This is a genomic window from Mycolicibacterium nivoides, from assembly GCF_003855255.1.
GTDB classification, from domain to species: Bacteria; Actinomycetota; Actinomycetes; order Mycobacteriales; family Mycobacteriaceae; genus Mycobacterium; species Mycobacterium nivoides.
On the sequence record NZ_CP034072.1, the window covers coordinates 5,575,975 to 5,691,317 of the forward strand.

Genomic DNA, 115,343 nt, shown 5'->3' on the forward strand with positions numbered 1-115,343 from the left:
CCAGCCGCGTCGGCCCTGCCGTGTTGATGAACTGCACGGCGTCGGCCGCCGGCAGGCGTCAACGGTTCGAGTACGGGCTGCTGCTCCGGGCGGCAAAAGTGCTCAACGGTATCCGCGGCCCCCTCACCCGGTCGGTGCTCAAGGCGTTCCTGGGACCGACGTCGATGCGCGGACGCCCAGAAGTCGTCGCGTTCGTCGACGACGCCGCACACCAGGTCGACATCGACTCGAGCGCATGGGCAGTGCGAAGCGTCGTGCCGCGACGCCCCGATCAGCGGAGCCTGCTCTCACAGGTACGAACCCCGGTGCTCGTGGTCGCCGGCGCCGAGGACGCGACCTTCCCGCTCACCGAGACCAAGGCCATGGCCGATTCCATCCCGGGCGCCGAGTTCGTGGTCCTCGACGGCGTCGCGCACCTGGCCGCCCTGGAGAATCCGGCCCTCACCAACACCCTGATCAGGGACTTCCTCGAGCGCGCGTAGCGTCTAAGCATGACTGAGCCGGTCACCCTGCCGCCACTTCACATGCGGCGCAATGCGTTCGACCCGACACCGGAACTCGCCGAGATCCGTGAAGCCGACGGGGTGCGCACCGTCATCAGTGCGCTCGGCAACCCGGTGCACCTCATCACCCGCCACGAGGACGTCAAGGCGGTGCTGAGTGACCACGAACGGTTCTCCAACAGCAGACCACCGGGTTTCACCCTGCCCGGGGCGCCCGAAATGTCCGAGGAGGAATTGGCCAGCGCACGGGCCGGGAACCTGCTGGGCCTCGACCCGCCCGAGCATCAACGGCTGCGCCGCATGCTGACCGCCGAGTTCACCATCCGGCGGATGAAGCGGCTCGAGCCCCGGATCGTCGAGATCGTCGACGCCCGCCTCGACGCGATGACCGCGGCCGGCCCGCCGTCAGATCTGGTGGCCGATTTCGCGCTCCCCATCCCGTCGCTGGTGATCTGCGAACTGCTCGGGGTGCCCTACGAGGACCGGGACGACTTCCAGCATCGCTCGACGCTCCAACTCGACCTGTCCCTGCCCATCGCGGAACGCCTTGCGCTGCAACGGCAGAGCCGTGAGTACATGCGCGGCCTCGTCGGACGGGCCCGCCGGGATCCGGGTGAGGACATCCTCGGCATGCTGGTCCGCGACCACGGCGCCGAATTGAGCGACGACGAACTCGTCGGCATCGCCGGGTTGCTACTCCTCGCCGGGCATGAGACCACGTCGAACATGCTCGGCCTGGGTGTCCTGGCGCTGCTGCGCCACCCCGAGCAGTTGACCGCGGTGCGCGACGACCCGGATGCCGTCGGTCCGGCCGTCGAGGAACTGCTGCGCTGGCTGTCCATCGTGCAGAACGCCATCCCCCGCTTCACCACCACCGATGTCGAGGTGGCCGGCGTGCGGATCTCCGCGGGCGAGTTGGTCTTCGCCTCGCTGCCCGCGGGCAACCGGGACCCCGAGTTCATCGACAGCCCTGACGTTCTCGACATCCGCCGCGGCGCACCCGGACATCTGGCCTTCGGCCACGGCGTGCACCATTGCCTCGGTGCTCCGCTGGCCCGCATGGAGATGCGGATCGCCATTCCCGCGCTGCTGCGCCGCTTCCCCACCCTGGCGCTCGCGGAACCCTTCGACGCAGTGCAGTACCGGTCTTTTCACTTCATCTACGGGCTCAAATCATTGGCGGTAACGTGGTGAATGCCATGAAAGTAGAAGCAGATCAGGACGCCTGCATCGCATCGGGCAACTGCGTGATGATCTCCGACGTCATCTTCGACCAGGACGACGACGGTGTGGTCGAAGTCCTCGTCGACGAGGTTCCCGACGATGAGATCGACCACGCGCGCCAGGCCGTCAAGCTGTGCCCCGCATCGGCATTGAAGCTCACCGGGGAGTGAAGTCGGGCCGCACCGTTCAGAACGGTGGGGGCGGTCCGTATTCTTCGGCGAGCCAGGCTTGGTATTGGCGTTCGACTTCGAGGTCGTTGTTGAGTTCGGCGCGTTGACGGCGTTCGGCGGTGATGCGGTCTTTGCGGTCCTGTTCGCGGGTTTGGCGGCGTCTCGGCATCATCGCGGCGCGGTCCGGGCTCGCTGCCGGTGGTTCGGGCAGGTTGAGTTCCCCGGTCGGCTGACCCAGCGCGGGAAACAGGCCGGCGCCGTGGGGTTCGGTGACGTAGGTGTGCCCGGTCGGTGCGGTGATTTCGACGGTGCCATCAGGTAATTGGCGATCCGACCATCCGGGGCAGAACGTTTTGACCAAGTGATGCGCACGGCAGTAGAGCTTGGTGTTGGACGGATGGGTCGGACCCAGTGGATAGGGCATCGTGTGGTCGATGTCGCAGCGTGCGACAGGGGCGTCACAGCCAGGGAACCGGCAGGTCAGGTCACGCCACCGGATGAACTCCGAGAGCGCCACCGAGGGCCGATAGCCCGGCTCAGACGCATCAGACGCCGTCGACGTATCAGCGGCCTCACTCGGTTCGCTCGGGTCGCTCGTGTCGGCGGCCTTACCGCGTTCCACTGCGCTGGGTTGGGGCGGTTCAGGTATGTCAGCCGGCGTGCCCGGTTCGCTGGGCACATGCAACGGCTTGAGCTTGGCCATAGCGGCCAGGTCTCGCACGCTCTGGGCGGGCAGGATCCCATAGCCGGGTAGATAGCCCGGATCATCGGTGGTGCCGTCCAAGGTGGCGTGGTCGGCCAACACGTGGATCACCGCGGCGTTGGCGGCGGCCCGTTTCTGCCCGGCGGGGCAGTCCGGTAGCCCGCACAGACAAGCCAACTGCGATTCCAACCGGGCCACCGGACCCACCGCGTCGGCGCGGCGCTGCTGCTGGGTACGCGGATCGTTCTCACACACCGTCGCCGCCACGGCATCAAGGCGTTGACTCAGCGCCGCCCCGTCGGCGGCATCGACGTTGCCCCACACCGAAGCCCTACCCGGGCTGTGCGGCTCGATCTGCACGAACCGCTCCTCGACCAGATTCGGCGGCACCCGCTCCCCGTTCGGATCGAGTTTGGCGATCCACTGATCCACCCGATCCCGCAGTTTGGGTTCCGACAGCCGCATCCACCGATGCGCCCGCGCCGCCAACTCCGCATCCAACACCGCCCACACCTCCGGATCGGCGATGCCGGTACGAGCGATGATCATGCACACCACCCGATAATCGATCTCCCCGGCCGCCAACCGTGCCGCCACCAACGGCAACTTGTCGCGCAACACCCGAGCACGATGAACCTGCGTGCCCGCCCGGCCCCGACTGATCCGCAACGCCGCCGACACCTCGGCCGCGACCTCCTCGAACGGATCGGTACGCCAGAAAATGGACTCGGCCAACTCGATTTCGCGCAAGGTGTCCAACGCCCCGATCGCGGCCAACCGGGCCGCGATCGCCACCGACTCCGCCCGCGCGGCGGCACTGATCCTGTCGATCAGTGCCACATCGGAATCGAACTCGAACATAAGTTCGATTATGCCACCACCCACCGACAACCGTGGGCGATCACCCCTGGGGCTGTGAGGGGTGCTGATGCTCGCCCGGCAGGTCGATCACCCCGGCCCGAACCAGGATCAACAGACTGACCGCGAACACCCAGAGCGGGAACGCCAGGACGATCCACATGCTTACATTGCCGGCGATCAGAAGTGCCACCGCGACAAGGTAAGTCGTGTACACCAGTGGGCGCGGCATCAGACCCGTCTTCAGCCAGATCGTCGCCAACGACATCATGAACACCGCTGCCATCCGGACGCCGTACGTCTTGCTCAACGCCATCAACACCATCTGCCCGAACGTGGCGACATGGCTGTAGGCGGTGGCGTCGGTGATTCCCGCCCGGCTGGCGATCAACCCGGCACCGACGGCCGATGAAACGAACATCATCGCCAAGAACAGGATTCCGCTGCCGAGGAAAACCGACGAGAAGAAGCGGTCCTCGTAGCGGCCGAAGCCGTCGCGCACCACACCGATGAACCACAGGAACGCGATACCGGCGAACGGCATCAACACCGACGCCACCCGCAGGCGAGTAGTCGCGCCGTCGACCCATTGCGAACCGGGCTCGGCTCCCTCGGGCAACGCGGTGCGGATCAACACGAGGGCCACCCCGAACAGCACAGCGAACAAAACCCCCGCCAACGCAGCCGCCCGCGGCGTGGACAAGCGGTGCAAGTGTTGTTGAACCACGGCGTCATAGTGACATTCGGCGCCGCAAAGTGCTGGCAGATCGTGATTCGGCGCGGAATCGAGTACGTGACGATCTACGGCAGGTTCGATCGCGAGCTGTGGTACCGCCGCTGATACCAGGTTTTGAGATTGAATATGCCGCCCCAGCGGCGACACCGTCTATGGCTGGCCGGGCAGCAATCTGATCATCAGACCGTGGGCCTCGGCAAGCAGGTTCTCGTCGGGATCACGCAGCTCGGCATTCACAAATGCCTTGCGTCCCTCGGCCTCACGAACCCAGCCGCGTGCGGTCAGCACCGTGTCGATGGGCGTCACCTTGCGGTAGTCCACATGCAGGAACGCCGTGCGACTGATCGGCCGGCCCGCGGCGTGGATCACCATGCCGAACACCGAGTCGAAGAGCAGTGGCAACACTCCGCCGTGCACCGCGTAGTTGCCGCCGACGTGGAACCGGCTGAACTGCACATGCAATTCGACGCCCTCGGGCTCGAATTTCGACATGGTCCACGGCGCCATCAGCAGGCTGCCCGCGCCCGGCAACGAGGGCACCCGGTTGGCCGGGCCCATGCCCTCGGCGGCCTCGTACGGGTCGAGGAGCTTGACGAGCTCTTCGACCCGATCAGCCGCGTCGTCCCAGGTATCGCTGTCCGGGTCCGCCGAGACAGCCAGATCCTGCACCCGGCGCATCGCGGTCAGGAAGCGCCCGAAACCCGGCCCCGGATCGGCCGGCTTGAATACCGGGAATCCGCCGTGCTGCTCGAAAACCGATGGCTCATCGCTCACTTGGCGGCCAAGATGTCACGTCGCACGATCGTCTGCTCACGGCCCGGACCGACACCGATGCACGAAACATGGGCGCCGGCAAGCTCTTCCAGCCGCAGCACGTAGTCCTGGGCCTTGGCGGGCAGATCGGAGAACTCACGCGCGGCGGAGATGTCCTCCCACCAACCGGGCAGCTCCTCGTAGATCGGCTCGGCGCGGTGAATCTCAGACTGCGTCATGGGCATCTCGTTGGTGCGCTTGCCGTCGACCTTGTAGCCGACGCACACCGGCACGGTCTCCAGGCTGGACAGCACGTCGAGCTTGGTCAGGAAGTAGTCGGTGATGCCGTTGACGCGGGTCGCGTACCGGGCGATGACCGCGTCGAACCAGCCGCAGCGCCGGGCCCGGCCGGTGGTCACGCCGACCTCGCCGCCGGTCTTGGCCAGGTAGGCGCCGTGCTCGTCGAACAACTCGGTCGGGAACGGACCGGACCCGACACGAGTGGTGTAGGCCTTGAGGATTCCGAGCACCGTGGTGATTCGCGTCGGACCGATCCCGGAACCGACCGCGGCGCCGCCGGCCGTCGGATTCGACGAGGTGACGAACGGGTAGGTGCCGTGGTCGACGTCGAGCAGGGTGCCCTGCGACCCCTCCAACAGCACGGTCTCGCCCTGTTCCAGAGCCTGGTTCAGCAGCAGCCGGGAGTCGGCGATGCGGTGCTTGAAGCCTTCGGCCTGGGCGAGCAGATTCTCCACCACCTCGGCAGGCTCGAGCGCCTTCCGGTTGTAGATCTTGACCAGCACCTGGTTCTTGAATTCCAGTGCGCCCTCGATCTTTTCGGCCAGCAACTGCTCGTCGAGCACATCGGCGACCCGGATCCCGATGCGGGCGATCTTGTCCTGATAGCAGGGACCGATGCCGCGACCGGTGGTGCCGATCTTCTTGCTGCCCGCGTATCGCTCCACGACCTTGTCGATGGCGACGTGATACGGCATCAGCAGATGCGCGTCGGCCGAGATCAGCAGGCCCGAGGTGTCGACGCCGCGATCTTCCAGCCCCTGGAGCTCGGCGAGCAGCACACCCGGATCGACCACCACACCGTTACCGATGACGTTGGTGACCCCTGGCGTCAGGATGCCCGAGGGGATCAGGTGCAGTGCGAAGTTCTCCCCCGTGGGCAGGACGACGGTATGCCCGGCGTTGTTGCCCCCCTGGTAGCGAACGACCCACTGCACGCGTCCACCGAGCAGATCGGTGGCTTTACCTTTGCCCTCGTCGCCCCACTGGGCGCCGATGAGGACGATTGCCGGCATGGCGTATTCTCCCGCCTAATCTTCCGCACTAATGTGATGCAGCCGGTAGGCCACCTTATCCCAGCTCACGCCAGGAACACATTTGTCTGACCGCAAGGAGCAGTTTTGACCACCTCAGACGGGGTCGCGGTGGTCGGCACAGAGCCTGTTCCGCGCCCGCTCCGCAACCTGCCGAGGGTAGATGTCGACGACCTCGGCGCACACCGCAGACTGGTCGTGACCGGCGGCGAAGCCGAGCTGGCCGCCGTGCTCACCGCGTTGCTGCGCGCCGATCGGCTCGGCGTCGAGGTCGCTGCCGCCGCCGGCAGCTGGTCAGCCCGGCGCGCACTGCGCGCCCCCGCCCGGCGTGTCCCGCTCATCCGCGACGAGACGGGAACAGTGCTGGTAGGCGCCGCGCAATGGCACGGGCCTGACGGTGCGTCGCTGGAGGGCGAGGCCGTCGTCGACGACGTCGTCCTGTTCGACGGCGAGGCGCCGGGCGTCCGCGTCGAGCCCACACTGAACATGCCGGGACTGCGCGCGAGCGTGCTGTCGGACCGGGGCCGGCCGGTCCGCTGGGTCGCCGGACGTGCCGCGCAGCTCGGAACCCCGGGTGCGCAGGTGATCCGCGACGGGGTGCCCGCGCAGCGGACCGTACGACGATCGACGTTCTACCGGCACACCGAAGGTTGGCTGCGCGTCGGCTGAGCCAGGCCGGATTGCCGGCCGAATTGACGTAGCGTCGAATCGTGAACATCCGCCCGCTGCATCAGTCGGTACGCCCGAGCCCGGTTTTCCTGGCCGTCGTCGCGCTCACCGTGGCCGGCGGAGTGCTGGCCTGGCTCGCCGCGGACAACGTGAAGCCACTGTCCTATGTGGGCGTGTTCATCCTGGTGATCGCGGGCTGGCTGGTGTCGCTGTGCCTGCATGAGTTCGGCCACGCCTTCACCGCTTGGCGGTTCGGCGACCACGACGTCGCAGTGCGGGGCTACCTGACCCTCAACCCGTTCAAGTACTCCCACCCCCTGCTGTCTCTGGGTTTGCCGGTGCTGATCATCGCGCTCGGCGGGATCGGGCTGCCCGGCGGCGCGGTCTACGTCCGCACGTCCTGGATGACGGCCCGACAGAAGACGCTGGTCAGCCTGGCCGGCCCGGCGGCCAACCTGGTGCTGGCAGTCCTGCTGCTCGCCGTCACCCGCCTCTTCTTCGACCCGGCTCACAGCGTGTTCTGGTCCGGGCTGGCCTTCCTCGGATTCCTGCAGGTCACCGCGGTAGTGCTGAACCTGCTGCCGGTTCCCGGGCTGGACGGCTACGGCGCACTGGAACCACATCTGAGCCCCGACACCCAGCGCGCACTGGAGCCCGCCAAGCAGTGGGGCCTGTTCATCCTGATCATCCTGCTGTTCACGCCGGTGCTGAACCGATGGTTCTTCGGGGTGGTGTTCTGGTTCGTCGACCTCTCCGGCGTGCCGAGCCAGCTGGTGTCGATCGGCAGCCAGCTGACCCGGTTCTGGTCCGCCTGGCTCTGATGCCCCGTCGCCGGCAACGGCCTCGACGCTTGCCACATATGCGTACTTCCGCATATATTTCGGGGCATGGGTGCCGGCCACGATCACAGCCACAGCAGCGATACCCGCGTCAGCAGGATGATCATCGCCGCGGCGATTCTGAGCGCGTTCTTCGTCCTTGAGCTGGTCACGGCGCTGCTGATCAACTCGATCGCCCTGCTCGCCGACGCCGGCCACATGCTCACCGACCTGGTCGCCATGTTCATGGGGCTGACCGCGGTCCTACTGGCGAAGCGCGGCAGCACGTCCCCGGCCCGCACCTACGGCTGGCACCGGGCAGAGGTGTTCACCGCCGTGGCCAACGCCGCCCTACTGCTGGGCGTGGCGGGCTTCATCCTCTACGAGGCGTTCGAACGCCTCGGCAATGCTCCCGACGTCCCCGGCGTGCCGATGATCGTCGTGGCGTTGGCCGGTCTGGCCGCCAATGCCGTCGTCGTGATGATGCTGCGGTCGCACTCCAAGGACAGCCTCGCGGTCAAAGGCGCCTACATGGAGGTCGTGGCCGACACCGTCGGAAGCATCGGCGTCCTGGTCGCCGGCATCGTCACCGTCACCACCGCCTGGCCCTACGCCGACGTGGTGGTCGCGGTCCTCGTCGCCCTGTGGGTGCTGCCGCGGGCCATCGCCCTGGCCCGGGCCGCGCTGCGGATTCTCAGCGAATCCTCCCCGCAGCACATCGACGTCAACGAACTCCGGGCCGCGCTCGAATCGGTGGACGGCGTGACCGAGGTGCACGATCTGCACGTGTGGACGCTCGTTCCCGGCAAGGACATGGTCACCGCACACCTGACCAGCAGCGCCGATACCGCCCAGGTGCTCGACGACGCACGCGCGGTGCTCAACGCCCGCGGCCTGGCTCACGCCACCGTGCAGGTGGAACCGCCCGCCTCAGCGGAAGACTGCTCCTGCGAGGCGAAGGACTGAGGTCAGGCCAGACCGAGCTCGGCGCGCGCAGCCGGATCGCAGTCATCGAGAAGATCCAGGCACCGCTGGAACTCGTCGGTCTCGCCGATGTCATCGGCGGCCCGGGCCAACGAGGCCACGCACCGCAGGAATCCCTGGTTCGGCTCATGGGCGAACGGCACCGGGCCGAAACCCTTCCAGCCGTTGCGGCGCAGCTGATCCAGCCCGCGGTGATAACCGGTGCGGGCGTACGCATATGCGGTGACAGCCTTGTCGTCGGCCAGGGCGTTCTCGGCCAGCACCGCCCACGCGATCGACGCCGACGGGTGGGCGGCGGCCACCACGGCCGCCTTCTCACCCGCAGCCAATTCGTCCTCGGCCTCAGGGTCCCCGGGAAGGAAAACCGGTTCCGGTCCCAACAAATCACCCATCCGTGTCATGGGCCTATTGTGCACCGACCGATAAGCTCCACCGGTACCGACGTACGGGAGGACCGCAGCAGGGATGTCGAACCCAACGGGACCTGACGAGGGCCGCGCCGACCACAGCGACACACCGACCGAGAAGGTCGAGTTGCCGAACATGTCCGAGGTGACCGAGCCGGCCACCGAGATCTTCGGCTCGGCCGACGAAGTCACCGGGGAAGTCCACCTCAACGACGAACGACGCTTCACCGCGCCGTCCGGGTTCGACTCGTCGACGCAGAAGATCGACACGCCTCCCGACCCCGAGACCGAGGTGTTCGCTCCGCCCGGCGAGGGCGACACCGTCGCGGCCGAGGTGCCGAAAGGCGCTGCACCACAAGTCATCCCGCCGCGCGAGGAGCAGGAACAGAAGCCGCAGCCCGCAGCCCGCCGGAGCTGGGGGTGGGTGGTCGCGGTCGTGTTGGTGATCGCGGCGCTGGTGGCGATCGCGGTGCTCGGCACCGTCCTGCTGACCCGGAAGTCGTCGGCGGCCGCGTCCCAGGAGGACGACGTCCGCGCGACGATCCAGAACTTCGACTCGGCCATCCAGCGCGGCGACCTGGCCGCACTGCGCTCGATCACCTGCGGCACCACCCGCGACAACTACGTCAACTACGACCAGAGGGCCTGGGACGAAACTCACGCCCGGGTGGAGGCCGCCAAGCAATACCCCGTGGTGGCCAGCATCGACCAGGTGGTCGTCAACGGCGACCACGCCGAGGCCAACGTCACGAGCTTCATGGCCTTTGCCCCGCAAACCCGGTCCACCCGCAGCTTCGACCTTCAGTTCCGCGACAATCAGTGGAAGATCTGCCAGGCACCCACCGGCTAACCTGGTCCGGTGACCTTGCGCGGACCCAAGCTCTGGTTGGCACTGTGCACCCTCAGCGTGGTCATCGTCGTCGGCGTGGCCGCGCTGCTGGTCCGGCATCCGGGCTCGGCATTCGACGTCCTGCCCGGCAAACCCGTGGCCTTTCCCCAGCTCGACCGTGCCGCACTCGATCCGGCCCAGGCCCGCGTCATCGATGTGCTGCAGGCGCAGTACGACGCGCAGCCCGGCGGCAGCCATTTCTCCGAGGGAATCGAGGAGCCGTGGTGCGCCGACTTCGTCAGCTGGGTGCTCAACGAGGCGGGCCGGCCGCTGTCCAACCCGAACTCGGGCAACTGGCGGATCCCGGGCGTGTACACGCTGCAGGGGTACTACCAGGCCGCCGGCCGGTTCGCCGCCCCGGACTCCTACCGGCCGCGCCCCGGTGACGTGGTGATGTACGCCGACGGCAGCCCACTCGGGTTGCACACGAATTTCGTTGTGGTCGCGAATGACAACGCGATCACCACGGTTGGCGGCAATGAGGAGGGCGGTATCCGCGTGCACACCCTCGACGACGCCGAGATCGCGGGCATCCTCGGGTACGGCCGGCTGGCCGCCTAAGCGCCGGTGACGCTGCGCCCGGCGCTGTGCAGGTCGTTGCAGGCCTCGATGACACGCTCGGACATGGACGCCTCAGCCTTCTTCAGGTAGCTGCGCGGGTCGTACACCTTCTTGTTTCCGACCTCGCCGTCGATCTTGAGCACACCGTCGTAGTTGGTGAACATGTGCGCGGCGAGCGGACGGGTGAAGGCGTACTGGGTGTCGGTGTCGACGTTCATCTTCACCACGCCGTACTTGAGGGAATCTTCGATCTCGGACTTCAGCGAGCCGGATCCGCCGTGGAAGACGAAGTCGAAAGGCTTTGCATCACCGGGTAACCCGAGCTTGGCCGCGGCCACCCGCTGCCCCTCGGCCAGTACCTCGGGCTTGAGGACCACGTTGCCGGGCTTGTACACGCCGTGCACGTTGCCGAAGGTCGCGGCCAGCAGGTACGCCCCCTGCTCACCGGCGCCCAGCGCGTCGATGGTCTTCTCGAAGTCCTCCGAGGACGTGTAGAGCTTCTCGTTGATCTCGGCCTCGACGCCGTCCTCTTCACCGCCGACCACACCGATCTCGACCTCGAGGACGATCTTGGCCGCCGCCGCGAGCTTCAGCAGTTCCTGGGCGATGGTCAGGTTCTCGTCGATCGGGACAGCCGAGCCGTCCCACATATGCGACTGGAACAGCGGGTTACGGCCCGCGCCGACGCGCTCGGCGGAGATGGCCAGCAGCGGCCGCACATAGGTATCCAGCTTGTCCTTCGGACAGTGGTCGGTGTGCAGGGCCACCGTGATCGGGTACCTGTCGGCGATCACGTGGGCGAACTCGGCCAGCGCGACGGCGCCGGTCACCATGTCCTTGACCCCCAACCCGGAGGCGAATTCGGCCCCACCGGTCGAGAACTGGATGATGCCGTCGCTGCCCGCGTCGGCAAAGCCCTTGATGGCGGCGTTGATCGTCTCCGACGATGTGCAGTTGATGGCCGGAAACGCGAAGGAATGCTCCTTGGCCCGGCCCAGCATCTCGGCATAGACCTCAGGCGTGGCGATCGGCATGGCTTGTCCTTCCATCTGGACGCGGGTTATCGCAGGTGAAGACCGGTGGTGGGGCCCAGGTACCCTAGGGAGTCGTGATCGACATCGCCCTCCCTGAGGCTACGACCAATCTGGCGCTCATGCCGGATTTCATGGATCCACTGCACCTCATCGGGTCCTTCGGCACCTGGGCCCTGGTGGGCATCCTGGTCGTCGTCTTCGTGGAGTCCGGGGTGCTGTTCCCGGTCCTGCCGGGTGACTCGTTGTTGTTCGTCGCGGGCATGCTCGCCGCGGGCACCGCCGCCCAGGGAACGGCTGTGGACGCCAACTTCGAACTCTGGCAACTGCTGGTGTTCATCCCGGTGGCGGCGATCCTCGGCGGCCAGGTCGGCTACCTCATCGGCCGGTTCATCGGTGTCGAGATGTTCAAGCCCGACAACCGCGTGCTGAAGCAGAAGTACCTCGACGAGGCCCACGCGTTCTTCGAGCAGCGCGGCCCGTTCGCGATCGTCATCGCCCGCTTCGTGCCGATCGTGCGTACTCTGGCGCCGATCGTCGCCGGTGCCGCCAAGATGCGCTACTCGGTTTTCACGACGTTCAACGTGCTCGGCGCAGTCGTGTGGGGCGTCGGCCTCGTACTGCTCGGCTACTGGCTGGGCCAGTTCGAGATCATCCAGAAACTGCTCGAGCCCATCTTCATCCTGATCGTGGTGGCCTCGGTGGCCCCGATGTTCTTCGAGTGGCTCAAACGCCGCCGCGCCGCCAAGAAGGCCGCCGCCGAGCAGGCCTAACCGCCGCCGAGCACGTCGAACAGCTCACGCAGGCCGGCCAGCGTGTGCGCCGGCAGGAAGTGATCGCACAGCGGCAACGCGGCGGCCATCGATCCGGCCAGGGGCACATAACCCGGCGCCGCCGCGCGAGGGTTGAGCCACACCACCAGATGCGCCCGGCGGCGCAACCGGACCATCTCGCGCCGCAGTAATTCGGGTGGGTCCGAATCCCATCCGTCGGAGGCGATCACGACCACCGCACCGCGCAACGCATGACCGTGCGGACCGCTCAGTAGCGCACCGATCGACCGGGCCAGGCGGGTGCCTCCGTAGCGATCGGCCACCTTCTCGTTGGCTCGGGCCAATGACACCTCGGCAGACCGGTGCGACAGCACGGCGGTGAGCCGGGTGAGCGTGGTCGCGAACGCGAACACCTCGGGTCGGGTCCGCCGGTGCACCGCGGCCGCGCGCATCAGATGCAGATACACCGCGGCGTACGGCTGCATCGATCCGCTGACGTCGCACACCAGCACCACCCGACGGGGACGGAGGCGGGCCAGGGTTCTGGCCACCCGCAACGGCTCCCAGCCGGTGGTCCGCGAGGCCCTGATGGTTTCCCTGAGGTCGACGCGCCGGCCGGCCGGGTGACGGCGCCGACGCAGCGTGCGGCGGCGCGGCCAGCGGGCTTCCGCGCTTTCCAGCCAGGCGCCGATCCGCCTCAACTCGTCGCTGTCGAACTGATCGAACGGCTCGTCGGCGCGCGCGGCCAGCCAGCTGGGCATCAGGTCGGGCAGCGCCCTGCCGTCGGGCGAGCCCGTCGCCGCGGCGAGGGACGCCGGCCTGGTCGTCCACGGCAGGTCGTCACCGTTCTCATCCGGGTACCTGTCGTTGGAGGTCAGGTTCCGAGCGGGCGCGGTCGGCGACAATGCCGACCGCTTGAGGCCGGGCGGATCCAGGCCGAGCACGGCGTCGGCGAAAACCGCATCGAACACCGCGTCAAAGGCAGGCAGATCCTCGACACGGGTGACGAGCGAGAGCCGCGCCGCCCAGTACAGCCGAGACCGCGCGGCGGGCACCAGCTCGTGCATCGCCTGGACCAGGGTCGAGGGCCCGACCGCCGACACCGTCACCCCGCCCGCGCGAAGCCGGTCGACCAGCGCGACGGCGAACGCCGCCAGGTCGGCCCCACGCAGCAGGGAAGACGTCACCGGCGAGCGTGCCTGGCCATCCGAAGCCGCCCGATCGTGAACACCAGGGCCGCAAGCAGAAAGGCACCGGCGACTCGGGGGCCATATCGCTTGAGTGCGCTGCCGCCGGCCAGATCCAGCAGGTCGATCGGCTCGGGGCCGGGAACCGGCGCGGCTACGGGCTTTTCGGTGGGCCCCACCGGAGCTCTCTGGGTAGCGAGCTTGGCTTCCAGCGACTCGACGAACTGGCCCAGCAGTTTCTCCGACACGTCCTGCAGCATGCCGCTGCCGAACTGGGCGAGCTTGCCCACGACCTTGAGGTCGGTCTCGACCGTGACCCGGGTCGCCTGCCCGGCATCGTGCAACCGGGCGGTCACCGTCGCGGCGGCATTGCCGGTGCCTCGGGCTTCCTTGCCCAACGCATCGATGACGGCCCGGTGCTCGTCGCGGTTCTGCTCGACGAAGTGGACCTTGCCGTTGAACTCACTGGTGACCGGGCCGACCTTGATCTTCACCCTGCCCAAGGTGTCCTCACCCTCCTGACCGGTCAGCTGTGCGCCCGGCATCAGCGGGACCACCTGCTCGAGGTCGGTGAGCAGGTCCCATGCCTCGTCGACCGGCACGCTGACGGTGAACTCGTTGGCAATCTTCATAGGGCGCTTCCTCTCAGTTCCAGCAGTGCGTCACGGAGTTGTCCCGTGTCGTCGGGGGTCTTGGCCAGTGCCCCGAGTGTCTCCAGCGCGGCGGGGTCCACCAGGTCACCGACGCCCAACGTGACCAGGGCGGCAACCCAGTCGATGATCTCGGCGATACCTGGTGGCTTGTCGAGGTCGAGATCGCGTGCGGCACCCACGAATTGGGCAGCCCGCTCGATGAGCGGGTCGGTGGCCCCTGGCACCGTGCGTCGGACGATCGCCACGGCGTGGGCACGCTGCGGGTATTCGATCCAGTGATAGAGGCAGCGACGGCGCAACGCGTCGTGCAGGTCACGACTGCGGTTCGATGTCAGCACCACGACGGGCGGCCGGTCGGCGACGAATGTGCCGAGCTCGGGAACAGTGACCGCAGCCTCGCCGAGGAACTCCAGCAGCAGCGCCTCGAATTCGTCGTCGGCGCGGTCGATCTCGTCGACCAGGAGCACCGGTGGCCGCGGTCCGCGGTGCCGCACGCACTGCAGGATCGGCCGGTCGATGAGGTAGGCCTCGGTATAGAGGTGTGCCTCGTCGAGCTGTTCGCCGCCGCGAGCCTCGGCCAGCCGGATGGAAAGAAGCTGGCGCTGGTAGTTCCAGTCGTAAAGGGCCTCGCTCGCGGTCAGCCCCTCATAACACTGCAGCCTGACCAGTGGGGTATCCAGAACGGCCGCCAGTGTTTTGGCCGCGGTGGTCTTGCCGACGCCCGGCTCGCCCTCCAACAGCAGCGGGCGTCCCATCGTGACCGCGAGATAGATGGCTGTAGCGGTGCCCTCGCCGAGCAGGTAATCGCTGGCATCGAACCGCCGCACCACATCCTCGACACCACTGAAGACCGGGTCAGTGCTCATGCGCCGCGGAGCCCTCCGACCCTGATGCCTTCGATGACCTCGGCGACGATCGAAACCGCGATCTCGGCAGGGGTTTTCGCGCCGATCGCCAGGCCGACCGGGGTATGGACCCTGGCACGTTCGGCTTCCGTCAATCCCAGGCCGTCCAAGATGGACGCCCCGCGCACCCGGCTGGCGACCAGCCCGATGTAGCCGACCCCGGCGTCCAGCGCAGCCCGGATCATCTCGCCTTCGGGTCCACCGAGACTGGCGATCACCACGGCAGTGGCATCCCCGGGGTCGGAGCCGGGATCGTCGAGCCGCCGCACGTCGTAGCCGAGAATCCCGCATAGCTCGACCATGGCGTCGGCGATCGGTGTGCCACCGAAGATCTGTACCAGCGGCGCGGGCACCTCGGGTGCCAGGAAGATCTCCAACGCGCCGCCGGACAGACAGGGGTTGACCACCACGCAGGCACCCGGGGCCTCGGGGAAATGCACATCGCCGTCGGGCAAGACTCGCAACAGCACACTTTCACCCACCTGGAGTGCCCCCAGCGCCGCCTTGCGCACCGAGTTCTGAGCGCAATGTCCTCCGACGAACCCCTCGATTGTGCCGTCGGCCAACAGGATCGCCTCATCCCCGGGATGCGCCGAGGTGGGCTGCTGCGCACGCACCACCGTCGCGTGCACGAATGGCGTTCGTGCCCGGCGAAGTTGTGCGACGCGCTCACTCAGAGTCATCTGTGCCCCTTCTAGATAGGCGGCCTGGCCCGCCCCTGCATGGCTTCCCACACCCGCGACGGGGTCAACGGCATATCGGCGTGCCGAACCCCGAACGGCGCCAACGCATCCACCACGGCGTTCACCACGGCGGGCGGTGAGCCCACCGTCGCGGACTCCCCGATGCCCTTGGCTCCGATCGGGTGGTGCGGCGACGGAGTGACGGTGTGCCCGGTCTCGAAGTGCGGCACCTCCATCGCGGTGGGAATGAGGTAGTCCATCAACGAGCCGCCCAGGCAGTTGCCGTCCTCGTCGAACGCGATCATCTCCATCAAGGCCATGCCGATACCGTCGACCAGGCCGCCGTGCACCTGCCCCTCGATGATCATCGGGTTGATCCGGGTGCCGCAGTCGTCGACCGCGAGGAACCGGCGCACCTTTACCACGGCGGTACCCGGGTCGACGTCGACGACGCAGAAGTACGCACCGTACGGGTAGGTGAGATTCTCCGGGTTGTAACAGATCTGGGCGTCCAGACCGCCCTCGATCCCCTCCGGAAGATCACCCGCGCCGTGCGCGCGCATCGCGATGTCGGCGATGGTGACCGAAGCCGTCGGATCACCCCTGACGTGGAAGCTGCCCTTGTCCCATTCCAGGTCGGCGACCGAGGCCTCCAGCATCCCGGACGCGATGATCCTGGCCTTGTCGCGGACCTTGCGCGCGACAAGCGCGGCCGCCGCGCCCGACACCGGTGTGGACCGGCTACCGTAGGTGCCCAGGCCGAACGGGGTCTGGTCGGTGTCGCCGTGCACCACATCGATATCCTCGGGCGGGATCCCGAGTTCCTCGGCCACGATCTGGGCGAAGGTCGTCTCGTGGCCCTGCCCCTGGGTCTGAACACTCAAGCGCACCACAGCTTTTCCGGTCGGGTGCACCCGCAGTTCACAGCCGTCGGCCATGCCGAGACCGAGGATGTCCATGTCCTTGCGCGGGCCGGCGCCCACAGCCTCGGTGAAGAACGACATGCCGATGCCCATGAGTTCGCCGCGCTCGCGCTTCTCCCGCTGCTCGGCGCGCAGGCCCTCGTAACCGATCATCTCCATCGCGAGCCGCATCGTCTTCTCATAGTCGCCGGAGTCGTACACCCAGCCGGTCTTGGATTTGTACGGGAACTGCTCGGGTTTCAACAGATTTCGCAGCCGCAGCTCAGCAGGATCCATCTTGAGTTCATAGGCCAGGCAGTCCACCAGACGCTCGACGAAGTACACCGCCTCGGTGATGCGGAACGAGCAGGCGTAGGCCACCCCGCCGGGTGCCTTGTTGGTGTACACCGCGGTCATGTGGCAGTACGCCGCCTCGATGTCATAGCTGCCGGTGAACACGCCGAAGAATCCCGCGGGGTATTTCACCGGGGCCGCGGTGCCGTTGAAGGCACCATGGTCGGCCAGCACGTTGGACCGGATCGCCAGGATCTTGCCGTCGGAGGTCGCCGCGATCTCACCGACCATGATGTAGTCCCGCGCGAACCCTGTGCTGGTGAGGTTTTCGCTGCGGTCCTCCATCCACTTGACCGGCTTGCCCAGCAGCAGAGACCCGACGATCGCACAGACATAGCCGGGATAGATCGGCACCTTGTTGCCGAACCCGCCGCCGATGTCCGGCGAGATCACCCGGATCTTGTGCTCGGGCAGGCCGGCGACCAGTGCGTACAACGTGCGGTGCGCGTGTGGGGCCTGCGAGGTGCTCCACAGGGTGAGCTTGCCGGTCACCGGATCCAGATCGGCGACCGCGCCGCAGGTTTCCATCGGTGCGGGATGCACGCGCGGGTAGACGATTTCCTGTTTGACCACGAGATCGGCTTTCGCGAAGGCCGCCTCGGTGGCCGCGGCATCCCCGGTCTGCCAGTCGAAGCAGTGATTGTCCGTCTTGCCCTCGAGGTCGGTGCGGATCACCGGGGCGTCCGCGTCCAGTGCGTGACGGGCGTCGATCACCGGGTCCAACGGGTCGTAGTCGACGTCGATGAGTTCCAGGGCGTCGCGGGCCGAGTACCGGTCCTCGGCCACCACGAAGGCCACCTCCTGCCCCTGGAAACGGACCTTGTCGGTGGCCAACACGGCCTGCACGTCGTTGGACAGCGTCGGCATCCAGGCCAGGCCCTTCTCTGCCAGGTCGGCACCGGTGACCACGGCCTTGACCTTCGGATGTGCCTGCGCCGCAGTCACATCGATGCCGGCGATCCTGGCGTGCGCGTACGGCGAGCGCAGGATCGCCAGGTGCAGCATGCCCGGCAGCGTGACGTCGTCGACGTAGGTGCCGCGGCCCCGGATGAATCGCGGGTCCTCCTTGCGCAGCATCCGGCCGTGACCGCAGGGTTTCGCGTCGTTGGTCGCGGTGTCCTCGGGTCGGCTGACCGGGTTCTCCAGCGTCGTCATGCGTTCGCCTCCTCATGAGCCCGTCGTGCCGCCCACTGGACCGATCGCACGATCGTGGTGTAGCCGGTACAGCGGCAGATCTGACCCGAGATGGCCTCGCGAATCTCCTCTTCGGTCGGGTCCGGGTTACGGTCGAGCAGCGCGCGGGCGGTGATCATCATGCCCGGGGTGCAGAACCCGCACTGCAGACCGTGGCACTGCACGAACCCTTCCTGCACCGGGTCCAGATGGCCGTCGACCTCCATGCCCTCGATCGTGCGGATCGTATGCCCGGAGGCCATCGCGGCCAGCATGGTGCAGGATTTCACCGGTTCGCCGTCGACGTCGACGACACACGTGCCGCAGTTGGAGGTGTCGCAGCCCCAATGGGTCCCGGTCAGCCCCAATTGATCGCGCAGGAAATGCACCAGCAGCATTCGGGGTTCGATCTCGGCACTGACCGCTTCGCCGTTGACCGTCATGTTGACCTGCATGGCACATCCTCTCTGTCGCCCTCCAGGACTATGGGGCGCTGCGTACCCGCTCCACGGACGCGCGCAGCGTGCGGATGGTCAGTTCAGATGCCAGGTGACGTTTGTAGTCGGCACTGCCGCGCATGTCGCTGACCGGATCGCAGGCCTGCGCGGCGGCCGCACCCGCGTCGGCGAAGGTCTCCTCGACGGCGGGCCTGCCCACCAACGAATCCGACAATGCACGCAGAGCGTCCCAGTCGGCGTTCACCGCGGTCAGACCGACGCGTGCCGCCGCGATCGAACCGTTGTCCAGCGTGACCTGGGCTCCTGCGGCGGTGACTGCCCAGTCCCCCACGCGGCGTTCCACTTTCGCGTACGCGCTGGAGGTGCGGTGGCGTACCGGTATCCGCACCTCGATCAGCATCTCGTTGTGCGCCAGCGCGGTCTCGTAGGAACCCACGAGGAAATCGTCGATGGGTATCTCCCGATCGCCGGCCGGCCCATGGACCAGGCATGCCGCCGACAGGACCCTGCATACGGTGGTCAGGTCTTCGGCCGGGTCCGCCTGGCAGAGCGAGCCCCCCAGCGTTCCCCGATTGCGCACGACAGGGTCGGCGATCACCCGTTCGGCGTCACGGAAGATCGGGCACACCGCCGCCAGCCGATCCGACTCGAGCACCTGCCGGTGCCGGACCATCGCCCCGATGCGGACCAGGAGCGGGGAGCTGACATCCAGAACAGAGATGTAGCCGAGCTCGGCGGCGAGGTCATTGATGTCGACGAGGTACTCGGGGTTGGCGATGCGCAGCTTCATCATCGGCAGCAGGCTGTGCCCGCCGGCGACGATCCTGGCGTCCTCGCCCAACCGGTCCAGCAAGCCGACCGCGTGGTCGACGCTGGTGGCGCGTTCGTACTCAAAGGGGCCGGGAACTTGCATGTGAGCCAGCTCACACCCGACTTACCTCGGCGTCAACAGCCAGTTAAGCGATTACTTAACTGGCCGGCAGCGCGCTACGTTCGCCCTGCTCATGGTGGATACGACCGTCGGTCTGGGCCAGCGGCCGCCCGCCGCCTCCCCAACGCTGGGCGATGATCTCGGCCGCGATGGACACCGCCGTCTCCTCGGGAGTCCGGCCGCCGAGGTCCAGCCCGATCGGGCTGGACAACCTGGCCAGCTCGGCCTCCGTAATCCCGGCATCACGCAGGCGGGCCACGCGGTCCTCGTGGGTCCGCCGCGACCCCATCGCACCGATGTAGGCGACTTCGGGCAGTCGCAGCGCCACCTCCAGCAATGGCACGTCGAACTTGGGGTCGTGAGTCAGCACGCAGATCACCGTGCGGGCATCGATCGCCCCCGCCTCGGCCTCGGCAGCCAGGTACCGGTGCGGCCAGTCCACCACCACCTCGTCGGCGGTCGGGAACCGCGCGGAGGTGGCGAACACCGGCCGGGCGTCGCACACGGTGACGCGGTAGCCGAGAAACACGCCCTGCTGGGCGACGGCTGCCGCGAAGTCGATCGCGCCGAACACCAGCATCCGGGGCCGCGGCGCGTGGCTCGCGACGAAGACCTCCATGCCCTCACCGCGACGCTGACCGTCGGGACCGTAGGTCAGTACCTCACTGCGACCCGCCGCCAGCAGTCCGCGGGCGTCGTCGGTGACCGCGGCATCGGCGCGCAGGGACCCCAACGAGCCCTCGACCGCGTCGCGATGCACCACCAGCCTCTTGCCGACCCACGACCCGTCGGGATGGGCGATGACCGTGGCCACCGCGACCGGACGATGGGCCTCGATGTCCTCGGCGATGGCGCTCAACTGATGAAATGTGTTCTGGGACACCGGTTCTACGAAGATATCGAGGATGCCGCCGCAGGTGAGGCCGACCTCGAACGCGTCGTCGTCGCTGACGCCGTAGCGCTGGAGCACCGGGGTGCCGCTCGCCATCACCTCGGTCGCCAGTTCGTACACCGCGCCCTCGACACAGCCGCCCGACACCGACCCGGCGACAGTTCCGTCGGGGGCGACCACCATCGCCGCACCCGCGGGGCGCGGTGCGGACCGAAATGTGCGCACCACAGTCCCGACACCTGCGGTACCACCCGCACGCCACACCGCTAACAAGGTGCTCAGCACATCTCTCACGGTTTCAATCTAGAACGTGTCGAGTGCCGCGGCCAGCGCCTGGGTGTCGGGAAGGATCCGCTCCTCGACGACCTTGCCCCATACGACACGGCCGATGTTGACACCGCGATAGACGATTTGGCCATGCCGGGTCGCGGCGTAACTGGTGGCGATACGAGTCGACCAGGGGCCGCCTTCGATGACCATCGCCTCCACTTCGAACTGTATGTCGGGAAAGCTCCGAAAGAACCTGTCGCGCAACCATGCCCGTTCCGCCTCAGCACCATGAAGATCCACCGCCAGTGCGTGGTCCCCCAGATACTGGAAATGCACGTCGTCGGCCAGCGGTATCTCATCGATGCGCTGATCCGAGAGCTTCGCCCAGAGTGCGATCGCCTGCTTCCGCACCAACCACCGATAGAACATTGTCCGAGCGTAGAACTCAGGAGGCGTTCTAGGCTTCAATCGTGACACCCGCGCAATTGCGTGCGTTTTCGGCGGTCGTGAGGCTGGGCTCGGTGCGGGCCGCGGCCGAGGAACTGGGTATGTCCGACGCCGGGATCTCGATGCACGTCGCCCAGCTGCGCAAGGAACTCGACGATCCGCTGTTCACCAGGTCCGCGGCCGGCCTGGCCTTCACCCCGGGTGGTCTGCGCCTGGCCAGTCGCGCCGTCGAGATCCTCGGCCTGCAGCAGCAGACCGCCATCGAGGTGACCGAGGCCGCGCACGGCCGGCGGCTGTTGCGCATCGCGGCATCCAGCGCGTTCGCCGAACATGCGGCGCCGGGACTCATCGAGCTGTTCTCCTCACGCGCCGACGACCTTTCGGTCGAGCTCAGTGTCCACCCGGCCGCCCGCTTCGCCGACCTGATCGCCACCCGTGCGATCGACATCGCGCTGGGCCCGCCGCCGGAGCGCGATGATCCGACGCTCGCGGTGCGCGCGTTCCTGAAGTACCAGATCGTCACGGTGACCACTAGGGACAGCCCATTGGCCGGACGGTCCCCGAGTCCGGTTCAGTTGCGGGAGCAGCCGTGGACGCTCGGGCCCTCCGGCGGCAGTGTCGACGGTGAGATCGCAACCATGTTGCGACACCTCGCGATTCCCGAGGCCCGGCAGCGAATCTTCCAGAGTGATGCGGCCGCTCTGGAGGAGGTGCACCGCGTCGGCGGGGTGATGCCGACGATCGGGTTCGCCGTGGCGGCCGACCTGACCAGCGGCAGGCTCGTGCAGCTCAAGGGGCCGGGCCTGCAGATCGCCGGCGAATGGTTCGCGTCGACCCTGCCCGCGGCGGCCCGCCAGCCGGCCGTGTCCGAACTGGTGCGGTTCATCACGACCCCGCGTTGCACCCAGGCCATGATCCGAGGAACCGGGGTGGGCGTCACCAGATTCCGGCCCAAGGTGCACGTGACCCTGTGGAGCTGACGGACTAATTCAGTCCGAGTGCGCCGGCCAGTTCACGAAGTGCCGGGCGCGGGTCCGCCATCGGGTTGTCACCGAGCACCTGCAGCACGACATGGTCGGCGCCGGCTTCCAGATGCGCCGTCACCGCCTTGGCCGCGCTGTCGACCGACCCCATCCCCACCACACCGCGGGCCAGCCGGTCGGATCCACCGCGCACCAGATCGGACTCGTCAAACCCCTGACGCAGCCACGAATTCCGGTAGTTCGGCAGACCGCTGTAGACATCCAGGTGAGCGTGCGCTCGGCGGAGCTGATCGTCATCGGTCGATCCGATCGCAACCGCCTGTTCGGAGACGATCCACTTCTCCGGACCGAGGATGTCGCGGGTGACCCGGGTCTGCTCGGGGGTCACCAGGTACGGATGTGCGCCATCGGCGTGGGTGCCGGACAACTCGATCATCTTCGGACCCAGTGCGGCCAACAGGCGGGGCGGGCGCCCGACGCCCGGTTCGATCTGCTCGGGGACAGCGGCCATCCGGTCCAGGTATTCGCGCATGGTGGCCAGCGGTTTCTGGTAGACGCCACCCAGACCGCGTTCGACCAACGGCCCATGACTGACACCGAGACCGAGCACGAACCGGCCCGGATACAACGCCGTGAGGGTGCGCGCACCCGTCTCGGCCGCACTCGGCACCCGGACGTGGATGTTGGCGATGCCGGTGCCAACCACCAGACGCTGAGTCGCGGCCAGGAAGGCCGCCGACTGCGTCAGGCATTCCTTACCGGTGACCTCGGGCAGGAACAACGAGCCGAAGCCGAGTGCCTCGATCTCCCGGGCCACCTCCTGCGCATCCGGCATCGACCAGGTTTCGCTGGCCCACCACACCCCGATCCGGGACGGAAAATCGATCCTGGCTCGCTGCGCCTGGGTCAAGTCCTACTCCTCATCGCCTGCGGCCAGCGTGTGCGCGGCCTCCATCAACATCCAACCCGACACCTGAACCGACAGGTCGCGTTCGGGGATCGCCGAGGCGTTGACCGCGCCGTCCACGAACTGCGCCTGCTGGCCCTCAGCCCCTGGCACCTCGGCGGTCTGGTCCCAGAACGCACCGAACAGCGGCAGCCCATCGACGGTCTGCCGGTTGTCCCAAGCCGCCTGTGCGGATTTGAGAACGATCGACCGCGCCGTCTCCCGCGCGGCTTGATCGTCGGCCGTATCTCCCGGCAGGGTATTGGCCACCAGCGCCAGGTACCGCGCAGTGACGCCGTTGAACAGCCCGCCGTCACCACCACCGGCGCCCTTGATGACACCGTCGGTGGCCATCTCCTTGTCCACCGCGGCCACCAAGCGGCGTACCCGCTCGGCGTGCCGGGTGTCCTCGGTGCGCACCGCGAGTTCGACCTCCAGCCCGAGCACCACGCCCTGGCAGTAGGTGTACTGCGCACGCACCATCGACCCGGCTTTGATGCCGTCGAACACCAGGTGGGTCTCCGGGTCGATCAGAGTGTCGTCGATCCAGTCGGCCATCTGCTGGGCCCGACGCAACCGGTCGTCATACCGGGCCAGGAAGATCCCGGCCGGACCGTTGGCCGGGGCGTTGAAGAACTGATCCTGTTTGCGCCACGGGATACCGCCGCCGTCCTCGGGCACCCAGGCATCGACGAACTGGGCGCACAACTTCTTGAGTGCGTGGGATTTCTCGACGCCGACCAGCCGCCCGGCCCGCTCGAGGGCCAACGCCAGCCAGGCCATGTCGTCGTAGTAGTTGTTGGTCCACGACAGGTTGTTGCGGATGTGGTGCGCTCGGATCTGCCGTTGAATGCGGGTGATCCGCTCGGGCTGCGGATCACGCACCTGGGCGTCGACCAGCGTGTCCAGGAGATGCGCCTGCCACCAGTAGTGCCAGGTTCCGAACTTGCGGTACTTCTTGGTCGCCGGCCAGGCCACGACACCGAGTTGGGTGCCCGGCAGACCCCAGAGTTTCGTCAGGTGCCGTTGGGTGATCGCAGCTTCGGCGCTGGCCGCACGGTTAGCCCATAGCTGATCCATGCTGTCGATCCTGCCTTACCCGGCCGCCGAATTGTCGGCATGTCGAGCAGTTTTCTATGTCTGCATCGACCTACCAGGCGCGTGAGAAATCCGCGTGGCGAGTGATCCACGCGTGCATGACGATTCCGGCAGCGACACCGGCGTTCATGCTGCGGGTCGACCCGAACTGCGCGATGGACACCGTCACGGCCGCGCCGGCCTGCGCCTCCGGGGTGATGCCCGGGCCTTCCTGACCGAAGATCAGCAGGCAGTCGCGAGGTAGTTCGGTCTGTTCCAGACGCACGGCGCCGGGCACGTTGTCCACCGCGACGACGGTCAGCCCGGCGTCGGCGGCGAAGGACAGCAATTCGGCGGTGGTGTCATGGTGGCAGAGCCGCTGATAACGGTCGGTGACCATAGCGCCCCGCCGGTTCCAGCGTCGCCGCCCGACGATGTGCACGGTGTCGACGGCGAAGGCGTTGGCGGTGCGCACCACGGCGCCGATGTTGGCGTCGTTGCCGAAATTCTCGATCGCGATGTGCAGCGGGTGCCGACGCCGGTCGATGTCGGCGATGATCGCCTCCCGGGTCCAATACCGGTAAGCATCAACGACATTACGGGTATCTCCGTCGCGCAGAAGCGCGGCGTCATAGCGCGCAGCGTCATCCCCGGAGGGTAACGGCCCCTCCCAGGGCCCCACTCCTGGGGATTCTCCCCACTCGGTGGGGCCGACGGCCTCAGCCACCAGTGGTCCACAGGGCGGCGTGCGTACCGATCACCGAAACCGAGGCGTACAGCAACGCCGCGTTCATCTCTCCCTGCGTACACAGCGAGGCGCGCACGTTGACGGCCTCACGGGAGGCCTCCGGCAGGATCAGCACCGAAGAGCCGTACACCGTACAGGCATGGCTGAGTCCCGGCGGCGGTAGCGACGGGCCGGCCACCACCATGAGCGGACCGCCACGCGCCGCCGCATCGTCCGCGTAACGTTCTGCCGCACCATCGATTTCGAGACCGATGAGCATGTAACCCTTGCCGTTGAAGGCGCTGGGGTCGCCCAGTGCGGCCGGTGCCAGTTGCCCGCCGTCGGCGCTGAACGCGTCCACGCTGGTGGACTTGAGGGTGACGCCGGCGTCGTTCACGCTGGTGGGCAGTACCCCGACCGGGAACGCGGCGGGGTAGGCGATGGTGGTGCCTGCGATGCGCTCACGCGGCGAGTACACATACACGCCGCGTACCTGGCTCTGGTCCCGTTGCGGCCCCAAGCAGACTGTGCCGCTGAGCTTGTCGGGCGCCGTCGCGGACAACGGCCTGATTCCCAGGCTGGTGATGTCGTCGCAGCCGTGCAGTGCGTCGGCCTCGATCGGATGTGCCAGGGCACCGTACAGACCGAACCGGATGTCCTCGGGTTTGGCGTGGGCATCCCCCGAAGCGGAGCCCTCGACGTCGACCAGTACGTGTTCGGTGTCGAACCGCAGGTCCGACACCTTCAGGTGCCAGCCGAGGATGTCCAACGATTCCCCGAGCTCGGCGGTCGACGCTTCATACGTGCGTCCCGGTTCATCGGATGCGCAGCCCGCGGTGACAACGAGAAGTATCGCCATCACCGCCGCGATCAGCGCCCGCACTGCCACGTTAGTTCTGCTCTAAGTTCTCCCACGACCTTTTCCCACTGCTTTTGTCATGGCGCGCACCAGGTTTCGCGGAGCCATCCGGCCCCCGGTGGTGAGCACCTTGTACTGCAGGCCCGGCACGATGACCACTTTGCCTGCGGCCACGTCGGCCAGGCAGTCACGCACCACGTCCTCGACCTGCAGCCACAGGAACGACGGTGTGCCCGCCATGTCGATGCCCGCGCGGGCATGAAACTCGGTGTGGACGAAACCCGGGCACAGCGCATGCACGCCGACCCCGGTACCGCCCAGCCCATTGGCCAGCCCCTCGCTGAACGAGACGACCCAGGCCTTGGAAGCCGAATATGTCGATCCGCGACCGGGAACCAGCCCGGCGACACTGGCCACGTTGATGACGGTGCCGCCACCCGCCTCGATCATCGACGGCAGCGCGGCGTGCGTCAGCTCCATCACGGCGGTGACGTTGACGTCCAGTTGGGCCTGCAGCTGGGCGAGATCGGCGGTCCAGAACTCACCCGACGTGCCGAAGCCGGCGTTGTTCACCAACACCTGCACCCCGGCTCGCAGCCGGTCGGCGACCTTGGCCCGGTCGGGGGCGCATGCCAGGTCCGCGGGAAGCACCTCGACTGCCGCGCCGGCCTCGTCGTGCAGTTCGGCGGCGAGTTGTTCCAGCCGTACGGCGTCCCGCGCCACGAGGACGAGGTCGTAGCCGTCCCGCGCGTACCGGCGGGCGAAGCCGGCGCCGAGCCCTGAGGTCGGTCCAGTGATCAGCGCGACGGGGCGAGGCATGCCGACAGATTACTGAACTGTTCTGATGCGCAGGCTAGCGCTGGTAGTGCGGTGCGTGACGGCCGTTGCGTGCCGGCGGCGGGGTCCGACGGACCACATCGGGACGGCCGGGCTCCTGGCGCGGCTGGGTGTAGCGACTGACGTCTCCACGCCCGGGTGCCGCGTCGGCCCGGCCCGGAGGCAGCTCCCGGCGCCCGGCGGGCGTCGGCGCCAACGGGCGGCTGGGCGATCCGGCGCGACGCGCCAGCGCAGCTTGGCTGCCCTGACCCGACTGGGGTGCCACACCGTTCTGCGGAACCGGCGGTAGTACCCGCAGCAGGTCGTTGAACTGACGCACAGTGCGCAGTCCCTCGTCCCATTGGGCGCGGGTACTCGTGACCGGCATGCTGACGAGCGTCCAGTTCTGCTCGTTCCACATGATCTCGGCGCAATCGGGAGCGGTGTGGGCGAACGTGACCATCCGGCGGTCGCAGGCGCGACGAGCGGCGTCGAGGTTGGTGGAGTACACCATCCGCGGACCGATCGCGCCGAGCAGCCAGATGTCGCTCTCCCGGGGCTCCTTGATGCCCTTGAGTCGCAGATCGACGACGACGTTCGTGCCGACCTTGCGGTGCAGCGCGATCACCGTTGCCACTTCTTCGATGTCAAAGATGAACACCGCCTCGCCACGGATCTGGCCGAGCACGACGTTCTTGGCCGTGACGTCACCGACGGTCGACATCACCCCGCGCTTCCAGCGCTTGAGGATCTCGTGCGACTCGTGCTCGTAATCGAAGCCATGCGACTTCGCCCACGACTTACGGCGCCGTCCCAACCCACGTCGACGGTCGATGTCGACGTACAGCAATACGGCCGCACCCACGAAACAGAGTGCGGACAGCGTGAACCAGAGCGGGACCATCGGGCATAGCCTACTTGTTGACGGGCGGAATGCCCCCACCTTGTGAGGTCACAACCCGGTTACTGGTGATCAGAGGGCCGTAATCGGGACTCCTCGAGATACGTGACGATGGCGTTGGTGAGTCCCCGCCGGGCCACGTCGAGGTCGATGAAGCTGCCGAGTTGACGCTCGGAGGTGATGCCCCGCATGGCGCCGGGGATGAACGCGGCGACCTCCCGCACCCGCTCGGGATCGACGCCAAGGCCGGCGAAGGCCTGCTGACAGGTTTGCAGCCAGCCCTGACCCCAGGACGATAGCTCGGCGGCGGTCTTCGGGTAGAGCCGTTCGAGTTCGGCGGGGTCTCGCGGCAGTGCCGCGCGCAGATTCTCGATCGCCCGCGAATCGCCGGCAGTCAGCCCGTCATAGAGCAGGTCGATGATGGCGGCGACGCGCTGACGCAACGAAGCAGTGCTGTCGTGGTGGCTGAACATCCCGGCGCGGCGTTCCGCGGTGCGCTGCAGGACGGCGGCCCAGAACCCGTCGATGTCGCCGAACTGGTACTTCACCGCACCCCAGGTGGCACCGATGTCTTTGGCGATCCGGTTGGCCGAGACCGCTCCCGGGTCTCCGGTGGCCAGGGCCTTGCGCGCGGCCTCCAGCATGCTCTCCCGGGTGGCCTCGCCGCGCCGGTTGGTGCGGCGCGCGCTCACCTCGGTCATCTCAGGAGATTACCCCAATTTCACAGAACCCTCTTCCAAAGTTTCACAGAACCTCCTACGATTCGCGTCATGGCCAAACCACCGTTGTCGATGAAGCCGACAGGATGGTTCCAAGTCGCCTGGTCAGACCAGGTCGGCGTCGGGGCTGTACATGCCATGAAGTACTTCGGCGAGGAGATGGTCGCCTGGCGCTCGGAATCCGGGCAGGTGACCGTGATGAACGCCTTCTGCGAGCACCTGGGCGCCCACCTGGGGTTCGGCGGCCAGGTGGTCGGCGAGGTCATCCAGTGCCCGTTCCACGGCTGGCAGTGGAATGCCGAGGGCCGCAACGTCTGTATCCCGTACCAGGACCGGCCCAACCGCGGCCGCCGGATGCGCACCTACCCCGTCGCCGAGCTCAACGAGGTCATCTATATCTGGCACGACATCGAGGGGCGAGAGCCGTTCTTCGAGGCGCCGGATGTGTTCGCGTCGTTCGCCGACGGCAGCAGCGCCGCCGACTATTACCCCCAGCAGAGGTTGTTCCGCGAAGGACTCGAGCTGCATCCGCAGTACGTACTGGAGAACGGCGTCGACTTCGCGCACTTCAAGTTCGTGCACCAGACCCCGATCGTGCCGGTGTTCACCCGCCACGACTTCGCCGCACCGATCTCCTACGTCGACTTCACCATCACGTTCGAGGGCGACGATCAACAGTCGATCGACGACGTGCGCAGCGGTGTCGAGGCGATCAACGGCGGTCTGGGCATCGCGGTGACCAAGAGCTGGGGAATGATCGACAACCGCACCATCTCGGCGGTCACCCCGGTCGACGAATCGACCTCCGACGTGCGGTTCATGGTCTATATCGGCCGGACCCCCGGCAAAACAGACGCGGCCACACTGGAAAAGTCCAGAAAAAGGGCCACCGAGTTCGGCGACGAGGTGATCCGTCAGTTCACCCAGGACATCCACATCTGGTCGCACCAGCGCTACTCCGATCCTCCGGCGCTGGCCACCGCCGAGTACGAGGGCTTCACCGCAATCCGCAAGTGGGCCATGCAGTTCTATCCAGACGGTCTGGGCGGTAGCGCCGCAGATCTGGCTTCCGGTGGCGGAGCCGCCAATCCAACATCACGGCGAAAGGCCGATCTCATATGACCGAGAAGATCCGCGTATTCCAGGTGGCGACCGGCAACGTCGGCACCGAGATGATCAAACGCATCGGCAAGCGGCCCGACCTCGAACTCATCGGATTGCACTGCTACACACCGGAAAAGGTCGGCCGAGACGCAGGCGAGATCGCCGGCATCGATCCGATCGGGGTGACGGCGACGGGTTCGATCGAGGAGATCATCGCGGCCAAGCCTGACGTACTGACGTTCCACGGTGTCTTTCCGGATGAGGACCTCTACGTGAATGTCCTTGAGGCCGGCATCAACATCGTCACCACCGCGGACTGGATCACCGGCTGGCACCGCGACACCAACCACCCGCATCCGTCCGGCAAGCCGGTGTCCCGGTTGCTGGCCGAGGCGTGCGCGAAGGGCTCCTCGACGTTCTACGGCACCGGCATGAACCCCGGCGTGAACCAGATCCTTGGCGTGGTGTGCTCGGCCGACGTCGCCGAGATCGAGAACGTCACCACCATCGAATCCGTCGACGTGTCATGCCATCACAGCAAGGACACCTGGATCGAGGTCGGCTACGGCCTGCCCGTCGACGATCCGTCGATCCCGGCCAAGTTGGAGAAGTACACCCGGGTCTTCGCCGACAGCGTGCTGATGATGGCCGACTGCTTCGGGCTGGAACTCGACGAGGTCAAGTTCACCTACGAACTCGGCGCCTGCACCAAGGATGTCGACCTGGGCTGGTACACCCTGCCGAAGGGATCGCTGGGCGGCAACTACATCAAGTACCAGGGCATCGTCGACGGAGTGCCGCGCGTCGAGACCCACCTGGAATGGCAGATGACCCCGCACACCGATCCAAGCTGGGACATCAAGGGCTGCTACATCACCCAGATCAAAGGCGACCCGTGCGTCTACAACAAGCACATGATCTTCCCGAAACCCGGTGTGGACCTGTCCGATCCGGACTCGTTCGCCTCGATCGGCATGACGGTGACCGGGCTGCCCGCACTCAACGCCATCGCCTCGGTGGTCAAGGCACCGCCGGGGCTGCTGACGAGCGCCGACGTGCCGCTGCGCGGATTCGCCGGCCGGTTCAACATCTGACGGCCGGAAACATCGCGGCCGCAAGATTCAGAATCTCCGGGCGGTCTGCGGGGAGAAGGAACCCGGCCTCGATTGTCTGGTCGAGTGCGTCGGTGAACTGGTCGAGGTACGCCTCGATGCCCTCGGGGTAGAGCTCGCACAGCCTCGCGGTGTCGAAGAGCTCGCCGGACCCGAACAGGAAGGACATGGGGCTCTCGTCCTTCGCGAGTCCCGACGTCCACGCGATCGGGACATCGACCCATGGCGTGCGGACTCCGCCCTCTGCGATCCCATTCGCGTCCAGGGCGATTCCGGGCGGATTGCCGCCGGTCAAGGCGATCGGCGGTGCGCTCGGAGCGGGAGTGCCGGCGCGCACCCAGGCGTTGAGCGCGGTGATCGCGGCCTGAAGCACATAGTGATGCTGGGGAGCGAAGTTGAGGTAGTACGACAATCGCGTCCCCATCCGCTCATCCGTGGGTGCATACGCCGCGACGATATCGTCCAACGGTGTGGACCCGTCGTCGATGAAACCGACGCGGACGGTGTAGTTGTCGGCGTGCGCCGTGCCCGGCACTTCCCAGGCCCGCAGAAATTCGTTGTCCTCCTGTCGCGCGGCGTGATAGCCCACGCGGAAGCCGCCGACGACATCCGTTTCGGTGAGCACGGTGAGCACGGGAACCCGCAGATCCGCGCGGAACGGCACCGCCGCGATCGCCCCGGCGTCACCGAAGACGTTCGTGTCATCGAGCGGTGCTGCGTTGCCGAATCGAGAATGCACCAGAAAGCCGTCATACGTGGCGGCGCTCGAGTCCACCGCGTTGACGTACGTCGTCAGGAACGCCGCCGATTGCGACTCACCCACCGCCAGAACGGTATCCGGACGCAGACCGTCGACCGCACCCTCGCGGATCAGACGTCCGATCTGGGTGAAGATGTCGTAGGCGAAGGGGTCCCCCGGATGGTGTAGCTCGCGATAGCGCTGTGGGTCTTGCGCTTTCAATGACATCTCGGCGCCGACAAGGCTCGTCCCGCCCTCGACACCCACCTGCTGGACCGAGACCGCCACGTAGGTGAAGCCCGCACGGGCGATCTCGCGGTGCGCCATGAACCAGACGGCGGGCGCGTCGATGCCGCCGCTGACATTCAGCCATTCGACGATGACGGTGCCGTTGGACTTCGCCGCATCCTTGGGCGAGATGACGACGATGCGGGTGGTGTAGTCCGCCTCGGACGCCACGGTCTCCGAATAGGACCTGGCCGTGCCGCGCGAGCAGACGCAAAAGTGCCCAATTCCGATGGGAATTGGGCACTTTTGCGTCTTTTCGTCAGGCTGGATCAGCCCAGAACGAGGCCGTCGCCATCCGCGCTGACATTGACCGGCACCACGTCACCGTCGTGCACCTCGCCTGCCAGCAGCATCTTGGCCAACTGGTCGCCGATGGCCTGCTGCACCAGTCGCCGCAGCGGACGGGCACCGTAGAGCGGGTCGAAACCACGCTCGGCCAGCCAAGTCTTGGCGGGCAGCGACACCTCGAGGGTGAGCCGGCGCTGCGCGAGCCGCTTCTGCAGCTGTTGCAGCTGGATGTCGACGATCGACACCAGCTCCTCGGGGTTGAGCGCGTCGAACATGATCACGTCGTCGAGCCGGTTGATGAACTCCGGCTTGAACGCCGCCCGCACCGCGGCCATCACCTGTTCCTCGGTGCCACCGGCACCCAGGTTGGAGGTCAGGATCAGGATCGTGTTGCGGAAGTCGACCGTGCGGCCTTGGCCGTCGGTCAACCGGCCCTCGTCGAGCACCTGCAGCAGCACGTCGAACACGTCCGGGTGCGCCTTCTCGATCTCGTCGAACAGGACCACCGTGTACGGACGCCGGCGCACGGCCTCGGTCAGCTGACCACCCTGGTCGTAGCCGATGTACCCCGGAGGCGCACCGACCAGACGGGCCACCGAGTGCTTCTCGCCGTACTCGCTCATGTCGATGCGGACCATCGCGCGCTCGTCGTCGAACAGGAACTCCGCCAACGCTTTCGCGAGCTCGGTCTTACCGACACCGGTCGGGCCCAGGAACATGAACGAACCCGTCGGCCGGTTGGGGTCGGCCACCCCGGCGCGGCTGCGGCGCACCGCATCCGACACCGCGGTCACCGCCGCCTTCTGGCCGATGACGCGCTTGCCCAGCTCCTCCTCCATGCGCAGCAGCTTGGCGGTCTCGCCTTCGAGCATCCGGCCGGCGGGAATGCCGGTCCACGCCTCGACCACGTCGGCGATGTCGTCGGGGCCGACCTCCTCCTTGAGCATCACGTTCTCGCGGGCCTCGGCCACGGGCAGCGCGGCGTCGAGCTTCTTCTCGACCTCGGGGATACGCCCGTAGCGCAGCTCCGCGGCCTTGGCCAGGTCGCCGTCGCGCTCGGCCCGGTCGGCCTCACCGCGCAAGGTGTCCAGTTGCTCCTTGTATTCGCGGACGATGTCGATGGCGCCCTTCTCGTTCTGCCAACGAGTGGTGAGCTCCGCGAGCTTCTCCTTGTAGTCGGCCAGCTCGCCGCGCAGCTTCTCCAGCCGGTCCTTGGACGCGTCGTCCTCTTCCTTGGACAGCGCCATCTCCTCGATCTCGAGGCGACGGACCAACCGCTCGACCTCGTCGATCTCGACAGGCCGGGAGTCGATCTCCATGCGCAGGCGAGACGCGGCCTCGTCGACCAGGTCGATGGCCTTGTCCGGCAGGAACCGGCTGGTGATGTAGCGGTCACTCAACGTGGCCGCCGCGACCAGCGCGGAGTCGGTGATGCGAACGCCGTGATGCACCTCGTAGCGGTCCTTGAGGCCGCGCAGGATGCCGACGGTGTCCTCGACAGACGGCTCGCCGACGAGCACCTGCTGGAAGCGGCGCTCCAGGGCGGCGTCCTTCTCGATGTACTTCCGGTACTCCTCGAGGGTCGTCGCGCCGACCAGACGCAGCTCACCGCGGGCCAGCATGGGCTTGATCATGTTGCCCGCGTCCATCGCGGACTCGCCGGTGGCACCGGCGCCCACGATGGTGTGCAGCTCGTCGATGAACGTGATGACCTGGCCGGCCGAGTTCTTGATGTCGTCGAGGACAGCCTTGAGGCGTTCCTCGAACTCACCGCGGTACTTGGCGCCGGCCACCATGGACCCGAGGTCCAGGCTGATGACGGTCTTGTCCCGCAGGCTTTCCGGCACATCACCCGCGACGATGCGTTGGGCCAGGCCCTCGACGATCGCGGTCTTGCCGACGCCGGGCTCGCCGATGAGCACCGGGTTGTTCTTGGTGCGGCGGCTCAGTACCTGTACGACACGACGGATCTCGGTGTCGCGGCCGATGACCGGATCGAGCTTGCCCTCACGCGCGGCGGCGGTCAGGTCGGTGGAGTACTTCTCCAGCGCCTGGTAGCTGCCCTCGGGGTCCGCGCTGGTCACCCGGGCACTGCCGCGCACCTTCACGAATGCCTCACGCAGCGCCTGCGGCGAAGCACCGTGATTGGTCAGAAGCTTGGCGACCTCGGAGCTCCCGGTGGCCAGGCCGACCATCAGGTGCTCGGTGGACACATACTCGTCGTCCATCTCGGTTGCCAGGTGCTGCGCCGTGGTGATCGCGGTGATCGACTCGGGCGACAGCTGCGGTTGCGAACTCGAACCACTCGCGCTCGGCAGGCGGCCGATGATGCGCTCGGCTTCCGCACGGATCGTCGCGGGCTCGACTCCGACCGCCTCCAGCAGTGGTGCGGCGATACCGTCGTTCTGCGTCAGCAACGCCATCAACAAATGGGCGGGGGTGATCTGTGGATTGCCTGCGGCGGTGGCCGCCTGCAACGCCGAGGTCAGCGCCGCCTGGGTCTTCGTGGTCGGGTTGAACGAGTCCACGACACCTCCCCTTCTATGTCTGTCCACGGCCAAATGGGCTACGTGGAAAATGCTTGTCGCGATGTACAACGTAGTCAAGGTTGAGTCTGTTCCGCTCAACTTTAAAAATTTTTCCCGGGCACACTCGACGGGGTGCCCTTCCCCTCCCACATCGCCGTCGTCGCCGCGTCCGCACCCAGCCACATGTACCCCCATCTGGCGGTGATTCACGAGCTGGTACGCCGCGGCCATCGGGTGAGTTACCTGGTCGGAGGCCATCTGGCCGGTTTGGTCGCGCCCACCGGGGCCGACGTCATCGCCTGCACCTCGGTGCTGCCGGGGGCGCCCGGCGCGCCGGAATCCTTCGCCGAAGCCGACCCGGTGGCCGGCATGCGGATGTTCCTCGACGAGGCGGTGCATGTCCTGCCGCAGGTCCACGCCGCCCTCGACGCCGACCGGCCAGACCTGGTGCTCTACGACATCGGCGGCATGGCGGGCCCCGTGGCCGCCGACCACTGGGGCGTCCCCGCGGCGCAGTTGTCGCCCAGCGAGGTGGCCTGGGACGGCTACCACGACGACATGGCCGAGGTCCTCGGTCCGATCCTCGGCAGTCCCGGCGGCCTGGCCTACCGCCGGGCGTTCGACGACTGGCTGACCGATTCCCGCTCGCGATTGACGTTCGACGACGTGACCGGCGCGCCTCGGCGATGCCTGGTGTTGATCCCGCGGGTGATGCAACGCAACTCCGACCGGGTCGGCGATCGCTACCGGTTCGTCGGACCGTGCATCGACCCGCGACGCGCGAATCCGGGCGATTGGAGCCCGCCGGCCGGAGACGGTCCGCTGGCCCTGCTGGCCTTCGGCACCGCCTACACCGAACGAGCCGACGTGTACCGCAACGTGATCGAGGCACTCGACGGGCACGGTTGGCGGCTGGTGCTGGCCACCGGCCATGCCGAGGCCGACGATCTGGGTCCGGTACCTGACTGGGTTCAGCTGCGCGAGTCCGTTCCCCAACCGGCTGTGCTGCGATCGGCCGACTGTTTCATCACTCACGCCGGCATGGGTTCGTGCACCGAGGGATTGTGGTTCGGTGTGCCGATGGTCGCGATTCCGCAGGCCGTCGATCAGCCGGCCAACGCCACCCGCCTGGAGACCATCGGGGTCGGCCGTCACCTGCCGGACCATCTGCCCGGCGTGGGCGCGATCCGCGACGCCGTCCTCGGTGTCGTGGCCGATCAGCAGGTCCGGTTGAATCTCGACACCATCCGCGCGGAGATCCACGCCCACGGCGGGCCGGGACATGCGGCCGACGCAGTTGAGGACATCGCGGCCGGACGTTGGTGAGCGTTGCTAGGTTTTGCTCATGACGGAAAGCTGGGGCTCGGTTTTCGCCGAACTCATCCCGCTGGCATTGGTGGTGGCGCTGTCACCGCTGTCGATCATTCCGGCGGTCCTGGTGCTACACAGCCCGCGCCCCCGGCCGGCGGGCCTGTCCTTTCTCGCCGGATGGTTTCTCGGCCTGGCCGCGCTGACGGCGATCTTCGTCGGCGTCTCCGGCCTGTTCGGCCGGCTCGACGAGCCACCGACGTGGGCGTCGTGGTTGCGCATCGTTGTGGGCGTCGCGCTGATCGTCTTCGGTGTGTACCGCTTTCTCACCCGGGCACAGTCAGAGCACAGCCCCAAGTGGATGGCCAGCCTGAGCAAGCTCACGCCGGCCCGGGCGGGTGCCGCCGGCCTGGCGCTCACCGTGGTGAACCCCAAGGTGCTGTTCATCTGCGTGGCAGCAGGTTTGGCGATCGGCAGCGCCGGCCTCGGTCAGCCGGGCGTCTGGGCGGCAGGGCTGTACTTCGTGGCGTTCGCGGGGTCGACGGTGGCCCTGCCGATCCTCGCGTACGCGGTGTCCGGCGAGCGACTGGACCCCGCACTGGCCCGGCTGAAGGAATGGATGGAACGCAACCACGCAGTCTTGGTTGCGGCGATTCTGGTGGTGATCGGCCTGCTCGTGCTCTACAAGGGAATTCACGCTCTATAGGCGACGTATTCAGTCCGGATCAGGCTACGGTGTGCGCATGTCCGAATCCGGTTTCGGTGATTTCGAATTCGAGCGGAAGTTCTTTGTCCGCGAATTGCCCGCGGCGGCGGCATCCGATCCCACACCTGCGCTGATCGTGCAGGCGTATCTGTTCGCATCCGACGGATACGCGGTGCGTGTCCGGGTGCAGGGGCCGGCTCCCGCTGAATTGGATGCCACCCCGGCCGAACTCGTGGTGACATTGGGCGAGGAATCGCTGGGGACCATGACGGCCAAAGGCCCTGCCGTCGGCGGTACCCGCTACGAGGCCGAACGCGAACTCGATCCATTGGTGGCGGCGCAGATCGTCGGCCGATCCGAACACGTCATCGCGAAAGTCCGTTATTCGATGTGGCTCGGCGAGGACGGCTGGATCATCGATCAGTTCCTCGGCAGAAACGCACCACTATTGCTGTCGGAGGTCGAGCGAGGTAGTCCCGTGGTCGATCTGGCAATTCCGGCGTTCTGCGTTTCCGAGGTGTCCGAAGACGACCGGTTCCGTAATGAATACCTGGCGCACCGGCCATTCGGCACCTGGGCCGGCGAATATCTGGCTGAGCTCGAACACCGCGGCCCCACCTTCGTCGATACCCTGGGCCGGAATCAGTTCGAAGGCAGTTGAGCAAGACAGCCGTCCGCCGCAAGGGAATGACACATGACGCCTCACGGTCCCGACGATTGGGACGATGCCGACGACGGCAACGGCCTCGACGCACTCGATTTCGACACCCCGGTGCTCGATGACGATGCGTCCGGTCTCGATGCCCTGCCGGACTACGCGCCCGACGATGTCGAGGAGGACGAGGACGACGACTTCGACACCTTCGACGCCGAACCCAATGCCGAAGACGAAGAGCAGATCCCGGTGGTCCAGGCCGTCAACCCGCCGGGCACCGTCGCCGTCACAGCCTATCTCAACGGCTCCGTCGCCCAGGTGGACCTGGACCCGAGGGTGACCACCCTGACCGAGGCTCAGCTGGCCGACGAGATCCGGGTCGTGGCCGGCGTCGCCGCCGCGAAGGCGACGGCGGTGGTGCACGTCGGCGTGGTGAACATGCTCCTCGAGCAGGGCATGGAGTTGCGTGAGGCCCGCGACTTCGTGGAGACCAACATGCCGTTCGCCACCCCCGAACAGGCCGGTGAGGCCGAACTCGCGCTCATCGCGCGGCACTCCGACCAGGCGCACTGACCACCTACAGGTCAGGCAGCCCCAGCTCGGCCGCATCGGCGGTGAGGTAGCGGGTCACCGTCGGTGCGAGCAGTCTCACGACGTCTTCACCGTCGAGCGTCGCCATCGGCGGCACTGCCATCACATACCGCAGCATCGCGGTACCCACCAGGCTCGATGCGGCGAGCATGGCCCGCAACCGGGCCTGCTCGCCACCGCCGAGCACGCCTGACACCGCCGCGAGCACGTAGTCCTGCATGAACGTTCGAAATGCCACGTGCGCATCGGAATTCGACGTTGCCGACTGCAGCATGACCCGCATGCTGGCTGCGGTGTCCGGCGATTCCCACATCTTCAGGTAGACGCGCACCATGCGCTCGCCGATCTTGTCGGCCGGCCCTTCCAGGGCAGCCACCAGTACGTCGGGGTCCAGGATCAGCCGCAGCGATTCCCGGAAGAGGTCGGCCTTCGACCCGAACAGATAGAGCACCATCGATGCGTCGACGTGCGCGTCCGAGGCAATCGCCCGCAGTGTCGTCTTCTCGTATCCCTCGGCCGCGAAGCGCTGCTTGGCCGCCGCCAGCACAGCGTCGCGGGAGACCGGGTCGCCCTGGCGGCGCCCGCGCCGCGTAGCAGTTTTCCCAGGTGAAGCCATACATCGACACTATCATTTCAATGACTGTTGAAAACTGGACCCATGGCGCCTACCCTCATCTCAACCGATTAATTCAACGTCGGATGAAAAGAGGGAACATGCTCTCGACACAGACCGCCGCGCCCGCCCACCACGCAGCACCCGAACACGAACCGCCCGCCGCACTGCGCGCCGCGGGCATCGTCGCCGTGTTGACCATCGCGATCGCCATCGTGGCCATCGCGTTCGCCCTACCGGCGTCGCGTTCCAAGCCGCACGACCTCCCGATCGGCGCCGCCGGGCCCCAGGCCGCCACCAGCCAGATCGCCGAGCGCCTCCAACAGCAGGCCCCGGGCGCATTCTCGGTGACCTACTACCCCGGCGAGGACGCCTTACGTGAGGCGATCCTCAACCGAAACGTCTATGGCGGCATAGCCTTCGGCCCGCAGGGGCCGACCCTGCTGACGGCCACCGGAGGCAGCCCCGCCGTCGCGCAGTTGCTCACCCAGATCGGCAACGGCATCGCCGCGAATTCCGGCGTGACCCTGCACACCGAGGACCTGGCCCCGCCCACCCACCAGGACCCGCGCGGAACCGGACTGGCCGCCTCTGCCCTGCCGATCACCCTGGCCGGGATGCTGCCTGCCATCGCGCTGGTGCTGGTGTTGAAGCGTGAGGTGTGGACCCGCCTGATCGCGACAATCGTGTTCTCCGCGTTCGCAGGCACCACGGTCGCGGCGCTGCTCCAGTACGTGTTCGGCTCGATCGACTCCAACTTCTGGGGCGTGGCCGCAGGGCTGACCCTCGGGATAGCCGCAGCCGGCCTGTTCGTCCTCGGCCTGGGGTCTCTGTTCGGCAAGGTCGGCCTGGCGGTAGGTGCTGCGCTGGCCCTGCTGTTGGGCAACCCGCTGTCCGGGTTGACGGCCGCACCGGAGATGCTGCCCGCCGGATGGGGTCAGCTCGGCCAGCTGTTGCCGCAGGGCGCCACTGCCACGCTGTTGCGATCGACCGCGTACTTCGGCGGGGCGGGCGCGGACCTGGCGATCGTCGTGCTCAGTTGCTGGGTGCTCGCCGGACTGACATTGGTGATCATCGCCGCATTGCGGCGGCCCGGGCGCACCGCGCCTAGACTGCGACTCCGTGGGACTCGATGACCGTCAAGCACTGGAGACACTCCAGAACGCTGTCGACCCCGACCAGGGCTCCGCGACGCTGATCCGCGATTTCTACACCCAGTGGTTCGCCACCGACCTCTCGGCCCGCGATCTGTTCCCTCCCGACATGGACAGCCAGCGCGATGTCTTTGCCCGCGCACTGACCTGGCTGTTCGGGGAGCTGATCGCCCAGCGCGCCGAGGAGCCGGTGGCATTCCTGGCTCAGCTCGGCAGAGACCACCGCAAATACGGTGTGACGCAGAGTCATTACGACTCCATGCAGGAGGCGCTCTACAACGCGCTGCGCCGCCACCTCGAGTCCGATTGGGACGACCGGCTGGCCGAGGCCACCCGCGACGCCGTGGCCCTGATCATCGGGGTGATGCGCGGGGCGGCCGACGCCGAGGACTCCCCCGCGTACTGCGACGGCACCGTCATCGAGCACCACCGGGTCACCCGGGACGTCTCGGTGATCCGGCTCCAACTCGACCAGGCGCTGTTCTACCACCCCGGCCAGTACGTCACCGTGCAGGTGCCTCAGTGGCCGCGCCGGTGGCGCTACCTGAGTCCGGCCGTCCCCTCCGACCGCTCCGGGGGCATCGAGTTCCACATCCGGTCGGTCCCCGGCGGCATGGTGAGCACCGCCATCGTCGCCGAGACCAAGATCGGGGACCGCTGGCGCATGTCCAGCCCGCACGGCGGGCTGCACGTCGACCGGGACGGCGAAGATGTGCTGATGGTGGCCGGCAGCACCGGGCTGGCCCCGCTGCGCAACATCATCATGGACATGACGCTGCACGGCGAGAATCCCCGCGTGCACCTGTTCTTCGGCGGCCGCTATCCGTGCGACCTCTACGACCTGAAGACGCTGTGGCACATCGCCTCGACAAACCCGTGGCTGTCGGTGACCCCGGTGTCCGAGTACAGCACCGATCCCCCGTGGGCCGGCCAGTACCCGAACGTCCAGCCGCCGCGCGGTCTGCATGTGCGCCAAACCGGCACCCTGGCCGAAGTGGTGACCAGGTACGGCAATTGGGGCGATCGGCAGATCCTCATCTGCGGTGGACCGGACATGGTCACCGCCACCAAGGCAGCCCTGGTCGAGCGGGGCGCTCCGGCCGAGCGGATCCAGCACGACCCGCTGACGCGCTGAGGATGCCAGACTGGCGCCATGACCGCGGTTCGAACAGTCACCCTGCATGACCCGTCGTCATCACTGACGGCCACGTATGTTCCGGCCGCGGGGATGATCTGCACCTCGCTGGCCGACGGTGCAGTCGAGTACCTGGGCCAGCGGCGCGGGTTGCAGGCCTACCTCACCGACGGCAAGACGATGGGCATCCCGATCCTCTACCCGTGGGCAAACCGCTTGAGCGCCAACGAGTACCGCGTCGACGACACCACCGTCCGCTTGACGCCCGGGGTCGACGGTGTGCGCGCCGACGCGCACGGGGCGCCGATGCACGGTGTGCTCGCCGCCAATCCGGACTGGCGGGTGACCGAGGATTCCGAGAACGTGTTGAGAGCGGACCTGGATTGGGGTACCCACCCGAAGCTGCTGGCGACGTTCCCGTTCCCGCACCGTCTGACCATGGCGGTGACGCTGGCCGATCGGACCCTCACCGTGTCCACCACGGTGGCCGCGACGTCCGAGCAGTCGGTGCCGCTGTGTTACGGCTACCACCCGTACGTGACGATTCCCGGTGTGCCCCGCGAGGATTGGCAGTTGCATACCCCCGCCATGCGGCACCTGCTCGTCGATGACCGGGGCCTGCCCACCGGCGAATCCCCGGACTGGCCGGGCGGGACGAGACGGCTGGGCACCACCGAACTCGACGACGGATTCGATGCCGTCGAGGCGGGTGCGGTGTTCTGGCTGTCCGGCGGAAGTCACCGGGTCGAGGTCAGGTTCGACGCGGGTTATTCGGCTGCGCAACTGTTCGCGCCGCTGAGCGACGACGTGGTGGGCATCGAGCCGATGAGCGCACCCACCGATGCGTTGCGCCGCGGCAAATACAGAATGGCCGCCCCCGGAACTCCGGAGACGGCCATCTTTTCGATCAAAATCGGCTAGCGCGCGCCTCGACGTGGCTGCCACAGCACGACCGCTTTGGACGCCACAGAAACGTCGCGTCGCTGATCGCTGAGTTGTTCGACCTGCTGGGTCAACTCGGAAACCCGCGTGCGCAACGCATCAACCTGATTGGTCAGTTCGATGATGCGCTTGATCCCAGCCAGGTTGACGCCCTCGTCCTGTGACAACCGCTGCACCTCACGGAGCAGGTCGACGTCACGCTCGGAGTAGCGGCGCCCGCCGCCGGAACTGCGCTGCGGGCTGACCAGGCCGAGCCGGTCGTATGTGCGCAGGGTCTGCGCGTGCATACCGGCCAGCTCGGCGGCCACCGAGATCAAAAACGTGCGGGCTTCGTCTTTGCGCTGGCTCATATGTTGCCTGCCCATCCGGCCCGCGGATCGAATCCGCTGGCCCGTTCGGCTTTCGCATATGCCTCCAGCGCCTCTGCCGCTTCACCTTCCAGGTTCGGCGGCACCGCGACCTTCACCGTGACCAGCAGGTCACCGTGGCCGCCGGAGCGTTTCGGTACCCCGCGTCCGCGCACCCGCAGGATCCGGCCGTCGGAGGTGCCCTTGGGCACGCGCACACCGACCTTGCCGTCCAGGGTGGGAACGGAAAGCGTTGTCCCGAGCGCCAACTCGTGGAAGCTGACCGGAACGCTGACGGTCAGGTCGTCGCCGTCACGCCCGAACACCTTGTCCGGACGCACGTGCACGGTGACGTAGAGGTCGCCCGACGGCGCACCTCGTAGCCCGGCTTCGCCCTGGCCGGCCAGCCGAATACGCTGACCGTCCTCGACACCCGGTGGGATCCGCACGTTGATGGTGCGGGTCCGGGTGGTGACGCCGGTGCCCTGACATTCGCCGCAGGGGTGTTCGATGATCGAGCCGCTGCCCCGGCACTCGGTGCAGGGCTCGGAGAATCCGAACGCTCCCTGGTTGCGGTTGACCACACCGGAGCCGTTGCAGTTCGGGCACACCTTCGGGCTGGTGCCCGGCCGCGCACCGCTGCCATGGCAGTTGGTGCAGGGGGCCGGGCTGGTCAGCCGCAGCGGCATGGCCACGCCCTTGGTGGCCTCCAAGAAGGACAGCTCGGTTTCGGTTTCCAGGTCGTTACCCCGGCGAGGCCGGCTCGGCCGCGGTTGCGCACCGCGCCCGAACAGCCCGCCGAAAAGGTCACCGATGTTGGCGCCGCCGCTCTGGCCGGCTGCGTCGAACAGGTCTCCCAGGTTGAATTCGGCTCCGTCGGAACCGAATCCGCCACTGAAGTTCCCGCCCGGGTTGAACCGACGCCCGCCCCCGGCGAACAGCCGACGGGTCTCGTCGTACTCCTTGCGCTTCGCGGGGTCCGACAGAACACTGTTCGCCTCAGAAACCGTCTTGAACCGCTCCGCCGCTCCCGCATCGGGATTGCGGTCGGGATGCAGCTCGGAGGCCAGTTTCCGGTAGGCCTTCTTGATCTCGTCGGCGCTGGCGTCAGAGGAGACGCCGAGTTCCTTGTAGAAGTCCTTCTCGACCCACTCGCGTTGGGCCATGCTGCGCCACCTCCTTACCTCTTCTCTCTATTGGATGGACTATTTGTCTGATTCTGCGGCCTGATCGCCGGCGGCGTCAGCGTTATCCGCTGTCCCCGACGGGGAATCAGCCCCGGCTTCGGCCTCGGGAACGGTGTCGACCACGCCGACGAGGGCGTGCCTGACCACCTGGTCACCGATCCGGTAGCCCCGGCGCATGACGGTCCCGACCACGGGATGGGTGCCCTCGCCCTCGTGCTGCACGGCCTCGTGCAGCGACGGGTCGAACTCGTCACCCTCCACGCCGAATCCGGAAAGGCCCTGTCCTTCAAGGGCACCGACGAGCTTGTCGGCGACCGACTTGAGCGGTCCGGATTCCAGGTCACCATGGCTGCGGGCCCGGTCCAGGTCGTCGAGCACACCCAGAAGCGGCGTGATGACGCCGGCCTTGGCCCGGTCCGCGGTCACCTGCTGATCGCGCAGCGCCCGCTTGCGGTAGTTGTCGTATTCGGCCTTCACGCGTTGCAGCGTGGCCTTGAGCTCGGCAACCTCGTCGCTATCGCTCGCCGACTCCCCAGCAGCGGAGGCGGCCGACGCCGGCCCACTGGGGGCCGGCGCCTGCTCACGAACCTCACCGGAGTCGGGATCGATGCGCCGTTTGTCGGTGATGGTCACCGGCTCGTGCGAATCGTTCTCGCTCACTTGGTCTCCTGGTCATCGTCGACAACTTCGGCGTCCACCACGTTGTCGTCCGCGTTGGCCGAATCGGCAGCTCCGCCCGATCCACCGGCGGCCTGCTCAGCCTGGGTGGCCTCGTAGATCGCCTGGCCCAGACCCTGGGACTCGACACCGAGCTTCTCCATGGCGTCCTTGATCGCGGAGATGTCGGAGCCTTCCAGCGCCGACTTCGCCTCGGCGATCGCGCCGTCGACCTTGGTCAAGGTGTCCTCGGGGACCTTCGAACCGCCTTCGGCCTCGCGCTGCTCCTTGACGAACTTCTCCGTCTGGTAGACCAGCGACTCGGCCTGGTTGCGGACGTCGGCCTCTTCGCGACGCTTGCGATCCTCATCGGCGTGCGCCTCGGCGTCCTTGATCATCCGGTCGATCTCTTCCTTGGACAGGCCGGAGCCTTCCTGGATCTTGATCGTGTTTTCCTTGCCGGTGCCCTTGTCCTTGGCGGTGACGTGCACGATGCCGTTGGCGTCGATGTCGAAGGTGACCTCGATCTGCGGCACGCCGCGGGGGGCCGGCGGGATGCCGGTCAGCTCGAAGGAGCCGAGCAGCTTGTTGTGCGCGGCGATTTCGCGCTCACCCTGGAAGACCTGGATCTGCACCGACGGCTGGTTGTCGTCAGCGGTGGTGAAGGTCTCCGACCGCTTGGTCGGGATGGTGGTGTTGCGCTCGATCAGCTTGGTCATCACGCCACCCTTGGTTTCGATACCGAGGGACAGCGGGGTGACGTCAAGCAGCAGAACGTCTTTCACCTCGCCCTTGAGCACGCCGGCCTGCAGCGCAGCGCCCACGGCGACAACCTCGTCGGGGTTGACGCCCTTGTTGGGCTCCTTGCCGCCGGTCATTTCCTTGACCAGGTCGGTCACGGCGGGCATGCGGGTCGAGCCACCCACCAGCACCACGTGGTCGATCTCGCCGACCGAGATGCCGGCGTCCTTGATCACCGACTGGAACGGCTGACGGGTGCGGTCCAGCAGATCCTGAGTGATCTTCTGGAACTCGGCGCGGGTCAGCTGCTCGTCGAGGAACAGCGGGTTCTTGTCGGCGTCGACGGTGATGTAGGGCAGGTTGATCGAGGTGCTCTGCGAGGAGCTGAGTTCGATCTTCGCCTTCTCGGCCGCTTCACGCAGCCGCTGCATGGCCATCTTGTCCTTGGTCAGGTCGATGCCACTGGTGGCCTTGAACTTGTCGACCAGCCATTCGACGATCCGGTCATCCCAGTCGTCGCCACCGAGGTGGTTGTCACCGGAGGTGGCACGCACCTCGACGACACCGTCGCCGATCTCCAGCAGCGAGACGTCGAACGTGCCGCCACCGAGGTCGAAGACCAGGATGGTCTGTTCCTTGCTGCCCTTGTCCAGTCCGTAGGCCAGGGCGGCCGCGGTGGGCTCGTTGACGATGCGCAGGACGTTGAGGCCGGCGATCTGGCCGGCTTCCTTGGTGGCCTGGCGTTGGGCGTCGTTGAAGTACGCGGGCACCGTGATGACGGCGTCGGTGATGTCCTCACCGAGGTACGCCTCGGCGTCGCGCTTCAGTTTCTGCAGCACACGGGCGCTGATCTCCTGCGCCGTGTAGTTCTTGCCGTCGATCTCGACGGTCCAATCGGTGCCCATGTGACGCTTGACCGAACGGATGGTCCGGTCGACGTTGGTCACCGCCTGGTTCTTGGCGGGCTGGCCGACCAGCACCTCGCCGTTGCGCGCGAACGCGACGACGGACGGAGTGGTCCGGGAGCCCTCGGAGTTCGCGACGACGACGGGGTCGCCGCCTTCCAGGACCGCGACGCATGAATTGGTGGTCCCGAGGTCGATACCGACCGCACGAGCCATGGTGTTGCCTCCTGTTAGAGATATGGGGTCTGAGCGGACTGCGCTCAAGCTTGCTCCGGATGAGCATAGGTTGTCAACCCAGACTTGAGTCACTCTCACTCAACTTGCTGTCGATGGGGTCAACGGGGGTTTCACAGGATTTGTTCCCGGAGCCGGCGATTTTTTCGGGGATGGTTGTGATAACGCCGGTCAGGTGCTTCTTGCCGGTCAGGTACGGCGCACTCGGCCCCGCACCGACCGGGTACCGTGCCCCATAATCAGATGCCGCCGGTCGGCTCGACCGCGGCTTGACATCTGGCTCACACCGTCGCCCCAGGGGCGCAACCAGCCACTCGAGGGGGATCGAACGGCGATGGCAGACGAGATCACGACGACCGAACCGAACGTGCCCGAGGACAAGCCCGCCAAGCACGGGTACCAGCGCCGGGCGTTCAGATGGGCCACTCCGGTCGGTGACATCGCGATCGCCATCCGCACCCCGCGCAATCCCCGCCCGCTCGTTCCGAAGCGCTACGACCCGTTCGGAATCGCCGATCGCGCGCTCGATGCCGCCAAGACCAGCATGAAACTGGCCGCCTGGGGCGAGGAACAGCTGGCCACCCTGGTGAAGAACCGGCTGGAGGCCATCGATTCGGCATCGACGCCCAGGCCCGCGACGATCGCCACGCCCGAGGAACCGACGGCCCGATCGCTCAACAACAAGATGGACCGGCTGCTGGACCGCGCCCTGGACCAGAGCACCACGGGCAGCCAGGTCGAGCTCTACCACCGCCTGCTCGACCAGCTGGTCGCCGACGAAGCACGGATCATCGGCGCTCTGTCGGAGGGTGCGGCTTCGCCACTGGTCAACGTCTACACCTGGACACGGGCCCGGACGCCGGGGCAGGCCGTGCTGGAGAACGCCTGCCTGATCGGTCGCACCGCCAATGTGGCGTTGCCCGCCATGGTCCCGCAGTACGTCGGCCATCTGCTGTCGCTGGGTCTGGTCGAGACCGGTCCAGAGGATCCGTCGCAGAAGTCCGAGTACGAGGTGCTCATGGCCGAGCCCATGGTGTTGCGGGCGATCAAGGGCGCATCGCGCGGGCCACTCACCGCGCGGGTGGACAAGCTGACCCTGACGCTGTCAGGCCTGGGTCGCGGCCTGTGGGAGGCCGCGGTCCAACGGGACGGTTCGTAACCGCATGAGCGGCAGCGAGACACTTCTCGCGATCCAGACCTGGCAGGAGATCAAGGCAGATTTCGGCGTCAATTGGCTGATCTATCTGTCCATGCCGTTCGTCGCCGCCTTCGTCGGGTGGAGCACCAAGATCGTCGCGCTGGAGATGCTGTACCGGCCGATGGAGTTCAAGGGCATCGGCCTGTTCGGTTGGCAGGGCATCGTGCCCCGCCGCGCGGGCAAGGTGGGATCCAAGACCATCGAGCTGCTCACCCAGAACCTTCTGAAACCCGAAGAGCTGCTGGAGAAGGTCGACGCCAGAGAAGCCGTCGACACGTTGCGCGAGCCACTGACCCAGGCGGTCGACGAGATCTCCCGCGACATCGCCGAGCAGATCCGGCCCGGACTGTGGGATTCACTGCCCGATGCGGCGCGCAAGGCGATCATGGCGCGCGTCCACGATCAGACGCCGAAGATCGTGGAGAAGATGCTCACCGAGATGCGGTCGGACCTCAACCGGTTCGTCGACATCCAGTACCTGGCGGTCACGACGCTGGTCCGGAACAAGGACAAGCTCAACAAACTGATGCGCGGGCTCGGCGACAACGCGATGGCCTTCGTCCGCCGCAGCGGGATCTACTTCGGGCTCGCGATCGGCCTGGTCCAGATGGTCGCGTGGGCGCTGTTCCAGAATCCGTGGATCATGCCGGCCTTCGGCTTCGGCGTCGGTCTCATCAGTGACTACATCGCGCTCAACATGTTGTTCCGGCCGGTGCGGCCGACGAAGTACCTCGGCTTCATCCCGTTCCAGGGATTGCTGCACGCCGAGCGCGACAAGATCACCGCGGACTATGCGCGGATCCTGGCCCAGGACCTGTTCTCACCCGAGATCCTGTTCGACGGCGTGCTGCGCGGACCGGGCTCCGACAAGCTGTTCGCGCTGGTGGGCAAGGAGGTCGAAGCAGCCATCGATGCTCAGACCGGCATCGCGACCCCGCTGGTCAAATTCGCCGTCGGCACGCAGCGGTACAACGCCTTCAAGGACAACATGGTGAAGATGGTGCTCGAACGGCTCCCCACCACACTGGTCGAGGCCCAGGACTACGCCATGAGCGCGCTGGACCTCGAAACGACCATCATCGACAAGATGGGCCAGCTCACCAACGAGGAGTACGAGTCGATTCTGCGGCCGGTGTTCAAGGACGACGAGCCCACGATGATCGCGGTCGGCGCCATCCTCGGTGGCGTCGTCGGCGAAATCCAGGTCCAGGTCATCGAGCACTTCGGCCACAGCCCCGAGGCCGTCGCCATGGCCCTGCTGCACCACTAGCCGGACCTATTTGCCGCCGGCCAGCAGGTCGCGAGACTGCAGGGCCAGCCAGAGCTGGGCGATGTCGGCGGTGTCGGACAGGCGGGCCCCGGTGAGCTCCTCCACCTTGTGGACGCGGTACAGCACGGTCTGCCGATGCACGTTCATCGCGGCCGCTGTGCGCTGCCAGGACCGCTGGTTGGCCAGGAACGCTTCCAGCGTCTCGACCAGGCCGGTCCGGTGCTGGGCGTCATGCTCGATCAGCGGACCGAGCCAGCGCTCCACCATGGCCCGGGCATCCTCGACACCGCCCATGCCCACCCACGACGTCGCGGTGCCGTAGCGCACCACGTGATCCCCGGTCCGCTGCGCGGCACCCAGTGCCCATGTCGCCTCGCGGGCGGACTCCGCCGAACGGGCCACGGTTTTGATCACCCGGCCGGCTCCGACCCTGGCGGTCGGGCCGAGTGCGGCGGCGATGGCCTCGACCGCCGCATCGGTTCCCGGCACCACCGCATGCGATACCCCCGAACGGAACGCCGACACGTGGGGAATCCGGCGGCGCCACAACGCGACGTGTAGATCCCGCAGTCGCCGTTCGTCATCACAGGTGGCCGAGACGAACATCGACGTCGCCGGATCCAGCCCGGCGGACACCAGCTGACGACGCCCCACCCGTTGATCCATCCGCCCGTCGATGAGCTGCGCGGTCAGCTCGGCACCCGTGCGCCGGGTGTGTTCGAGCGCCAGGTGAGTCTGGGACAACTCCAGCGCGACGACGGTCGCGGCGTGCTGTATCAAAACTCCGTCGAGTGCGGCGCCGCCTTCGCGGATGACCGCCAGCACCGCATCGTCGTGCGTCGGCACCTCCCCGACCAGCACCTCGACCCCGCCTGCGGTGAGGACCGATCGCGCCCCGGCCGCCAGCGTGCCGTGCGATGCCGTGCGCACCGTCTCCTTCACGTCGTCCGGCGGGTGCGGGCCGTCAGGGTGATACGCCTCCCCGGTGACCCGGTCGCACACGTACACCGCGCATTTCAGTTCCTTCGTCAGCGCATCGGCGATACGTGATCGTGCCGCATCCCCTGCCGTGGAGTGGCGCAACGCGTCATAGATGCGTGCCGTCCGCATCAGCCGCTGGGACTGTTCGAGCAGGGTGGCCTCGGCGACCGCGCGCGAGATCGCCACGAACGGCATCGGGTAACGGATCCACACCACCGGCAACTCGAGTCGCTCACTGGCGCGGGTGAACCGTTGGGTGAGGCGGGGGCAGAACATGTCCTCGCCGATCGCGAGCCCACTGGCACCCACGCGATGCAGCTCCTCGAGCAGGTTCTCCTGGTCGGCAGCGGCAGCCGGGAACGACATGCCGTTGGTCATCAACAGTTCCCCGGCACTGACCCACTGCCATGGTTCCGGCAGATCCGAGGTGTGCGTCCAGGTCACCTGTCGATCCAGCCCGGCCTTGCCGGAGTGCAGTCGCAGCTGCAGGTGCGGCATGTCCAACAACTCGCGCACCGTAATGCTCACATGCCAACCGTATCGAGTCGTCGCGATCACGCGACTGGAATCACTGTGCACTTTCGGCAGCGAGCGAAGGCTGCAGCTCTGTCACCTGGCGTACCCGCCACAGCTTGATCAGACCGAGGTAGATGAAGAACGTCGCAACAGTCCCCACGATCCACGCCGTATCGATGCCACCGATCTTGCCTGCGACCGCGCCCTGATAGAACGCCGTTGACATGAAAGGGATTTGGACGACGAAGCCGAGGAAGTAGCTGAGCACGGCCGGGACGTTGAACGCGCCGTAGCCACTCTTGGGATCGCTGAACGAGGCCGGGTCGTAATGCCCCTTCTTCACTACGTAGTAGTCGATCAGGTTGACGATGCTCCACGGAATCAGCAGGTAGATCAGGATGCTGATGAAGTTGGAGTACTGCACGAGGAAGTCGTCGGAGAATCCGACGGCGGCGACGAAGACCACTACCGCGATCGCTGTCGCCGTGGTGTTCCTGGCCGAGGACTTCGGCGACCATTTCAGCCTGAAGGCCTGGATACAGGTCAGGGTGCACAGCGATGACCCGTACATGTTGATCACGCCGGCGTCGATCGCGCCGAAGAAGAAGACCAGCATCACGAACACGAACAGCGGGCCGGGCATGATGCGCGACAGGCTGGCCAGCTGGGCATCGGCTCCCAGGCCCGCGACGAGGAGAGCACCGACGATCATCGCTCCGGCGGCACCGAGGAGAGTGCCGAAGTACGTGTACCAGAACGCGGAACGGGGCGTGGTGGAGGACGGCAGATAGCGTGAGTAGTCCGAGACGTACGGCGCGTACGAAAGCTGCCAGATCCCGGCAACCGACGCCATGCCCAGGAAGCCGGTCCAGTTGAAGGCGCCACCGCCGCCGCCGCCACCGATGCCGCCGTGCGCCGCGGCGACCGCGGTATAGCCGAGGGTCAACACCAGCGCGAGACCCGACAGCCAGACCATCACCCGGTTCAGCCGGAGGATGAGCTGGTAGCCGACCACCACGGTGACCAGGGTGAGGAAAGTACTGAGCGCAAGCGCCACACCGGTATTCAGCGATGGGAAGACCGCGACCAAGGTCTGCTGCGCCAATATCATCAGGGAGACGATCCAGCCGACGTACGCGAGAATGACGACGACGATCACCAGCAGCGACCCGTACATCCCGAATTGGGCGCGCGCCTGGATCATCTGCGGTACACCGAGGCCCGAACCCTGCACCGAGTGCAGGGCCATGAACACCGCGCCCACGACGCTGCCGAGAAGGATCGCGATGATCGTGGACGTCACGTCCAGCTTGAAGATCGTCGGTCCCAGAAGACCCGTTACCACGGCAAGCGGGATGATCTGGACCGTAAACCAGAACGAGAAAAGGTGCCGCACCTTTCCGGTGCGCTGCGATTCCGGTACTGGCTGGATCGTCAGATACTCGACCCTCGGGGCACTGTCATGCGGCATGAGACAAGTCCTTGTTCGGTGGGTATCGGGCGGATCAGCGGATCGTGAAGCCGCGGTCGACGACGTGCTCGAGCATGTCGACGTAGCTGTCCATGTCGTCGCGCGCCGGACGAGGTGCCGCGTCGTACGGCATGGCGGCCTTCACGACCGGGCTGAGGAAGTAGGCTCCCGCGGCCAGCACGGTCAGCGCCTCGAACTGCTCCGGCTGTTCGGCGGAGAGGCTGTCGAGTGCGGCTTCGGGTTCCTTGCCCGCGCTGGAGTCCAGTGCCGCGGTGAGCACGTCGAGGAGGTCGGGCCGGTAGCCGAGGACCTGGTCGATCAGAACTCCGGACACCTCCGCGGTGGTGGCCGACGGCATGTTGTCACCGGCCGGGATCAGGGTCTCGGCCAGGGTGGCGAACACTTGGCGCTGTTGGGAATTGAGCATGAGGATCCTCAGAATGCAGTCGGGATGCTGGAGCGGGTTTCGGCGAGATGCCGCATGGAGCGCAGCGCGACGGCCATGATCGTGGCGGTGGGATTCATCCCGGTCGAGGTGACCATGGTGCTGCCGTCCACGATGAACAGGTTCGGGATGTCATGCGTCCGGCACCATTCGTCGACGACGGAGGTGGCCGGGTCGGTCCCCATCTTGGTGGTGCCCAGCAGATGCCAGGCGCTGTGCCGGACCACCGGAATCGGGTGCACCTCAACGGCTCCGGCGGCCTCGTGGGCCTCGACGGCCCGCGCGACGTTGAAGTCGAGCATGCGCCGGCAGTTCTCGCCGACCTCGTAGTGGATCTTGGCCGCCGGGATCCCGTCGGAATCGGTGACGTCGGGATCCAGTGTCACGGTGTTGGATTCGTCGGGCAGATCCTCGGTGGTGATGCCCCACTCGGTGTAACGGCCGAACGTTCGTCGCAGCCGCGGATGGAAGTTGGCCCCGAAGCCGTCGCGCCAGTTGTCACCGGGCTCCCACAGGGTCTGGGCCAGCGGGCCGCCGGTCGGCATCAGGTTCCACTTGGCTCCACGCACGAATCCCCGGTCGGTGTCGGTCTCGTAGAACTGCAGGGACTGCAGCGCCTGACCGGCCGGACCGAGCCAGGTCTCCATGTCTTCGTCGTAGGCGCCGTACACCGAGGCATAAGGGTGGGTCATCAGCCGCTTGCCGACCAGGCCCGAAGAGTTCGCCAGGCCGTCAGGAGCCGAGTTCAGCAGGAGGCGGGGCGTCCCGATTCCGTTGGCCGCCAACACCGTTACCCGGGCCGCCTGGTGTTGCAGCGTGCCGTTGCGGTCGATGTACTCCGCACCGGTCACCAGGCCGCGGTCGTTCATCGTGAGCCGGCTGACCCGGGCGCCGGTGACCAGCTGCACACCGAGCTTGATGGCGTCACGCCAGTGCGTGATGTCCGTGCTGGCCTTGGCGCCCACAGGGCAACCGGATTCGCAGGCGCCGTAACGCTGGCAGGCTTCCTGGTTCTTGTACTTCCGCGAAGCGATAGCGTTGGGCGCGGGCCACCAGTGCCAGCCGAGCTTGTCCATTCCCTTGGCGGCCACCAGTCCGTACTTGCCGATCGGCAGCGGCGGCAGCGGAAAGGTATGCGGGTCCGGGTAGGCCGGATCCCCCTCCAGACCGGACGCCCCGATGTGGTGGGTGACCTCGTCGTAGAACGGGCGCAGGTCCTCGTAGGAGAAAGGCCAGTCTTCGGCGACGCCGTCGAGGGTCTTGACCCGGAAGTCCGATGGCATGGCCCGCACCCAGTGACCGGAGAACATGATCGTGCTTCCGCCGACACCGTTGAACATCAGCGGCTCGACCGGGCTCTCGGTGCTGTCGACCGGATAGTCCGCGGAGTTCTGCCGCACGTTGGGGCTGGAATTCCACTGCTTGAGGCGGGTGAGCTCCCACTCCGGCTTGCCTGCGGTGAAATCGTCGGGCAGGTTCCAGCCGCCCTGCTCCAGGCAGACGACCTTCAGACCCTGCTGGGCCAGCTCCAGGGCGGCCACGCCGCCGGAGGCCCCGGCCCCCACGATCAGTACGTCGGGTTCGTCATGGATTTCTCGGGTGTTCACGAGTCGCACTCCAGATCAGATGGGCTGCTGTGCGATCAATGATGCGTGCGTCACACCTTCGGGAGCGAGAATTGATCCGCACAAAGCGCAGGACCGACCTTGTGCATGCGCACAAACGCTGTCAACGTCCTGTCAGTTCCGCCGAGTCGCCACCTCAACGAGACATGTTCTGTAACCGACGGGCCGCGATCGCCACCGCCAAGGTGGTCAACTGCCCAGGTTCATCGAGGTCGGTCTCGAGCAGCCGGGCCACCTGGTCGAGCCGGTAGTACAGGGACTGCCTGCGGATATGCAGGCGCTTGGCGGCCTCGGCCTTGCTGCCCGCGCACGCGATCAGCACTTGCAGCGTGCGGACCAACTCACTGCCCTTGGCCTCGTCGCTGCGTTCGAGTGCGCCGATCTGGTCGTCGACGAACTGGCGCATGGCATCGGCATCGCCGTGGCGGGCCAACAGCCGCTCCAGCACGAGCGTCTGGGCACCGATCACCGGTCCGGTCTCACCGAGCCCTTGACCGAGCCGCAACGTCTCCCGCGCCTCCACCATGGCCTTGGGCAGCATGCCGATCTCATCGACAGTGCGACTGGCTGTGGCGCACAGGTGGTTTCGCGGAAGCCGGGCAACGCGGGCGGCTTCGCGCACGGCGTCCAGGACGTCCGTCGAGGGCACCCCGGCAGGCATGGCCAGCACGCCGCACAGCAGACCGTCGACGAGTCCGAAGATGCCGTGGCCGACCTGACGCATCAGCGCATCGGCCACCGAGGCAACCGATTCGACGCGCTGCGGATCGATCGCGACGCAGACGTAGCGTTGGTCCGCCGTCGCGATACCCGCCGCCCGCAACCGCGATTCGAGCGTGCTGTGTTCGCTCACCTGATTCGCCACCAGCTGATCGAGCACCAACTGCTGCGCCCGAAGGGTGCCCGCGATGCCGGTCTGCTCGCGCATCAGGCACAGACCCAGCACTGTCGGCGCCCGGTCGAGCACTGCCGCACAGAGCAATTCGGGTACACCTTCGGGATCCACCGAAAGCCGGCCCCACGCCGTCCCGTCGACCATCACCGGCACCTCGGAACGCGGGCCGCCGGCGCTGTCGCCGATCCCGGACTCGACCATGACGCTTCCCGCGTAGTCGCTCAGCCGTGCCGACGTCCCGATCATCGCGGCGACCTGGTCGATCAGCTCGTTCAGGGTCGCGCCGCGGGCGAGGGCCTCCGACAGTGCGCGCGAAGTCTCGTCGGCGTAGCGCAGCCGCGAAACCGACCGGTCGATGAGCTCGCTGTTCACCGCCTCGGCCACCTCGGTGAAACGCAGGGTGGGCGCCAGCTCCACCACGGGGAATCCCAGCGGCAGCGCCTCCTCGACCATCTCCGGCGGTACCTGCTCGAATGTCCGCCCGACCTCGAAGAACAACCCGGCCACACCGCGTTCGGCCAACCGCCGGATGTACAGCCGGCGGCCGGCGTCGCCCACGTCGAGCAGGCCCACACCGTTGGTCAACAGCACCTCGTCACCGCGCAGCAGGCCCGCGATGTCGTAGAGATCGGTGGAATGGACCCAACGCACCGGGTGCTCGAGACTGTCATGACCGCTGAGCACGGCAGGACGCGCCGACTGCAACGACGGGTGCGCCAACACGTCTCTCACGGTCAAGGACATACGACAGTATGACCCATGGAACCCCTCAAACCTATGACACAACGTCCGTTGTCGCAGGGCCGACAGGCAGGCATTCTGGTCCACATAGGAGTGAGGAGCACACGTGACGGTCACACCGACGTCCGGACACTCCTCTGATCATGTTGCAGCACAAGACGATTACCCCGATAGAGGAAGATTGCCATGACCACACTCGTCACCGGCGGCCGCGGCTTCGTCGGCCGCCACGTGGTGGACCAGTTGCTCGCCGACGGCGAACGCGTCGTCATGTACAACCGCGACTACTCCGTCGACCCCCGGGACGGAGTCGTGGCGGTCCTCGGCGAGCTGTTCGACATCCCGCGCCTGACCGAGACCCTCCGCACCTACGAGGTGGACCGCATCATCCACACCGCCGGCCAGAGTCATCCGGCGATCTCGATCGAACTGCCGGTCACCACCTTCGCGGCCAATGCCGATGGCACGCTTGCGGTTTACGAAGCAGCCCGGATGACCGGCGTGCGTCGCATCGTGTTCTTCTCCTCGGAGTGCGCCCTGGGCAACATCACCGAGGACGGACCCGTCACCGAGGACGTCAAGCCGGCGCCCACTACCGTCTACGGCGTCACCAAGGTGGCGGGCGAACTGCTGGGCAGCGCCTACAACTCCCTCTACGACATGGAAATCGTCTCGCTGCGCATCACCGAGGTGTACGGACCGGGCCTGTGGATGCCCAGCCTGCTGGGCGACATGATCCGGGCCGGCCTGCGCGGTGAGACCTTCACCCTCGAATCCGGCGGTGACCACGGGTTCCAGTTCGTCTACGTCGACGACGTCGCCACCGCCGCCCGGTTGGCGTCCACCACCGCCAACCTGACCCAGCAGGCGTACTTCGTCTCGGGCGGCGATCGGATGACGGTCTTCGAGACCGCCGACCTGCTGAAGAAGTTCCTGCCCGACGCCCGCTTCGACATCGGTCCGGGCTACCTGCCCGACTGGGATCGACAGGTCCGGTTCGATCTGAGCCGGTCCGAGCGCGACCTCGGCTACGTACCGGGATGGGCGCTGGAGAAAGGTCTGGAGAAGCAGATCGAATGGCTGAGAGGACACGCACATGGGTGAGATGACAAACCGCATTGCCCTGGTGAGCGGGGCCTCCTCCGGGATCGGGCTGGCCACCGCCGCCACCCTGGCCCGCGAAGGGGCCGACGTCGCCGTGCTGGCCCGGCCGCAGGACGACCTGACCGAAGCCGTCCGCGTTGTCGAGGAGCACGGCAGGCGCGCGCTGGCGGTCAGTGTCGACGTGCGGGATTCGGCCGCGGTACGCGCGGCGTTCGAACAAGTGGAAGACCAACTCGGTCCGATTGATGCGGTGCTCAACAACGCCGGAATATCCCGCGTCGCACCGCTTATCGAGACGACCGACGAGATCCTCGACGACCTGATGTCGATCAACGTGGCCGGATCGTTCTACGTGCTGCGCGAGGCGGCCCGCGTCATGCAGCCCCGGGGCGCCGGCGCCATCGTCAACACCGGCTCAGAACTGGCGCTCATGGGCCAGCCCGGCTTCGTCGCCTACACCGCCACCAAGGGCGCCATCGTGTCGATGACCCGCAGCGCCGCAGCGGAACTGGTGTCCTGGGGCATCCGGGTGAACTCGGTGTGTCCCGGCACCACCCGGACCCCTTTGTTGATGGTCGAGTTCGAGGACAGCGCCGACCCCGAGGCCGAGATCGCCGAAATCGCGGCCAGTGTCGCCGCCGGACGGTTCGGCGAACCGCAGGAGATCGCCGAGGCCGTGGTGTTCCTGCTGTCCGACCGGGCCAGCTATGCGGTCGGCACACACCTCGTCGTCGACGGCGGACGATCCAGCTGCATTCCCGCCGGCAACATCGGCGTTTCCCACCAGTGACAAGGAATTTCGACATGGCTGAACAGAGACCCCGCATGTACCGGGACATGACCTGGCCGGAGATCGCCGAGGCGGCCCGGGCCGACATCCCGGTCGCCATCCCGATCGGCTCGACCGAGCAGCACGGCCACCACCTGCCGGTCTGCACCGACTGGCTCATCCCCGAGAAGCTGCTGGAGGAGGCCAGCCGCCGGACCGACCTGGTCGTCGGGCAGTTCGTCCCGTTCGGATACCGCAGTCGCCCGGGTAGCGGTGGCGGACAACATATCCCGGGCACCCTGTCGCTGCGGGCCACCACGTACATCGCGCTGCTCGAGGACATCCTCAGTGAGCTGAAGCGGGCCGGGTTCCGCAACATCGTGCTCTACAACTGGCACTACGAGAACAGCGGCTTCATCTACGAGCCCGCATTCCTGATCTCCGAGAAGCACCCGGACCTGAAGATCCTGGTGATGGAGGACGCCAACCCCGACTTCACCGCGGACCGCCAACAGGCCATCTGGCCGGACGGTTTCCCGGGCCTGGCGCTCGAGCATGCCGCCGTGATCGAGACCTCGCTACTGCTGCATCATGCGCCGCACCTGGTGCGGCCCGAGCACATCAAGGCCGACGCTCCCCAACGAGTCGTCAACCACGATGTGCTGCCGATCGACACCCGGATGTCCACCGCCAGCGGTGTCTTGTCGTCTCCCGAGGCCGCCACCGCCGAGAAGGGCAAGATGCTCACCGAGTGGATGGTCGACCGGCTGGTGGCGATCCTGGACGAGGAATTCGCCGAGCGCCGCTGATTTTCCTCTTCCCCTTGCACCGCGAGCGACCGTGTCTGTACGCCAACACGCCGTAATCTGCGTACTTTTGGGGTCGCTCGCGGTGCTGGGTTGTCACCCGTGCAGGTGGAGTGGTGCTCCGGACACGGCCATCAGCGCCTCTCCCAACGCCTCGTTCTGCGTGGGGTGGGCGTGGACGAATCGGGCGGCCTCGTCGGCCTTGACGCCGAGGTTGTAGAGCATCTGGGCCTCACCGATCAGCTCCGAAACGCCGTGGCCGATCATGTGCACGCCCGCCACCGTGCCGGCCGGGTCGACAACGAGCTTGATCGCCCCGGACGCCTTGAGGATCTGGCTGCGCCCGTTGCCGGCCAGGTCATAGGTGACGGTTTCCACCCCGTCGCCGTAGCGTTCCCGCGCCGCCTCCTCGGTGAGCCCCACCGAGGCGATCTCGGGGTTGCAGTAGGTGACCCGTGGGATACCGAGGTCCGCGACGGGCTCGGGGTTACGCCCGGCGATCTGCTCGGCGACGAAGATGCCCTGCTGAAACGCCCGGTGCGCCAACTGGAGTCCACCGACGATGTCGCCGATCGCGTACACGCTCGGCACGCTCGTGTGCAGTGCGTCGTCGGTCACCACGAACCCGCGGTCGAGTGTCACCCCGGCCTCGGCGAGTCCGAGGTCGGCGGTACGTGGGGACCGGCCGACGGCTACCAGCAGCACATCGGCGGACAACTCGTCGCCGGACTCCATGGTCACGCGCACTTCGCCGCGATCGGTGGCGACCGCGGTCAGCCGGGCTCCGGTTTTGGCGGTGATCCGGCGGCGCCGGAACAACCGCTCCAGATAGGTGGAGATGGCGGCGTCCTCATTGGGCACCAGCCGTGGCAGCGCTTCGACGATGGTCACCTTGGTGCCGAACGAGGCCCACAGACTGGCGAATTCGACGCCGATCACGCCGCCGCCGAGGATGATCGCCGATTCGGGGATGGTCTCCAGTTCCAGGGCCTGATCGCTGGTGAGTACCCGATCGGACGGCGCGATGAGTCCGGGGAGCTTCGGCGCCGACCCGGTGGCCAGCACGATCGATTTTCCGGTGATGGTGGTGCCGTCGACCTCGACGGTGGTGGGCCCGGTCAGTCTGCCCCGGCCGTTGACGACGGTGATGCCGAGCGTGTCGATCAGCCCGGAAAGCCCCTTGTGCAGGCGTGCCACCACGGTGTTCTTGAAGCCGTGCAGCTTCTCCGGGTCGACACCGTGGAACGCCACGTTGACCCCGAATTGTGCTGCGGTGCGGGCAGTATCGGCGACCTCGGCCGCATGCAACAGCGCCTTGGTGGGGATGCAGCCGCGGTGCAGGCAGGTGCCGCCCACCTGGGCCTCGTCGATCAGGATGACAGACAACCCAAGCTGCGACGCACGGATCGCGGCGGCGTACCCGCCGGGGCCGCCGCCGAGGATGACGACATCTGCTGTACTCACGAATGGCTCCTTGAAAGTTTGATTGCGGTACGTGCCTGGGTGTAGAGCCGCCCGGCCCGGTAGGACGAACGCACCAGCGGGCCGGACATCACTCCGAGGAAGCCGATCTCGCGGGCGATGCCGTCGAGGTCGGTGAACTCGTCTGGGGTGACCCAGCGTTCGATGGGGTGGTGCCGCGGCGTGGGCCGCAGGTACTGGGTGATGGTGATCAGCTGGCATCCGGCAGCATGCAGATCCCGCAGGGCCTGCACGATCTCCTCGATGGTCTCCCCCATGCCGAGGATCAGGTTCGACTTCGTGATCAGGTCTTGGCTGCGGGCCCGTTCGATCACCCCGAGCGAGCGCTCGTAGTCGAAGCCGGGCCGGATGCGGCGGAAGATCCGCGGCACGGTTTCCAGATTGTGCGCAAGGACTTCCGGTGCCGCATCGAAGACTTCGTCGAGTTGTTCGGGGGTACCGGTGAAATCGGGGATGAGCAGTTCGACGCCGGTCCCCGGGCAGGCCGCATGGATCTGGCGCACGGTCTCGGCGTACAACCACGCGCCGCCGTCGGTCAGGTCGTCGCGCGCCACCCCGGTCACGGTCGCGTAGCGCAACTGCATCTGCGCCACGGATTCGGCCACCCGCCGGGGTTCATCCCGGTCCAGCGGCTCGGGGCGTCCGGTGGCGATCTGGCAGAAATCGCAGCGCCGCGTGCATTGGTCACCGCCGATCAGGAAGGTCGCCTCGCGGGCTTCCCAGCATTCGAAGATGTTGGGGCAGCCCGCTTCCTGACACACCGTGTGCAGGTCGTTGCGCTGCACGAGCGAGGCCAGCTCACGGTATTCGGGTCCGGTCCGCAGCTGCGTCTTCATCCAAGCCGGTTTGCGTTCGACCGGGGTCTGCGCGTTGCGGACCTCCAGGCGCAGCAGGCGGCGACCTTCCGGGGTGACGGTCATATCCCTCAGCATTCGACGACGTTGACGGAGACGTTGACTGCCAGCCCGCCCATGGATGTCTCCTTGTACTTGGCGCTCATGTCCATCCCGGTGGCACGCATCGTCTCGATGACCTGGTCCAGGCTCACCCGGTGGGTGCCGTCACCGCGCAGCGCCATGCGGGCGGCGTTGATCGCCTTGCCCGCCGAGATGGCGTTGCGCTCGATGCACGGGATCTGCACCAGGCCGCCGATCGGATCGCACGTGAGGCCGAGGCTGTGCTCCATGGCGATCTCTGCGGCATTCTCGACCTGTCGCGGTGTGCCACCCAGGATTTCGGCCAGGCCGCCCGCGGCCATCGACGCCGCGGAGCCGACCTCACCCTGACAACCGACCTCGGCTCCCGAGATCGAGGCCCGCTCCTTGTACAGCGATCCGATCGCTCCGGCGGTCAGCAGGAACCGGACGGTGGTGTCGTCCGGGTCGGCGATTCCGGACGGGGTGTAGCGCAACGCGTAGTGCAGCACCGCCGGGATGATCCCGGCCGCCCCGTTGGTCGGCGCGGTCACGATCCGGCCGCCCGATGCGTTTTCCTCATTGACCGCGAGTGCCACCAGGTTCACCCAGTCCTCGGCGAAGGCCGGATCACGCTGCGGGTCTTCGGCGTCGAGCCGGACGAACCAGTCCCTGGCGCGGCGGCGGACCTGCAGGTTGCCCGGCAGATAGCCATCGCGGGCCATCCCGTTGGCCTGGCACGCGACCATGACGTCGCGGATGTGCAGGAGACGTGCCCGCACCTCTGCTTCGCTCCGGTTCACGCGTTCCTGCCGCATCATCGCCTGGCTCACCGACAGCCCGTCCCGCTCGGTCAGGGCCAGCAGTTCGGCGGCCGAGTGGAACGAGCCGTCGGCGTCTGCTCCCGCCCCTTCCTGCTGAGCCGGTGCACTTTCGGTGACGACGAAACCGCCTCCCACCGAGAAGTAGGTCTCGCGGTAGAGCACGTCACCACCTGCCGAGAACGCCGTCAATGTCATGGCATTCGGGTGCTGGGCGAGCTGGCGGCCCGGTTGCAGATGCATGTCGGATTCGGTCAGCGCGATGACGATCCGGCCGGCCAGTTGGATCTTTCCGTCGGCCCGAATGGTCGCCAGCCGCCGTTCCATCTCGTCGGTCTCGATCGTCTCGGGCCGGTAGCCCTCGAGACCAAGCAGGATGGCCGGCATGGTGCCGTGCCCGGCACCGGTCGCCGCCAGCGAGCCGAACAGATCCACACCGACCTCGGCGACGTGATCGACCATGTCGCGACCGACGAGTTCGTCGACGAACATCCCGGCCGCCCGCATCGGGCCGACGGTGTGTGAGCTCGACGGGCCGATCCCCACCGAGAACAGGTCGAACACGCTGACCGCCATGGCTACAGCCCCGGGTAGAGCGGGAATTGCTCGGCCAGCGTACGCACCTGCGCTGCAAGGGGTTCGGTGTCGGCGTCGCCCTCGGCGATGAGCGCGGCGGCGATGACGTCGGCGACGCGGGCGAATTCCTCGTCACCGAATCCGCGGGCGGCCAGCGCCGGGGTGCCGATGCGCAGCCCCGAGGTGACCATCGGCGGCCGGGGATCGAACGGCACCGCGTTGCGGTTCACGGTGATACCGACCGCGTCGAGCCGGTCCTCGGCCTGCTGCCCGTCGATGGCGGCGTTCCGCAGATCCACCAGCACCAGGTGCACGTCGGTGCCGCCGGTGAGGACGGTGATTCCCGCGTCCTTGACGTCGGGCCGGCTCAGCCGCTCGGCCAAGATCTGCGCGCCGCGGAGAACCCGCTGTTGACGTTCGGCGAACTCCGGCTGGGCGGCCATCTTGAATCCGACTGCCTTGGCGGCGATGACGTGCTCCAGCGGTCCGCCCTGTTGCCCGGGGAACACCGCCGAGTTGATCTTCTTGGCGATGTCGGCCTCGTTGGTGAGGATGACGCCGCCGCGCGGCCCACCCAGGGTCTTGTGGGTTGTGGAGGTCACGACGTGGGCGTGCGGCACCGGGGACGGATGCAGGCCGGCTGCGACCAGGCCCGCGAAGTGAGCCATGTCGACCATCAGGTAGGCGCCGACCTCGTCGGCGATCTCGCGGAACCGGGCGAAGTCCAGCTGCCGCGGGTACGCCGACCATCCGCCGATGATCAGCTGCGGCCGGTGTTCCCGCGCAGCTTCGGCAACGGCATCCATATCGACGAGGAAGTCCTCCTTGGACACCCCGTAAGCGGCGACGTTGTACAGCTTGCCGGAGAAGTTCAGTCGCATGCCGTGGGTCAGGTGTCCACCGCAGTCCAGGGACAGGCCGAGGATGGTGTCGCCCGGCTTGATCAGCGCGTGCATCACCGAGGCGTTGGCCTGCGCACCCGAATGGGGTTGCACATTGGCGAATTCCGCTCCGAACAACGACTTCACCCGGTCGATGGCCAGCCGTTCGATCACGTCGATGTGCTCACAGCCGCCGTAGTAGCGCCGGCCCGGATACCCTTCGGCGTACTTGTTGGTCAGTACCGAACCCTGCGCCTGCATGACCGCGAGCGGAGCGTGGTTCTCCGAGGCGATCATCTCCAGTCCCAGCCGCTGCCGGTGCAGTTCGTCGCCGATCGCCGAGAAGATCTCGGGGTCGAAGTCGGCGAGGCGTTCGTCGAGGATGCTCATGGCTAGGCCTCGCTCTTCTCTGCGTATTCGGCTGCGGTCAACAGGTTTCCCGCCTCGGTCGCCTGCACCTCGAACAGCCAGCCGGATCCGTAGGGATCGGACGTGACGAGGGCGGGATCGTCGACGGCTTCGGTATTGACCGCCGTGACGGTGCCACTCACTGGCGGGTAGAGCTCGGACACGGTCTTGGTGGATTCCACCTCGCCGCAGCTTTCGCCTGCGGTGATGGTGGACCCGACCTCGGGCAGGTCGAGGTACACCAGGTCACCGAGCGCGGCGGCGGCGACCGAGGTGATCCCGACCTTGACCGGGGTGTCCGGCAGTGCGGCACCGGGTGCGATGAGCACCCACTCGTGCTCTTCGGTGTAGCTACGGTCGTCGGGGATTGTCTGAGTGGTCATGTCGGGTCCTTTCAGCTGCGGCGGTAGAACGGCGCCGGGGTGATTTCGAACTGTTCTTTCTTGCCGCGGATGTCGACCTGCACGACGGTTCCGGGTTCGGCCAGCCCCGTGTCGAGGTAGGCCAGTGCGATCGGGTAACCAAGGGTCGGCGACAACGCGCCTGACGTCACCATTCCCACCGCGGCCCCGTCGGTGTTCTCGACGGTGTAACCGGCCCGGGCCGCGCGGCGGGTCGCGCCCTTCAGCCCTACCAGGACACGCGAGACCGGCAACTCGGAAAGTCCTTGCAGCGCATCGCGTCCGACGAACTCCTTACCCAGGCGGACGACCTTGCCCAGGCCGGCCGCATACGGGTTGAGCTCGCGGGTGAGCTCGTGTCCGTAGAGCGCCATTCCGGCCTCGAGTCGCAAGGTGTCGCGGCAGGCCAGCCCCGCGGGCAACCCACCGACCTCGGTGGTGGCCGCCAGCAAGGCCCGCCACAACTCCACCGCCTGCGCGTTGGGCACGTAGAGCTCGAAGCCGTCCTCGCCGGTGTAGCCGGTACGCGCCAACAGCACATCGATACCGGCGACCTGCGCCGCGGTCACCGCGTAGTACTTGAGATGCGCGACCAGTTCCAGCTGCTCGTCGGGCACCAGAGAGCTGACGATGCCTTCCGCCGCGGGCCCCTGAACGGCTATCAGTGCGGTGCTGGCCGACTGGTCGTCGACGTCGGCATCGAATTGTGCGGCCCGGCTCGACAGTTCACGTGCCACGGTGGGGGCGTTCGCGGCATTGGCGACCACCAGGAAGCGGTCGTCGGCGAGCCGGTAGACGACCAGATCATCGATCACGCCGCCGTCGGCATCGCACATGAGCGAGTACTTGGCCCGGCCCATGCCGATCTTGGACGCCTCGCCGACCAACGCGAAGTCCAGCGCCTCGCCGGCTTGAGGCCCCGTGATGGCGATCTCGCCCATGTGGGACAGGTCGAACAACCCGGCGGTCTCCCGGACCGCCTTGTGCTCAGCCAGTTCACTGCCGTACTTCAGCGGCATTGCCCAGCCGGCGAAGTCGGTGAACGCGGCACCCAATCCCCGATGTTCGTCGAGCAGCGGTGAGGCCGGGGTGTGGTTGTCGGTCATGCAAAAACCTCCTGGAGGATCTCGACGGTGTCGGTCTGGAATGCCTCTGGCGCAGGGCACGAGCAGGCGAGGTTGCGGTCGCCGTGCACGCCGTCGATACGGCGGACCGGCGGCCAGTACTTGTTCAGCCGCAGGGACGCAACGGGATACGCGGCGTACTGCCTGCTGTACGGCAGGAGCCACTCGGCATCGGTGACCTGCTCGGCGGTGTGCGGAGCCTGCCGCAACGGGCTGCTTTCGAGCGCCCACTCTCCCGAGCCGACCCGGCTGATCTCGTCGTGGATGTTGAGCATGGCCTCGATGAACCGGTCCAGTTCGGCCAGGTCCTCGGATTCGGTGGGCTCCACCATGAGCGTTCCGCTGACCGGGAAGGACAGGGTCGGGGCGTGGAAACCGTAGTCGATCAACCGCTTTGCCACATCCTCCGCCGTCACTCCGGTGCGCTTGGTGATCTCGCGCAGATCGAGGATGCACTCGTGTGCGACCAACCCGGTTTCCCCGGTGTAGAGCACCGGATAGTGCCCGGCCAGCGATGTCGCCAGGTAGTTGGCGCCCAGCACCGCGGCCTTGGTGGCCGCGGTCAAGCCGTCGGGACCCATCAGTGCCAGGTATGCCCAGGTGATCGGCAGAATGCCGGCGGAACCGTAGTTGGCGGCCGATACCGGCGCCGGCCCGTCCTGCAGCGGGTCACCGGGCAGGAACGGGGCCAGGTGTGAGCGGACCGCGACGGGTCCGACGCCCGGGCCGCCGCCGCCGTGCGGGATGCAGAATGTCTTGTGCAGGTTGAGATGTGACACGTCGCCACCGAACTCGCCAGGTTTGGCAAGTCCCACAAGAGCGTTCAGGTTGGCCCCGTCGACGTACACCTGTCCGCCGGCGCGGTGGACGAGATCGCACACGGTGCGGACATCGGTTTCGTACACGCCGTGAGTGGACGGGTAGGTGAGCATGATCGCCGCGACCCGCCCGTCGTGGTCGGCGAGCTTGGCCTCCAGATCGTCGTGGTCGATGTTGCCGTTGGCGGCCGTCTTCACGACGACCACGCGCATCCCGGCCAGGACGGCCGAGGCCGCATTGGTGCCGTGTGCCGACTGCGGGATGAGGCAGACGTCGCGGTGGTCCTCGCCGCGTGACCGGTGGTAGGCGTTGATGGCCAGCAGGCCCGCGAGCTCGCCCTGGGATCCGGCGTTGGGCTGCAACGAAACCCGGTCGTAGCCGGTGATCTCGGCCAGCCAGGTTTCCAGATTGCCGATCAGCTCGAGGTACCCCGCGGTCTGTTCGGCAGGCGCGTACGGGTGGATACCGGCGAACCCGGGCCAGCTGATCGGTTCCATCTCGGCCGCGGCGTTGAGCTTCATGGTGCAGGATCCGAGCGGGATCATGGTGCGGTCCAGCGCCAGATCCCGGTCCGAGAGCTCCCGCAGGAAACGCAGCATCGCGGTTTCGGATCGATGCGTTTGAAACACGGGGTGCTGCAGGTACTCCGACGTGCGAAGCAGAGCGGCAGGCAACGCGAACGGACGATCGGTGGCCGTCGGCGAAGCACCGAACACCTCGAGCACGCGCCCGACCACGTCGTCGGTGGTGCACTCGTCGCAGGCGATGCCGACATGGTCGGCGTCGACCAGACGAAGGTTGATACCGGCCCGGTCGGCGGCCGCCACGATCTCGTGGGCGGTGCCCGGGACCCGCACCAGCACGGTGTCGAAGAACGAGTCGTGCACGACCTCACGCCCCGCGGCACGCAGACCGTCGGCCAGCGCGACGGCGTGCCCATGGACGCGGGTTGCGATGGCGCGCAAGCCTTCCGGTCCGTGGTAGGCGGCGTACATGGCGGCGACGTTGGCCAGCAATGCCTGCGCGGTGCAGATGTTGCTGGTCGCCTTGTCGCGGCGGATGTGCTGCTCGCGGGTCTGCAGTGCGAGCCGGTAGGCCGGCTTGCCCGCCACGTCGACCGATACCCCGACCAGACGGCCGGGCAGCATGCGCTCCAGACCGGACCGCACCGCCATGTAGCCGGCGTGGGGACCGCCGAAGAACAGCGGCACGCCGAACCGCTGTGCCGAGCCCACCGCGATGTCGGCGCCCTGCTCGCCGGGGGCCGTGATCAGGGTCAGCGACAGCAGGTCGGCGGCGACGGTGGTGAGCATTCCGCGCTCGTGTGCCGCGGCGACGAGCGGGGCGAGGTCGCGCACCGCTCCGCTGGCGCCCGGGGACTGGAAGACGACGCCGAAGGCGTCGCCGGCGGGCAGCGTCCCGGTCAGATCGGCGACCACCACCTCGACGCCGACGGCTTCGGCCCGCCCGCGTATCACCGCGAGCGTCTGCGGCAGGCAATCGGCATCCAGCACCACACGGTTGGACGACACCTTCTTGTTGGCCCGCCGCATCAACAGCACCGCCTCCATCACCGCGGTGGCCTCGTCCAGCAGCGATGCACCGGCGACCGGCAGCGCCGTGAGGTCCTCGATCAGCGTCTGGAACGTCAGCAGCGCCTCTAGCCTGCCCTGCGAGATCTCCGGCTGGTACGGCGTGTAGGCGGTGTACCAGGCCGGCGACTCGAGCATGTTGCGGCGCAGGACCGCGGGGGTGATGGTGTCGTGGTAGCCGAGGCCGATCATCTGAATCCGCGGCTGATTGCGGTCGGCCAGCTCGCGCAGTGCCGCGAGCACCTGCTGTTCGGATCGCGCGGCGGGCAGCCGCAAGCCATCGGTGCAGCGGATCTGCCGGGGCACCGCGCTGTCGATCAACTCATCGGTGGTGGCGAATCCGAGAGCATCGAGCATGCGCCGCTCGCCCACTCGGTCAGGGCCGATGTGTCGGTCGCGAAAAGAGTTGTCGTCGTGGACAATTGCGGTGCACTCGGGCATGAGGCGACTCCGGTTTCGGGCATCGCGGTTACACGATGCGTCGTGAAGTGACACCTCCCCGCTCTGTCCTGAAACCTGAGAGTTTTAGCGCGTTGCGCCTTTCCCCTTCGGTAAGCCCGATCCTGCGATCGCGCTGTTCTCCAGAGTTGTCTCGACACTGCGGTATTGGGCCTGAGAGATTCCCGGGGAGGAGTTGCTCCTACGGCGCCTCCGGAATCGGAGGTTCTCCCACAATGCGTCATCGACGTATTGAGTTATGTGACGGATGCTACTCGATCAAGGCGCCGTGGCCGCAACCTCACCGTTGACGGGCAGATTCGACTGCCGTCCGGCGACCATGAGAGACACGATGTCGAACACCACCGTGGCCGCCGCCACGCTGGTGATTTCGGCGTGGTCGTAGGCGGGCGCCACCTCGACGACGTCGGCGCCGACGATGTTGAGGCCGGACATCTTGCGCAGCATCTTCAGCAGTTCGCGCGAGGTCAGGCCGCCGGATTCGGGGGTGCCGGTGCCCGGGGCGAACGCCGGGTCGAGCACGTCGATGTCGATGGACAGGTACACCGGGAGGTCGTCGACCCGGCGGCGCACCACGTCGACGGCCGCGTCGGTACCGATCACGTCCAGGTCGCCCGCCCGGATGATCTTGAACCCCATGCGGGCGTCGTCGTCGAGATCGATCTGGTCGTAGATCGGGCCGCGGATGCCGACGTGGATCGAGTGATCCTCGATCAGCAACCCCTCCTCGAACGCCCGGCGGAAGATCGTGCCGTGCGTGACCGGCGCGTTGAAGTAGGTGTCCCAGGTGTCCAGGTGCGCGTCGAAGTGGACCAGCGCGACGGGGCCGTGCTTGGCGTGCAGGGCACGCAGGTTCGGCAGCGCGATGGTGTGGTCACCGCCGATGGACACGATGCGGCGGTCGCCGCCGGCCAGAATGTCGGAGGCGTGGTCCTGGATCTGCTGGCAGGCCTCGGCGATGTTGTACGGCGTGACGGCGACGTCTCCGGCATCCACCACCTGCACGTGCTCCAGCGGCGCGACACCCAGTTCGACGTGATAGCCGGGACGAAGGGTGCGCGCGGCCTGCCGGACCGCCATCGGACCGAACCGGGCACCGGGCCGGTAGGAGGTACCGCCGTCGAAGGGCACGCCGAGGATCGCGATGTCGTAGTCGGACACCTCATGGATGTCGGCGATCCGGGCGAAGGTGCCCTTCCCGGCGTAGCGCGGGACCTGGGTGGCGGGCAGTGCGCCGATGATGCCGTTGTGCGTGCTCATCTGTGGTTTCCAGCCTTTCGACTCGCCGGGTGTTGACAGTCAGCATCACTCCCGGCGCACACCCGTAGCGAGCAGATAATGCCCAAACACTGACGAGTGCCTTTGAGCAATCGCACAAGGGCCTAGCTCACGCGCACCCGCAGGTCTCCCCCACCCGCAACGCGGGCACCAGGCCGTCCCCGGCAACCGGGGCATCCCCGAGCAACAAGCCGAGCGCCTGACGCGCCAAGGCATCGACGGGTTGCTGCACCGCGGTGAGCCGCACCTGCCCGTAATCGACGGCGCTGCCGTCGAAACCGACCACCCCGACGTCGCCGGGCACCCGCAGTCCCGCATCGCTGATCGCCCGGATCGTGGCGGCCGACTGGCCGTAGGTGCCCACCACGAACGCGCGCGGGACGTGTTCGGCGCGACGCAGAAACTCCCCGACCGCGCCGTACGCGCCGGACGGGGTGAGATCGGTCCGGATGAGCGGGAGGTCGTGCCCGACGACGGCGGCGACTCCCTCGAACCGCTGTTGCACGGTTTCGCGGTCACCGTGATGGACGTCGTCCTCGGTGAAACCGCCGACGAACGCGACGTCGCGACAACCATGGACATCGAGCAGGTGCCGGGCGACGAGTGCGCCGGCATTCACGTGGTCCACCCCGACGATGTCGGCTTCCACCTCACCGCGGATGTTGTGCATCCACACCACCGGAATACGTTCCTGCCGACACAGATTCGCCGTTCCGGGGGCGTTCGCCGCCCCGACCACCAGCAGTCCGTCGACACCGACTTCGGCGAACGCGGCCGCGAACTCAAGTTCACGTTCGGGGTCATAGCCGGTGTTGCCGATCAGCGTCAGGTGGTCGCGTGCCCGGGCTTCGATCTCGATCCGCCCCACGAACTCACCGAACAGCGGCAGCGTGAGGTCGGGGACCAACAGCCCGATCTGCCGCCATCGCCGCGACCGGCGCAGCGCCCTGGCCCGTACATCGGGCCGGTAGTTCAACTCGTCGATCGCACTGATCACCTTGGCCCGCAACAATTCCGATACCGGACGCGGGCCGTTGTTGAGCACATAGCTCACCACCGCCGTCGAGGTGCCGGCGCGGCTGGCCACGTCAGCCAGTGTCGGACGTTTACCACTCACAACGGCTGGACCCTCCGCTCGTAGATGACAGCTCGAAAGAGTTTGAATCACCTCGATTGTGACGGTTCCGCCCACGCTTCGCCTGCTTACGCTAATCGATTAGAACCGTAACGAGGAGGACCCGTGGTTGTAACCGGACGTTGGTGGAGTAACTGACATGGCATTTGTACGTCCCAGCGGAGTCAGCTACCTCGATCCCGACCTTGTCCACGACAGCTACATCCTGTTCACCGGCGCCGACGGAACCACCCGGGTGATCGACCTCAACGGCACCGTGGTGCACGAGTGGCCGTATGCAGGTGTTCCACCGCGCATTGTGGATCCTGCGCTCAACGACGGGCGCCTCGGCGACGTCGGGGTGCAACTGTCCGACAGCGGCGACGCCCGCGGCGGTATCTACGCCAACGGCACCGTCGGCCAACTCAACTGGGATGGCGAGATCGTCTGGGAGTGGGGCACGCAGGCACCCGACGGTGCGGCCCGGCAGAACCACGACTGGGAACTGTTGCCCAACGGCAACCGCCTGATCCTGGTCACCGTTCCCCGCGTGGTGCCCGGTCTCGGTGAGCACACCGTGGGCGATCAGGGCCTTTACGAAGTCACACCCGAAGGCGAGATCGTCTGGCGGTGGCTGGCCGGCGATCACCTCGACGAGTTCGGATTCTCCGAGGCCGGATGGGAAGCCCTGCGCCACACCGTCGCTCGTGACCCCGACGATCCCTGGGGATACCTGGAGATGAACAGCGCCAAAACCCTTGGGCCCAACCGCTGGTATGTGGATGATCCGGACTCCGTCTTCCACCCCGACAACATCCTGATCAGCTTCCGCAAGGCCAATATCATCGCCCTGATCGACAAGTCGTCCGGAGCCATCGCCTGGAAGCTGGGTCCCTACTACGACGCCGAGTTCGGCGCCCAGCATCAGCGGATCAACGTGCACAAGGTGCCGCGCCCGGTCGATCAGACCTCCGGTCAGCACAACCCGCACATGATCGCCGCGGGCCTTCCCGGTGCGGGCAACATCCTGGTGTTCGACAACCAGGGCGGCGCCGGATACCCGGCCGCACCACTGGGCATCTACGCCGGATCCCGGATACTCGAGATCGACCCCGCTACCAAGGAAATCGTGTGGCAGTACACCGCTGAAGACTCAGGTCTGCCCACCTGGACGTTCTTCAGTTCGTTCGTCAGCAATGCCCAGCGACTTCCCAACGGCAACACCTTGATCACCGAGGGGATGCAGGGGCGGTTGTTCCAGGTCACCCCCGACGGCGATGTGGTGTGGGAGTACCACAGCCCGCACCAGGGCTACGGCGTGGCCGGTGAGCCCGAGGTCAAGCAGACCAGGGTGCCCGGCGTCGACCGGCTCACCCGGACCGCGCTGGTGTACCGGTCGCAGGCCGTGCCGTTCGACTGGGTGCCCGCGGGTACCTCGCGCGAACCGCTGCGCGCAGTGGGAACTGAATCGGGAAGCCGTCCATGACAGCCGGTTTGGCGGTCCGGACACCGGCCGCGAGCGCGGGCCGATACCCGGGCCCGGCCCGGGTGCGGTCGGCGTTCGCGCGGTTGGGTGTCCTGGGTTGGACGGTCGCCGGCCTGGGGATCGCCGCGGCGTTGTGGTCGCTGATCGTGGCGACCGGGCGGTTCCCGCGGCAACTGTTCCCGAGCGTGCCGGAGATCCTCGCGGCCGGGCAGACCCTGTGGACCGAGGGCCTGCTGGCCGACGACATCGTCGCCAGTTTGCGCAGGGCGGCAGTCGGTTTCGCGATCGGTGCCGCCGCCGGGATCGTCGTCGCGGTGTTCACCGCAACCACCAAGGCGGGGCGCAACCTACTGCAACCGGTGCTGCGGGTGTTCTCGCCGATCCCGACGATCGGCCTGGTCCCATTGGCAATCCTGTGGTTCGGGCTCGGCGAGAACAGCAAGCTCCTGGTCATCGCGCTCGGCGTCTTCGTCCCGGTATGGATCAACAGCCATTCCGGGTTGGCGAGCACACCGGTCGACTATCTGAAGGCCGCCCGCTGCCTGGGGGCCGGCCGCTGGCAGACGTTGTCCAAAGTGGTGCTGCCCGAGGCCGCCCCCGATATCGCATCGGGCCTGAGGGTGGGGGCCGCGATGGCGTTCGTGCTCATCGTGGTGGCCGAGATGACCGGTACCACTGCGGGTATCGGCTACCGGATCTCCCAGGCACAGCTGTTCTCCCAGGCCGATCGGCTGATCTTCTGCCTGATCATCCTTGGCATCGTCGGCGCGCTGTGCGACCTGCTGGTCGCCTCGGTCACGTCCCCGTTCACCCGTTGGGCTCAAGAGGAGCGCTGATGGCCATCCAGACCCACGAACTCGTGGTGAAGTTCCCCGGCAAGCAGGAGCCGACGCTCAAGGGCATCTCCCTGACGATTCCCGACGGGTCGTTCTCCGTCCTCGTCGGCGCCTCCGGCAGCGGCAAGTCGACACTGCTGCACTGTCTGGCCGGGCTGATCACCGCGACCGCGGGCACGGTGACCGACAGTGGCGAGGCGGTCACCGCACCGCATCCCCGACGCGGCGTCGCATTCCAGCGCGATGTGCTGTTCCCGTGGATGACCGTCGCCGACAACATCGACTTCGCCCTGTCCGCCCGGAGGCTGTCAAAACCCGAGCGCCGGAACACGATCCACGAACTGCTGGACTTGGTGGGCCTACATGACGAGGTGGCCGCACAGCGCCCCGGTGAATTGTCCGGCGGTATGCGGCAACGGGTCAGCATCGCCCGGGTGCTGGCCGGGGAGCCGACGGTGATGCTGATGGACGAACCGTTCGCGGCGCTCGACGCACTCACCCGGCTGCGCATGCAGGATCTGCTGATCGATCTGTGGACGCGGTTGAACCGCACGATCGTCTTCGTCACGCACGACATCGACGAGGCGATCCGGCTCGGCGACACCGTCAGCGTGCTGCGCGACGGGCAGATCGCCGATCAGATCACCAACCCGTTGAGCCGGCCCCGGCCCGCCGACGCACTGGCAGACCAGCCCGGCTACAGCGAGATCCGCAAGACCCTGCACCACCAGCTCGGCATCGACCACGCCGTGCACTGATCCCCTACCCCCACAAAGGAACCCATACCGTGAAGACTCCTTTCCGGCGCATCGTCGCCGCAGCGGTTGCCGCTGCCGCACTGGCTGTGACAGGCACCGCCTGCACCGACTCGGGTACCGCGAACGCCGATCAACTCACCGTCGGGTTCGTCGTCGACCCATCCTGGGCGCAGGTCCCCGTCGCCGCCGACACCGGCCTGTTCGACAAGCACAACGTGAACGTCAAGGTGGTGAACTTCCAGTCCGGCGTGGAGGCACTGCAGGCCGCGGCCGCCGGTCAGGTCGACATCACCACCGCCGCCGATGTGCCCACCTCGACCGCGCTGACCCGCACTCCCACCCTGCGGGTGATCGCCGACGGTTCCCGCTGGGAAGGCTCGCGTATCGTCGCCCGGCGCAGCGCGGGCATCAACACCGTCGCGGATCTGGCCGGCAAGTCGATCGGCACTCCACTGGGCACGAGTGCTGCCTACTACGTGTCGAACGCCCTGGCGCAGAACAACATCAAGGCTGAGCTTGTACAGGTCGCCCCGTCTGCGATCGTCACCGCCGCCACCCAGCGCAATGTCGATGCCGTATCGATCTTCCAGCCCTACCAGGCGCAGACCATCAAGGCCCTCGGCGACGACGCCGTGGCCCTGACCGGCGGAACCTACAACCAGCACAGCCTGTTCGTCGCCACCGAATCGGCCGTCTCGACCAAGGGCAAGGCGATCACGGCCTTCCTCGCCGCACTCGGCGACGCGGGCACTGCCCTGTCCCAGCACGACAAAGCCGCCACCGACGCCGTCGCCAAGGCCACCCAGCTGGACCCTGAACTGCTCGCCACCGTGCTCGGCGAGTTCGACTTCACTCTCCAGCTGAATCCGGACCTGGCCGACAAGCTGGCCGAACTCGGGGCGTGGGCCAAGACCCAGAAGTCCATCGATCCGGACACACAACTGCCCGACTACGCGAAGTTCCTCGACAACCAGTTCCTACCGGAGCCGAGTAAGTCCTGAGCACTGTCGCGGTTTCCACAACATCACCCGCGCTTTTCAGCCGTTCGCGACAAGCGGGCACCGAGCGCGCATAGCTACCGTTTCGCCGAGTGAACACAGCCACGTCTACCACGACGCGGCGAGCAGGCGCCTGGGTCTTGGCCCACCTGGCCCAACGCCTGCTGCCGCTGGTCCCCACCCCGCGCAGCTTCAGTTCCGCAACGCGGTCCGTCGCCCCACCGGAGGTCGTCGATGTCGCGACGCGCCACGGCGCTGTCCGGTGCTTCATCTATTCACCCCACCCAGAGGCCGCACTCGCCAAGACCGGTCCGGACGGGCCACCAGTCAACCTGCACCTGCACGGCGGCGCCTTCATCGTGCGCAACCCACGGCAAGAGGAATACATCGCGCACTACATCGCGGCAGAAGTCGGAGCGGTGGTGGTCTTGGCCGACTACGCCACGGCGCCCCAGGTGCGGTATCCGGTGGCCGAAGAGCAGTGTTTCGATGTGGCGTCGTGGATACGCTCTGAAGCCGTCGGCCGCGGCTGGGACGCGGACCGGATGTCGGTGACGGGGGCCAGCGCCGGCGCGAAACTGGCCGTCAATGTGTGCCAACAAGCCCACCGCACAAGCGATGTCATGTTTCGCGCCACAGCCTTGGCCTTCCCGGTCCTCGACCTCAGCCGCGCCGACCGCACCTCGGTCAAGACGCGTCCCCGCATATCGCGCAGAATCCAGCGACTGGCGATCGACGCCTACCTCGTGGACACGAGCTGCTCGCGAGAGGCGCTGGCCTCCCCGTTGTTCGATGACGAGCTGGCAGCCGCGATGCCACCGACACTCATACTCACCGGCGCACTCGACACGCTCGGACCAGAGGGCGACGAGTTGGCGGCACGACTGTCCAGCGCGGGCGTCCCGATCACCCACCATCGCTTTCCCGGCATCGACCATGGCTTCGCCAAGTCAGAAGCACCTACCGCTCACGACGCGATGGAACGCATTGCCGCCCATCTCAACCGGCACCTGCGGTGAGAGTCGGTTAGCGCGTCGCGACAACCCAACACCTACATGTTGGTGCGTTCGCACGAGCGGGCGGACCCGTCGCCTCCTTAGCTTGCTTCTATGCCTAGAACTGGATCCCGACTCAAGACCGCCGACCTCACCGATCGAGTTGTGGTGGTCACCGGCGCCGGCAGCGGTATCGGCCGCGAGGTGGCGCTGTTGTGTGCCCGGCGGCACGCCCGCCTGGCGCTATGTGACATCAACGAGGCAGCGCTCGACGGCACCGCCGGAATGGCTGAGAAGCTGGGCGTCGAGGTGCTGACCTATCAGGTCGACGTGTCCGATGCCGATTCGATGATTCGGTTCGCGCACGCGACCTTCGAACATTTCGGCCAGGTCGACCTGTTGGTCAACAACGCCGGAGTCGGTCTGGTCGGGGGCTTCCTGGACACCAACGTCAAAGATTGGCAATGGTTGATCAACATCAACCTCATGGGTGTGGTGCACAGCTGCGATGCATTCTTACCCGGCATGATCGAATCAGGGCGCGGCGGCCACGTCGTCAATCTGTCCTCGGCCGCGGGCCTCCTGGCCAATCCCCAGCTGACCGCCTACAGCGCTACCAAGTTCGCGGTGCTCGGGTTGTCCGAAGCGCTGCGCATGGAGCTGAAGCCGCATGGCATCGGTGTCACCGCGGTATGCCCCGGCATCATCAACACCGCCATCACGCAGAACAGCGTCATCCGCGGCGCCGCGGATGTTGACGCTCGGCGCAAGCACCTCGTGTCGACCTACCAGAAGCGCGGGTACACCCCGGAGCGCGTCGCAAAGAATATCTTGCGCGCAGTCGCCCGCAACCGCGCCGTGGCGCCAGTCGCCTCGGAAGCACATGTGATGTACGTGCTCTCGCGCACCGCGCCACCGCTGGCCCGTTGGCTCGCGGCACGCGCGGCAGAATTTTCCAAGTGACAAACCATAATTGAGGACGGGACATGAAACTGAACGGCCGCAGCGCCCTGGTGACCGGAGCGACGGGTGGCATTGGCCGTGCCATCGCACGCGAACTCGCCGGACGAGGCTCCGCACTCACCGTGACGGGCCGACGCGAGCCGGCACTACACAAACTGGTCGACGAGCTCGGACCGCCCGCCTGCGCCTTGACCGCTGATCTCAGCCGCCTCGACGAAGCGGACGACCTGATGGACCGTGCCGGCGAGGTGGACATTCTCGTCGCCAACGCGGGCGTCGGTATCCCGCAGGATCTCACGATGCTGAGCGACAGCGAGATCGAGGAGGCGGTGCGCGTCAACCTGCTGGCCCCCACCGCACTCGCGCGTGCGGCGGCGATATCGATGAAACGCCGCGGCCGGGGCCACATCGTCTTCATCTCGTCGGGCGCCGGCCTCATCGCGACGCCGGGGAACGGCGCGGTGTACACCGCCACGAAATGGGGATTGCGCGGGCTGGGACTTGCCCTACGCCAAGAGCTGCACGGTACCGGCGTCGGCGTCTCCACAATCTTTCCCGGCCCGATCCGTGACGCCGGGATGCTGGCGGACACGGGAGTCACCCTTCCGCGAGCATTCGGCACGAGTTCGCCCGACGATGTCGCGCGGGCAGTCGCCGGGGCGATCGAGCGCGGCACCCCGGAGACGACGGTTGCGTCGGCCGGCGTGCGGCTGCTGGCCGGGATCGGTTTCGTCGCACCGGTTCTGATCGGAGACCTCGCGCGCCTGGCCGGCGTCGGGCGGGTTCGCGACGCCATGCTCGGGCGCCGGTAACACGGGCGCCGGCACGAGCACGTCGATCAGTTGGCCGGCCGCAACGAATCGGCCTGCGCGGGAACCGTCGTTCCGGAAGCGGAGGTTTCGGCGACGACGTCGGCCAGGGCCAGTGCGACGCGCAGCTCGAGCGTGCGCCGCTCCAAGGACCTTCCCAACAGCTCCTCTGCCTGCCGGATCCGATAGGCGACCGTGTTGTCGTGGACGTGAAGTCGTTTGGCCGTTCGTCCGCGACTGCAGTTCTCGTCGAGATAGGCGCGCACCGTGGCGGCGAGCCGTCGCGTGGTTTCGTCCGCCGCACCCAGTGGCCCGAGCTCTCGTCGCACGAACTGCCGCGCCTGGTCCAGGTTGGCTGTTGCGATCGCCCTCAGCACGACATTGTCGTAACGGGTGACACTGCCGGCCGGGCGGTCGGCGAGTCGCGCGACACGTTGCGCCTCAACCGCTTCCACGTAACTGGAGCGAAACCCCGCGATGCCCGGTGCCGGCTCGCCGATCGCGACGCGTACACCCGGCGCGTTGGCCGTCCGAAACCGCAACTCGTCCAATACTTTCGATGGAATGTGACTGTGTGAGCTGATCCAAGCCGCGGTCGACAGGATTCCGAGCGGATGCACGAGAGGCTTCTGATTGCCGATCGCGGAGGCGATATCGCGGATCGCGGACTCGAGAATGGCTTGTGTGTTGCGGCCTTCTTCATGGGATTCGAGCCATGCGATCGCGGCGACGTGGACCCGGCGGACATCGTGGCGGAGTCGCCGCGTTGCCACGTCGGTGTCGATGGGTTCCCCGGCCAGGATGGTGCCGATGGTCTCGGCCTGGCTGGCGGCGGCGCTACGCAACCAACGGTCACGCTCGGCGGTGTACGCCGCCTCTACCAGGCACAGCGCGGCGTCGACATAGGCGAACATCCATGCGCCACCCAGCTCCGATGCCAGGCGCAGTTCCTCGGCGTTGCTCGCGTGCCGCTCAACGATCGCGTTGAAGTGAGTCGACGTTGCGGCATGCGCGAGACGATAGCTGCGCATGAGCGTGGTGAGCGGTATGCCGTGTTGTGCCCCATCCCGCGCATAATCGAGAGTCGGCGCCTGCAGCTGTGTCGCCTGGGCGGGATCGGCCCCAGCCGACAACACCTGACCGAAGTCGCGAATGCTCGCCTCGGTGCTCGCACGATTGACCTCGAGGGCCTGTTCGTTGACGAGTAGGTCGGCGAGCCGCGCCTGCGTGTAATCGTTCACCGCTGCTGAGATTTCACCGGCACGGTCGATCAATTCGGCAGCGGCAGGACGCAACACCGCCCGCCACACGCGCTGCTGCGCGTCATCCTTCACGCCCGCCCAGGCCGGCTCCATGCAGTGCACGGTAGCGCCCGCCCCGACCGGCGGTGCGCAAATTGAACAACCACCCGGCACAGCGTTGGCGCACGCAGACAAGAGAATGCCGCCCCCACCGGCGGACGATCTTCGCATGCGACAACTGACCAGCCTCGACACACAGTTCCTGGCCATGGAGAACGACCGGGTCCAGGGCCACGTCAGCGTCCTCGGCATCTATGACTCCCACACCGCATCGGGTGAACCCCTTGATGCCGCACTGGTTCGTGGGCTGATCAGCGAACGTCTGCACCTGCTGCCCACCTTCCGCTGGCGCCTCGCCCAGGTGCCGTTCGCGCTGGACTACCCGTACTGGATCGACGACGGCTCGTTCGACATCGAGTACCACGTCCGCGAGGAGGCGCTGCCCGCACCGGGCGATCAGCGTCAGCTCGCCGAGCAGGTGGCGCGAATCATCGGCCGCCAACTCGACCGGGCCCGCCCGCTCTGGGAGGTGTACGTCATCCACGGACTCGACGACGGCGGCGTGGCGGTGCTGACGAAGATGCACCATGCCGCGGTCGACGGAGTCTCCGGCGCCGAGGTCATGAGCATCCTTCTCGATGACACCACCGGGGGCGGACGCGAGCCGGCACCCACCATCGCCGCGGAAAACTACCCGTCGGAGGTGGAGATGCTCGGCCGCGGTCTGCTCGGACTGGCGAGCCAGCCGCTGCGGGTCCTGCGCGCCGGCCCCACGGCGCTGCCGCATCTCGACGACGTCCCGACGATCCGTCATCTGCCGGGAGTCAAGGCCATCGCGCGCAGCAGCCGGCTGGTCAAACGCGCCCTGCGACCCGGCGCCGGCGGGCCGGGCCTGCGGGGCAGCGATGTCAACGCGCCCCGGACCAGGTTCCAGGCACGGGTGTCGCCGCACCGCCGCGTCGCATTCGGCTCGATGTCGCTTGCCGAAGTCAAGGCCGTCAAGAACGCCCTCGGCTGCACCGTCAACGACGTCGTCCTGGCGATCTGCACCGCAGGGCTGCGATCCTGGCTCGACAAGCAAGGTGAGCTGCCCGATCAACCCCTCGCCAGCTTCATCCCGATGTCGGTACGGACGCCCGAGCAGCAAGGCACCTTCGGCAACCGGGTCTCGGTGATGATCACCGAGTTGCCCACCGATACGGCGGATCCCGTCGAGCGCGTGCGCCGGATCAACGAATCGATGCACGCCGCCAAGGAACGCCAGCGTGCGCTTCCTGCCTCGCTGCTGCAGGACGCCAACCACTTCATCCCGCCCGCCCTGTTCGCTCAGGCGGCCCGGTCGCTGTCGCGGTTGGCCGGCATGCGTGGCCTCAATCAGCCGGCGAACGTGATGATCTCGAACGTCCCCGGACCGGCTACGCCGCTGTATCTCGGTGGCGCGCGCCAGCGCGCACAGTTTCCGGTTTCCGGAGTGCTCGACGGTATCGGCATCAACATCACCGTGATGAGCTACCAGGATTCACTCGAGTTCGGAATCGTCGTGGACCGCGAACTCGTCGATGACCCGTGGCCGATCCTGGCCGCACTCGGCGACGGCCTGGAGGAGCTGCGCAACGCCACCCAGACGCCGAAGCCCAAGACCCGGAGCCGTCGGAAGGCGACGTCGTGATCGGAAACATGTTGGGCAGCAACAGCATGGATGACTATCCGCTCACACTGACGAGCATCGTGGACCGCGCTGAGCGCTTTTACGCCGACGTGGATGTCGTATCGCGCCGCCCTTCCGGGGCGGTATCGCGCACCACTTTCGGCAACTGCGCGGTTCGTGCACGTCGTGTTGCGGGTGCACTGAGTGCCTTGGGCGTTCGTGAAGGCGATCCGGTGGCCACGCTGTTGTGGAACCAGAGTGAACACCTTGAGCTGTATTTCGCGGTGCCCGCCATGGGTGCGGTCATCCACACCCTCAACCCCCGGCTGTTCCCCGACGAACTCGCGTTCATCGCCGAGGACGCCGGAGACCAGGTGATCGTCGTCGACGAGTCCCTGCTGGAGGTGTTCGAAACCTTCCGCGCTGGACACGATTTCCGCCACGTCATCGTCGTCACCCACGACACGGTCGCCCCGGCCGGAACCCTCGATTACGAAGCCCTGCTCGCCGACGCCGAACCGGCCGAGTGGCCCATCCTCGACGAACATCGCGCGGCGGCCATGTGCTACACCTCCGGCACCACCGGTCGGCCCAAAGGGGTGGTGTACTCGCATCGAGCGCTGGTGCTGCACTCGCTCGTCGCGGCGCTGCCCGACCAACTGTCCGTATCAGCCAGGGACACAGTCCTTCCCGTCGTTCCGATGTTCCACGCCAACGCGTGGGGCCTGCCGTACGCCGCGGCGTTGGCGGGGGCACGCCTGGTCCTGCCCGGCCCCCGGCTCGATCCGGAGAGCATCCTCGACCTGTGTGCCGTCGAGCGGGTCACCATGACCGCGGGTGTGCCGACGGTGTGGATGGGCATGCTCGCCGCCATCGACGCCGAACCGAGCCGGTGGGAATTGTCGGAGCTCAACCGCCTGATCGTGGGAGGCGCCGCCGTGCCCCGGTCGATGTTCGAGGGCTTCGACCACCACGGACTCACCGTCGTGCAGGCCTGGGGAATGACGGAGACCGCTCCCCTGGGCGCGGTCTGCCGCCCGCCGGCGCGCCTCGATGAGGGCGAACGGGACGAGCAGTACGACTACCGCATGCGGCAGGGTGTCGCCACCCCGTTCTTCGACATCCGCGCCCGCGACGAACACGGCGAAACCATCGCCTGGGACGACGCCGCCATGGGTGAGCTCGAAGTGCGCGGCCCCTGGGTCGCGGGCAGCTACCACGGCGGCCGGGGCGCGGACAGTTTCACCCCGGACGGCTGGTTCAAGACCGGCGACGTGGTACGCATCGACCCACACGGCTGCGTCCGGATCTGCGACCGCTCAAAAGATTTGGTGAAATCCGGCGGCGAGTGGATCTCCTCGGTAGACCTGGAGAACCAGCTGATGTCGCACCCGGCGGTCGCGCAGGCCGCCGTGATCGCCGTGCCCGACGAACGCTGGGGCGAGCGGCCTCTGGCCGTGGTGGTGCTTCAGGACGGGGGCCACGCGTCGGCCGAAGCCCTACGCGAGCACCTCGCCCGGGACTTCGCCAAGTGGCAGCTGCCCGACCGCTTCGAGTTCGTCGAAGCGATTCCCTGCACTGCCACCGGCAAATTCAAGAAATCCGAACTCCGCAACCTGTTCTTGACAGCCTGAAAGGAAACAAACAGATGAGCCGCTACGACATCACCCAGACCAACCGAGCCGTGGAGCGACTGATCGAGTCGACGGACAACCCACGTCACCTCTACATGCTGCACTCCTACAACCGGCACCGCTACCTGGAGATGGCCGGACGCTATGAGGAGATCTTCGCCCCGGACATGACCGTCGAAAAGCCGGTCTACCACTTCAACATGCTCGGCAAGAGCGTCACCGTGGAAGGCACCGAGGCGGTCATGGGGCTGTACCACGCGTGGAAGGACACCGCCCAGTGCATCTTCTACGCCGACGACGAGAAGCTGGCCATCAGCGACGACATGATCGTGTCGACGTCATACATCTACCAGCAGACACCCGGGGTCCTCCTCGCCGCCGAAGGAGTGCCGGCCGACCCCGAGGCCACCTATCTGGTCAAGACCGCCGAGCACATGATCTGGCCCTACGAGAACGGCCGGCTGGTCGGTGAAGATGTCTGGGAGTACGACGAGACGGCACGGGAATTCATTCAGCTCGATCCGGCCGATGTCCTCACCGTCGAACAGTCGGCGAAGCTGCTCGATCCGCTGATCAAACCGCTGCCGGAGCGCAATCCGTTCCTCGTGTGACCTGGCGGTCCGTGATGTGTCCGCGACGGCCGTCGCGGGACAGGCTCGCGCAACTAGGTGGCCCGGGCCCGCAGCTCACGCCGTCGCAACAGTGCCGTGCCGAACGCGCCGAGCACCACCAGGTCAGCAGCCACCCCGCTGCTGACCGTGGCCAGCACCCAGCCCGCGACACCGGTGGCCAGCACGAACGGAGGCAGCCATTCGAACACCCGCGACCATGACGGCACCGGATGCAGCGCATGGGCCGCCTCTTTGGCCCTGGCGTATTCGGGATAGAACTCGGTGACGGCCACCGCGAAGAAAAGTGCACCCAGCTGCAGAATCCAACCGGTCCAGAAATTGTCGGTACGGCCATAGAGCACGTCCCCGAGGAAGCCGACCGAGGCAGAGAAGCCGAAGGCCGCCGCCCAGACCGCGGTCACCACCATGTTGGTGCGCTTGAAGAGCGGCGTGTCCCAATGGTCCGGCGGCGTGACGTCGCGGGCGTAGGCCGTCGTATACGGTCGGCCGGTCAGCAGGCTGACCAGCGCGAAGATAGCCAATGTGGCATTGGTGATCTCCCCTGACCACATCTCCAGCCAGGTTTTCTGCCCTCTGGAGGCCACCAGACCGACGGCGGCCAGCGCGACGAAGAAGGTCACTCCGAGCGCCTCCAGCACGTGCACCGGAATGTTTCGACGACGGTCCAGCACCAGCACCAGCAGTGAGAAGCCGAGCGCGCCCGACACCGCGATCTCGTAGCGGCCCGGACCGGCAAGAATGGCCATCAACGCCCACGGCAGGATTCCGGACAACGGGGAGTCCAGAAACGCATCGAGGGCTTTGCCGAGCACGCGACGACTGTAGGAAATGCAGCTGGGAAGTTCCCAAGACGGCGGGATCCCCTTGGGCGGACCATGGAGGCATGGCCTCCGACCTGGAAACCCGCGTCGACGAGATCGCCCCGGACATCTACCGCCTGTCCACCTGGATACCGGGGATCACCGAGCACGGTTTTACGTTTAACCAGTTTCTCCTGACCGGCGACGAGCCCTTCCTGTTCCACACCGGTCAGCGGTTTCTGTTTCCGCAGGTCTCGGCGGCCATCGAGCGCGTGCTGCCGCTGACCCGGCTGCGCTGGATCTCGTTCGGACACCTGGAAGCCGACGAGTGTGGCGCGGTCAACCAGTTCCTGGCGGCTGCACCCCACGCCGAGGTGATCCACGGCCGGCTGGCCGTCATGTTGTCGCTGACCGACATGTGTGACCGGGCGCCGGTCACCGCGCCGACGGAGGCCGCGCACGACATCGGTGGGCATCGCCTTCGGTTCGTCGCCACGCCACATGTGCCGCACAACTGGGAAGCCGGGCTGTGGTTCGACGAGGCAACCTCGACGCTGCTCGCCGGCGACCTGTTCACCCACATCGGGCGATGTTCGCCCCTCACCGAGTCTGATTGTGTGGCACCGGCATTGGAGGCCGAGGCGCTATTCCATGCCACCGGCCTGACAACGAATCTGACGCCCACGTTGACCCGGCTGGCCGAGCTGAACCCCACCACTCTGGCGATCATGCACGGCGCTTCGTTCCACGGCGACGGGGCCGGGCAGCTGCGCGCGCTGGCCGACGGTTACGCGGGGCTTTTCGGCGCGTCATAACCCGCACCGATCGCGCGCGATGCGTAGCCTTGGCGCGGTGAAGGCGTGGCAACCGCTGAGCGCCCTGCTGGCTGTGGGTGTGCTGTTGGCGGGCTGCCAATCGAGCATCGAGGGCACGCCTAGCACCAGCCCGCAGTCACCGACCGAGCCGAGTTTTCCGACCGCACGGCCCACCCGGTCCAGCCCAGTGCCCTCGCCGAGCGCTACCTCCGCGGCTCCACCCAGCACGTCGCACGCGCCATCCGGAGCCACCCCGCTGCAACCGCAGAACGGCTACGTGTTCATCGAGACCAAATCCGGCAAGACCCGCTGCCAGCTGTCCAAGCAGGACGTCGGGTGTGAATCGGACTTCACCGATTCACCGGTGATCGACGGCGAGCATGCCAACGGGATCAGGCTCACCCCGGACGGCGAGATCAAGTGGATCGTGGGCAATCTCGGCGACATACCGGTGGTCACCCTCGACTACCGCACGTACAGCGCGGTGGGCTGGACGATCGATGCGAGCGAGGACGGCACGCGGATCAGCAACGACGCCAGCGGGCACGGCATGGTCATCGCTGTCGAAGGGGTGAAAACCTTCTAGAGTCGCTTTTATGAGTGTCGCTCGGCGCGAACGTGCCGCACTGGTCGAGTCCATGCGTGCCGCAGGCCCCGACGCGCCCACCCTCTGCGAGGGCTGGACCACCCGTGACCTGGCCGCCCACCTAGTGGTGCGCGAGCGTCGCCTCGACGCCGCCCCCGGCATCCTGGTGCCCCAACTCGCCGGCTACACCGAGCGCGTGCAGCAGAAGGTGGCCGAAAGCACCGAATGGGGCGACCTGGTCGACCAGGTCGCTGCCGGCCCGCCGCTGTACTCCCCGTTCAAACTGCTGGACCCGCTGGTCAACGTCGCCGAGATGTACATCCACAACGAAGATGTGCGCCGGGCTCAACCGAATTGGGAGCCAAGGGATCTCGATGACGCCACGGTGTCCGCGCTGTCCCGCGGGATCGGCGCGATGGCCCGGATGACGATGGGTAAATCCCCGGCCCGGGTGGCCTTGACCACCCCGGCGGGCAAGACGCTGGCCACCGTCGGCGCCGGTCCGGAGGTGACGGTGACGGGAGAGCCGGGCGAGCTGTTGTTGTTCGCCGCAGGCCGAGAGCCGGCCCGGGTGACCTTCTCCGGTGACGACACTGCCGTCGCCGCGCTGCGCACCGCCCGTCGCGGGCTGTAAAACACCAGGTAGTGCCCAGCTTTACTCATTCTTGATCGTGCGTTGAATCGCCGCCCCGACGATGGGCGCGTGGGTACGCTTTCATCGGTGGAACTGGGGGTTTTGGGGCCTCTTCAGGTCCGAATGGACGGTGCGCCCGTCGTGATACCGGGCGCGAAGCCGCGCGCCATCCTCACGATGCTCGGATTGCACGGTGGTTCGGTTGTACCGGCCGACCTGCTGATGGAATTGCTCTGGGGCGACGATCCGCCACGTACCGCCGCCAAGGCCCTGCAGACACATATCTCCTCTTTGCGTCACGCTCTCGGTGACGGGTTCGTATTGACCGAGGGAACCGGCTGGCGCCTGAACACGGCCGAGACCGACGCCTCGCGTTACAAGTCGCTCGCCAAATCCGGCAGGGACGCTCTCGGCGCCGGTGACACCGGTGGTGCCGTGGCGCGATTCGACGAGGCAGTGGCCCTGTGGCGGGGAATCCCCGAACTGCCCGACTGCCGACGGGGAGCGTCCGAGAAGACCCGGTGGATCGAGGGCCACGCGGCACTGGTCGAAGACCGGGCGGATGCGCTCCTGGCGACCGGTCGTGCGGCGGAGATCATCGGCGACCTCGAGGCGGCCGTGGCGGACGCACCGCTGCGCGAAAGACGTTGGGGCCAGCTGATGCTCGCGCTCTACCGCGCCGGCAGGCAGGGCGAGGCGCTCGGCGCCTACCGCCGGGCCCGCTCATTGTTGGCCGATGAGCTCGGGGTCGACCCGGGACCCGAACTCCGGCGGCTGGAAGCCGCGATCGTCGCCCAGGATGCCGAGCTCGACGTCCCTGCGACACAACATGTTCCATCCGTAACGCGGGCCGTGACCTTCCTGCTGACCGACATCGAAGGGTCGACGGCCGCCTGGGAGACAGACGCCGACGCCATGGCGCTCGCACTGGCGCGACACGACGAGCTCGTCGAACAGGTCGTCACATCCCGCGGCGGCCGGCTGATCAAGACGCGCGGCGAGGGTGATGCCACATTCTCGGTCTTCGACCGACCGTCAGCGGCCGCAGCCGCCGCGATCGAGTTGCAGGACGCGATCTTCCACGAACCGTGGCCGCTGGCCGAACCGATGCGTATCCGCATTGCCCTGCATACCGGCGAGGCCGAGCTTCGTGACGGCGACTACTTCGGTCGCGCCGTCAACCGCGCCGCCCGCCTGCGGTCGCAGGCCTCGGGTGGCCAGATCCTGTGTTCGGGTGCGACCGCCGAGCTGGTCATCGACACGTTGTCCGACGACGTCGCGCTCGTCGACCTGGGCATGCGCCAGTTGAAGAACCTGGCACGGCCCGAGCACATCTTCGAGCTGCGCCTCCAGACCGTCGAAAGTCCACCGCCGACCGGCGATGCACCCATCGAGCGGCCGGCGATGCCCGCGGTGCTCGCAGGACCTGGCCCGTTCGTCGGGCGCGCCCGCGAGCTTGCCGAGCTTCTCGCCGCCTGGCACCAGACGGTCCTGGCCGGCACCCGCGCCGTACTGATCGCGGGCGAACCAGGCGTCGGCAAGACCCGCCTGGCCGGCGAATGGGGCCGGCAGGCCTATGAGCAAGGTGCGGTGGTGCTTTACGGCCGTTCCGACGAAGACCTCGGTGCGCCCTACCAGCCGTTCGCGGAGGCCCTGCGCACGCTCGTGCCCTGTGTCGGTACCAGTCGGCTGCGCGGGCTGCGTGGCGTCGAAGCATTGCTGCCGTTGGTTCCCGGGTTGACCGATGTCCTGCCCGATCTCGCCGCGCCACCTCACGGAGACCCGGACACCGAACGCTACGCACTGTTCGATGCCGTCGTGGCACTGCTCGGAGTCGCCTCGGTGGAAGCACCCATCGTCCTGGTACTCGACGACCTGCACTGGGCGGCGAAACCCACCCTGCTGCTGCTACGCCACCTTCTGCGCTTCGGCGAGCACGCTCGCGTGCAGATCGTCGGCACCTACCGCAGTACGGACCTCGACCGCTCCCACCCGCTGGCAGCGATGCTCGCCGACCTCCACCGCGACGGTAGTGCCAATCGCATTGCCCTCAACGGCCTGGATGAGGACGACGTCAGCACGTATGTGGCCGAAGCCGGATACGACGACGAAGAGTTGGCCCGCGCGTTGGCATCGGTCACCGGTGGCAACCCGTTCTTCCTCATCGAGTCCTTGCGCCATGTGGAGGAGAGCGGCGGGCACTGGGACCCGAGCACTCTGCCACAGGGTGTCCGGGAAGCCGTGAGCCGGAGGCTTTCCCGGCTTCCGGTCGAGACGAACAAGGCACTGGCTGCCGCCGCGGTGGTGGGCAGCCAGTTCCCCCTCGACCTGGTCGAGCAAGTGGTCGGCCAGGACCTGATCGACGCATTCGATGAGGCATGCCAGGCCGCCATCGTCATCGAGGAACCTGGCGGTCGCTACCGTTTCAACCACGCCATCGTCCGGCAATCGTTGCTTGCCGAGCTGGCGTCCGTACGGCGCATGCGGCTGCACCAGCGGATCGCGGCGACGCTGGAGACGATGCCGGGCGCCGATGACGAACTCTTGGCTGAACTGGCCCACCACTACTTCGAATGTGCCTGGGCGGGAAACGCACTCAAGGCCGTCGAGTACTGCCGTCGTGCCGCCGACCAGGCGATGACGCGACTGGCCTACGAGGGCGCGGCCGACCTGTACGACCATGCCCTGCACGCGCTGGACGAACTGGACGATGAGCTGCCCGACCGGGACGACCAGCGTGTCGAACTTCTGGTGGCGCGCTGCGAGGCGCTGCTGGCCGCGGGCGATGTGTCTTCGGCGGCAGGCGCGGTGTCGCAACTGAAAGAAGGAACGCGCGATTCAGCCCGCCTCGCGGCATGGGCGACATGCTTCGACGGCCAGCTCTCGATGCTCGTCGATCCCGAGCGCCTGGACGAGATCGAATCCGCTGTGGCGGCGGCCGCCCTGACGCTGGCCGAATTGAAAGACGCCGCAGGGGAAGCCAAAGCCCACACCGTGCGGGCAGGGTGCCTCGCCCGCCTCGGGCGTGTGGCTGATTGCGAGCTCGCATTGGACAACGCGCTCACCGCAGCGCGTCAGGCGCATGAACACCGTCTGGTGAACGCGGTGCTCGCGGGCGCCCCGCTGGCCGCGTTGTGGGGGCCCAACCCGGTTCCTCGCGCGGGCGGGCGGTGCCTTGACGTGGTGCGTCTACTGCGAATTACGACCGATTCACCTGCGGTCGAAGCGACCTCGACCCGGTGCCAGGCTGTGCTGGAAGCGTTCCGGGGCCGGGCCGCTGCGGCCCGACGCATGATCGACTCCGCCCGGCGCACCGTCACCGAGCTGGGCTTGCGTCATGCGCTCCTTGAAGTCGAGCACTTCGCCGGCATCGTCGAGTTGGTCCTCGATGATCCCGCTGCGGCCGAGGAACATCTTCGGCTTGCCTACAACGGTTTCCGTCGGATGAGGCTGGATGCCGATACAGCGGAGGTGGCCGCGCTGTTGGCGCGCGCGTGTCTCTTGCTCGACCGAACCGTTGAGGCTGAAGAATTGTCCTCGGAGAGTGAACGACTCGCCGGACACGCGTTGAAACCCGCCATTGCCTGGCGCACGGTCCGGGCACAGCTTCTTTCAGATGGTGGCTCACACGAGGAGGCCCGGCGCGTGGCCGAAGAGGCCGTGGCCATCGCCGAGCCCACCGACGTGCTGGTCGATCACGGCGACGCATGTCTGGCATTGGCCACGGTACTGGGAGCAGCAGGCGACAGTGCGGGTGGGCGAGCCGCGGCCGAGCGAGCAGCCGAGCTGTACGAACGAAAAGGGGCTGTGGCGCTCGCAGAGAAGGCACAGCGCATTCTCGGTCAGCGCGACCTGCTGGCCGCTCGTGCTGAACCCGAATCGGCGAGTGCCGAACTCGACGCACAGTACGAGCGATTCGAATCGTTGCGGCGGCCTTCGAAGAAGCAAGTACCCCAGCACTATTCAGATACCGCATGCACACGGGCAAGCCAACGTGCGGTGGCTGCTATCGATGCCGAGGCGTGGGACGAATTCGAGCAGATGTTCGCTCCCGAAGGCTACATCGAGAGTAGGCGCAAGCTCGTTGGCTTCGAGCGAACCGAATTCTCACCACACGGCGTGATGCACCAGACGAGGTGCGACCTCGAGAGCGGGATCATGCGGGCGGAGCATGTCATTCTTGCCGTACGAGGCGAGCGTCTCGCACTTGCACGGGTCATCCTGGGCACTGTCGATGAAAGCCCTGGCGCACCCCAGGACGAAGTTCTCCAGGTGTTCGGCATCGATGAGGACGGCCGAATCGCTCTGCAAATATGGTTTGACGTCGACGATTCGGATGCAGCGCTTGCCGAACTCGATGCGCAGCACGCACTACTCGATCAGCGATATCGGCAAGCATCGCTCGAGAACGCAGCAACGCGAGCCGATGATCGTTTGATCGCACTGTTCGGTGATGGCCGCCTGGACGAGATCGGTGTGCTGTTCACCGAGGACACCCAACTCGACGACAGACGTCAAGGCTTCCGGTGTGAAAGCAATGACCGCGCGACCGCGGTCGACAACATCTGTTCGATCGCAGCCTTGGGGGCCGCTGTTACGAAGTCGACTATCGCGGTGCGCGGGGATCGCCTCTGCCTAAGCCTCCTGCGATTTGAGAATGCCGAAGCATTTTGTGTTGAAGCGCTGGAGATTACCGAGGTCAACTCCGAGGGGTTGATGGTTGCCAAGGTCGAGTTCGAACCCGACGACTTCGACGCCGCTTGCGCCGAGCTCGACGCCCGATACCTCGCCGGTGAAGCCGCCGGCCACGCACACACGTGGTCGGTGATCGCGGAGTCCTACGATGCGTTCAATCGACGAGAGATCGCCCCCACAACCCCTGAGTGGGTGAACATAGACCACCGTCGCGGAGCGGCATTCCAGCCTGGCGACATGGTCAGCTATATCCAATCTGCATGGGAAGATTCACCTGACACCAAGATCCATATCGCGGCGGTACATCGCCTGAGCCACTTCGGAGCGGTTGTCACCCATTTTGCACATGGGACCTCGCGAGGTGGCTTCGCCGCTGAATGGCGGGATATCAATGTTCTCACGGTGGAAGGCGATATGGTCTGCCGCTCTGAGCTATTCGACGAGGACGACCTCGACGCAGCGCTTGCGAAGTTCGACGAACTCACCCGACCGACACCGCCGCTGAGCAACGCGGCAAGCCGAGCGACCGACCGCTTTCTAGAGCGGTTCGCCGCCCGCGACTGGGACGCCATGGCGAAGATGGTGATTGACGACATCAGATTCGACGACCGCCGTCGGGTGATAAACGCCGACCTGCAAACCGGGCGGGACACCTTCATCGAGAACTTCCGGATAGCAGCTGATCTCGGCGCCACACAAGCGCCGACACCCATCGCGATCCGTGGTGAACGCGTAGTCCTCGCAAGCGCTCGATTCTCGCTCGGCGGTGGGGCACCTGAGGAGTTCGGCCTCGATCTCCTGCACGTGATCGAGATCGACGCCGACAACCGCATTGCGGCGACCGTCACCTTCGACCACAACGATTTCGACGCCGCGATTGACGAGCTCGACGCACGCTACCTCGCCGGCGAGGCAGCGCCGCATGCACATTCGTGGTCGGCGGTCGTGGGCGCGTACGCCGCACTCAACCGGCGTGAAATGCCCGCGACGACCGCCGACCATGTGAGCGTCGACCACCGGAGGGTGACATCATTCGCGCCCGGCGATATCAAGGACTACACCCGCAACGCCTGGGATCAGATTCCGGACATCAGCTTCCGCATCGAGGCGGTACATCGGTTGAACGATCGCGGTGCCGTCGTCACCCATGCATTGCACGGAACTTCGCAGGAGGGCTTCGAGGCGGAGTGGCGCGAGATCCACCTCATGACGCTCGAAGACGAGCTGTTCAACCGCAGCGAGATGTTCGACGAAGCAGACCTCGACATCGCTCTCGCACGGTTCGACGAACTAAGTCGCACGGCGAAGCTGAGCAACGCAGCAAGTCGTGTGTTCGAACGCTTCCAGAAGTGTTTGGCAGAAGCCGATCTGGACGCGATGGCGAACATGCTGTCAGATGACATCTGCAGTGAGGATCGTCGTCACATAGTGAGTTCCGGCATCCGGCACGGTCGGGAGGCTGCTCTCGAGGACGCCCGCGTGATCACCGGACTCGGCGCCGGGATCACAGCGACAACAGTCCTTGCGATACGCGGTGAGCACCTGGCGCTCAGGCACACTCAATACGCAGTCGGCCACGTACAGACCGATGCGTATCAAGTCGACCTTCTCGAAGTCGTCGTCGTGAATACCGACCAACGCATCTCCGCTGTAGTCAACTTCGACCCCGACGACCTCGATGCTGCTCTCGCCGAACTCGACGCCCGCTACCTCGCTGGCGACGCGGCGTCGCACGCGCACACCTGGTCACTCACGATGGCTGCTTGCGCCGCACTCAACCGGCACGAACTTCCATTGACAACAGCCGATTTCGTGGACGTTGATCATCGGCGAGCTGTAAGTATCGATGCGGGAGACATGAAGGCGCTTCTTCGTACAGCGCTGGAACATACCCCGGTGATGACGCATCACGTCGAGGCGGTACACCGACTGACCGAATACGGTTCGGTCATCACGCAAGTGGCACACGGTACCTCGGACGAGGGCTTCGACGCCGAGTGGCGGATAGTTGGATTGCTGACAATCGATGGCGATTTGATCAACCGCTGCGAAGTTTTCGATGAGGACGACCTCGACACCGCACTGGCAAGGTTCGACGAACTCGGTCGGACGGCGCCGCGGCCGGAAAACACCGCAAGCCAGGTGATCAGGTGTTTCTTCGCGGAAGTCGCGGAACACAATTGGGACACCGTGAAGGAGTTACTCGCGGTCGACTATTGCGGTGAAGATCGGCGCCACGTCGTGGGTTCAGGTACACGCCAGGACCGAGAAGCTGCGATCGCGTCCACGCGGGTAGTCGCGGACCTATCGTTCACCGTCGACTCGTTGGCCATGATCGCGACCCGCGGCGAGGACCTCGTGCTCAGCCGTGCTCGCTACTCACGCCGAGAGGACAGGACGAACGAGTACATCGTCGAGGTCCTTGGAGTGGTCGAGATTCGCACCGACGGTCGGATCGCTGCGCTCGTCACGTTCGACCCCGACGACCTCGACTCCGCCTTCGCCGAACTCGACGCGCGATACCTCGCAGGTGAGGCGGCCGCCTACCCAGGCGTGTGGTCGGCCATCGCAGAGGGCTATGTCGCACTCAACAGTCGCGAAGTTCCCGAGTTAGCACCGGAATGGATCAACATCGATCACCGACGAGCAGTCGGATTTGCGCCGGGTGAAATGCCCGCATATGTGCGCGCCACGTGGGACCTCGCGTCCGACATGTTGGTCTACGTTGAGGCCGTCCATCGGCTGAGCAATGTGGGAACCGTTGTCACCCATGTGGCAAGTGCGACCTCAGAACAGGGCTTCGAATCCGAGTGGCGGGAGATCGCCCTTCTCGCTGTGGACCGTGCCTTGATCAGCCGCTGTGAACTATTCGACGAGGACGACCTCGGCTCCGCGCTAGCAAGATTCGACGAACTCGGTCGGCCGGCGCCGCGGCTGGATAGTGCCGCAACCCGGATCTGGGCTCGCCTGGCGGATGCCTTCAATCGCCGCGACTTGGCGGGTTTGGTTGCCCTCATGACCGCGGATGGTCAATCGGACGACAGGCGAAAGGGATTGAGCTCATCCCTCACTGGGCTGGAACGGCATAAGGCCATGCACTCGGCGTTCGAGGTCGCACCCATTGGGCTGCGGCTCGATATCGGGCCCGTCGCGACACGGGGATCTCGCCTCCTGCTGACTCATGACCGCAGCCGCGATACCAACGAGACCGGCCAACCGGTCACGGTCGAACTGTTGACGGTGATCGAAGCCGACGACAGCGGCCTCATCCATGACACCGTGAGCTTCGATCTCGAGGACATCGACAAAGCCTTCGAGGAACTCGACGCCCGCTATCTCCGGGGCGAAGCGGCTGCGTATGCGCCCACATGGTCGGTCGTCACGGAGGGCTACGCCGCGCTCAACCGGCACGAGATGCCCCGGGCGACGCCAGACGTTGTGAACGTCGACCATCGGCCGGGCGTCGCCTTCACGCCGGGTGATTTGTTCCCGTACATCCAGGCCTCTTGGGATATATCGCCCGATCTGAAAGTCCACATCGAGACGGCGCACCGACTGTCCGAACTCGGCACGGTCATCACCCAGGCGGCGAAAGGGAGTTCGCACGAGGGCTTCTATGCCGAGTGGCGACAGATAGTGGTTTTCACGGTCGACGGCGACGAGGTGAACCGCTGCGAGATGTACGAGGAGGCCGACCTCGACGCCGCGCTCGCCAGGTTCGACGAGCTCGGTCAGCAGTCGCCCTCGACTTGAGATCGCCGATAGGCTGGCGTCGTGGACTTCCGTGTGTTCGTCGAACCCCAGCAAGGCGCTACCTACTCCGATCAGCTCGCGGTGGCCCGCGCTGCCGAGGCCCTGAGTTACTCGGCGTTCTTCAGGTCAGACCACTACCTGGCGATGAGCGGTGACGGTCTGCCCGGGCCGACCGACTCCTGGGTGACGCTGGCCGGCATCGCACGCGAAACCTCGACGATCCGGCTGGGCACCATGGTCACCTCGGCGACCTTCCGCCATCCCGGACCATTGGCCATATCGGTCGCCCAGGTCGATGAAATGAGCGGTGGCCGTGTCGAATTGGGCTTGGGCGCAGGCTGGTTCGAAGCCGAGCACCAGGCGTATGCGATCCCGTTCCCGCCGCTGGGCGAGCGTTTCGACCGGCTCGAAGAGCAGCTGCGCATTCTGACCGGGCTGTGGGCCACCCCGGTCGGTGAGACCTTCGACTTCTCCGGCGAGCACTACACCGTCGTCGACTCACCGGCACTGCCCAAGCCCACGCAGTCACCCGTTCCGATCGTCATCGGCGGCATGGGCGCCAAGCGCACACCGGCGCTGGCGGCGGAGTTCGCGTCGGAATTCAACGTGCCGTTCGTGCCGCTGGACACCCTCAAAACCCAGTTCGCGCGGGTAGCCGACGCGGTGGCCGCGACGGGACGAGCCGCGGATTCCCTGACCTACTCGGCGGCGTTCGTCGTCTGCGCCGGCCGTGACGAAGCGCAGATCACCAAGCGGGCTGCCGCGATCAACCGCGAGGTGGACGAGCTGCGCAGCAATTCCCCGTTGGTCGGCACGCCGGCCGAGATCGTCGACAAGCTGGCCCCGTTCCTGGAGGCCGGGGTGCAGCGGGTTTACCTGCAACTGCTCGACCAGTCCGATCTGGATCATCTGGAGCTCTTCGCCTCTGATGTCGTCCGTCAGCTGAGCTGATCGGGACCCGCTCCATGGCCGGGCATAGTATCGGTGCCCGTGACCGGTGACGACGACGACCAGGGGCAGCCACCCGAGGCGCCCTGGCATCATTCGACGCCGGCCGTTGCGGGGGCCAGCGCCGCTGCCCTCGCTGTGATCGGCCTGGTCCTGTGGGCAGCGATCGCGCTGACCAGCTCCGGCGGGCCCGAGGATGCACCGATAGATTTCGTCCCGCCCAGTTTTGCGTCGACGTCGGTGAAGACCTCGAAGTCCACCACTACCCGGACCACCACCAGCCAGCTTCCGGTGACCACCGAGTTCGGTCTGCCGGGCGAGTCGGACACCACGACGACGTCGCCTTCGGAAACCTCCGGGACCTCGATCACGTCGGAGACCTCCCCCACGTCGACGACGACAACCACCACAACGACTACGACGACGCAGTCGGGCAGCGCCGACTACGGCGAGTACCCCACCACGACGCGCCACCGACCGCGCACCAACGTGACACGCACGTTGTATCCGCCGCCGGGCGGCTGAACCCGCCTACCATCGGCGCGTGTCGAACTATTACGACGACGACGAGCCCACTCAGTACGCCCCCAGCTACGGCGAGTACTCCGAGCCGCCCGCGCCACCCGCTCCTGAGCCCATTCCCTGGTACCGCAAGCCCGCCGCACTGATCGGCATGGGCGCGGTGGGCGCAGTCATCGCGGCCCTGGTCATCTACGCCCTGGTGCAGCTGTTCTCGTCGGACTCCCCGTCGACGACCACGACCACCACGACGACGACACCGACCACGACCACATCGGTCGCCACCACGGCTCCGGTGGTTCCGGCCCCGACTCACACCGTCACCGAGACCGTGGCACCGACCACCACGACGGTCGAGGAAACCACGACCACCACCACTGAACCCACCACAACAACCACCACGACGACTGCGCCGACGACGACCACCACCACGACCGCACCGGTGACGACGACAACGCAGCCGCCTGCAGGCAACCCTTAGCCTGACCCGGCACAGCCGGTTATCCACAGGTCCTCGAAATGCTTCTGGCCGCCGTCGCGGCTGTCCACGAGTATCGAGAAGGTGGACGTCGGCGATGTGCTCCGTCAACAGGACGGGTTGATCTCGCGTCAGCAGGCCTTTGACGCTGGCCTGCGGGAGCACGAGATCCGGCGACTGCTCAGACGCAATGAGTGGGCACGGGTCCACCTGGGCGTGTACGTCGACCACACCGGACCGCTGACCTGGTCGCAACGCGCTTGGGCCGCAGTGCTTTACGCGGCTCCGGCTGCCCTGTGCTTCGAATCGGCCCTGGGAAGTGAAACGTCTCCCATCCATGTCGCTGTCGCGCGACACCGGACGAAACTGGCCGAGCCCGCAGGAGTCCGCATCCACCACCTTGTGAGCCTTCAGGAGCGGGTTCTGTGGCACGTCAGCCCACCGCGGATGCGGTACGACGAAGCCGCGCTTGATGTCGCGTGCCGCGCCGCGTCCGAACTCGATGCCATCGCCGCTCTGGCCAATGCATGTCAATCTCGACATACGACCGCGCAGCGACTGCTGCAGGCACTTGATTCGCGGAGGCGTTTGCGCCGTCGCCGATGGCTGCGAGCGGTGCTGCTCGACATCGCCGATGGCACCTGCTCGGTTCTCGAGCACGGCTATCTCGTTCGCATCGAGCGCCCGCATGGATTACCCAAGGCCATACGGCAGAAGCGGGCCACGTCATCCGTCGGCGTCTGCTATCGCGATGCCGAATACGGCGAACAGCTCGTCGTCGAACTCGACGGCCGGGTCTACCACGATTCATCTACCAGGCGGGATGCGGATTTCGAACGGGATCTCGACGCCGCTGCCGACGGCCGTTCGACAGTCAGGCTCTCCTATTGTCAGGTCTTCGACCGGCCGTGTCAGACCGCGGGCAAGATCGCTCAGGTGCTGCAGCGGAATGGAATCGCCGTCGCCGGCCATCCGTGCGGGCCACGGTGTGAGTTCACTCGCCTCGACCGCGCGGCGTAGCCGTCAACGCCTCGGATTGCAGTCACTATCAAGCAGTAATCCGAGGCGTCGGTGCGACTCAGGGTGTGGGCGCCACTGAGGTGGGCGTAGGGGCCTGCGTCGGCTCGGGTGCGTGTGTCGGCTCTGGCGCTGCGGTGGGCTCAGGCGCCTGTGTGGGCTCTGGTGCATGCGTGGGCTCAGGAGTTGGCTCAGGAGTTGGCTCAGGCGTGTGCGTCGGCTCCGGCGTCGCAGTAGGGCTGGGCGACGGCGACGGACTCGGTGACGGCACCGGCGGCTTGAACGTCGGGATCGGCAACTGCGGGAGCGTCACCGGCGGAAATACCAACGGCGGCACCGGAATCGGCGGGATCGCCACGGGCGCGGGCGCGGGTGCCGGTGCGGGTGCGGCCGGTCCAGGCCGGGGCGCCTGCGGAGCCGGAGCCACCCGCTGCGGAGCCGGGGCAAGCGGTGCGCTCTGCCGGCTCTGCACCAACCACGGCGCAGATGCTTGCCGGGGCGCGGCTTGCGCTGCCCCAGGTCCGGGCCAGGACGGATCGCGCACCACCACGGTCCTGGTCGGCGGTGCGGGCGCTTGCTGCGCCAGTGGGGACTCGGCCGGAACGTTCTGTGGCGCCAACAGGCTGGATCCGGTCGCGGAGGCATCGAGGCGGTCGGCCCGCGCCGACAGCACCATGCCGACCGTGCCCACGACGGCCAGGAACACCCCCGCGTAGGCCACCACTCCCCCGCGCCGATACCAGGGGATACCCGCGGGAGCCGGCGAAAGGGGCGGCTCGGCGAACACGAATTCCGGCCGGGCCGAATCCTCGGTCACTGATTCGGGGACGAACTCCGCGACCTCAGCCACCGAGTCAGAAACCGACCAGGCCAGAGCAGACGCCGCGACCGTGCCGGTCCCCGCCACAGCAGCCAACGAAGCAGACGGCGCAACCGCCACCTGCGTCGACGTCTCATCGGCACCGCGGCGGCCCAGCAGCGCGGCCCCGACTGCCGCGATCACCTGGGCCTGCGGCACGGTGGTGACCGGCATTCGGAACGCCTCGGAAAGGCGTTGGGTGACAAGGGGTATCCGCGCTCCACCACCAACTGTCACCAGCGCCGCCAGCTGTGCCGGATGAATGCCGTTGCGGCGCAGCAGATCCAGCAGGGCATCGATCACACCGCCGAGCGGCTCTTCGACGACCGCGTCCAGTTCGGCGCGGGTCAGCCTGATCGCGGTCCCAGCCCCGGTCAGGCTGGTGGCGCTCTGATCGCTGAGCTCTTCCTTGGCGGTACGGCACTGTTCGCGCAGCCGGGCCAGTGCGGTCACCGCAGCGGTCCCGGCCGGTTCGGCATCCAGATTGCTCAGGACGTGGCGCAGCACTTCCTGGTCGATCAGGTCGCCGGAGAAGTCCTGATACCGCATCGTCTGCCCGATGGTCGCGAACCCCGCCCCAGCGTCGGCCAGGGTCAGGCTGGTGCCGGAACCACCGAAATCGCAGAGAGCGACGACGCCGCGCGCGGGCAGACCCGGATGCGCCTGGATGGCCGTCAGCGCGGCGACGGAATCGGGAACGACCCGGACGCCGGGCATCGCCCGCCGCACAGACTCAACGGCACCACCACTCCAATGCGCGGGAACCGCCAGCACCGACACCTCGGGACGATGCGCCGGGCTGGTCTCCCGCGTCAGCGCCTCGACCGCGCCGGCCAGTAACCGTTCGGCGTGATGCGTCGAACCATCGGCGGCGACCAGCGGCACCGGGTCGCCCACCCGTCCCACGAAATCGGTGAACACCAACCCGCCATCGACCGACGACGGCGCGCCGACCACGGCCCCGCGATGCGCGGACACGGTGAGCACCGCCCGCCGCACCAGCGGCGCATGATCGGCGATCGCCACCAGATTGGTCGCCCCCACGGACAACCCCAGGCAATCACGCATACCTGTATGTCGACGGAGAGGCCCAAATCGTTAAGCCCCGGGTACGTGAGGTTCAGTACTGGCGCGACGAGTACTCGGCGACCAGTGCCTCGGCACTTCGCACCGCGGCCCGGCAAGCCCGCGTGGTGAACGGATCGTTGAGCGGATGATCGGCCCGGCGCCGCCAGCGCTGCGCCGCGGCGAAGGCCGAACGAGGCCCGTCGAAGGGGGCGTCGGGCTGCAGTCCGAGCCTGCTGGCCGCGTCGGTGCCCGAGCCGCCGATGATCCGGCGCAGCGAGGCCATCTCGTCCTCGTTCAATGTCGTGGGGCGAGAGCGCAGCAGACTGAGCAACCGCAGCTCCTCGAAGGCATGCGTGTCCGCCAGCAGCGGATCGATGTCGGCCAGGATGTAGGGGGTCGCGTAGATCGGGTTGTGCTGCACGAACTGTCGCAACGACAACAGCGCTGTATGCGCCTTGAGCAGCTCCGAACGTTGCGCGAACTGCTGGTCGATCACGTCGCGCAGGGCGATCAGACCGCTGCGTTCCAGCAGTTCGTCGGCCAGGGCGACGGAGTCGGACACCCCGGCGTGCATCACTGCGATCGAGATCCGGATACCGAACATGCCGAACCGATCGAGTAGCGCCGCGCGGGTGGATGCGTCCACCGGCAGTGCACTGTCCTCGCGCACGAAGCGGTCCACGCTCAGCATCGCTTTCGTCAGCGCGGCCGGCTCGACGCCGGCGAGCTTCTGCAGCGCGACGAATTCGCTTTGCCGCAGTGTCCGGGCGGTCAGTGCGAGCAGGCCGGACACCGGGACGACGGCCTGGCAGATCCCCGTCTTGTCCATCTCCTCGGTGAACCGCTTGGCCACATCCTTGGCCGACATCATCGCGTCGATGCGACCGGCACCGATCTCGTCGGCCCGCGAGGCCACGCCGATGACGCCGAGTGCGCCCGAGGATCCGCCGACCAGTTCGCCGATCTGTTTGAGCAGGGCGATGTCGGCCGCGTTGAGGGTGCGCAACAGAAACACCACCGCGTCGACGCGGGGCACGCCGTCCTCGGGGACGAGAAGCCGGTGGGTCCGCTGCGAGACGTCACGCGACAGTGACGAGGTGCCCGGGGTGTCGATGATCGTAGTGTCGACGAGCTCGGCGGCCGGCCACTCGACGTCGAGGTCCACCACATCCTCGGGGTTGAGCCCGGTGAAGCTGAAGGTGAGGCCCCGGTAGTTCGACTGGTCACTGACGCCCCGCGCGATCGGCACGTTGGAGCGACGGCCGCCGCGGTGGTTGGCGGTCACCTTGGGGGTGGGCCCGTGCCGGAACCAGGTGACGATGCGGGTCGCCTCGGTGGCATCGGTGGGTGCGATGTCCTCCCCGACCAGCGCATTGACGAGCGTCGACTTGCCTGCCTTGAGCGTGCCGGCCAGCGCGATGCGGATCGGCTGGTTGAGCCGGCGCCCGATGCGGTCGAGCTCGTTGTGCACGTCGGGCCGATCGCGGTATGCCGGGTCGCCCCGGTACGCCTTGATGGTGCCGCCCAGAATCGAGCGCACCTGATCGGCCGTGCTCACGCTGCGGAATCCACCTCTTCCAACCCGGACGTCGAACCGGGGTTCAATCGAAAACTAGCCCTTGGAGCTTAGTTGCCCGCGCCCGCCAGACCGTTGGCGTGGTCGACCACCTGGGTCAGGATGTTTTGCTGACGCTCCAGCTCTCTGACCCGGGCGTTGCGCTCGTTCTCCTCGACCCTCGCCGCGGCGAGGGTCGCCTGCAACGACTCGTTGAGCGAGCGGGTGGTCTGGTTGGCGATTCCGCGGTAGTGGTCGCGCAATTGTCGTTGGATGCCCTTGAGGCGGTCCCGCGATTCCTTGCCGACCACGAAGGCGACGTCGTCGATGAACTTGCGCATGTTGGTCTTGGCCTCACCGCGGACCCGGAGCATGCGGTTCTCCATGTCCTCCTTGTAGGCCTTGCGGCCCAGCACCAGGCCGGCGCCCAGCGACAGCGGGTTGAACATGCCCAGCCCGGCGAATGAGGTGAGCATGCCGAACATCAGCACACCGCCATAGGAGCCGCGCATACCGGTGATGACCTTGTGCCCGGCCTTGATCGGTTTTGCCTCCAGCCGGGCCAGCGATTTCATCTCACCGAATCCGGCGCCCATATCCCTGGCGTCGATCTGAGGCAGTTGCACCGCTTCCAGGCCTGCCTCGGTGAAGGTGCGGGCCACCTCGGCCGCCAGTGCCTCCGCCCGCTGATACGCCCAGACGAAGTTGTCGCCGACGGCGGTGGCCACCGCCTCCTCCAGCTCCGAGCCGATCTCGGCCCAGTGCAGCGTGGGGTCGCCGTTGTCGATCACCTTCTCGGCGTGCTGGGTGATGTTGCGGAACCGGTGGCGCAGATCGTGATCGACATCGGCGGTCAGGTCGGCGATGCCGTCGTTGAGCACCTGCTGCCACAGCGCGGTCTGCTGCAGGGCATCCTGGGCTTCCTGCTTGCGCCGTTCCAGCTCGGCGGTGAGCCGCTCGCGTTCATCCGGATCGGTGAAGGCGGACAGCTCGGAGTTCACGGCCAACAGCAGATGTTCTGCGGCCGAATGGATTTCGGCGACCACCTCGTCACGGATCCGGTCGCTCTCGCGGTTCAACACCCGGTCGGACAGGAATTTCACGATGGCCGGGAAGTTCGATTCCTCGTTGAGTTCCTTGTCGTTGAGCTGGATCGCGTGGCTGCGCAGCACACTGGAGACCGGGGTGATCGGAACGTTGACGCCCGCCCGCTGCAGGTGGCCGGTATTGGCGCCGACGATCTCGCGCCAGTGCGGGTACAGGTCGGTCTTGGTCGCGACGATCGTTGCCAACGGGCAGATTTCGATCGCCTGACGGATGAAGGTCATTTCCGGTTCGGTGAATTCCTGGCTGGTGTCGCTGACCATCAGCAGCGCGTCGGCGTCCGGCAGCAGGCCCAGGGTCGCCGAAAGGTGCGGCTGTCCGAGCCCGCCGACACCCGGGGTGTCGACGAAGGCCAGCCCACCCTTGAGCAGGGGGCTGGGGGCGGTCACCTCGACCCGCAACACCTCACGGCCCCCGGCCTGCGGAGCGCGGCGCAGGTCGTTGGTGACCTCCGACGGCGGGATGTCGATCAGTTCGGGTTCGGCCCCGTCGGGCCGGGCCACCACCAGGCGCGCCGACGCCTGCTCCCCGTAGGCGACGACGGTGGCCAGCACGGTGGATTCGTCATCGCCGACACGGGCCACAGGGATGTTGAGCAGCGAGTTCAGCAGCTGGCTCTTGCCCTGCTTGAGCTGGCCGGCGATGACCACTCGGATCTGCGGGTCATTGATGCGCACCTTCGCCAACCTCAGGCGCTCCACCAGATCGCCGCGGTCGTAGGTCGCGGCGATCGTGCTGGTGTGGTCGATGAGTTCGACGATCACCTTGACCTTGCGCGGGTCGCCCGCCGCGGCCGGGCGCGGGTCACTGGGTTGCGTCATGGAAGTCCCTCCTGCGTGCCGGGCTCAACGGTAGGCGCGCCGATGGGACGGGGACCACCCGCGTACGGATGGCCCCCGCCCCTGTGCGGATCGGATCAGAAGGCGTCGAACCCGGTGTCGGTCGCATTGTGCGACGCGACGTCGGTGTGGGACTGCGAGTGCGAGTCGTAGCTGTTACCCGAGCCCAGCGCCGAGCTGGTGTCGTTGTGCGACCCGAAGGACGTGTCGTTGTGCGACGCGGTGTCGTTGTTCGACGCGAACGCGGTGTCGTTGCCCGACCCGATGTTCGAGGTGTAGCTCGACGAGTTGTCCTCGACGGTGTGCGTCGATTCGGTCTTCACCGAGGTGTGCGTCGAGTTGTCCTGCGTGTTCCGGCTGCCGTAGTCACCGTCGACCGTGGTCTGGTTTCCGCCGACCGCGTGGGTCGAGGCATCGGTGAGGATGATCGAGCCGGCGTTGCCGCCGTCGCCACCGGACGCACCGCCGCTGCCGATACCGATCAGGCTGTCACCGCCCGACGCGCCGCCGCCGTGGCCGCCGCTCATGTCGACGTCCTTGATCACCGGGCCGTCGTTGCCGGACACCACGTCGCCGCCGGCGTGCTGCGAGCTGTCCTCGATGGCATTGCCCTCACCCACGTTGACGTGCGAACCCGAACCGGCCCAGACGTCACCGTTGTTGGTGGTGTTGCCGTCACCGAGCACCGCCCCGTCGCCGCTGACGATGTCGCCCTTGTTCTCGCCGTCGACCACCACGCCGCCGTTGGTGGCGGTGTTGGTGCTCTTGTCGCCGAGGGTGATGTCACCGAAGCCGAGGTTGAACGCACCCTGCTGGGCGTTGGCGCCGGCGTCCTGGTTGGGGCTCATGATCGGCACGTTGTTGTGGCTGGCCCACTCGGTGTCGTTGTTGCTGGCCACCTGCGTCTGCGGGGAGAACGGCGAGGCGACCTGGTTCCCGAACTGCGCGGGGATGCTGTGGTGATCGGCGACCGCGCGCTGCAGGCCGAGCACCGGGTTGCCGCCGCCGAGCAGGACACCGGCTGGGGCCGCGGTGGCCGCGACGGCGTGCAGCTGGGCCGCGGTCACGTTGGGCAGGCCGGCGTCACGCAGGCTGCCGTCCGGATCGGCGATGAACGAAGCTGCCGAGGCGGGGCTACGGAACAGGTCCAGGATGAAGTCGATCAGAGTGGTCATTTCTCCAACCTTTCGGATGTTTCTGGGAGTCTCTGGTGAGTCCCCCGCCGGGCTCTCCGGCGATCTGGAGACAACGTTATGGGCGCGCCGCAGCCCCGGAAACGGGGTCGATTCCCCTCCCCGTATCGCCCCTACTCGGGGTGCAGGGGGTGGCCCCAATAGGGGCTTAGGGGATATGTAGGGGCAGGGGCGGGAGGCCCCGGATCTATTGACGTTTTCGCAGGTAAACGCAATAAGCGCACGACCACTTGGGTCGTGCGCTTATCGGAACGCTGGGGCAGATCAGTCGAAGATGTCGAATCCGCCGCCGCTGTCGGTGTGGTGCTGGTCGTCGACGATCGGGTGGTCCCACTCGGGGGCCGGTGCCGGGTCGACGATCGGTGCGTCCTCGATGACGGGTTCGTTGAACTGCAGCGATACGTCGTCGAGCGGCTGATTCACGAGGCTGTCGTCGTCGATGGCCGCCACCGAAGACACCAGGTGGTCCGCAGCGCCGGACTGATCGATGACCTGGCCGGCCGTCGAGTCCCAGGCATCGTTGGGGGCATCGAGCGGCACGTGATCGCCGAAGGCGTCGAACGCCGCGGTAGCCGCGCCGCTGGCCCAGACGTTGCCGCCCGGATCGGTGGCGCTGAGGTCGCCGAACCCGGCGTTGGGGCCGGTCATGGACAGCGATTCCGATACGACGGGAATCAGGTTGTTGACGTCCGCGCTGGTCACATCGGTCAGATGGGCATCGGCGATGGCCTGGGCCGGGTCGGCGGCATAGTGGGCAGCGGCATCGGGGTCGCGTACCAGCGACATCACAAAGTCCAGCAGTGTGTTCGCCATGCTCCACCTCCTCAACAGTTCGATTTGAATGCTAGCCAGCTGTGAGGGCGCTGGGATCGGTGCCGAACCCACCCCTGTCCGGCCGCCGTTAGGGGGGTGGACATTAGGGGATTGACGCCACTAGGGGTTCAATCACGGGCCCAGGGGATCCCAGCAGTTAGGGTGAGGTTCGGCCGAGACAACAGGAGTGACGCCTGATGACCGACTCACTGGGGTTGTCGATCGGGATGACCAACCTGGCGGCAGCCCGCGAAGGCCGCCAACCGGTGATCCGCCGATCGATCTTCACCTTGCACAACGACCGTGCTCCAGATGTGGGCGAATACACCGGCAGCGGATTGCCGCTGGCCGGATTCGTCGAGCGGGTCGGCGACCCGGTGCCCCTGGTCGCCGCGGACGGGTCCCAGCACCGCGGAGAACTGGTGCTGGCCGAGGCACTGGACGTGATGGCCCGAGCCGCGGGAGGCGGCTCCCCGGTCGCCATCGCCGTGCCTGCGCACTGGGGTCCGAGCACCGTCGGTGCGTTGCGCGGCGCGATCCGGCACAAGCCCGCACTGTCACCTGGCGGCGTGCCGCCGGCGCTGGTGCCCGACTCTCTCACCGCGCTGGCGGCCCTCCGCGCCGATCCCGGGCTCCCCACCGAAGGTGTCGTGGTGCTGTGCGATTTCGGCGGCAGCGGCACGAGCGTCACGCTGGCCGACGCCGGCGCGGGTTTCGCCACCATCGGGCAGACGGTCCGTTATCCCGATTTCTCCGGCGACCAGATCGACCAGGCGTTGCTCAACCATGTACTCAGCGGGATCGCGGCCGCCAACGACGCCGATCCGGCGGGCACCGCAGCGGTCGGTTCGCTGGCGCGGCTGCGGGCCGAGTGCCGTCAGGCCAAGGAGCGGCTGTCGGCCGAAACGGCGACCTCCATTCCCACCGAGCTGCCCGGATTCAATTCCGAGTTCAGGGTGACCCGCCCCGAACTCGACCAACTCATGTCCGCGCCTTTGGCGGGCCTGCTGGATGTCGTCGAAGACACGTTGCAGCGCAACAACATTGCGTTGTCGAGTGTGAACGCGGTAGCGACCGTGGGCGGCGGCGCGGCGATCCCGTTGGTGACCCAGCGGGTGTCGGAGCGGTTGCGCGCACCGGTGGTGACAACCCAGCGACCCCAACTGGATGTGGCCGTCGGGGCCGCCCTGGTCGCCGAGCGCGTCGCGGAGGCCGGCGCGGCGACGGGCATGGCTCCCGCAGTGGCGGCCGCAGATGCACCAACGGGTTTGGCTCCCGAGGTGGCCGCCGCCGACGCGCCAACGGGCATGGCCCCGACGAGTCTGGGTCCGGCAGCCGGTGCCGACTCGGGGAATTTCGGCGCCCTGGCCTGGTCGCAGGATGACGCACCCGGCAATGAGCCGGTGCCGTACGCGGGCGGCGAATACGAGACTCCCGCAGACATGACGGCGGCACGGCCACCGGTGGAATTCAGCCACGACGAAGAGATGATCGACGCCGGACCGGCGCCGCTCCCCTGGTACAAACGCCCCCCGATCCTGTTCGGGGCAGCGGCCGCGGCCGCCCTGCTGGCCGCCGGTGGACTCGCGGTGACTTTGACCAGCTCCGAAGGGGATTCGACTCCGGTCACCGAAACCAGTACCACCTACTCGATGGGTCCGTCGCCCGAAGGCCCGCCGCCCGAGCCGGTCACCACCGTGACCGAGGGGCCCGACGGCGTCAAGACCACCACTGTCGTGGTGCCGCCCCCGCCGCCGGAGACGACGACGTCGCCACCGGAAACCACCACGACGACCAGCCCGACCACCACAACGACGACCACGACCACCACGCCGTCTACAACCACGACGACCCGCACCACGACCACCACGACGCAACCGCCGACGACAACGACGCAGCCCCCGACGACGACGCAACCGCCGACCACCACCCAGCCGCCGGTCACGACCACTGCGGCAGAGGGCGGCGGCGGCGCCTAGGCCGGCACCGATGACCGACCCGGCGCCGGAGCCCGTTCCGGAGCTTCCGTTGGCTGCCCGATCGGCGATCGATGAGGTGCTGACCGACCCGGCTGCTCCGGTCAAGCTGTTGGTGTCCGGCGGCATCGGAACCGGGAAGAGCACAGTGCTCGCCGCGGTCCGCAACGCGCTGCGGGAGGCCGGCCGCGTCGTGTTGACCCGTGCGCCCCGGCCGGGTGACGCACCTGAGTCCGCGTTCGTCGTCGACGACGCGCACTTTCTCGCCGACAGTGAAATCGACTGCCTTGCAGAGAAAGTCGCCGATCCGGCGGCGACCGTCGTGGTGGCCTGCGAGCCGCTGACCCACCGCATGCCGTTGGTCACGTTGGCCACCGCGCTGGAGCGGGAGAACCCGGTGGTACGGCTCGGGCCCATCCCGACAGCCGAGGTGGGCCGGACCCTGAGCACGGCACTGGGAGCCCCGGCAACCCCGGAGACCGTCAGATCGGTGTTGGGCGCGACTGCCGGATTGCCATTTCTGTTGCGCGCCGAGGCGGATGCGGTCGATGCACCGGCCGACGCCGCCCGGTTCGCGTTGTTGCAACGGCTGCGCAGAGTTGACGACGACACCCGCGACGCGCTGCTGATCCTGTCGTTGAGCCACGATCTCGGTCCCGACGACGTGGCGGCGGCGCTGCGGTTGACCGGTACCGAGGCGGCCGCACTGGTGGATCGGGCTCGGGCCGGTGGGTTGGTGGAACCGTCACATGACCGGCGGTTCGTACGGATGGTTCACGAATCACTGGCCCAGATCGCGGGCGCCGCTCGCCACCACGAGATCGAATCCTCTCTTCTCTCTTCACAACTCGAGCTGTCCACTTTGTCGGCCGACCTCGCCGTGCGGCTGGCCGAGCACGGATTGCGCGACGACCGACTGGCCGAGGCGCTCGCTGAGCACGCCGCCCACAACCGCGCCCGGCCCGCGCGGGCGGCCCGGCTCTACCGGGCCGCGGTCACGGCCGGCGCTGCGGCGGTGAGCACCCGGCTGGCCGATGCACTGGCGCTGGCCGGCGACTGCACCACCGCGGCCCGGATGGCCGACGAACTGCTCGGCTCCGAGGACCCGGCCGAACGGGCGACCGCGGTGCGGATCGCGGCCAGTGTCGCCGTGCACGACGGCGGCGCGGCCCAGGCCGCCGACCTGTTCCGGTGGCTCGGCCCGTACCCGGACGTCCTGGTCAGTTCGGCGAGCACGACCGCCTTCCTCGCGGCGGGTGACGGCGAGGCCGCGCGGGCGTCTGCGAGTACCGAGGCGGCCGGGCCGCCCACCTCGACGGCACGGGCGGCCCGCAGCCTCGCCGAAGGTTTGGTGCTGTCACTGGATCAGCCGTTCGCGGTGACCGTGGCCCGGCTGGGGCAGGCCGTCACATCCGAATATCAGGCCGCCGGCGTCGCCCCCGATACCCCGGCGGCGTTGGTGACGCTCGCGGCTCTGCACGGCGGCGATTCGGTGCGGGCACGCAGTGTGATCAGCCGGGCGGTCCGGGCCGGCGCGGCGGGTGACGAAGTTTTCAGTGCGGCTCGACACCGCCTGCTGCTGGGCTGGGTGAAGATGCAGGACGGTCAGCTCGGCGCGGCCGGCGCGGACGCTGCCGCCGCCGAATCGGGCGAGGATCTGCATCGGCGCGACGCCTTGTGGGCCGCCGCGCTGCGTACCGCGATCGCCCGGCGCAGCGGGGACAGCGGCGCGGTGCAGAAGCACTGGTACGCGGCGGTGGAGGTGCTCGCCGAGTATTCGATAGACCTGTTCTCCCTGCTGCCGCTCGGCGAGTTGTGGGTGGCCGGCGCCCGCATGCGCCAGGTCGACCGGCTGGAACACCCGCTGTCCGAGGCGTGGGACCTGCTTGCAGCGCTCGGCAACCCGGTGCTGTGGTCGGTGCCGCTGCACTGGGCGGGTGTGCACGCCGGGATTCTGGCCAACTCCCCCGGGGCGGTCGCCCCACATGGTCAGGCCCTGACGGCTGCCGCCGGACAGAGTGCCTTCGCCCGGGCACTGGCCAACGGTGGGCGCACCTGGTTGCGGGTGCTGGCCAACCACGTCGACATCGACGAGGTCACGGCCGCGGCGCGGGCACTGTCTCAGTTCGGCCTGACCTGGGATGGCACCCGGTTGGCGAGCCAGGCCGCGCTGCAGACCCCGGATGCGCGCGTGTCCCAGGCGATGCTGCAGCTGGCCCGCGATCTCAAGCAGACCAGTGCGGTCGAGGATGTCGAGGTCGCCTCAATGGTGTCGACGTCCCCGGCGGCCGCCGCCGCCACGCCCGCGCAGGGTCGGGCGTCGACCAAGTTGTCCGACCGCGAGCGGGAGGTGGCCGAACTGCTGCTGCTCGGGATGCCCTACCGCGATATCGGCAGCCAGCTGTTCATCTCGGCGAAGACCGTCGAGCATCACGTGGCCCGGATTCGGCGGCGTCTCGGAGCCGAGTCGCGCACCGAAATGTTGTCCATGTTGCGGGCGATGCTGGCGCCGCAGGGCTGAGAGCTCTACCACAGTCCTCTCCAAGTTAGGTAAGCCTCGGTAGCGGCACGAAACACGTAAATGTCACTATGAGCTGAAGGAAGCTAAGTTACCGACGGGTAACTAGGCCTAAGTTACCGTCGGGTAACTCGCGAAATGGAGGCGTTTCTGTGGAGAGTCTCGAACACACCCTGACTCTGTCACGGCTGATTATCGGTCTGCTCGCCACGCTCGTAGTGCTGGCGTTCGCCGCCAAGCGCGTGCTGTGGCTGACCAAGCTGATCAGCTCCGGGCAGAAGGTTGGCGATGAGCGTGGCCGCAAGGACCATCTGGTCCAGCGCTTCCTCAACCAGAACAAGGAAGTCTTCGCCCAGTCGAAGCTGCTGAAGTGGTCGATCCCCGGTATCGCGCACTTCTTCACGATGTGGGGCTTCTTCGTCCTCGCCACCGTGTACCTCGAGGCCTACGGGGTGCTGTTCAACCCCGAGTTCCACATCCCGTTCGTCGGCCGCTGGGCGGTACTGGGCTTCCTGCAGGACTTCTTCGCCGTCGCCGTGCTGGCCGGCATCATCGTCTTCGCGATCATCCGCATCCGTAAGAACCCCGAGCAGCTGGGCCGCGAGTCGCGCTTCTACGGCTCGCACAACGGCGGCGCCTGGACGATCCTGATCATGATCTTCCTGGTCATCGCGACCTATGCGGTGTTCCGTGGTGCTGCCGTCAACGTGCTGGGCGAGAACTTCCCGTACCAGTCGGGCGCCTTCTTCTCCGACGGCATGGCCGCGCTGCTGGCTCCGCTGGGCCACACCGCCAATGTCTGGCTGGAGAGCATCGCATTGCTCGCCCACCTCGGCGTCATGCTGGCCTTCCTGCTGATCGTGCTGCACTCCAAGCACCTGCACATCGGCCTGGCCCCCATCAACGTCACGTTCAAGCGCCTGCCTGACGGCCTCGGCCCGCTGCTGCCGATGGAATACAAGGGCGAGAAGATCGACTTCGAGGACCCCGCCGAAGACGCGGTGTTCGGCAAGGGCCGGATCGAGGACTTCACCTGGAAGGCCAACCTCGACATGGCGACCTGTACCGAGTGCGGTCGCTGCCAGTCGCAGTGCCCGGCCTGGAACACCGGTAAGCCGCTGTCCCCCAAGCTCGTGATGATGAACCTGCGCGACCACCTGTTCGCGAAGGCCCCGTACATCATCGAAGGCAAGACGATGCCCGAGGAGGGCTCGGTCGACTTCGCCAAGCTGGGTGACAGCCTGCACGGCCACGGTGTGCCCGAAGACGGCTTCGCCCGCATCGAGGGCTCCGGACCCGAGCAGGCGCTGCGCCCGCTGGTCGGCACCGCCGAGCAGGGCGGCGTCATCGACCCCGACGTGCTGTGGTCCTGCACCAACTGTGGTGCCTGCGTCGAGCAGTGCCCGGTCGACATCGAGCACATCGACCACATCGTCGACATGCGCCGCTACCAGGTCATGGTCGAGTCGGAGTTCCCCGGGGAGCTCGGCGTGCTGTTCAAGAACCTGGAGACCAAGGGCAACCCCTGGGGCCAGAACGCCAAGGACCGCACCAACTGGATCGACGAGGTCGACTTCGACGTGCCGGTCTACGGCGAGGACGTCGAGAGCTTCGACGGCTTCGAGTACCTGTTCTGGGTCGGTTGTGCCGGCGCCTACGAGGACCGCGCCAAGAAGACCACCAAGGCCGTCGCCGAACTGCTGGCGGCCTCGGGCGTGAAGTTCCTGGTGCTGGGCACCGGTGAGACCTGCACGGGTGACTCGGCTCGCCGATCCGGCAACGAGTTCCTGTTCCAGCAGCTGGCCGCGCAGAACGTCGAGACCATCAACGAGCTGTTCGAGGGTGTCGAGACGGTCGACCGCAAGATCGTGGTCACCTGCCCGCACTGCTTCAACACGATCGGCCGCGAGTACCCGCAGCTGGGCGCCAACTACACCGTGGTGCACCACACGCAGCTGCTCAACCGCCTGGTCCGGGACAAGAAGCTGGTGCCGGTCAAGTCCACCGGCGGCCCCGAGGTCACCTACCACGACCCGTGCTTCCTCGGCCGTCACAACAAGGTCTACGAGGCTCCGCGTGAGCTGGTCGAGGCCTCCGGCGTGACGCTGAAGGAAATGCCCCGCCACGCCGACCGCGGCCTGTGCTGTGGTGCCGGTGGCGCGCGGATGTGGATGGAAGAGCACATCGGCAAGCGCGTGAACGTCGAGCGCACCGAAGAGGCGATGGACACCGCCTCGACCATCGCGACCGGCTGCCCGTTCTGCCGCGTGATGATCACCGACGGTGTCGACGACGTGGCCGCTGCCCGCAACGTCGAGAAGGCCGAAGTGCTCGACGTCGCCCAGCTGCTGCTGAACTCGCTGGACAAGAGCGCCGTCAAGCTGCCCGAAAAGGGCACTGCGGCCAAGGAATCCGAGAAACGGGCCGAGGCACGCGCCGAGGCTGAGGCCAAAGCCGAAGCCGCGGCGGCGGCTGCCGCACCGGCGGTCGAGGAAATCGCAGAAGAGGCACCGGCCGCGGCCACCACTGCCGAAGCCAAGCCGGTGACCGGTTTGGGTATGGCGGGCGCCGCCAAGCGCCCCGGCGCCAAGAAGGCGGCCCCGGCCGCCGAGGCCTCAGCCGCCCCGGCTGCGGCAGCGGCACCGGTCAAGGGTCTGGGCATGGCCGGCGGCGCGAAGCGTCCTGGTGCCAAGAAGACCGCGGCTCCGGCCGCCTCTGCTGCCGAGGCTCCGGCCGCTCCGGCTGCTCCGGTCAAGGGCCTGGGCATCGCCGGCGGCGCGAAGCGTCCTGGCCCGAAGAAGGCTGCGGCTCCCGCCGCCGAGGCCGCTCAGGCCGCCGAGGCTCCCGCTGCACCGGCGGCACCTGCGGCACCGGTCAAGGGCCTGGGCATGGCGGCCGGCGCGAAGCGTCCTGGTGCCAAGAAGGCGGCTCCGGCAGCATCGGCCGCACCCGCCGCACCCGCCGCACCCGCGGCTCCGGCTGCTGAGGCACCTGCCGCTGCACCTGCGGAACCGGCCAAGCCGGAACCGCCGGTGGTCGGTCTGGGGATCGCCGCAGGCGCGCGTCGCCCGGGTGCCAAGAAGGCTGCCCCGGCTGCGCCCGCCGCTCCCGCGGCACCTGCGGCTCCCGCTGCCGAGCCGACACCGGAACCGGCCGCCCCGGCAGCTGAGAAGCCTGCCGAACCCGCCAAGCCGGAACCGCCGGTCGTGGGTCTGGGCATGAAAGCCGGCGTCAAGCGTCCCGGTAAGCGCTGAGCAAGTCCCTAACGCACCGAACGGCCATCTCCACCAAGGAGGTGGCCGTTCGGTGTATCTGGGGTATCAGCTGCCGCTGCCGCCGAAAGGCTTGGCCTTGACCGCGGGCGCCGCGACGACGGGGGCGATCGTGCCGGTGTAGGTGACGGTCGTGGTTTCGCCGAGGGTCATCGATCCGCCGGAGACCACGGTTGCGGGGCCCTGCTGCTGCGCCCCGCCGAGGGTCGCAGCGAGGACACCCATCGCGACGAGGGCGCTGCCGCCGAGGGCCGCGGCCAGGGTGTTGGCTCGGAAGATGCTGGTGGTTCGTGCCATGGGAATTGCCAATCGTGTTGAACTGTTGCCAACTCAAATACCCTTTGACCTGGGTAAATCGCCGGCCGGTTGTGTTCCAGCCATGGTTGCGCAGGTTTTTGCACGGCGCGCGGCCACCCAAGGGAATCCACAGCTGGTTGCCATAGGAATGGCAGGAAAGTCCACATATGCCGGGCCCTGGCAAATCGGCGGACTTGTGGCGGCGGCCACCTGTGGATCGGCAAATTCCAAAATCAGTGGACGGTGATGAGACCATGGAGGACGTGACTACCCATCAGTTGCCGTGGCATACCGGTCAAAACCCGAAGCCGCGTACGTTTACCCAGTCCACGAAGCTGCAGGACGTCCTGTACGAGATCCGTGGACCGGTACACGAGCAGGCCTCACGGCTGGAAGCTGAAGGGCACCGCATCCTCAAGCTCAACATCGGCAACCCCGCGCCGTTCGGCTTCGAAGCACCCGACGTGATCATGCGCGACATGATCCAGGCCCTCCCCAATGCGCAGGGCTACTCCGACTCCAAGGGCATCGCCAGCGCGCGCCGCGCGGTGTTCACCCGGTACGAACTGGTCGAGGGTTTCCCCCGGTTCGACATCGAGGACGTCTATCTGGGCAACGGCGTCTCCGAGCTCATCACCATGACCCTGCAGGCGCTGCTGGACAACGGCGATCAGGTGCTCATCCCTGCCCCCGACTACCCGCTGTGGACAGCCTCGACCGCACTGGCCGGCGGCACTCCGGTGCACTACATGTGCGACGAGACCCAGGGCTGGAATCCCGATGTCGCCGACATCGAGTCCAAGATCACCGAGCGCACGAAGGCGCTCGTGGTGATCAACCCGAACAACCCCACGGGCGCGGTATACAGCCGCGAAACCCTGGAGCAGATGGTCGAGTTGGCCCGCAAGCATCAGCTCCTGCTGCTGGCCGACGAGATCTACGACAAGATCCTCTACGACGACGCCAAGCACATCTCGCTGGCGACTTTGGCGCCTGACATGCTGTGCCTGACTTTTAATGGACTGTCCAAGGCCTACCGGGTGGCCGGCTACCGCTCCGGCTGGCTGGTCATCACCGGCCCCAAGGAGCACGCGAGCAGCTTCATCGAGGGCATCAGTCTGCTGTCGAATATGCGGTTGTGCCCGAATGTGCCTGCCCAGCATGCGATTCAGGTCGCGCTGGGTGGCCATCAGAGCATCGACGATCTGGTGTTGCCGGGCGGTCGGCTGCTCGAGCAGCGTGACACCGCGTGGACGAAGCTCAATGAGATCCCCGGGGTGTCCTGTGTGAAGCCCTCGGGTGCGCTGTACGCGTTCCCGCGCCTGGATCCCGAGGTGCACGACATCCACGACGACGAGCAGCTGGTGCTCGACCTGCTGTTGCAGGAGAAGATCCTGTTGACGCAGGGCACGGGATTCAACTGGCCCACACCGGATCACCTGCGCATCGTCACGCTGCCGTGGTCGCGGGACCTGGCCCAGGCCATCGAGCGGCTGGGCAACTTCCTGGCCGGCTACCGCCAGTAGAACCCCGCGCCGACAAGACGGTTTCTGACGCAAAACGGCCCAAACCTGTCAGAAACCGTACCCTCGGCGAATCACTGAGCCACAGCAGCCCGCTCTACTCTGTCGGGGTGGCGCACACGCATTCCCACTCCCATTCGCTGGCCGGCCCGTCTCCGCTGGGTCCGCTGGCCGCCCGCATCGTCGTCGGCCTGCTGATCGCCATCGGTCTTGCGGTCATCGTCGGCGCCGCCGTGCTGTGGCCCAGCCACCAGAAGGTCGACATCCCGCTGCCGTTCCAGAACGCCGCGGGCGGCGCTGTCACCACCGAGGCCGGGCACGTGGTGTCCAGCACCCTGGCCGACTGCGGCAGCCCGTCCGCCGGGGGCGTGTTGACGTCCGCGCCGAGGCCTGCAGTCCCGGGCGGCGGCACGTGTGTGCAGAACCTGGTGTCCATCGATTCAGGACCGAACAAGGGCGCTAAGACACTGCTGGAGTTCACCACTGGGCCCGGGCAGCCGAATCTTGCAGCCGGAGACAATATCCGGGTGAGCCGCCAGGTCGATGAGGCCGGCACGACGAGCTATGCGTTCTTCGACTACGAGCGCACCTGGCCGTTGATCGCCCTGGCCACGGTGTTCGCCGTGGTGATCGTGGCGGTCGCGCGCTGGCGTGGGCTGCGGGCCATCATCGGCATCGTGGTGGCGTTCGCGGTGCTGATGATCTTCCTGTTACCCGCGCTGCGCGACGGCGCCCCGGCGGTCCCGGTGTCGCTGGTGGCCTCGGCGGCGATTCTGTACGCGGTGATCTATCTGGCCCACGGCGTCAGCCTGCGCACCAGCGCGGCCCTGCTGGGCACCCTCACGTCCTTGTTACTGGCTGCCATATTGTCTTGGGCAGCAATCGAATTGGCCCATTTGACGGGGTTGTCCGAAGACCAGAACAACGAAGTCGCGGCATACATGGGCAACGTGTCGATCACCGGACTGCTGTTGGCCGGGTTCATCATCGGCTCGCTCGGTGTGCTCAACGACGTGACCATCACCCAGGCCTCGGCGGTGTTCGAGCTGGCCGAGCACGGCGGGAGCCGACGCTCGGTTTTCGTCGGCGCTATGCGGGTGGGCAGCGACCACATCGCCAGCACGGTTTACACCCTGGTGCTCGCGTATGCCGGCAGCGCGTTGCCGCTGCTGCTGTTGTTCAGCGTGGCCAACCGGTCGTTGGCCGACGTGCTGACGGGTGAGAGCGTGGCCATCGAAATCGCCCGGTCCGCGGTGGGCGGTATCGCCCTGGCGCTATCGGTCCCGTTGACGACGGGGATCGCCGCGGTATTGGCGACGCCCACGACGAGCGTCAGCCGGCGAGGTCCTTCTCGGTGAGTTCGGTCGCGGCCAGTGCGGCGGCCAGCGTGTCGTGGCGGAACACCGAGGTGACGTGGTCGTGCACCACCCGGAATGCGGCAGCGCCGGGGTGAGCCGTGCCGTCCGCGGCCCGCACGGTCTGTTCGACGACGACCACGCCGTCGTGCACGAACATCCGCCCCGGTGTCACGGTGTCGCCGGCGGATGCGGCCCAGTCGCGGAGGGCGGCATGTCCCTGGGCGGCCCCATTGGCATCGCCCAACTCGATGTCATCGCTGGACAGAGCGATCAGGGTGTCGACGTCGTTGTCGTTCAGCGCGTCATGCCAGGCCAGAACCGTGGCGATCTCGGATGTGGTCATGAACGAAACGTACGCCACTCAGAACGGTGTGCGTTCGAGCCAGGCGTCCCACGTCGCGGTGTCGCCGAACACCTCGAGCCCGAGTTCGGCTGCACTGCGCCGCCGCGTGACGGCCAACAACAGGTCCCGAGCCGGCCCGCGCAGTGCGACGGTGCCCTTGCCGTGACTGTGGGACCACCCGAGCCCGTCCTCGTCGTGCTCCACCGTCCACTCCCCCGTGGGGCCCAGACTGTCGTCGGTCGCATGCAGGTGGATGCTGGTGTCCAACGGGAGCGGTTCTTTGTGCCGCTTGTTGGCCATGCCGGTGGAGATCTCCAGCCATTCACTGACGGCGTCGGCGGCCAGGTCGGCCGGCAGCTCGAACGCGGTCCCCACGGCCAGCGCCGCGTCGGCGTGGTGGACCGCCGCCTCGTGTACGCGCCGCCGGATCCACCAGCCCCCGGGTTTGGGGCCAAGGAACGTCCACACCCGGGTATCGGTGCCGACCTGATCGACGGCCTTGAGAACCTGGATCGCGCCCGCATTCAGCCACTCGATCGCGGCGTCGGGATCGTCGGGCGGCTTGCCCTCATGGACCTCACGCGGGTCCAGAGGCGATACCCGACGCTCGGAGATAATCTGTGCCGCCCAACGGTTTCCGCGCCCGACGTGGCGGAACAGTTGCTTGAGCGTCCACTCCGGGCACGTCGGCACCGGCGTCTCAGGATCGCTGGAGGCGATCAGCTCCCCGAAGGACCGGGTCTGGTCGAGCAGTGCAGCTCGGAAGTCCACGTCACGAACTTACCGCTGTGCGTGCCTTCCCGAGCGCGATCGGCAGAGTCGACCAGCCACGCAGAATCCGGGTCTCGCGACGACTTCCTTCGCCCGCCGCCCGTGCGTCGGGGAAGCGGTCGAAGAACGTCTGCAGGCCGACCTGGCCCTCGGCCCGCGCGAGGGCCGCGCCGAGGCAGAAGTGGCGGCCGCCGGAGAATGAGAGGTGTCGCCCGGCGTTGTCACGTTCGATGTCGAAGCGGTGCGGGTCGGCGAACACCGCGGGGTCTCGATTGGCCCCGGCAAGGTGCACGATGACGAGTTCTCCGGCTTGCACCGGGGTTCCGGCCACT

101 protein-coding genes and 1 riboswitch (2 of these 102 only partly in view) are annotated in these 115,343 nt (G+C 67.1%); of the genes, 47 read left to right on the top strand and 54 right to left on the bottom strand.

The annotated features are described in order from the left end of the window. The 3 genes in view from EH231_RS27400 to EH231_RS27410 are tightly spaced (at most 9 nt apart) and all read left to right on the top strand, a layout consistent with a single transcriptional unit that may run on beyond the window. Nucleotides 1–482: the 3' portion of an alpha/beta fold hydrolase gene (locus EH231_RS27400; RefSeq protein WP_420891935.1), read on the top strand. It extends 325 nt beyond the left edge of the window; the window shows 482 of its 807 coding nt (coding positions 326–807); the start codon falls outside the window, past its left edge; its stop codon occupies nucleotides 480–482. A gap of 9 nt (nucleotides 483–491) precedes the next feature. Next, entirely contained in the window at nucleotides 492–1,697 is a 1,206-nt protein-coding gene (locus EH231_RS27405) for a cytochrome P450 (protein WP_090424155.1), read from the top strand. Between the two features lie 5 nt (nucleotides 1,698–1,702). After that, nucleotides 1,703–1,897, top strand: coding sequence for a ferredoxin (locus EH231_RS27410; protein ID WP_084621975.1), 195 nt, complete (start codon nucleotides 1,703–1,705; stop codon nucleotides 1,895–1,897). A gap of 16 nt (nucleotides 1,898–1,913) precedes the next feature. Here the strand turns inward: EH231_RS27410 and EH231_RS27415 are convergent, their stop codons facing one another. From EH231_RS27415 to EH231_RS27430, 4 genes are all read right to left on the bottom strand, one after another. Further along, a complete protein-coding gene (locus EH231_RS27415; protein WP_124713727.1) occupies nucleotides 1,914–3,461 on the bottom strand; it encodes an HNH endonuclease signature motif containing protein in 1,548 nt (515 codons plus the stop codon). 40 nt (nucleotides 3,462–3,501) lie between these two features. Next, complete coding sequence (locus tag EH231_RS27420) at nucleotides 3,502–4,185, bottom strand: hypothetical protein (protein ID WP_409543460.1); 684 nt, start codon at nucleotides 4,183–4,185, stop codon at nucleotides 3,502–3,504. Between the two features lie 159 nt (nucleotides 4,186–4,344). Continuing rightward, nucleotides 4,345–4,968 carry a PaaI family thioesterase gene (locus EH231_RS27425; protein WP_124713728.1) on the bottom strand — a complete coding sequence of 208 codons (624 nt, stop codon included), beginning with the start codon at nucleotides 4,966–4,968 and terminating at the stop codon, nucleotides 4,345–4,347. Next, on the bottom strand, nucleotides 4,965–6,260 hold the full coding sequence (locus EH231_RS27430) for an adenylosuccinate synthase (RefSeq protein WP_124713729.1): 1,296 nt from the start codon (nucleotides 6,258–6,260) through the stop codon (nucleotides 4,965–4,967). Before EH231_RS27430 ends, EH231_RS27425 begins: the two co-directional genes overlap by 4 nt. A 105-nt stretch (nucleotides 6,261–6,365) precedes the next feature. Between EH231_RS27430 and EH231_RS27435 the strand changes: the two genes are divergently transcribed. The 3 genes from EH231_RS27435 (at nucleotide 6,366) to EH231_RS27445 (ending at nucleotide 8,731) form a co-directional block, all read left to right on the top strand. Further along, on the top strand, nucleotides 6,366–6,947 hold the full coding sequence (locus tag EH231_RS27435) for a hypothetical protein (protein WP_124713730.1): 582 nt from the start codon (nucleotides 6,366–6,368) through the stop codon (nucleotides 6,945–6,947). Between the two features lie 41 nt (nucleotides 6,948–6,988). Continuing rightward, nucleotides 6,989–7,768, top strand: coding sequence for a site-2 protease family protein (locus tag EH231_RS27440; protein ID WP_124713731.1), 780 nt, complete (start codon nucleotides 6,989–6,991; stop codon nucleotides 7,766–7,768). Between the two features lie 66 nt (nucleotides 7,769–7,834). Then, entirely contained in the window at nucleotides 7,835–8,731 is an 897-nt protein-coding gene (locus EH231_RS27445; protein ID WP_124713732.1) for a cation diffusion facilitator family transporter, read from the top strand. Nucleotides 8,732–8,733: 2 nt separating this feature from the next. Here the strand turns inward: EH231_RS27445 and EH231_RS27450 are convergent, their stop codons facing one another. Continuing rightward, a complete protein-coding gene (locus tag EH231_RS27450) occupies nucleotides 8,734–9,150 on the bottom strand; it encodes a DUF3151 domain-containing protein (protein WP_044515410.1) in 417 nt (138 codons plus the stop codon). 64 nt (nucleotides 9,151–9,214) lie between these two features. On the opposite strand from EH231_RS27450, the gene EH231_RS27455 reads away from it, so the two are divergent. Further along, nucleotides 9,215–10,006, top strand: coding sequence for an Rv0361 family membrane protein (locus EH231_RS27455; RefSeq protein WP_124713733.1), 792 nt, complete (start codon nucleotides 9,215–9,217; stop codon nucleotides 10,004–10,006). 9 nt (nucleotides 10,007–10,015) lie between these two features. Beyond that, nucleotides 10,016–10,606, top strand: a complete 591-nt coding sequence (locus EH231_RS27460) for a CHAP domain-containing protein (RefSeq protein WP_124713734.1) — start codon at nucleotides 10,016–10,018, stop codon at nucleotides 10,604–10,606. Here EH231_RS27460 and fbaA read toward each other — a convergent pair. Next, complete coding sequence (gene fbaA / locus EH231_RS27465; protein ID WP_124713735.1) at nucleotides 10,603–11,640, bottom strand: class II fructose-bisphosphate aldolase; 1,038 nt, start codon at nucleotides 11,638–11,640, stop codon at nucleotides 10,603–10,605. The two genes, EH231_RS27460 and fbaA, sit on opposite strands and share 4 nt — an antisense overlap. 119 nt (nucleotides 11,641–11,759) lie before the next feature. Here fbaA and EH231_RS27470 point away from each other — a divergent pair, with 119 nt between their 5' ends. Next, nucleotides 11,760–12,410, top strand: coding sequence for a DedA family protein (locus tag EH231_RS27470; RefSeq protein ID WP_409543690.1), 651 nt, complete (start codon nucleotides 11,760–11,762; stop codon nucleotides 12,408–12,410). Here EH231_RS27470 and EH231_RS27475 read toward each other — a convergent pair. From EH231_RS27475 to EH231_RS27515, 9 genes are read right to left on the bottom strand one after another with little or no spacing between them, the layout of a single operon-like run. Next, nucleotides 12,407–13,597, bottom strand: coding sequence for a vWA domain-containing protein (locus EH231_RS27475; RefSeq protein ID WP_124713736.1), 1,191 nt, complete (start codon nucleotides 13,595–13,597; stop codon nucleotides 12,407–12,409). The two genes, EH231_RS27470 and EH231_RS27475, sit on opposite strands and share 4 nt — an antisense overlap. After that, nucleotides 13,594–14,229, bottom strand: a complete 636-nt coding sequence (locus EH231_RS27480; RefSeq protein ID WP_124713737.1) for an SRPBCC family protein — start codon at nucleotides 14,227–14,229, stop codon at nucleotides 13,594–13,596. Before EH231_RS27480 ends, EH231_RS27475 begins: the two co-directional genes overlap by 4 nt. Next, nucleotides 14,226–15,116 carry an AAA family ATPase gene (locus EH231_RS27485; RefSeq protein ID WP_044515399.1) on the bottom strand — a complete coding sequence of 297 codons (891 nt, stop codon included), beginning with the start codon at nucleotides 15,114–15,116 and terminating at the stop codon, nucleotides 14,226–14,228. Before EH231_RS27485 ends, EH231_RS27480 begins: the two co-directional genes overlap by 4 nt. Continuing rightward, the gene (locus tag EH231_RS27490) at nucleotides 15,113–15,838 is read right to left on the bottom strand and encodes an XdhC family protein (protein ID WP_124713738.1); all 726 of its coding nucleotides are present in this window, start codon (nucleotides 15,836–15,838) and stop codon (nucleotides 15,113–15,115) included. Before EH231_RS27490 ends, EH231_RS27485 begins: the two co-directional genes overlap by 4 nt. 11 nt (nucleotides 15,839–15,849) lie before the next feature. After that, on the bottom strand, nucleotides 15,850–18,249 hold the full coding sequence (locus EH231_RS27495) for an aerobic carbon-monoxide dehydrogenase large subunit (protein WP_090424140.1): 2,400 nt from the start codon (nucleotides 18,247–18,249) through the stop codon (nucleotides 15,850–15,852). Continuing rightward, nucleotides 18,246–18,722, bottom strand: a complete 477-nt coding sequence (locus EH231_RS27500; protein ID WP_124713739.1) for a (2Fe-2S)-binding protein — start codon at nucleotides 18,720–18,722, stop codon at nucleotides 18,246–18,248. The genes EH231_RS27495 and EH231_RS27500 overlap by 4 nt, the downstream gene beginning before the upstream one ends. A 28-nt stretch (nucleotides 18,723–18,750) precedes the next feature. Beyond that, the gene (locus EH231_RS27505; RefSeq protein WP_090424138.1) at nucleotides 18,751–19,638 is read right to left on the bottom strand and encodes an FAD binding domain-containing protein; all 888 of its coding nucleotides are present in this window, start codon (nucleotides 19,636–19,638) and stop codon (nucleotides 18,751–18,753) included. Between the two features lie 55 nt (nucleotides 19,639–19,693). Then, nucleotides 19,694–20,842, bottom strand: a complete 1,149-nt coding sequence (locus EH231_RS27510; RefSeq protein WP_124713740.1) for an XdhC family protein — start codon at nucleotides 20,840–20,842, stop codon at nucleotides 19,694–19,696. 9 nt (nucleotides 20,843–20,851) lie between these two features. Further along, nucleotides 20,852–21,247 (bottom strand): nuclear transport factor 2 family protein, encoded by a 396-nt coding sequence (locus EH231_RS27515; protein ID WP_090424136.1) that lies wholly within the window; start codon nucleotides 21,245–21,247, stop codon nucleotides 20,852–20,854. Nucleotides 21,248–21,288: 41 nt separating this feature from the next. Between EH231_RS27515 and EH231_RS27520 the strand changes: the two genes are divergently transcribed. Continuing rightward, nucleotides 21,289–22,245, top strand: coding sequence for a LysR family transcriptional regulator (locus EH231_RS27520; RefSeq protein WP_090424135.1), 957 nt, complete (start codon nucleotides 21,289–21,291; stop codon nucleotides 22,243–22,245). 4 nt (nucleotides 22,246–22,249) lie between these two features. Here the strand turns inward: EH231_RS27520 and EH231_RS27525 are convergent, their stop codons facing one another. The 7 genes from EH231_RS27525 to EH231_RS27555 all read right to left on the bottom strand — a co-directional run bounded on the left by EH231_RS27525 (nucleotide 22,250) and on the right by EH231_RS27555 (nucleotide 28,275). Then, nucleotides 22,250–23,158, bottom strand: coding sequence for an LLM class F420-dependent oxidoreductase (locus EH231_RS27525; RefSeq protein ID WP_124713741.1), 909 nt, complete (start codon nucleotides 23,156–23,158; stop codon nucleotides 22,250–22,252). A gap of 3 nt (nucleotides 23,159–23,161) precedes the next feature. Next, the gene (locus tag EH231_RS27530) at nucleotides 23,162–24,274 is read right to left on the bottom strand and encodes a glycoside hydrolase family 76 protein (RefSeq protein WP_090424133.1); all 1,113 of its coding nucleotides are present in this window, start codon (nucleotides 24,272–24,274) and stop codon (nucleotides 23,162–23,164) included. A gap of 70 nt (nucleotides 24,275–24,344) precedes the next feature. Then, entirely contained in the window at nucleotides 24,345–24,998 is a 654-nt protein-coding gene (locus tag EH231_RS27535) for a TrmH family RNA methyltransferase (protein ID WP_124713742.1), read from the bottom strand. Beyond that, entirely contained in the window at nucleotides 24,991–25,881 is an 891-nt protein-coding gene (locus EH231_RS27540; protein WP_124714397.1) for a hypothetical protein, read from the bottom strand. Before EH231_RS27540 ends, EH231_RS27535 begins: the two co-directional genes overlap by 8 nt. A gap of 18 nt (nucleotides 25,882–25,899) precedes the next feature. Further along, on the bottom strand, nucleotides 25,900–26,676 hold the full coding sequence (locus tag EH231_RS27545) for an SDR family NAD(P)-dependent oxidoreductase (protein WP_090424130.1): 777 nt from the start codon (nucleotides 26,674–26,676) through the stop codon (nucleotides 25,900–25,902). 34 nt (nucleotides 26,677–26,710) lie between these two features. Continuing rightward, nucleotides 26,711–27,577 carry a trehalose monomycolate transport factor TtfA gene (ttfA, locus tag EH231_RS27550; RefSeq protein ID WP_090424129.1) on the bottom strand — a complete coding sequence of 289 codons (867 nt, stop codon included), beginning with the start codon at nucleotides 27,575–27,577 and terminating at the stop codon, nucleotides 26,711–26,713. 59 nt (nucleotides 27,578–27,636) lie between these two features. Next, the gene (locus EH231_RS27555) at nucleotides 27,637–28,275 is read right to left on the bottom strand and encodes a TetR/AcrR family transcriptional regulator (protein ID WP_090424128.1); all 639 of its coding nucleotides are present in this window, start codon (nucleotides 28,273–28,275) and stop codon (nucleotides 27,637–27,639) included. Nucleotides 28,276–28,344: 69 nt separating this feature from the next. Between EH231_RS27555 and EH231_RS27560 the strand changes: the two genes are divergently transcribed. Further along, nucleotides 28,345–29,415: a Rieske 2Fe-2S domain-containing protein gene (locus tag EH231_RS27560; RefSeq protein WP_124713743.1), complete on the top strand. Its 1,071-nt coding sequence runs from the start codon at nucleotides 28,345–28,347 to the stop codon at nucleotides 29,413–29,415. Beyond that, nucleotides 29,412–30,491, top strand: a complete 1,080-nt coding sequence (locus EH231_RS27565) for an NAD(P)H-dependent amine dehydrogenase family protein (protein ID WP_124713744.1) — start codon at nucleotides 29,412–29,414, stop codon at nucleotides 30,489–30,491. Before EH231_RS27560 ends, EH231_RS27565 begins: the two co-directional genes overlap by 4 nt. Here the strand turns inward: EH231_RS27565 and EH231_RS27570 are convergent. Together EH231_RS27570 and clpB are read right to left on the bottom strand one after the other, a co-directional pair. After that, entirely contained in the window at nucleotides 30,481–31,761 is a 1,281-nt protein-coding gene (locus EH231_RS27570; RefSeq protein WP_277425642.1) for an alpha/beta hydrolase domain-containing protein, read from the bottom strand. The two genes, EH231_RS27565 and EH231_RS27570, sit on opposite strands and share 11 nt — an antisense overlap. Nucleotides 31,762–31,805: 44 nt before the next feature. Next, nucleotides 31,806–34,352: an ATP-dependent chaperone ClpB gene (clpB, locus tag EH231_RS27575; RefSeq protein ID WP_090424125.1), complete on the bottom strand. Its 2,547-nt coding sequence runs from the start codon at nucleotides 34,350–34,352 to the stop codon at nucleotides 31,806–31,808. A 132-nt stretch (nucleotides 34,353–34,484) separates the two neighbouring features. Between clpB and EH231_RS27580 the strand changes: the two genes are divergently transcribed. From EH231_RS27580 to EH231_RS27595, 4 genes are read left to right on the top strand one after another with little or no spacing between them, the layout of a single operon-like run. Continuing rightward, a complete protein-coding gene (locus tag EH231_RS27580; protein WP_241177815.1) occupies nucleotides 34,485–35,678 on the top strand; it encodes a macrolide family glycosyltransferase in 1,194 nt (397 codons plus the stop codon). A gap of 19 nt (nucleotides 35,679–35,697) precedes the next feature. Then, complete coding sequence (locus EH231_RS27585; RefSeq protein ID WP_090424123.1) at nucleotides 35,698–36,366, top strand: GAP family protein; 669 nt, start codon at nucleotides 35,698–35,700, stop codon at nucleotides 36,364–36,366. Nucleotides 36,367–36,403: 37 nt separating this feature from the next. Beyond that, nucleotides 36,404–37,027, top strand: a complete 624-nt coding sequence (locus EH231_RS27590; protein ID WP_090424122.1) for a CYTH domain-containing protein — start codon at nucleotides 36,404–36,406, stop codon at nucleotides 37,025–37,027. Between the two features lie 33 nt (nucleotides 37,028–37,060). Beyond that, on the top strand, nucleotides 37,061–37,594 hold the full coding sequence (locus tag EH231_RS27595) for a hypothetical protein (protein WP_124713746.1): 534 nt from the start codon (nucleotides 37,061–37,063) through the stop codon (nucleotides 37,592–37,594). 4 nt (nucleotides 37,595–37,598) lie between these two features. Here EH231_RS27595 and EH231_RS27600 read toward each other — a convergent pair whose 3' ends face one another. After that, nucleotides 37,599–38,228, bottom strand: coding sequence for a TetR/AcrR family transcriptional regulator (locus tag EH231_RS27600; RefSeq protein WP_124713747.1), 630 nt, complete (start codon nucleotides 38,226–38,228; stop codon nucleotides 37,599–37,601). A 98-nt stretch (nucleotides 38,229–38,326) separates the two neighbouring features. Here EH231_RS27600 and EH231_RS27605 point away from each other — a divergent pair, with 98 nt between their 5' ends. Genes EH231_RS27605 through EH231_RS27615 form a run of 3 tightly spaced genes read left to right on the top strand, consistent with a single transcriptional unit; the run spans nucleotide 38,327 to nucleotide 41,435 of the window. Beyond that, complete coding sequence (locus EH231_RS27605; protein ID WP_124713748.1) at nucleotides 38,327–39,361, top strand: ABC transporter permease; 1,035 nt, start codon at nucleotides 38,327–38,329, stop codon at nucleotides 39,359–39,361. Then, on the top strand, nucleotides 39,348–40,514 hold the full coding sequence (locus tag EH231_RS27610; RefSeq protein WP_124713749.1) for an FAD-binding oxidoreductase: 1,167 nt from the start codon (nucleotides 39,348–39,350) through the stop codon (nucleotides 40,512–40,514). Before EH231_RS27605 ends, EH231_RS27610 begins: the two co-directional genes overlap by 14 nt. 18 nt (nucleotides 40,515–40,532) lie before the next feature. Continuing rightward, on the top strand, nucleotides 40,533–41,435 hold the full coding sequence (locus EH231_RS27615) for an aldose 1-epimerase (RefSeq protein ID WP_124713750.1): 903 nt from the start codon (nucleotides 40,533–40,535) through the stop codon (nucleotides 41,433–41,435). On the opposite strand, the gene EH231_RS27620 is transcribed toward EH231_RS27615, so the two are convergent. Genes EH231_RS27620 through dnaK form a run of 4 tightly spaced genes read right to left on the bottom strand, consistent with a single transcriptional unit; the run spans nucleotide 41,432 to nucleotide 45,509 of the window. Beyond that, entirely contained in the window at nucleotides 41,432–41,806 is a 375-nt protein-coding gene (locus EH231_RS27620) for a heat shock protein transcriptional repressor HspR (RefSeq protein ID WP_090424116.1), read from the bottom strand. The two genes, EH231_RS27615 and EH231_RS27620, sit on opposite strands and share 4 nt — an antisense overlap. After that, entirely contained in the window at nucleotides 41,803–42,969 is a 1,167-nt protein-coding gene (gene dnaJ / locus EH231_RS27625; protein ID WP_044515354.1) for a molecular chaperone DnaJ, read from the bottom strand. Before dnaJ ends, EH231_RS27620 begins: the two co-directional genes overlap by 4 nt. A gap of 39 nt (nucleotides 42,970–43,008) precedes the next feature. Next, entirely contained in the window at nucleotides 43,009–43,650 is a 642-nt protein-coding gene (gene grpE / locus EH231_RS27630) for a nucleotide exchange factor GrpE (protein WP_044515353.1), read from the bottom strand. Continuing rightward, nucleotides 43,647–45,509, bottom strand: coding sequence for a molecular chaperone DnaK (gene dnaK / locus EH231_RS27635; RefSeq protein ID WP_124713751.1), 1,863 nt, complete (start codon nucleotides 45,507–45,509; stop codon nucleotides 43,647–43,649). The genes grpE and dnaK overlap by 4 nt, the downstream gene beginning before the upstream one ends. A gap of 352 nt (nucleotides 45,510–45,861) precedes the next feature. On the opposite strand from dnaK, the gene EH231_RS27640 reads away from it, so the two are divergent. Next, entirely contained in the window at nucleotides 45,862–46,686 is an 825-nt protein-coding gene (locus tag EH231_RS27640) for an Abi-alpha family protein (RefSeq protein WP_124713752.1), read from the top strand. A gap of 4 nt (nucleotides 46,687–46,690) precedes the next feature. Beyond that, on the top strand, nucleotides 46,691–47,995 hold the full coding sequence (locus tag EH231_RS27645; RefSeq protein WP_124713753.1) for a DUF445 domain-containing protein: 1,305 nt from the start codon (nucleotides 46,691–46,693) through the stop codon (nucleotides 47,993–47,995). Nucleotides 47,996–48,001: 6 nt separating this feature from the next. On the opposite strand, the gene EH231_RS27650 is transcribed toward EH231_RS27645, so the two are convergent. The 5 genes from EH231_RS27650 to EH231_RS27670 all read right to left on the bottom strand — a co-directional run bounded on the left by EH231_RS27650 (nucleotide 48,002) and on the right by EH231_RS27670 (nucleotide 54,660). Beyond that, nucleotides 48,002–49,504: a PucR family transcriptional regulator gene (locus EH231_RS27650; protein ID WP_124713754.1), complete on the bottom strand. Its 1,503-nt coding sequence runs from the start codon at nucleotides 49,502–49,504 to the stop codon at nucleotides 48,002–48,004. Nucleotides 49,505–49,544: 40 nt separating this feature from the next. After that, nucleotides 49,545–50,963: a purine-cytosine permease family protein gene (locus EH231_RS27655; RefSeq protein WP_124713755.1), complete on the bottom strand. Its 1,419-nt coding sequence runs from the start codon at nucleotides 50,961–50,963 to the stop codon at nucleotides 49,545–49,547. Nucleotides 50,964–50,997: 34 nt separating this feature from the next. Further along, on the bottom strand, nucleotides 50,998–51,390 hold the full coding sequence (locus EH231_RS27660; RefSeq protein WP_124713756.1) for a hypothetical protein: 393 nt from the start codon (nucleotides 51,388–51,390) through the stop codon (nucleotides 50,998–51,000). A gap of 8 nt (nucleotides 51,391–51,398) precedes the next feature. Further along, nucleotides 51,399–53,024 carry a GMC family oxidoreductase gene (locus EH231_RS27665; protein ID WP_124713757.1) on the bottom strand — a complete coding sequence of 542 codons (1,626 nt, stop codon included), beginning with the start codon at nucleotides 53,022–53,024 and terminating at the stop codon, nucleotides 51,399–51,401. A gap of 145 nt (nucleotides 53,025–53,169) precedes the next feature. Then, nucleotides 53,170–54,660, bottom strand: a complete 1,491-nt coding sequence (locus EH231_RS27670; RefSeq protein WP_241178201.1) for a PucR family transcriptional regulator — start codon at nucleotides 54,658–54,660, stop codon at nucleotides 53,170–53,172. Nucleotides 54,661–54,855: 195 nt separating this feature from the next. Here EH231_RS27670 and EH231_RS27675 point away from each other — a divergent pair, with 195 nt between their 5' ends. The 3 genes from EH231_RS27675 to EH231_RS27685 are packed head-to-tail and all read left to right on the top strand — an operon-like array spanning nucleotide 54,856 to nucleotide 57,351. Continuing rightward, nucleotides 54,856–55,773, top strand: a complete 918-nt coding sequence (locus EH231_RS27675) for an NAD-dependent epimerase/dehydratase family protein (RefSeq protein WP_124713759.1) — start codon at nucleotides 54,856–54,858, stop codon at nucleotides 55,771–55,773. Beyond that, on the top strand, nucleotides 55,766–56,563 hold the full coding sequence (locus tag EH231_RS27680; RefSeq protein WP_241177816.1) for an SDR family NAD(P)-dependent oxidoreductase: 798 nt from the start codon (nucleotides 55,766–55,768) through the stop codon (nucleotides 56,561–56,563). Before EH231_RS27675 ends, EH231_RS27680 begins: the two co-directional genes overlap by 8 nt. Nucleotides 56,564–56,577: 14 nt before the next feature. Further along, nucleotides 56,578–57,351, top strand: coding sequence for a creatininase (locus EH231_RS27685; protein ID WP_124713760.1), 774 nt, complete (start codon nucleotides 56,578–56,580; stop codon nucleotides 57,349–57,351). Nucleotides 57,352–57,444: 93 nt separating this feature from the next. Here EH231_RS27685 and lpdA read toward each other — a convergent pair whose 3' ends face one another. The 9 genes from lpdA to EH231_RS27730 form a co-directional block, all read right to left on the bottom strand. Beyond that, complete coding sequence (gene lpdA, locus EH231_RS27690) at nucleotides 57,445–58,812, bottom strand: dihydrolipoyl dehydrogenase (protein ID WP_124713761.1); 1,368 nt, start codon at nucleotides 58,810–58,812, stop codon at nucleotides 57,445–57,447. After that, the gene (lipA, locus tag EH231_RS27695; RefSeq protein WP_124713762.1) at nucleotides 58,809–59,750 is read right to left on the bottom strand and encodes a lipoyl synthase; all 942 of its coding nucleotides are present in this window, start codon (nucleotides 59,748–59,750) and stop codon (nucleotides 58,809–58,811) included. Before lipA ends, lpdA begins: the two co-directional genes overlap by 4 nt. 5 nt (nucleotides 59,751–59,755) lie before the next feature. Beyond that, nucleotides 59,756–61,141, bottom strand: coding sequence for an L-serine ammonia-lyase (locus EH231_RS27700; RefSeq protein WP_090424103.1), 1,386 nt, complete (start codon nucleotides 61,139–61,141; stop codon nucleotides 59,756–59,758). Between the two features lie 2 nt (nucleotides 61,142–61,143). Beyond that, complete coding sequence (glyA, locus tag EH231_RS27705) at nucleotides 61,144–62,412, bottom strand: serine hydroxymethyltransferase (RefSeq protein ID WP_124713763.1); 1,269 nt, start codon at nucleotides 62,410–62,412, stop codon at nucleotides 61,144–61,146. Nucleotides 62,413–62,414: 2 nt separating this feature from the next. Next, a complete protein-coding gene (gene gcvH, locus EH231_RS27710; RefSeq protein WP_124713764.1) occupies nucleotides 62,415–62,813 on the bottom strand; it encodes a glycine cleavage system protein GcvH in 399 nt (132 codons plus the stop codon). 11 nt (nucleotides 62,814–62,824) lie between these two features. After that, nucleotides 62,825–63,937 carry a glycine cleavage system aminomethyltransferase GcvT gene (gene gcvT / locus EH231_RS27715; protein ID WP_124713765.1) on the bottom strand — a complete coding sequence of 371 codons (1,113 nt, stop codon included), beginning with the start codon at nucleotides 63,935–63,937 and terminating at the stop codon, nucleotides 62,825–62,827. Then, a complete protein-coding gene (gcvP, locus tag EH231_RS27720) occupies nucleotides 63,934–66,807 on the bottom strand; it encodes an aminomethyl-transferring glycine dehydrogenase (RefSeq protein WP_124713766.1) in 2,874 nt (957 codons plus the stop codon). Before gcvP ends, gcvT begins: the two co-directional genes overlap by 4 nt. A gap of 150 nt (nucleotides 66,808–66,957) precedes the next feature. Next, nucleotides 66,958–67,048: riboswitch (glycine riboswitch) on the bottom strand. A gap of 35 nt (nucleotides 67,049–67,083) precedes the next feature. Then, complete coding sequence (gene speB, locus EH231_RS27725; protein ID WP_124713767.1) at nucleotides 67,084–68,085, bottom strand: agmatinase; 1,002 nt, start codon at nucleotides 68,083–68,085, stop codon at nucleotides 67,084–67,086. A 127-nt stretch (nucleotides 68,086–68,212) separates the two neighbouring features. Continuing rightward, nucleotides 68,213–69,190, bottom strand: coding sequence for a LacI family DNA-binding transcriptional regulator (locus tag EH231_RS27730; protein ID WP_090424097.1), 978 nt, complete (start codon nucleotides 69,188–69,190; stop codon nucleotides 68,213–68,215). Between the two features lie 187 nt (nucleotides 69,191–69,377). Between EH231_RS27730 and EH231_RS27735 the strand changes: the two genes are divergently transcribed. The 7 genes from EH231_RS27735 to EH231_RS27765 all read left to right on the top strand — a co-directional run bounded on the left by EH231_RS27735 (nucleotide 69,378) and on the right by EH231_RS27765 (nucleotide 76,065). Continuing rightward, complete coding sequence (locus EH231_RS27735; RefSeq protein WP_124713768.1) at nucleotides 69,378–70,703, top strand: aryl-sulfate sulfotransferase; 1,326 nt, start codon at nucleotides 69,378–69,380, stop codon at nucleotides 70,701–70,703. After that, complete coding sequence (locus tag EH231_RS27740; protein ID WP_090424095.1) at nucleotides 70,700–71,539, top strand: ABC transporter permease; 840 nt, start codon at nucleotides 70,700–70,702, stop codon at nucleotides 71,537–71,539. The genes EH231_RS27735 and EH231_RS27740 overlap by 4 nt, the downstream gene beginning before the upstream one ends. After that, on the top strand, nucleotides 71,539–72,297 hold the full coding sequence (locus tag EH231_RS27745) for an ABC transporter ATP-binding protein (RefSeq protein WP_124713769.1): 759 nt from the start codon (nucleotides 71,539–71,541) through the stop codon (nucleotides 72,295–72,297). Before EH231_RS27740 ends, EH231_RS27745 begins: the two co-directional genes overlap by 1 nt. 29 nt (nucleotides 72,298–72,326) lie before the next feature. Further along, complete coding sequence (locus EH231_RS27750; protein WP_124713770.1) at nucleotides 72,327–73,298, top strand: ABC transporter substrate-binding protein; 972 nt, start codon at nucleotides 72,327–72,329, stop codon at nucleotides 73,296–73,298. Nucleotides 73,299–73,387: 89 nt separating this feature from the next. Then, nucleotides 73,388–74,314 carry an alpha/beta hydrolase gene (locus EH231_RS27755; RefSeq protein WP_124713771.1) on the top strand — a complete coding sequence of 309 codons (927 nt, stop codon included), beginning with the start codon at nucleotides 73,388–73,390 and terminating at the stop codon, nucleotides 74,312–74,314. Nucleotides 74,315–74,404: 90 nt separating this feature from the next. Then, nucleotides 74,405–75,253 (top strand): SDR family NAD(P)-dependent oxidoreductase, encoded by an 849-nt coding sequence (locus EH231_RS27760; protein ID WP_124713772.1) that lies wholly within the window; start codon nucleotides 74,405–74,407, stop codon nucleotides 75,251–75,253. A 23-nt stretch (nucleotides 75,254–75,276) separates the two neighbouring features. Then, entirely contained in the window at nucleotides 75,277–76,065 is a 789-nt protein-coding gene (locus tag EH231_RS27765) for an SDR family NAD(P)-dependent oxidoreductase (RefSeq protein ID WP_124713773.1), read from the top strand. A gap of 26 nt (nucleotides 76,066–76,091) precedes the next feature. Here EH231_RS27765 and EH231_RS27770 read toward each other — a convergent pair whose 3' ends face one another. Next, a complete protein-coding gene (locus tag EH231_RS27770) occupies nucleotides 76,092–77,417 on the bottom strand; it encodes a PucR family transcriptional regulator (protein WP_124713774.1) in 1,326 nt (441 codons plus the stop codon). Nucleotides 77,418–77,532: 115 nt separating this feature from the next. Between EH231_RS27770 and EH231_RS27775 the strand changes: the two genes are divergently transcribed. Genes EH231_RS27775 through EH231_RS27785 form a run of 3 tightly spaced genes read left to right on the top strand, consistent with a single transcriptional unit; the run spans nucleotide 77,533 to nucleotide 81,256 of the window. Further along, on the top strand, nucleotides 77,533–79,032 hold the full coding sequence (locus tag EH231_RS27775) for a WS/DGAT/MGAT family O-acyltransferase (protein WP_124713775.1): 1,500 nt from the start codon (nucleotides 77,533–77,535) through the stop codon (nucleotides 79,030–79,032). Continuing rightward, nucleotides 79,029–80,645, top strand: coding sequence for a long-chain fatty acid--CoA ligase (locus EH231_RS27780; RefSeq protein WP_234927391.1), 1,617 nt, complete (start codon nucleotides 79,029–79,031; stop codon nucleotides 80,643–80,645). The genes EH231_RS27775 and EH231_RS27780 overlap by 4 nt, the downstream gene beginning before the upstream one ends. Before the next feature lie 14 nt (nucleotides 80,646–80,659). Next, nucleotides 80,660–81,256, top strand: coding sequence for a hypothetical protein (locus EH231_RS27785; RefSeq protein WP_124713776.1), 597 nt, complete (start codon nucleotides 80,660–80,662; stop codon nucleotides 81,254–81,256). 53 nt (nucleotides 81,257–81,309) lie between these two features. Here EH231_RS27785 and EH231_RS27790 read toward each other — a convergent pair whose 3' ends face one another. Continuing rightward, complete coding sequence (locus EH231_RS27790; protein ID WP_124713777.1) at nucleotides 81,310–82,089, bottom strand: DUF3159 domain-containing protein; 780 nt, start codon at nucleotides 82,087–82,089, stop codon at nucleotides 81,310–81,312. An 83-nt stretch (nucleotides 82,090–82,172) separates the two neighbouring features. Here EH231_RS27790 and EH231_RS27795 point away from each other — a divergent pair, with 83 nt between their 5' ends. The 8 genes from EH231_RS27795 to EH231_RS27830 all read left to right on the top strand — a co-directional run bounded on the left by EH231_RS27795 (nucleotide 82,173) and on the right by EH231_RS27830 (nucleotide 95,525). Continuing rightward, nucleotides 82,173–82,892 (top strand): oxygen-binding di-iron domain-containing protein, encoded by a 720-nt coding sequence (locus tag EH231_RS27795; RefSeq protein WP_090424808.1) that lies wholly within the window; start codon nucleotides 82,173–82,175, stop codon nucleotides 82,890–82,892. 19 nt (nucleotides 82,893–82,911) lie between these two features. After that, complete coding sequence (locus EH231_RS27800; protein WP_090424085.1) at nucleotides 82,912–83,478, top strand: hypothetical protein; 567 nt, start codon at nucleotides 82,912–82,914, stop codon at nucleotides 83,476–83,478. Between the two features lie 10 nt (nucleotides 83,479–83,488). Then, nucleotides 83,489–84,112 carry a TIGR03085 family metal-binding protein gene (locus tag EH231_RS27805; protein WP_090424084.1) on the top strand — a complete coding sequence of 208 codons (624 nt, stop codon included), beginning with the start codon at nucleotides 83,489–83,491 and terminating at the stop codon, nucleotides 84,110–84,112. Between the two features lie 87 nt (nucleotides 84,113–84,199). Beyond that, nucleotides 84,200–92,560, top strand: coding sequence for a BTAD domain-containing putative transcriptional regulator (locus tag EH231_RS27810; protein WP_478354268.1), 8,361 nt, complete (start codon nucleotides 84,200–84,202; stop codon nucleotides 92,558–92,560). A gap of 21 nt (nucleotides 92,561–92,581) precedes the next feature. Beyond that, nucleotides 92,582–93,511, top strand: coding sequence for an LLM class F420-dependent oxidoreductase (locus EH231_RS27815; protein ID WP_090424082.1), 930 nt, complete (start codon nucleotides 92,582–92,584; stop codon nucleotides 93,509–93,511). A 39-nt stretch (nucleotides 93,512–93,550) separates the two neighbouring features. Further along, nucleotides 93,551–94,033, top strand: a complete 483-nt coding sequence (locus EH231_RS27820) for a hypothetical protein (RefSeq protein WP_234927390.1) — start codon at nucleotides 93,551–93,553, stop codon at nucleotides 94,031–94,033. 19 nt (nucleotides 94,034–94,052) lie between these two features. Further along, entirely contained in the window at nucleotides 94,053–94,508 is a 456-nt protein-coding gene (locus tag EH231_RS34000) for a hypothetical protein (RefSeq protein ID WP_164481044.1), read from the top strand. Between the two features lie 81 nt (nucleotides 94,509–94,589). Further along, nucleotides 94,590–95,525, top strand: coding sequence for a type IV toxin-antitoxin system AbiEi family antitoxin domain-containing protein (locus EH231_RS27830; protein WP_090424080.1), 936 nt, complete (start codon nucleotides 94,590–94,592; stop codon nucleotides 95,523–95,525). A gap of 58 nt (nucleotides 95,526–95,583) precedes the next feature. Here EH231_RS27830 and EH231_RS27835 read toward each other — a convergent pair whose 3' ends face one another. From EH231_RS27835 to EH231_RS27855, 5 genes are all read right to left on the bottom strand, one after another. Continuing rightward, the gene (locus EH231_RS27835; protein ID WP_090424079.1) at nucleotides 95,584–97,449 is read right to left on the bottom strand and encodes an Hsp70 family protein; all 1,866 of its coding nucleotides are present in this window, start codon (nucleotides 97,447–97,449) and stop codon (nucleotides 95,584–95,586) included. 52 nt (nucleotides 97,450–97,501) lie between these two features. After that, nucleotides 97,502–99,007 (bottom strand): dynamin family protein, encoded by a 1,506-nt coding sequence (locus EH231_RS27840; protein ID WP_090424078.1) that lies wholly within the window; start codon nucleotides 99,005–99,007, stop codon nucleotides 97,502–97,504. Between the two features lie 68 nt (nucleotides 99,008–99,075). Further along, nucleotides 99,076–100,929, bottom strand: coding sequence for an isoniazid-induced dynamin-like GTPase IniA (gene iniA / locus EH231_RS27845; RefSeq protein WP_164481045.1), 1,854 nt, complete (start codon nucleotides 100,927–100,929; stop codon nucleotides 99,076–99,078). Nucleotides 100,930–101,024: 95 nt separating this feature from the next. Next, nucleotides 101,025–102,122 carry an IniB N-terminal domain-containing protein gene (locus EH231_RS27850; RefSeq protein WP_090424077.1) on the bottom strand — a complete coding sequence of 366 codons (1,098 nt, stop codon included), beginning with the start codon at nucleotides 102,120–102,122 and terminating at the stop codon, nucleotides 101,025–101,027. A gap of 282 nt (nucleotides 102,123–102,404) precedes the next feature. Further along, a complete protein-coding gene (locus EH231_RS27855; RefSeq protein ID WP_090424076.1) occupies nucleotides 102,405–102,953 on the bottom strand; it encodes an Rv0340 family IniB-related protein in 549 nt (182 codons plus the stop codon). A 197-nt stretch (nucleotides 102,954–103,150) separates the two neighbouring features. Here EH231_RS27855 and EH231_RS27860 point away from each other — a divergent pair, with 197 nt between their 5' ends. From EH231_RS27860 to EH231_RS27870, 3 genes are all read left to right on the top strand, one after another. Continuing rightward, nucleotides 103,151–104,932, top strand: coding sequence for an Hsp70 family protein (locus EH231_RS27860; RefSeq protein WP_124713778.1), 1,782 nt, complete (start codon nucleotides 103,151–103,153; stop codon nucleotides 104,930–104,932). A 10-nt stretch (nucleotides 104,933–104,942) separates the two neighbouring features. Beyond that, nucleotides 104,943–107,450, top strand: coding sequence for an isoniazid response ATPase/transcriptional regulator IniR (gene iniR / locus EH231_RS27865; RefSeq protein ID WP_124713779.1), 2,508 nt, complete (start codon nucleotides 104,943–104,945; stop codon nucleotides 107,448–107,450). Nucleotides 107,451–107,599: 149 nt separating this feature from the next. Beyond that, on the top strand, nucleotides 107,600–110,701 hold the full coding sequence (locus EH231_RS27870; RefSeq protein WP_124713780.1) for a heterodisulfide reductase-related iron-sulfur binding cluster: 3,102 nt from the start codon (nucleotides 107,600–107,602) through the stop codon (nucleotides 110,699–110,701). Nucleotides 110,702–110,767: 66 nt separating this feature from the next. Here EH231_RS27870 and EH231_RS27875 read toward each other — a convergent pair whose 3' ends face one another. Next, nucleotides 110,768–111,016 (bottom strand): hypothetical protein, encoded by a 249-nt coding sequence (locus EH231_RS27875; RefSeq protein ID WP_090424072.1) that lies wholly within the window; start codon nucleotides 111,014–111,016, stop codon nucleotides 110,768–110,770. A 236-nt stretch (nucleotides 111,017–111,252) separates the two neighbouring features. Between EH231_RS27875 and EH231_RS27880 the strand changes: the two genes are divergently transcribed. Then, nucleotides 111,253–112,542 carry a pyridoxal phosphate-dependent aminotransferase gene (locus tag EH231_RS27880; protein WP_164481046.1) on the top strand — a complete coding sequence of 430 codons (1,290 nt, stop codon included), beginning with the start codon at nucleotides 111,253–111,255 and terminating at the stop codon, nucleotides 112,540–112,542. A gap of 107 nt (nucleotides 112,543–112,649) precedes the next feature. After that, the gene (locus EH231_RS27885; RefSeq protein ID WP_090424071.1) at nucleotides 112,650–113,897 is read left to right on the top strand and encodes a YibE/F family protein; all 1,248 of its coding nucleotides are present in this window, start codon (nucleotides 112,650–112,652) and stop codon (nucleotides 113,895–113,897) included. Here the strand turns inward: EH231_RS27885 and EH231_RS27890 are convergent. The 3 genes in view from EH231_RS27890 to EH231_RS27900 are tightly spaced (at most 18 nt apart) and all read right to left on the bottom strand, a layout consistent with a single transcriptional unit that may run on beyond the window. Beyond that, nucleotides 113,872–114,240, bottom strand: a complete 369-nt coding sequence (locus EH231_RS27890; protein ID WP_090424805.1) for a nuclear transport factor 2 family protein — start codon at nucleotides 114,238–114,240, stop codon at nucleotides 113,872–113,874. The two genes, EH231_RS27885 and EH231_RS27890, sit on opposite strands and share 26 nt — an antisense overlap. 18 nt (nucleotides 114,241–114,258) lie before the next feature. Continuing rightward, nucleotides 114,259–115,011, bottom strand: coding sequence for a maleylpyruvate isomerase family mycothiol-dependent enzyme (locus EH231_RS27895; RefSeq protein WP_090424070.1), 753 nt, complete (start codon nucleotides 115,009–115,011; stop codon nucleotides 114,259–114,261). Between the two features lies 1 nt (nucleotide 115,012). After that, nucleotides 115,013–115,343, bottom strand: the 3' portion of a protein-coding gene (locus EH231_RS27900; RefSeq protein ID WP_164481047.1) for a cytochrome P450. Its footprint extends 983 nt past the window's final position; only the last 331 of its 1,314 coding nucleotides appear in the window; the start codon falls outside the window, past its right edge — the gene reads right to left on this strand; its stop codon occupies nucleotides 115,013–115,015.

Excerpts from the sequence above, each read along its gene's own strand:
- EH231_RS27405 (WP_090424155.1), top strand. The coding sequence starts at position 492 with ATGACTGAGCCGGTCACCCTGCCGCCACTTCACATGCGGCGCAATGCG.
- EH231_RS27410 (WP_084621975.1), top strand. The coding sequence starts at position 1,703 with ATGAAAGTAGAAGCAGATCAGGACGCCTGCATCGCATCGGGCAACTGC.
- EH231_RS27415 (WP_124713727.1), bottom strand. The coding sequence starts at position 3,461 with ATGTTCGAGTTCGATTCCGATGTGGCACTGATCGACAGGATCAGTGCC.
- EH231_RS27430 (WP_124713729.1), bottom strand. The coding sequence starts at position 6,260 with ATGCCGGCAATCGTCCTCATCGGCGCCCAGTGGGGCGACGAGGGCAAA.
- EH231_RS27445 (WP_124713732.1), top strand. The coding sequence starts at position 7,835 with ATGGGTGCCGGCCACGATCACAGCCACAGCAGCGATACCCGCGTCAGC.
- EH231_RS27450 (WP_044515410.1), bottom strand. The coding sequence starts at position 9,150 with ATGACACGGATGGGTGATTTGTTGGGACCGGAACCGGTTTTCCTTCCC.
- EH231_RS27455 (WP_124713733.1), top strand. The coding sequence starts at position 9,215 with ATGTCGAACCCAACGGGACCTGACGAGGGCCGCGCCGACCACAGCGAC.
- fbaA (WP_124713735.1), bottom strand. The coding sequence starts at position 11,640 with ATGCCGATCGCCACGCCTGAGGTCTATGCCGAGATGCTGGGCCGGGCC.
- EH231_RS27470 (WP_409543690.1), top strand. The coding sequence starts at position 11,760 with ATGCCGGATTTCATGGATCCACTGCACCTCATCGGGTCCTTCGGCACC.
- EH231_RS27480 (WP_124713737.1), bottom strand. The coding sequence starts at position 14,229 with ATGAAGATTGCCAACGAGTTCACCGTCAGCGTGCCGGTCGACGAGGCA.
- EH231_RS27485 (WP_044515399.1), bottom strand. The coding sequence starts at position 15,116 with ATGAGCACTGACCCGGTCTTCAGTGGTGTCGAGGATGTGGTGCGGCGG.
- EH231_RS27490 (WP_124713738.1), bottom strand. The coding sequence starts at position 15,838 with ATGACTCTGAGTGAGCGCGTCGCACAACTTCGCCGGGCACGAACGCCA.
- EH231_RS27495 (WP_090424140.1), bottom strand. The coding sequence starts at position 18,249 with ATGACGACGCTGGAGAACCCGGTCAGCCGACCCGAGGACACCGCGACC.
- EH231_RS27500 (WP_124713739.1), bottom strand. The coding sequence starts at position 18,722 with ATGCAGGTCAACATGACGGTCAACGGCGAAGCGGTCAGTGCCGAGATC.
- EH231_RS27505 (WP_090424138.1), bottom strand. The coding sequence starts at position 19,638 with ATGCAAGTTCCCGGCCCCTTTGAGTACGAACGCGCCACCAGCGTCGAC.
- EH231_RS27515 (WP_090424136.1), bottom strand. The coding sequence starts at position 21,247 with ATGTTCTATCGGTGGTTGGTGCGGAAGCAGGCGATCGCACTCTGGGCG.
- EH231_RS27530 (WP_090424133.1), bottom strand. The coding sequence starts at position 24,274 with ATGGATCAGCTATGGGCTAACCGTGCGGCCAGCGCCGAAGCTGCGATC.
- EH231_RS27545 (WP_090424130.1), bottom strand. The coding sequence starts at position 26,676 with ATGCCTCGCCCCGTCGCGCTGATCACTGGACCGACCTCAGGGCTCGGC.
- ttfA (WP_090424129.1), bottom strand. The coding sequence starts at position 27,577 with ATGGTCCCGCTCTGGTTCACGCTGTCCGCACTCTGTTTCGTGGGTGCG.
- EH231_RS27555 (WP_090424128.1), bottom strand. The coding sequence starts at position 28,275 with ATGACCGAGGTGAGCGCGCGCCGCACCAACCGGCGCGGCGAGGCCACC.
- EH231_RS27560 (WP_124713743.1), top strand. The coding sequence starts at position 28,345 with ATGGCCAAACCACCGTTGTCGATGAAGCCGACAGGATGGTTCCAAGTC.
- EH231_RS27565 (WP_124713744.1), top strand. The coding sequence starts at position 29,412 with ATGACCGAGAAGATCCGCGTATTCCAGGTGGCGACCGGCAACGTCGGC.
- EH231_RS27585 (WP_090424123.1), top strand. The coding sequence starts at position 35,698 with ATGACGGAAAGCTGGGGCTCGGTTTTCGCCGAACTCATCCCGCTGGCA.
- EH231_RS27590 (WP_090424122.1), top strand. The coding sequence starts at position 36,404 with ATGTCCGAATCCGGTTTCGGTGATTTCGAATTCGAGCGGAAGTTCTTT.
- EH231_RS27595 (WP_124713746.1), top strand. The coding sequence starts at position 37,061 with ATGACGCCTCACGGTCCCGACGATTGGGACGATGCCGACGACGGCAAC.
- EH231_RS27600 (WP_124713747.1), bottom strand. The coding sequence starts at position 38,228 with ATGGCTTCACCTGGGAAAACTGCTACGCGGCGCGGGCGCCGCCAGGGC.
- EH231_RS27605 (WP_124713748.1), top strand. The coding sequence starts at position 38,327 with ATGCTCTCGACACAGACCGCCGCGCCCGCCCACCACGCAGCACCCGAA.
- EH231_RS27615 (WP_124713750.1), top strand. The coding sequence starts at position 40,533 with ATGACCGCGGTTCGAACAGTCACCCTGCATGACCCGTCGTCATCACTG.
- EH231_RS27620 (WP_090424116.1), bottom strand. The coding sequence starts at position 41,806 with ATGAGCCAGCGCAAAGACGAAGCCCGCACGTTTTTGATCTCGGTGGCC.
- dnaJ (WP_044515354.1), bottom strand. The coding sequence starts at position 42,969 with ATGGCCCAACGCGAGTGGGTCGAGAAGGACTTCTACAAGGAACTCGGC.
- dnaK (WP_124713751.1), bottom strand. The coding sequence starts at position 45,509 with ATGGCTCGTGCGGTCGGTATCGACCTCGGGACCACCAATTCATGCGTC.
- EH231_RS27640 (WP_124713752.1), top strand. The coding sequence starts at position 45,862 with ATGGCAGACGAGATCACGACGACCGAACCGAACGTGCCCGAGGACAAG.
- EH231_RS27645 (WP_124713753.1), top strand. The coding sequence starts at position 46,691 with ATGAGCGGCAGCGAGACACTTCTCGCGATCCAGACCTGGCAGGAGATC.
- EH231_RS27655 (WP_124713755.1), bottom strand. The coding sequence starts at position 50,963 with ATGCCGCATGACAGTGCCCCGAGGGTCGAGTATCTGACGATCCAGCCA.
- EH231_RS27660 (WP_124713756.1), bottom strand. The coding sequence starts at position 51,390 with ATGCTCAATTCCCAACAGCGCCAAGTGTTCGCCACCCTGGCCGAGACC.
- EH231_RS27675 (WP_124713759.1), top strand. The coding sequence starts at position 54,856 with ATGACCACACTCGTCACCGGCGGCCGCGGCTTCGTCGGCCGCCACGTG.
- EH231_RS27680 (WP_241177816.1), top strand. The coding sequence starts at position 55,766 with ATGGGTGAGATGACAAACCGCATTGCCCTGGTGAGCGGGGCCTCCTCC.
- EH231_RS27685 (WP_124713760.1), top strand. The coding sequence starts at position 56,578 with ATGGCTGAACAGAGACCCCGCATGTACCGGGACATGACCTGGCCGGAG.
- lipA (WP_124713762.1), bottom strand. The coding sequence starts at position 59,750 with ATGACCGTCACCCCGGAAGGTCGCCGCCTGCTGCGCCTGGAGGTCCGC.
- EH231_RS27700 (WP_090424103.1), bottom strand. The coding sequence starts at position 61,141 with ATGGCGGTCAGCGTGTTCGACCTGTTCTCGGTGGGGATCGGCCCGTCG.
- glyA (WP_124713763.1), bottom strand. The coding sequence starts at position 62,412 with ATGAGCATCCTCGACGAACGCCTCGCCGACTTCGACCCCGAGATCTTC.
- gcvH (WP_124713764.1), bottom strand. The coding sequence starts at position 62,813 with ATGACCACTCAGACAATCCCCGACGACCGTAGCTACACCGAAGAGCAC.
- gcvT (WP_124713765.1), bottom strand. The coding sequence starts at position 63,937 with ATGACCGACAACCACACCCCGGCCTCACCGCTGCTCGACGAACATCGG.
- gcvP (WP_124713766.1), bottom strand. The coding sequence starts at position 66,807 with ATGCCCGAGTGCACCGCAATTGTCCACGACGACAACTCTTTTCGCGAC.
- speB (WP_124713767.1), bottom strand. The coding sequence starts at position 68,085 with ATGAGCACGCACAACGGCATCATCGGCGCACTGCCCGCCACCCAGGTC.
- EH231_RS27735 (WP_124713768.1), top strand. The coding sequence starts at position 69,378 with ATGGCATTTGTACGTCCCAGCGGAGTCAGCTACCTCGATCCCGACCTT.
- EH231_RS27740 (WP_090424095.1), top strand. The coding sequence starts at position 70,700 with ATGACAGCCGGTTTGGCGGTCCGGACACCGGCCGCGAGCGCGGGCCGA.
- EH231_RS27745 (WP_124713769.1), top strand. The coding sequence starts at position 71,539 with ATGGCCATCCAGACCCACGAACTCGTGGTGAAGTTCCCCGGCAAGCAG.
- EH231_RS27760 (WP_124713772.1), top strand. The coding sequence starts at position 74,405 with ATGCCTAGAACTGGATCCCGACTCAAGACCGCCGACCTCACCGATCGA.
- EH231_RS27765 (WP_124713773.1), top strand. The coding sequence starts at position 75,277 with ATGAAACTGAACGGCCGCAGCGCCCTGGTGACCGGAGCGACGGGTGGC.
- EH231_RS27770 (WP_124713774.1), bottom strand. The coding sequence starts at position 77,417 with ATGGAGCCGGCCTGGGCGGGCGTGAAGGATGACGCGCAGCAGCGCGTG.
- EH231_RS27775 (WP_124713775.1), top strand. The coding sequence starts at position 77,533 with ATGCGACAACTGACCAGCCTCGACACACAGTTCCTGGCCATGGAGAAC.
- EH231_RS27785 (WP_124713776.1), top strand. The coding sequence starts at position 80,660 with ATGAGCCGCTACGACATCACCCAGACCAACCGAGCCGTGGAGCGACTG.
- EH231_RS27800 (WP_090424085.1), top strand. The coding sequence starts at position 82,912 with ATGCGTAGCCTTGGCGCGGTGAAGGCGTGGCAACCGCTGAGCGCCCTG.
- EH231_RS27805 (WP_090424084.1), top strand. The coding sequence starts at position 83,489 with ATGAGTGTCGCTCGGCGCGAACGTGCCGCACTGGTCGAGTCCATGCGT.
- EH231_RS27835 (WP_090424079.1), bottom strand. The coding sequence starts at position 97,449 with ATGCGTGATTGCCTGGGGTTGTCCGTGGGGGCGACCAATCTGGTGGCG.
- iniA (WP_164481045.1), bottom strand. The coding sequence starts at position 100,929 with ATGACGCAACCCAGTGACCCGCGCCCGGCCGCGGCGGGCGACCCGCGC.
- EH231_RS27850 (WP_090424077.1), bottom strand. The coding sequence starts at position 102,122 with ATGACCACTCTGATCGACTTCATCCTGGACCTGTTCCGTAGCCCCGCC.
- EH231_RS27855 (WP_090424076.1), bottom strand. The coding sequence starts at position 102,953 with ATGGCGAACACACTGCTGGACTTTGTGATGTCGCTGGTACGCGACCCC.
- EH231_RS27860 (WP_124713778.1), top strand. The coding sequence starts at position 103,151 with ATGACCGACTCACTGGGGTTGTCGATCGGGATGACCAACCTGGCGGCA.
- iniR (WP_124713779.1), top strand. The coding sequence starts at position 104,943 with ATGACCGACCCGGCGCCGGAGCCCGTTCCGGAGCTTCCGTTGGCTGCC.
- EH231_RS27875 (WP_090424072.1), bottom strand. The coding sequence starts at position 111,016 with ATGGCACGAACCACCAGCATCTTCCGAGCCAACACCCTGGCCGCGGCC.
- EH231_RS27890 (WP_090424805.1), bottom strand. The coding sequence starts at position 114,240 with ATGACCACATCCGAGATCGCCACGGTTCTGGCCTGGCATGACGCGCTG.